Origin of the sequence: Enterobacter sp. RHBSTW-00593 (assembly GCF_013784105.1) — a bacterium.
Lineage (GTDB): Bacteria > Pseudomonadota > Gammaproteobacteria > Enterobacterales > Enterobacteriaceae > Enterobacter > Enterobacter ludwigii.
The window spans coordinates 3,275,255-3,387,281 of record NZ_CP056393.1 but is presented as its reverse complement, the minus strand read 5'-3'; the positions used below and the strand labels follow the sequence as shown (position 1 = coordinate 3,387,281).

General features: G+C 53.9%; 126 protein-coding genes and 1 pseudogene (2 of these 127 cut by a window edge). 83 read left to right on the top strand and 44 right to left on the bottom strand.

Going from position 1 to position 112,027, the window contains the following annotated elements; all coding sequences use genetic code 11:
* The 4 genes from nuoK to nuoN all read left to right on the top strand — a co-directional run.
* Positions 1–253: the 3' portion of an NADH-quinone oxidoreductase subunit NuoK gene (gene nuoK / locus HV242_RS16160; protein WP_003861496.1), read on the top strand. 50 nt of this gene lie to the left of the window's left edge; only the last 253 of its 303 coding nucleotides appear in the window; its start codon lies off the left edge, out of view; the stop codon is at positions 251–253.
* A complete protein-coding gene (gene nuoL, locus HV242_RS16155) occupies positions 250–2,091 on the top strand; it encodes an NADH-quinone oxidoreductase subunit L (protein WP_014170992.1) in 1,842 nt (613 codons plus the stop codon). The genes nuoK and nuoL overlap by 4 nt, the downstream gene beginning before the upstream one ends.
* A 76-nt stretch (positions 2,092–2,167) precedes the next feature.
* Positions 2,168–3,697, top strand: coding sequence for an NADH-quinone oxidoreductase subunit M (gene nuoM / locus HV242_RS16150; RefSeq protein ID WP_014170991.1), 1,530 nt, complete (start codon positions 2,168–2,170; stop codon positions 3,695–3,697).
* A 6-nt stretch (positions 3,698–3,703) separates the two neighbouring features.
* Complete coding sequence (gene nuoN, locus HV242_RS16145; protein WP_014170990.1) at positions 3,704–5,161, top strand: NADH-quinone oxidoreductase subunit NuoN; 1,458 nt, start codon at positions 3,704–3,706, stop codon at positions 5,159–5,161.
* 102 nt (positions 5,162–5,263) lie between these two features.
* Here the strand turns inward: nuoN and HV242_RS16140 are convergent, their stop codons facing one another.
* Both HV242_RS16140 and rbn read right to left on the bottom strand, forming a co-directional pair.
* The gene (locus tag HV242_RS16140; RefSeq protein WP_014170989.1) at positions 5,264–6,268 is read right to left on the bottom strand and encodes a chemotaxis protein; all 1,005 of its coding nucleotides are present in this window, start codon (positions 6,266–6,268) and stop codon (positions 5,264–5,266) included.
* Positions 6,269–6,332: 64 nt separating this feature from the next.
* Entirely contained in the window at positions 6,333–7,250 is a 918-nt protein-coding gene (gene rbn, locus HV242_RS16135) for a ribonuclease BN (protein ID WP_047742970.1), read from the bottom strand.
* Between the two features lie 70 nt (positions 7,251–7,320).
* Between rbn and HV242_RS16130 the strand changes: the two genes are divergently transcribed.
* The 8 genes from HV242_RS16130 to menE all read left to right on the top strand — a co-directional run bounded on the left by HV242_RS16130 (position 7,321) and on the right by menE (position 15,241).
* A complete protein-coding gene (locus HV242_RS16130; protein WP_025203589.1) occupies positions 7,321–7,782 on the top strand; it encodes a GNAT family N-acetyltransferase in 462 nt (153 codons plus the stop codon).
* Positions 7,783–7,835: 53 nt separating this feature from the next.
* Positions 7,836–8,141, top strand: a complete 306-nt coding sequence (elaB, locus tag HV242_RS16125) for a stress response protein ElaB (protein ID WP_020883147.1) — start codon at positions 7,836–7,838, stop codon at positions 8,139–8,141.
* 95 nt (positions 8,142–8,236) lie between these two features.
* Positions 8,237–9,532 carry an isochorismate synthase MenF gene (menF, locus tag HV242_RS16120; RefSeq protein WP_050737134.1) on the top strand — a complete coding sequence of 432 codons (1,296 nt, stop codon included), beginning with the start codon at positions 8,237–8,239 and terminating at the stop codon, positions 9,530–9,532.
* An 88-nt stretch (positions 9,533–9,620) separates the two neighbouring features.
* Entirely contained in the window at positions 9,621–11,291 is a 1,671-nt protein-coding gene (gene menD, locus HV242_RS16115) for a 2-succinyl-5-enolpyruvyl-6-hydroxy-3-cyclohexene-1-carboxylic-acid synthase (RefSeq protein WP_063858287.1), read from the top strand.
* Positions 11,288–12,064: a 2-succinyl-6-hydroxy-2,4-cyclohexadiene-1-carboxylate synthase gene (gene menH / locus HV242_RS16110; protein WP_050737133.1), complete on the top strand. Its 777-nt coding sequence runs from the start codon at positions 11,288–11,290 to the stop codon at positions 12,062–12,064. Before menD ends, menH begins: the two co-directional genes overlap by 4 nt.
* Complete coding sequence (gene menB, locus HV242_RS16105) at positions 12,061–12,918, top strand: 1,4-dihydroxy-2-naphthoyl-CoA synthase (protein WP_014170982.1); 858 nt, start codon at positions 12,061–12,063, stop codon at positions 12,916–12,918. The genes menH and menB overlap by 4 nt, the downstream gene beginning before the upstream one ends.
* The gene (gene menC, locus HV242_RS16100) at positions 12,918–13,883 is read left to right on the top strand and encodes an o-succinylbenzoate synthase (protein WP_050737132.1); all 966 of its coding nucleotides are present in this window, start codon (positions 12,918–12,920) and stop codon (positions 13,881–13,883) included. Before menB ends, menC begins: the two co-directional genes overlap by 1 nt.
* A complete protein-coding gene (gene menE / locus HV242_RS16095; RefSeq protein ID WP_050737131.1) occupies positions 13,880–15,241 on the top strand; it encodes an o-succinylbenzoate--CoA ligase in 1,362 nt (453 codons plus the stop codon). Before menC ends, menE begins: the two co-directional genes overlap by 4 nt.
* On the opposite strand, the gene HV242_RS16090 is transcribed toward menE, so the two are convergent.
* Genes HV242_RS16090 through HV242_RS16080 form a run of 3 tightly spaced genes read right to left on the bottom strand, consistent with a single transcriptional unit; the run spans position 15,242 to position 18,191 of the window.
* Entirely contained in the window at positions 15,242–16,756 is a 1,515-nt protein-coding gene (locus tag HV242_RS16090; protein WP_050737130.1) for a tripartite tricarboxylate transporter permease, read from the bottom strand. It abuts the gene before it with no gap.
* 11 nt (positions 16,757–16,767) lie between these two features.
* The gene (locus HV242_RS16085; protein WP_020883153.1) at positions 16,768–17,199 is read right to left on the bottom strand and encodes a tripartite tricarboxylate transporter TctB family protein; all 432 of its coding nucleotides are present in this window, start codon (positions 17,197–17,199) and stop codon (positions 16,768–16,770) included.
* Positions 17,200–17,210: 11 nt separating this feature from the next.
* The gene (locus HV242_RS16080) at positions 17,211–18,191 is read right to left on the bottom strand and encodes a Bug family tripartite tricarboxylate transporter substrate binding protein (RefSeq protein WP_014170977.1); all 981 of its coding nucleotides are present in this window, start codon (positions 18,189–18,191) and stop codon (positions 17,211–17,213) included.
* Between the two features lie 150 nt (positions 18,192–18,341).
* Here HV242_RS16080 and tctD point away from each other — a divergent pair, with 150 nt between their 5' ends.
* From tctD to HV242_RS16060, 4 genes are all read left to right on the top strand, one after another.
* A complete protein-coding gene (gene tctD, locus HV242_RS16075; RefSeq protein WP_014170976.1) occupies positions 18,342–19,016 on the top strand; it encodes a transcriptional regulator TctD in 675 nt (224 codons plus the stop codon).
* Entirely contained in the window at positions 19,003–20,412 is a 1,410-nt protein-coding gene (locus HV242_RS16070) for a sensor histidine kinase (RefSeq protein ID WP_050737129.1), read from the top strand. The genes tctD and HV242_RS16070 overlap by 14 nt, the downstream gene beginning before the upstream one ends.
* Positions 20,413–20,541: 129 nt before the next feature.
* Positions 20,542–21,081: a YfaZ family outer membrane protein gene (locus HV242_RS16065; protein ID WP_020883156.1), complete on the top strand. Its 540-nt coding sequence runs from the start codon at positions 20,542–20,544 to the stop codon at positions 21,079–21,081.
* Between the two features lie 94 nt (positions 21,082–21,175).
* Positions 21,176–22,375, top strand: a complete 1,200-nt coding sequence (locus HV242_RS16060; protein ID WP_050737128.1) for a nicotinamide mononucleotide deamidase-related protein YfaY — start codon at positions 21,176–21,178, stop codon at positions 22,373–22,375.
* Between the two features lie 33 nt (positions 22,376–22,408).
* Here the strand turns inward: HV242_RS16060 and glpC are convergent, their stop codons facing one another.
* From glpC to glpA, 3 genes are read right to left on the bottom strand one after another with little or no spacing between them, the layout of a single operon-like run.
* Positions 22,409–23,599, bottom strand: a complete 1,191-nt coding sequence (gene glpC / locus HV242_RS16055) for an anaerobic glycerol-3-phosphate dehydrogenase subunit GlpC (protein ID WP_020883157.1) — start codon at positions 23,597–23,599, stop codon at positions 22,409–22,411.
* Positions 23,596–24,813, bottom strand: coding sequence for a glycerol-3-phosphate dehydrogenase subunit GlpB (glpB, locus tag HV242_RS16050; RefSeq protein ID WP_050737127.1), 1,218 nt, complete (start codon positions 24,811–24,813; stop codon positions 23,596–23,598). Before glpB ends, glpC begins: the two co-directional genes overlap by 4 nt.
* Positions 24,803–26,431: an anaerobic glycerol-3-phosphate dehydrogenase subunit A gene (gene glpA / locus HV242_RS16045; protein WP_032680569.1), complete on the bottom strand. Its 1,629-nt coding sequence runs from the start codon at positions 26,429–26,431 to the stop codon at positions 24,803–24,805. Before glpA ends, glpB begins: the two co-directional genes overlap by 11 nt.
* A 255-nt stretch (positions 26,432–26,686) precedes the next feature.
* On the opposite strand from glpA, the gene glpT reads away from it, so the two are divergent.
* Together glpT and glpQ are read left to right on the top strand one after the other, a co-directional pair.
* Entirely contained in the window at positions 26,687–28,039 is a 1,353-nt protein-coding gene (glpT, locus tag HV242_RS16040) for a glycerol-3-phosphate transporter (RefSeq protein ID WP_020883160.1), read from the top strand.
* 11 nt (positions 28,040–28,050) lie between these two features.
* A complete protein-coding gene (gene glpQ / locus HV242_RS16035; protein WP_032678598.1) occupies positions 28,051–29,103 on the top strand; it encodes a glycerophosphodiester phosphodiesterase in 1,053 nt (350 codons plus the stop codon).
* 48 nt (positions 29,104–29,151) lie between these two features.
* Here glpQ and yfaE read toward each other — a convergent pair whose 3' ends face one another.
* From yfaE to ubiG, 4 genes are all read right to left on the bottom strand, one after another.
* Positions 29,152–29,406, bottom strand: coding sequence for a class I ribonucleotide reductase maintenance protein YfaE (yfaE, locus tag HV242_RS16030; RefSeq protein ID WP_014170967.1), 255 nt, complete (start codon positions 29,404–29,406; stop codon positions 29,152–29,154).
* On the bottom strand, positions 29,406–30,536 hold the full coding sequence (nrdB, locus tag HV242_RS16025) for a class Ia ribonucleoside-diphosphate reductase subunit beta (protein ID WP_014170966.1): 1,131 nt from the start codon (positions 30,534–30,536) through the stop codon (positions 29,406–29,408). Before nrdB ends, yfaE begins: the two co-directional genes overlap by 1 nt.
* 51 nt (positions 30,537–30,587) lie before the next feature.
* Positions 30,588–32,873, bottom strand: a complete 2,286-nt coding sequence (gene nrdA, locus HV242_RS16020; protein ID WP_020883162.1) for a class 1a ribonucleoside-diphosphate reductase subunit alpha — start codon at positions 32,871–32,873, stop codon at positions 30,588–30,590.
* Between the two features lie 347 nt (positions 32,874–33,220).
* Positions 33,221–33,949 carry a bifunctional 2-polyprenyl-6-hydroxyphenol methylase/3-demethylubiquinol 3-O-methyltransferase UbiG gene (gene ubiG / locus HV242_RS16015; RefSeq protein ID WP_014170964.1) on the bottom strand — a complete coding sequence of 243 codons (729 nt, stop codon included), beginning with the start codon at positions 33,947–33,949 and terminating at the stop codon, positions 33,221–33,223.
* A 146-nt stretch (positions 33,950–34,095) separates the two neighbouring features.
* Between ubiG and gyrA the strand changes: the two genes are divergently transcribed.
* Both gyrA and rcsC read left to right on the top strand, forming a co-directional pair.
* Positions 34,096–36,732: a DNA topoisomerase (ATP-hydrolyzing) subunit A gene (gyrA, locus tag HV242_RS16010; RefSeq protein WP_050737126.1), complete on the top strand. Its 2,637-nt coding sequence runs from the start codon at positions 34,096–34,098 to the stop codon at positions 36,730–36,732.
* 135 nt (positions 36,733–36,867) lie between these two features.
* Positions 36,868–39,714 carry a two-component system sensor histidine kinase RcsC gene (gene rcsC, locus HV242_RS16005; protein ID WP_014170962.1) on the top strand — a complete coding sequence of 949 codons (2,847 nt, stop codon included), beginning with the start codon at positions 36,868–36,870 and terminating at the stop codon, positions 39,712–39,714.
* 87 nt (positions 39,715–39,801) lie between these two features.
* On the opposite strand, the gene rcsB is transcribed toward rcsC, so the two are convergent.
* Together rcsB and rcsD are read right to left on the bottom strand one after the other, a co-directional pair.
* The gene (rcsB, locus tag HV242_RS16000) at positions 39,802–40,452 is read right to left on the bottom strand and encodes a response regulator transcription factor RcsB (protein ID WP_006176468.1); all 651 of its coding nucleotides are present in this window, start codon (positions 40,450–40,452) and stop codon (positions 39,802–39,804) included.
* 16 nt (positions 40,453–40,468) lie between these two features.
* Positions 40,469–43,141, bottom strand: coding sequence for a phosphotransferase RcsD (gene rcsD / locus HV242_RS15995; RefSeq protein ID WP_020883163.1), 2,673 nt, complete (start codon positions 43,139–43,141; stop codon positions 40,469–40,471).
* A 742-nt stretch (positions 43,142–43,883) separates the two neighbouring features.
* On the opposite strand from rcsD, the gene HV242_RS15990 reads away from it, so the two are divergent.
* The 6 genes from HV242_RS15990 to mgtE all read left to right on the top strand — a co-directional run bounded on the left by HV242_RS15990 (position 43,884) and on the right by mgtE (position 51,252).
* The gene (locus HV242_RS15990) at positions 43,884–44,999 is read left to right on the top strand and encodes a porin OmpC (RefSeq protein ID WP_020883165.1); all 1,116 of its coding nucleotides are present in this window, start codon (positions 43,884–43,886) and stop codon (positions 44,997–44,999) included.
* A 113-nt stretch (positions 45,000–45,112) separates the two neighbouring features.
* Positions 45,113–46,168, top strand: coding sequence for an FAD:protein FMN transferase ApbE (gene apbE / locus HV242_RS15985; protein ID WP_014170957.1), 1,056 nt, complete (start codon positions 45,113–45,115; stop codon positions 46,166–46,168).
* A 72-nt stretch (positions 46,169–46,240) separates the two neighbouring features.
* A complete protein-coding gene (gene ada / locus HV242_RS15980; RefSeq protein ID WP_063858288.1) occupies positions 46,241–47,299 on the top strand; it encodes a bifunctional DNA-binding transcriptional regulator/O6-methylguanine-DNA methyltransferase Ada in 1,059 nt (352 codons plus the stop codon).
* Positions 47,299–47,949 carry a DNA oxidative demethylase AlkB gene (gene alkB, locus HV242_RS15975; RefSeq protein ID WP_020883168.1) on the top strand — a complete coding sequence of 217 codons (651 nt, stop codon included), beginning with the start codon at positions 47,299–47,301 and terminating at the stop codon, positions 47,947–47,949. Before ada ends, alkB begins: the two co-directional genes overlap by 1 nt.
* A gap of 75 nt (positions 47,950–48,024) precedes the next feature.
* Positions 48,025–49,668, top strand: a complete 1,644-nt coding sequence (locus HV242_RS15970; RefSeq protein ID WP_050737123.1) for a multidrug ABC transporter permease/ATP-binding protein — start codon at positions 48,025–48,027, stop codon at positions 49,666–49,668.
* Positions 49,669–49,815: 147 nt separating this feature from the next.
* Positions 49,816–51,252: a magnesium transporter gene (mgtE, locus tag HV242_RS15965; RefSeq protein WP_020883169.1), complete on the top strand. Its 1,437-nt coding sequence runs from the start codon at positions 49,816–49,818 to the stop codon at positions 51,250–51,252.
* On the opposite strand, the gene HV242_RS15960 is transcribed toward mgtE, so the two are convergent.
* Entirely contained in the window at positions 51,215–52,504 is a 1,290-nt protein-coding gene (locus HV242_RS15960; protein WP_050737122.1) for a SulP family inorganic anion transporter, read from the bottom strand. The genes mgtE and HV242_RS15960 overlap by 38 nt on opposite strands.
* A gap of 187 nt (positions 52,505–52,691) precedes the next feature.
* Here HV242_RS15960 and mqo point away from each other — a divergent pair, with 187 nt between their 5' ends.
* Positions 52,692–54,344 (top strand): malate dehydrogenase (quinone), encoded by a 1,653-nt coding sequence (gene mqo / locus HV242_RS15955; protein ID WP_050737121.1) that lies wholly within the window; start codon positions 52,692–52,694, stop codon positions 54,342–54,344.
* 93 nt (positions 54,345–54,437) lie between these two features.
* On the opposite strand, the gene eco is transcribed toward mqo, so the two are convergent.
* Positions 54,438–54,941 (bottom strand): serine protease inhibitor ecotin, encoded by a 504-nt coding sequence (gene eco, locus HV242_RS15950; RefSeq protein WP_040018015.1) that lies wholly within the window; start codon positions 54,939–54,941, stop codon positions 54,438–54,440.
* Positions 54,942–55,150: 209 nt separating this feature from the next.
* Here eco and HV242_RS15945 point away from each other — a divergent pair, with 209 nt between their 5' ends.
* From HV242_RS15945 to HV242_RS24320, 4 genes are all read left to right on the top strand, one after another.
* Positions 55,151–55,411, top strand: a complete 261-nt coding sequence (locus tag HV242_RS15945; protein ID WP_010433451.1) for a DUF2534 family protein — start codon at positions 55,151–55,153, stop codon at positions 55,409–55,411.
* 135 nt (positions 55,412–55,546) lie between these two features.
* Positions 55,547–56,734: an MFS transporter gene (locus HV242_RS15940; protein WP_050737120.1), complete on the top strand. Its 1,188-nt coding sequence runs from the start codon at positions 55,547–55,549 to the stop codon at positions 56,732–56,734.
* A gap of 620 nt (positions 56,735–57,354) precedes the next feature.
* Positions 57,355–58,314, top strand: a complete 960-nt coding sequence (locus tag HV242_RS15935) for a hypothetical protein (RefSeq protein ID WP_050737119.1) — start codon at positions 57,355–57,357, stop codon at positions 58,312–58,314.
* Between the two features lie 118 nt (positions 58,315–58,432).
* Positions 58,433–58,783, top strand: a complete 351-nt coding sequence (locus tag HV242_RS24320; protein WP_237760691.1) for a hypothetical protein — start codon at positions 58,433–58,435, stop codon at positions 58,781–58,783.
* Positions 58,784–59,088: 305 nt separating this feature from the next.
* Here HV242_RS24320 and HV242_RS15925 read toward each other — a convergent pair whose 3' ends face one another.
* The 15 genes from HV242_RS15925 to HV242_RS15855 all read right to left on the bottom strand — a co-directional run bounded on the left by HV242_RS15925 (position 59,089) and on the right by HV242_RS15855 (position 67,329).
* Positions 59,089–59,415, bottom strand: coding sequence for an NIPSNAP family containing protein (locus tag HV242_RS15925; protein ID WP_032681961.1), 327 nt, complete (start codon positions 59,413–59,415; stop codon positions 59,089–59,091).
* A 124-nt stretch (positions 59,416–59,539) separates the two neighbouring features.
* Positions 59,540–59,779: a DinI family protein gene (locus HV242_RS15920; RefSeq protein WP_014170944.1), complete on the bottom strand. Its 240-nt coding sequence runs from the start codon at positions 59,777–59,779 to the stop codon at positions 59,540–59,542.
* Between the two features lie 363 nt (positions 59,780–60,142).
* On the bottom strand, positions 60,143–61,321 hold the full coding sequence (locus HV242_RS15915) for a phage integrase Arm DNA-binding domain-containing protein (RefSeq protein WP_181616795.1): 1,179 nt from the start codon (positions 61,319–61,321) through the stop codon (positions 60,143–60,145).
* 1 nt (position 61,322) lies between these two features.
* Positions 61,323–61,532 carry a hypothetical protein gene (locus HV242_RS15910; protein ID WP_022648789.1) on the bottom strand — a complete coding sequence of 70 codons (210 nt, stop codon included), beginning with the start codon at positions 61,530–61,532 and terminating at the stop codon, positions 61,323–61,325.
* 31 nt (positions 61,533–61,563) lie between these two features.
* Positions 61,564–61,833 carry a hypothetical protein gene (locus tag HV242_RS15905; protein WP_181616794.1) on the bottom strand — a complete coding sequence of 90 codons (270 nt, stop codon included), beginning with the start codon at positions 61,831–61,833 and terminating at the stop codon, positions 61,564–61,566.
* Positions 61,823–62,128, bottom strand: coding sequence for an ASCH domain-containing protein (locus HV242_RS15900; RefSeq protein WP_181616793.1), 306 nt, complete (start codon positions 62,126–62,128; stop codon positions 61,823–61,825). The genes HV242_RS15905 and HV242_RS15900 overlap by 11 nt, the downstream gene beginning before the upstream one ends.
* Positions 62,128–62,568, bottom strand: a complete 441-nt coding sequence (locus HV242_RS24535; protein ID WP_458309218.1) for a hypothetical protein — start codon at positions 62,566–62,568, stop codon at positions 62,128–62,130. Before HV242_RS24535 ends, HV242_RS15900 begins: the two co-directional genes overlap by 1 nt.
* Positions 62,565–62,843, bottom strand: coding sequence for a hypothetical protein (locus HV242_RS15890; protein WP_181616792.1), 279 nt, complete (start codon positions 62,841–62,843; stop codon positions 62,565–62,567). The genes HV242_RS24535 and HV242_RS15890 overlap by 4 nt, the downstream gene beginning before the upstream one ends.
* A gap of 3 nt (positions 62,844–62,846) precedes the next feature.
* Positions 62,847–63,134: a hypothetical protein gene (locus HV242_RS15885; RefSeq protein ID WP_181616785.1), complete on the bottom strand. Its 288-nt coding sequence runs from the start codon at positions 63,132–63,134 to the stop codon at positions 62,847–62,849.
* A 2-nt stretch (positions 63,135–63,136) separates the two neighbouring features.
* Positions 63,137–63,733 carry an ead/Ea22-like family protein gene (locus HV242_RS15880; protein WP_181616784.1) on the bottom strand — a complete coding sequence of 199 codons (597 nt, stop codon included), beginning with the start codon at positions 63,731–63,733 and terminating at the stop codon, positions 63,137–63,139.
* Entirely contained in the window at positions 63,730–64,206 is a 477-nt protein-coding gene (locus HV242_RS15875; protein ID WP_181616939.1) for a hypothetical protein, read from the bottom strand. Before HV242_RS15875 ends, HV242_RS15880 begins: the two co-directional genes overlap by 4 nt.
* Complete coding sequence (locus HV242_RS15870) at positions 64,203–65,030, bottom strand: chromosome partitioning protein ParB (RefSeq protein WP_181616783.1); 828 nt, start codon at positions 65,028–65,030, stop codon at positions 64,203–64,205. The genes HV242_RS15875 and HV242_RS15870 overlap by 4 nt, the downstream gene beginning before the upstream one ends.
* A complete protein-coding gene (locus HV242_RS15865; RefSeq protein WP_181616782.1) occupies positions 65,030–65,389 on the bottom strand; it encodes a hypothetical protein in 360 nt (119 codons plus the stop codon). The genes HV242_RS15870 and HV242_RS15865 overlap by 1 nt, the downstream gene beginning before the upstream one ends.
* 58 nt (positions 65,390–65,447) lie before the next feature.
* Entirely contained in the window at positions 65,448–65,702 is a 255-nt protein-coding gene (locus HV242_RS15860) for a hypothetical protein (protein WP_181616781.1), read from the bottom strand.
* Positions 65,703–66,609: 907 nt separating this feature from the next.
* On the bottom strand, positions 66,610–67,329 hold the full coding sequence (locus tag HV242_RS15855) for a LexA family protein (RefSeq protein ID WP_032622319.1): 720 nt from the start codon (positions 67,327–67,329) through the stop codon (positions 66,610–66,612).
* Between the two features lie 98 nt (positions 67,330–67,427).
* Between HV242_RS15855 and HV242_RS15850 the strand changes: the two genes are divergently transcribed.
* The 17 genes from HV242_RS15850 to HV242_RS15770 all read left to right on the top strand — a co-directional run bounded on the left by HV242_RS15850 (position 67,428) and on the right by HV242_RS15770 (position 75,784).
* Entirely contained in the window at positions 67,428–67,646 is a 219-nt protein-coding gene (locus tag HV242_RS15850; protein WP_023305900.1) for a Cro/CI family transcriptional regulator, read from the top strand.
* Between the two features lie 41 nt (positions 67,647–67,687).
* On the top strand, positions 67,688–68,158 hold the full coding sequence (locus HV242_RS15845; RefSeq protein WP_155027443.1) for a YmfL family putative regulatory protein: 471 nt from the start codon (positions 67,688–67,690) through the stop codon (positions 68,156–68,158).
* Between the two features lie 240 nt (positions 68,159–68,398).
* Positions 68,399–68,611 carry a DUF4222 domain-containing protein gene (locus tag HV242_RS15840; RefSeq protein WP_155027444.1) on the top strand — a complete coding sequence of 71 codons (213 nt, stop codon included), beginning with the start codon at positions 68,399–68,401 and terminating at the stop codon, positions 68,609–68,611.
* Positions 68,568–69,494, top strand: coding sequence for a conserved phage C-terminal domain-containing protein (locus tag HV242_RS15835; RefSeq protein WP_155027445.1), 927 nt, complete (start codon positions 68,568–68,570; stop codon positions 69,492–69,494). Before HV242_RS15840 ends, HV242_RS15835 begins: the two co-directional genes overlap by 44 nt.
* Positions 69,491–69,985, top strand: coding sequence for a hypothetical protein (locus tag HV242_RS15830; protein WP_155027446.1), 495 nt, complete (start codon positions 69,491–69,493; stop codon positions 69,983–69,985). Before HV242_RS15835 ends, HV242_RS15830 begins: the two co-directional genes overlap by 4 nt.
* Positions 69,985–70,644, top strand: a complete 660-nt coding sequence (locus tag HV242_RS15825) for an MT-A70 family methyltransferase (protein WP_155027447.1) — start codon at positions 69,985–69,987, stop codon at positions 70,642–70,644. The genes HV242_RS15830 and HV242_RS15825 overlap by 1 nt, the downstream gene beginning before the upstream one ends.
* Positions 70,641–70,889, top strand: coding sequence for a hypothetical protein (locus tag HV242_RS15820; RefSeq protein ID WP_155027448.1), 249 nt, complete (start codon positions 70,641–70,643; stop codon positions 70,887–70,889). Before HV242_RS15825 ends, HV242_RS15820 begins: the two co-directional genes overlap by 4 nt.
* Positions 70,886–71,206 (top strand): LexA family protein, encoded by a 321-nt coding sequence (locus HV242_RS15815; RefSeq protein WP_155027449.1) that lies wholly within the window; start codon positions 70,886–70,888, stop codon positions 71,204–71,206. The genes HV242_RS15820 and HV242_RS15815 overlap by 4 nt, the downstream gene beginning before the upstream one ends.
* Positions 71,203–71,592: a RusA family crossover junction endodeoxyribonuclease gene (locus HV242_RS15810; protein ID WP_023293909.1), complete on the top strand. Its 390-nt coding sequence runs from the start codon at positions 71,203–71,205 to the stop codon at positions 71,590–71,592. The genes HV242_RS15815 and HV242_RS15810 overlap by 4 nt, the downstream gene beginning before the upstream one ends.
* 24 nt (positions 71,593–71,616) lie before the next feature.
* Entirely contained in the window at positions 71,617–72,333 is a 717-nt protein-coding gene (locus HV242_RS15805) for a phage antirepressor KilAC domain-containing protein (RefSeq protein WP_346265156.1), read from the top strand.
* On the top strand, positions 72,330–73,319 hold the full coding sequence (locus HV242_RS15800) for a DUF968 domain-containing protein (RefSeq protein ID WP_181616791.1): 990 nt from the start codon (positions 72,330–72,332) through the stop codon (positions 73,317–73,319). Before HV242_RS15805 ends, HV242_RS15800 begins: the two co-directional genes overlap by 4 nt.
* A 13-nt stretch (positions 73,320–73,332) precedes the next feature.
* Positions 73,333–73,911, top strand: coding sequence for a DUF1133 family protein (locus HV242_RS15795; RefSeq protein WP_155027452.1), 579 nt, complete (start codon positions 73,333–73,335; stop codon positions 73,909–73,911).
* Between the two features lie 155 nt (positions 73,912–74,066).
* Positions 74,067–74,462 carry a phage holin family protein gene (locus tag HV242_RS15790; protein WP_022648767.1) on the top strand — a complete coding sequence of 132 codons (396 nt, stop codon included), beginning with the start codon at positions 74,067–74,069 and terminating at the stop codon, positions 74,460–74,462.
* Complete coding sequence (locus HV242_RS15785) at positions 74,449–74,730, top strand: phage holin family protein (RefSeq protein ID WP_022648766.1); 282 nt, start codon at positions 74,449–74,451, stop codon at positions 74,728–74,730. The genes HV242_RS15790 and HV242_RS15785 overlap by 14 nt, the downstream gene beginning before the upstream one ends.
* The gene (locus tag HV242_RS15780) at positions 74,730–75,356 is read left to right on the top strand and encodes a glycoside hydrolase family 19 protein (protein WP_155027453.1); all 627 of its coding nucleotides are present in this window, start codon (positions 74,730–74,732) and stop codon (positions 75,354–75,356) included. The genes HV242_RS15785 and HV242_RS15780 overlap by 1 nt, the downstream gene beginning before the upstream one ends.
* Before the next feature lie 7 nt (positions 75,357–75,363).
* Positions 75,364–75,639: a hypothetical protein gene (locus tag HV242_RS15775; RefSeq protein ID WP_058652595.1), complete on the top strand. Its 276-nt coding sequence runs from the start codon at positions 75,364–75,366 to the stop codon at positions 75,637–75,639.
* Positions 75,590–75,784, top strand: coding sequence for a hypothetical protein (locus HV242_RS15770; protein ID WP_049015061.1), 195 nt, complete (start codon positions 75,590–75,592; stop codon positions 75,782–75,784). Before HV242_RS15775 ends, HV242_RS15770 begins: the two co-directional genes overlap by 50 nt.
* A gap of 254 nt (positions 75,785–76,038) precedes the next feature.
* On the opposite strand, the gene HV242_RS15765 is transcribed toward HV242_RS15770, so the two are convergent.
* Positions 76,039–76,584 carry a hypothetical protein gene (locus tag HV242_RS15765; protein WP_155027454.1) on the bottom strand — a complete coding sequence of 182 codons (546 nt, stop codon included), beginning with the start codon at positions 76,582–76,584 and terminating at the stop codon, positions 76,039–76,041.
* Positions 76,585–76,660: 76 nt separating this feature from the next.
* On the opposite strand from HV242_RS15765, the gene HV242_RS15760 reads away from it, so the two are divergent.
* The 29 genes and pseudogenes from HV242_RS15760 (at position 76,661) to HV242_RS15625 (ending at position 102,289) form a co-directional block, all read left to right on the top strand.
* Positions 76,661–76,996: a hypothetical protein gene (locus HV242_RS15760; RefSeq protein WP_155027455.1), complete on the top strand. Its 336-nt coding sequence runs from the start codon at positions 76,661–76,663 to the stop codon at positions 76,994–76,996.
* Positions 76,997–77,117: 121 nt separating this feature from the next.
* Entirely contained in the window at positions 77,118–77,771 is a 654-nt protein-coding gene (locus HV242_RS24315; protein WP_162269667.1) for a DUF1983 domain-containing protein, read from the top strand.
* Positions 77,772–77,782: 11 nt separating this feature from the next.
* The gene (locus HV242_RS15750) at positions 77,783–79,240 is read left to right on the top strand and encodes a glycosyltransferase family 2 protein (protein WP_181616790.1); all 1,458 of its coding nucleotides are present in this window, start codon (positions 77,783–77,785) and stop codon (positions 79,238–79,240) included.
* Positions 79,222–79,812 (top strand): hypothetical protein, encoded by a 591-nt coding sequence (locus tag HV242_RS15745; protein ID WP_181616789.1) that lies wholly within the window; start codon positions 79,222–79,224, stop codon positions 79,810–79,812. The genes HV242_RS15750 and HV242_RS15745 overlap by 19 nt, the downstream gene beginning before the upstream one ends.
* Complete coding sequence (locus tag HV242_RS15740) at positions 79,812–80,168, top strand: HNH endonuclease (RefSeq protein ID WP_045338895.1); 357 nt, start codon at positions 79,812–79,814, stop codon at positions 80,166–80,168. Before HV242_RS15745 ends, HV242_RS15740 begins: the two co-directional genes overlap by 1 nt.
* 14 nt (positions 80,169–80,182) lie before the next feature.
* The gene (locus tag HV242_RS15735; RefSeq protein ID WP_045332658.1) at positions 80,183–80,833 is read left to right on the top strand and encodes an HNH endonuclease; all 651 of its coding nucleotides are present in this window, start codon (positions 80,183–80,185) and stop codon (positions 80,831–80,833) included.
* A 155-nt stretch (positions 80,834–80,988) separates the two neighbouring features.
* Complete coding sequence (locus tag HV242_RS15730) at positions 80,989–81,462, top strand: phage terminase small subunit P27 family (RefSeq protein WP_058679251.1); 474 nt, start codon at positions 80,989–80,991, stop codon at positions 81,460–81,462.
* Positions 81,462–83,198, top strand: coding sequence for a terminase large subunit (locus HV242_RS15725; RefSeq protein WP_042889604.1), 1,737 nt, complete (start codon positions 81,462–81,464; stop codon positions 83,196–83,198). The genes HV242_RS15730 and HV242_RS15725 overlap by 1 nt, the downstream gene beginning before the upstream one ends.
* A complete protein-coding gene (locus HV242_RS15720; protein WP_155027458.1) occupies positions 83,198–84,502 on the top strand; it encodes a phage portal protein in 1,305 nt (434 codons plus the stop codon). Before HV242_RS15725 ends, HV242_RS15720 begins: the two co-directional genes overlap by 1 nt.
* Before the next feature lie 13 nt (positions 84,503–84,515).
* Positions 84,516–85,364: a head maturation protease, ClpP-related gene (locus tag HV242_RS15715; RefSeq protein WP_155027459.1), complete on the top strand. Its 849-nt coding sequence runs from the start codon at positions 84,516–84,518 to the stop codon at positions 85,362–85,364.
* 9 nt (positions 85,365–85,373) lie between these two features.
* A complete protein-coding gene (locus HV242_RS15710; RefSeq protein ID WP_181240820.1) occupies positions 85,374–86,582 on the top strand; it encodes a phage major capsid protein in 1,209 nt (402 codons plus the stop codon).
* A 42-nt stretch (positions 86,583–86,624) separates the two neighbouring features.
* Entirely contained in the window at positions 86,625–86,951 is a 327-nt protein-coding gene (locus tag HV242_RS15705; protein WP_155027461.1) for a head-tail connector protein, read from the top strand.
* A 9-nt stretch (positions 86,952–86,960) separates the two neighbouring features.
* Positions 86,961–87,299, top strand: coding sequence for a phage head closure protein (locus tag HV242_RS15700; RefSeq protein WP_063159279.1), 339 nt, complete (start codon positions 86,961–86,963; stop codon positions 87,297–87,299).
* The gene (locus HV242_RS15695) at positions 87,296–87,745 is read left to right on the top strand and encodes an HK97-gp10 family putative phage morphogenesis protein (protein WP_044703926.1); all 450 of its coding nucleotides are present in this window, start codon (positions 87,296–87,298) and stop codon (positions 87,743–87,745) included. The genes HV242_RS15700 and HV242_RS15695 overlap by 4 nt, the downstream gene beginning before the upstream one ends.
* A complete protein-coding gene (gene gp17 / locus HV242_RS15690) occupies positions 87,742–88,089 on the top strand; it encodes a tail completion protein gp17 (protein WP_155027462.1) in 348 nt (115 codons plus the stop codon). Before HV242_RS15695 ends, gp17 begins: the two co-directional genes overlap by 4 nt.
* Before the next feature lie 59 nt (positions 88,090–88,148).
* Positions 88,149–88,568 (top strand): annotated as a pseudogene (locus HV242_RS15685) (phage tail tube protein); the annotation flags it as partial.
* Positions 88,569–88,600: 32 nt separating this feature from the next.
* The gene (locus HV242_RS15680) at positions 88,601–88,984 is read left to right on the top strand and encodes a phage tail assembly chaperone (RefSeq protein WP_001549114.1); all 384 of its coding nucleotides are present in this window, start codon (positions 88,601–88,603) and stop codon (positions 88,982–88,984) included.
* Positions 88,985–88,992: 8 nt separating this feature from the next.
* The gene (locus HV242_RS15675; RefSeq protein ID WP_023305929.1) at positions 88,993–89,271 is read left to right on the top strand and encodes a phage tail assembly protein T; all 279 of its coding nucleotides are present in this window, start codon (positions 88,993–88,995) and stop codon (positions 89,269–89,271) included.
* 55 nt (positions 89,272–89,326) lie between these two features.
* Positions 89,327–89,668, top strand: a complete 342-nt coding sequence (locus HV242_RS15670; RefSeq protein WP_032668789.1) for a hypothetical protein — start codon at positions 89,327–89,329, stop codon at positions 89,666–89,668.
* 57 nt (positions 89,669–89,725) lie between these two features.
* Complete coding sequence (locus HV242_RS15665; RefSeq protein WP_155027467.1) at positions 89,726–93,028, top strand: phage tail tape measure protein; 3,303 nt, start codon at positions 89,726–89,728, stop codon at positions 93,026–93,028.
* 2 nt (positions 93,029–93,030) lie between these two features.
* Entirely contained in the window at positions 93,031–93,369 is a 339-nt protein-coding gene (locus HV242_RS15660; protein WP_022650857.1) for a phage tail protein, read from the top strand.
* A complete protein-coding gene (locus HV242_RS15655; RefSeq protein ID WP_032636940.1) occupies positions 93,366–94,124 on the top strand; it encodes a phage minor tail protein L in 759 nt (252 codons plus the stop codon). The genes HV242_RS15660 and HV242_RS15655 overlap by 4 nt, the downstream gene beginning before the upstream one ends.
* A 2-nt stretch (positions 94,125–94,126) precedes the next feature.
* Positions 94,127–94,837, top strand: a complete 711-nt coding sequence (locus HV242_RS15650) for a C40 family peptidase (protein WP_032636939.1) — start codon at positions 94,127–94,129, stop codon at positions 94,835–94,837.
* Positions 94,837–95,424, top strand: a complete 588-nt coding sequence (locus tag HV242_RS15645) for a tail assembly protein (RefSeq protein ID WP_155027463.1) — start codon at positions 94,837–94,839, stop codon at positions 95,422–95,424. Before HV242_RS15650 ends, HV242_RS15645 begins: the two co-directional genes overlap by 1 nt.
* Before the next feature lie 52 nt (positions 95,425–95,476).
* Complete coding sequence (locus HV242_RS15640; protein ID WP_155027464.1) at positions 95,477–99,313, top strand: TipJ family phage tail tip protein; 3,837 nt, start codon at positions 95,477–95,479, stop codon at positions 99,311–99,313.
* Between the two features lies 1 nt (position 99,314).
* Positions 99,315–100,280: a DUF6453 family protein gene (locus tag HV242_RS15635; RefSeq protein ID WP_155027465.1), complete on the top strand. Its 966-nt coding sequence runs from the start codon at positions 99,315–99,317 to the stop codon at positions 100,278–100,280.
* Positions 100,281–100,341: 61 nt separating this feature from the next.
* Positions 100,342–101,649 carry a phage tail fiber protein gene (locus HV242_RS15630; protein ID WP_181616788.1) on the top strand — a complete coding sequence of 436 codons (1,308 nt, stop codon included), beginning with the start codon at positions 100,342–100,344 and terminating at the stop codon, positions 101,647–101,649.
* 80 nt (positions 101,650–101,729) lie between these two features.
* A complete protein-coding gene (locus HV242_RS24310) occupies positions 101,730–101,969 on the top strand; it encodes a hypothetical protein (RefSeq protein ID WP_155027420.1) in 240 nt (79 codons plus the stop codon).
* Entirely contained in the window at positions 101,969–102,289 is a 321-nt protein-coding gene (locus HV242_RS15625; RefSeq protein WP_155027416.1) for a hypothetical protein, read from the top strand. Before HV242_RS24310 ends, HV242_RS15625 begins: the two co-directional genes overlap by 1 nt.
* 274 nt (positions 102,290–102,563) lie before the next feature.
* On the opposite strand, the gene HV242_RS15620 is transcribed toward HV242_RS15625, so the two are convergent.
* From HV242_RS15620 to HV242_RS15570, 11 genes are all read right to left on the bottom strand, one after another.
* Entirely contained in the window at positions 102,564–103,742 is a 1,179-nt protein-coding gene (locus tag HV242_RS15620) for a phage integrase Arm DNA-binding domain-containing protein (protein WP_181616787.1), read from the bottom strand.
* A 1-nt stretch (position 103,743) separates the two neighbouring features.
* On the bottom strand, positions 103,744–103,953 hold the full coding sequence (locus HV242_RS15615; protein ID WP_180251493.1) for a hypothetical protein: 210 nt from the start codon (positions 103,951–103,953) through the stop codon (positions 103,744–103,746).
* Positions 103,954–103,984: 31 nt separating this feature from the next.
* On the bottom strand, positions 103,985–104,254 hold the full coding sequence (locus tag HV242_RS15610; RefSeq protein WP_181616786.1) for a hypothetical protein: 270 nt from the start codon (positions 104,252–104,254) through the stop codon (positions 103,985–103,987).
* A 299-nt stretch (positions 104,255–104,553) separates the two neighbouring features.
* Positions 104,554–105,186 carry a dATP/dGTP pyrophosphohydrolase domain-containing protein gene (locus HV242_RS24305; protein ID WP_249417847.1) on the bottom strand — a complete coding sequence of 211 codons (633 nt, stop codon included), beginning with the start codon at positions 105,184–105,186 and terminating at the stop codon, positions 104,554–104,556.
* A gap of 3 nt (positions 105,187–105,189) precedes the next feature.
* Entirely contained in the window at positions 105,190–105,477 is a 288-nt protein-coding gene (locus HV242_RS15600; RefSeq protein ID WP_181616785.1) for a hypothetical protein, read from the bottom strand.
* A 2-nt stretch (positions 105,478–105,479) separates the two neighbouring features.
* Positions 105,480–106,076 (bottom strand): ead/Ea22-like family protein, encoded by a 597-nt coding sequence (locus HV242_RS15595; protein WP_181616784.1) that lies wholly within the window; start codon positions 106,074–106,076, stop codon positions 105,480–105,482.
* Positions 106,073–106,549, bottom strand: coding sequence for a hypothetical protein (locus HV242_RS15590; RefSeq protein WP_181616939.1), 477 nt, complete (start codon positions 106,547–106,549; stop codon positions 106,073–106,075). Before HV242_RS15590 ends, HV242_RS15595 begins: the two co-directional genes overlap by 4 nt.
* Positions 106,546–107,373: a chromosome partitioning protein ParB gene (locus HV242_RS15585; protein WP_181616783.1), complete on the bottom strand. Its 828-nt coding sequence runs from the start codon at positions 107,371–107,373 to the stop codon at positions 106,546–106,548. Before HV242_RS15585 ends, HV242_RS15590 begins: the two co-directional genes overlap by 4 nt.
* Positions 107,373–107,732 (bottom strand): hypothetical protein, encoded by a 360-nt coding sequence (locus tag HV242_RS15580; RefSeq protein ID WP_181616782.1) that lies wholly within the window; start codon positions 107,730–107,732, stop codon positions 107,373–107,375. The genes HV242_RS15585 and HV242_RS15580 overlap by 1 nt, the downstream gene beginning before the upstream one ends.
* A 58-nt stretch (positions 107,733–107,790) precedes the next feature.
* The gene (locus HV242_RS15575; RefSeq protein WP_181616781.1) at positions 107,791–108,045 is read right to left on the bottom strand and encodes a hypothetical protein; all 255 of its coding nucleotides are present in this window, start codon (positions 108,043–108,045) and stop codon (positions 107,791–107,793) included.
* Positions 108,046–108,566: 521 nt separating this feature from the next.
* Positions 108,567–108,779, bottom strand: a complete 213-nt coding sequence (locus HV242_RS15570) for a hypothetical protein (protein WP_181616780.1) — start codon at positions 108,777–108,779, stop codon at positions 108,567–108,569.
* Positions 108,780–108,843: 64 nt separating this feature from the next.
* On the opposite strand from HV242_RS15570, the gene HV242_RS15565 reads away from it, so the two are divergent.
* Positions 108,844–109,014, top strand: a complete 171-nt coding sequence (locus HV242_RS15565) for a hypothetical protein (RefSeq protein WP_181616779.1) — start codon at positions 108,844–108,846, stop codon at positions 109,012–109,014.
* A gap of 151 nt (positions 109,015–109,165) precedes the next feature.
* On the opposite strand, the gene HV242_RS15560 is transcribed toward HV242_RS15565, so the two are convergent.
* Positions 109,166–109,825 carry a LexA family protein gene (locus HV242_RS15560; protein ID WP_176686561.1) on the bottom strand — a complete coding sequence of 220 codons (660 nt, stop codon included), beginning with the start codon at positions 109,823–109,825 and terminating at the stop codon, positions 109,166–109,168.
* 92 nt (positions 109,826–109,917) lie between these two features.
* Here HV242_RS15560 and HV242_RS15555 point away from each other — a divergent pair, with 92 nt between their 5' ends.
* The 5 genes from HV242_RS15555 to HV242_RS15535 form a co-directional block, all read left to right on the top strand.
* Positions 109,918–110,118, top strand: coding sequence for a Cro/CI family transcriptional regulator (locus HV242_RS15555; protein ID WP_180251500.1), 201 nt, complete (start codon positions 109,918–109,920; stop codon positions 110,116–110,118).
* A gap of 25 nt (positions 110,119–110,143) precedes the next feature.
* On the top strand, positions 110,144–110,698 hold the full coding sequence (locus HV242_RS15550; protein WP_180251501.1) for a YmfL family putative regulatory protein: 555 nt from the start codon (positions 110,144–110,146) through the stop codon (positions 110,696–110,698).
* A gap of 163 nt (positions 110,699–110,861) precedes the next feature.
* On the top strand, positions 110,862–111,074 hold the full coding sequence (locus HV242_RS15545; protein ID WP_181616778.1) for a DUF4222 domain-containing protein: 213 nt from the start codon (positions 110,862–110,864) through the stop codon (positions 111,072–111,074).
* The gene (locus HV242_RS15540; RefSeq protein WP_155027445.1) at positions 111,031–111,957 is read left to right on the top strand and encodes a conserved phage C-terminal domain-containing protein; all 927 of its coding nucleotides are present in this window, start codon (positions 111,031–111,033) and stop codon (positions 111,955–111,957) included. The genes HV242_RS15545 and HV242_RS15540 overlap by 44 nt, the downstream gene beginning before the upstream one ends.
* Positions 111,954–112,027: the 5' portion of a hypothetical protein gene (locus HV242_RS15535; RefSeq protein WP_181616777.1), read on the top strand. The gene runs 421 nt beyond the window's last position; 74 of the gene's 495 nt are visible here — the first part of the coding sequence; the start codon lies at positions 111,954–111,956; the stop codon falls past the right edge of the window. The genes HV242_RS15540 and HV242_RS15535 overlap by 4 nt, the downstream gene beginning before the upstream one ends.

Genomic DNA, 112,027 nt, shown 5'->3' with positions numbered 1-112,027 from the left:
GGGCTTAACCGGTCTGGTTATCCGCCGCAATCTGCTGTTTATGCTGATCGGTCTGGAAATCATGATTAACGCCTCCGCGCTGGCCTTCGTGGTCGCCGGAAGCTACTGGGGCCAGACCGATGGTCAGGTGATGTACATTCTCGCCATCAGCCTCGCGGCTGCCGAAGCGAGTATTGGCCTGGCGCTGTTACTGCAGCTCCATCGTCGCCGCCAGAACCTGAACATCGATTCAGTAAGTGAGTTGCGTGGATGAACATGCTTGCCTTAACCATTATTTTTCCGCTGATTGGCTTCGTGCTGCTGGCGTTTTCTCGTGGCCGCTGGTCTGAGAATCTGTCCGCCACCGTCGGCATGGGCTCTGTGGGTCTGGCTGCGCTGGTAACAGCGTATGCGGGTATCGACTTCTTTAATAACGGGCGTCAGGCCTTCAGCGTACCGCTGTGGACCTGGATGTCGGTCGGTGATTTCAACATCGGTTTCAACCTGGTGCTGGATGGTCTCTCTCTGACCATGCTCTCCGTGGTAACCGGCGTGGGCTTCCTGATCCACATGTTTGCCTCCTGGTATATGCGCGGTGAAGAGGGTTACTCCCGCTTCTTCGCCTACACCAACCTGTTTATCGCGAGCATGGTTGTTCTGGTGCTGGCCGATAACCTGCTGTTGATGTATCTCGGCTGGGAAGGCGTGGGTCTCTGCTCTTATCTGCTGATCGGCTTCTACTATACCGATCCGAAGAATGGCGCAGCGGCCATGAAAGCGTTTGTCGTGACCCGTGTGGGTGACGTCTTCCTCGCCTTCGCGCTGTTCATTCTCTACAACGAACTGGGCACGCTGAATTTCCGCGAAATGGTGGAACTGGCGCCAGCGCACTTCGCTGCCGGCAATGACATGCTGTGGTGGGCAACGCTGATGCTGCTGGGTGGTGCCGTGGGTAAATCCGCGCAGCTGCCGTTGCAGACATGGCTGGCCGACGCGATGGCAGGTCCAACGCCTGTCTCCGCGCTGATCCACGCCGCAACCATGGTTACCGCTGGGGTCTACCTGATTGCGCGTACGCATGGTCTGTTCCTGATGACGCCGGAAATTCTGCATCTGGTGGGTATCGTTGGTGCGGTAACGCTGGTGCTGGCAGGCTTTGCCGCGCTGGTGCAAACCGACATCAAACGCGTTCTCGCATACTCCACCATGAGCCAGATTGGTTATATGTTCCTGGCACTGGGTGTTCAGGCATGGGACGCAGCCATTTTCCACCTGATGACGCACGCGTTCTTTAAAGCGCTGCTGTTCCTCTCATCCGGTTCCGTGATTCTGGCCTGCCACCACGAGCAGAACATCTTCAAGATGGGCGGACTGCGTAAGTCCATTCCGCTGGTTTATGTCTGCTTCCTGGTGGGCGGCGCGGCGCTGGCGGCACTGCCGCTGATTACCGCGGGCTTCTTCAGTAAGGACGAAATCCTTGCCGGTGCCATGGCGAATGGTCATATCAATCTGATGGTTGCGGGTCTGGTCGGTGCGTTCATGACCTCCCTGTATACCTTCCGTATGATTTTCATCGTATTCCACGGTAAAGAACAAATTCACGCTCACGCAGGGAAGGGGATTACTCATCACCTGCCGCTGATTGTGCTGCTGGTACTCTCCACCTTCGTTGGCGCACTGATTGTGCCACCGCTGCAGGGCGTACTGCCGGACACCACCGAGCTTGAGCACGGTCGCGTTCTGACGCTTGAAATCACCTCGGGTGTGGTCGCTATCGCGGGCATCCTGATCGCAGCATGGCTGTGGCTGGGCAAACGTACGCTGGTGACTGCCGTTGCCAACAGTGCGCCAGGCCGCCTGCTGGGGACCTGGTGGTACAACGCGTGGGGCTTCGACTGGCTGTACGACATGATCTTCGTCAAGCCGTTCCTGGGCATTGCGTGGCTGCTGAAACGCGATCCGCTGAACTCCCTGATGAATATCCCGGCGATCCTTTCCCGCTTTGCAGGTAAAGGCCTGCTGTTCAGCGAGAACGGTTACCTGCGCTGGTATGTGGCGTCCATGAGCATCGGTGCGGTTGTCGTGCTGGCGCTGCTGATGGTGTTGCGTTGATCGTTAAGTGAATTTTATTCGAATTCGTTGAAAATCAGGCCCCTGCTGGGGGCCTTAAAAAGGAATGTAAATCGCCATGTTACTACCCTGGCTAATATTAATTCCCTTCATCGGCGGCTTCCTGTGCTGGCAGACTGAACGCTTTGGCGTGAAGATGCCGCGCTGGATCGCGCTGATCACCATGGGATTGACGCTCGCGCTTGGTCTGCAACTGTGGTTGCAGGGTGGCTACTCTCTGACGCAGTCTGCGGGGATTCCGCAGTGGCAGTCTGAATTTATTCTGCCGTGGATCCCGCGTTTTGGGATAACCATTCACCTGGCTATCGACGGTCTGTCGCTGCTGATGGTGGTGCTGACGGGTCTGCTCGGCGTTCTGGCGGTACTGTGCTCCTGGCGAGAAATTGAAAAATACCAGGGCTTCTTCCACCTGAACCTGATGTGGATCCTGGGCGGCGTTATCGGCGTGTTCCTTGCCATCGACATGTTCCTGTTCTTCTTCTTCTGGGAGATGATGCTGGTGCCGATGTACTTCCTGATCGCGCTGTGGGGCCATAAGGCGTCCGACGGTAAAACGCGTATCACGGCGGCAACCAAGTTCTTCATCTATACCCAGGCGAGCGGTCTGGTGATGTTGATTGCGATTCTGGCGCTGGTGTTTGTTCACCATACCGCGACCGGTATCTGGACCTTCAACTATGAAGACCTGCTGAAGACCCCGATGTCTCACGGTGTGGAATACCTGCTGATGCTGGGCTTCTTCATTGCCTTCGCGGTGAAAATGCCGGTGGTTCCCCTGCACGGCTGGCTGCCAGACGCGCACTCACAGGCGCCAACGGCGGGTTCCGTTGACCTTGCGGGGATCTTGCTGAAAACCGCGGCCTACGGTCTGCTGCGTTTCGCTCTGCCGCTATTCCCGAATGCGTCCGCTGAGTTCGCGCCAATTGCGATGTGGCTTGGTGTGATCGGTATCTTCTACGGTGCCTGGATGGCCTTCACGCAGTACGACATTAAACGTCTGATTGCGTACACCTCCGTTTCCCACATGGGCTTTGTACTGATTGCCATCTACACCGGCAGCCAGCTGGCTTACCAGGGGGCGGTTATCCAGATGATTGCGCACGGTCTGTCCGCAGCCGGTCTCTTCATCCTGTGTGGTCAGCTGTACGAACGTCTTCACACCCGTGACATGCGTATGATGGGCGGTCTGTGGAGCAAAATTAAATGGCTGCCAGCGCTCTCTATGTTCTTCGCGGTGGCCACGCTGGGTATGCCAGGCACCGGTAACTTCGTCGGCGAATTTATGATTCTGTTCGGCAGCTTCAAAGTGGTGCCGGTCATTACCGTGATCTCCACCTTTGGTCTGGTGTTCGCTTCCGTTTACTCGCTGGCGATGCTGCACCGCGCTTACTTCGGTAAAGCGAAGAGCGAAATTGCTGCAAAAGAACTGCCGGGGATGTCGCTGCGTGAGCTGTTCATCATCCTGCTGCTGGTCGTACTGCTGGTGCTGTTGGGCTTCTTCCCGCAGCCAATTCTGGATACCTCGCACTCCGCGATGGGGAATATCCAGCAGTGGTTTGTTAATTCTGCTTCTACTACAAGGCCGTAATTCGCCATGACAATAACTCCACAACAACTGATCGCGCTGCTACCGCTGCTGATCGTCGGATTGACGGTGGTGGTTGTGATGCTCTCCATTGCGTGGCGACGCAATCACTTCCTGAATGCCACGCTGTCGGTCATCGGTCTGAACGCCGCATTAGTCTCTCTCTGGTTTGTTGGCCAGGGCGGGGCGATGGACGTCACTCCACTGATGCGCGTTGACGGCTATGCCATGCTATACTCGGGTCTGGTTCTGCTGGCGAGCCTGGCAACCTGTACGTTTGCGTACCCATGGCTGGAAGGCTACAACGACAACAAAGAAGAGTTTTACCTGCTGGTACTGATTGCCGCGCTGGGCGGTATTCTGCTGGCGAATGCGAACCATCTGGCTGCGCTGTTCCTCGGTATTGAGCTTATCTCTCTGCCGCTGTTCGGTCTGATTGGTTACGCCTTCCGTCAGAAACGTTCTCTGGAAGCGAGCATCAAGTACACCATTCTGTCTGCTGCCGCGTCGTCTTTCCTGCTGTTTGGTATCGCGCTGCTGTACGCACAGTCCGGAAACCTCTCTTTCATGGCGCTCGGCAAGAGCCTCGGCGACGGTATGCTGCACGAACCGCTGCTGCTGGCGGGTCTGGGCATGATGATTGTTGGCCTTGGCTTTAAGCTCTCTCTGGTTCCGTTCCACCTGTGGACGCCAGACGTCTACCAGGGCGCACCTGCTCCTGTCTCAACCTTCCTGGCGACGGCGAGCAAAATCGCTATCTTCGGGGTGGTGATGCGTCTGTTCCTGTATGCGCCGGTGGGTGACAGCGAAGCGGTTCGCGTGGTGCTGGGCATCATCGCGTTTGCTTCCATCATCTTCGGTAACCTGATGGCGCTGAGCCAGACCAACATTAAACGTCTGCTGGGCTACTCATCTATCTCCCACCTGGGCTACCTGATGGTGGCACTGATTGCGCTGCAGAGCGGTGAGATGTCGATGGAGACCGTCGGTGTTTACCTGGCCGGTTACCTGTTCAGCAGCCTCGGCGCGTTCGGCGTGGTGAGCCTGATGTCCAGCCCGTACCGTGGTCCGGATGCAGATTCCCTGTTCTCCTACCGTGGTCTGTTCTGGCACCGTCCGATTTTGTCCGCCGTTATGACCGTAATGATGCTCTCTCTGGCGGGTATTCCAATGACGCTGGGCTTTATCGGTAAGTTCTACGTGCTGGCAGTGGGTGTGCAGGCACACCTGTGGTGGCTGACGGCGGGCGTGGTGATCGGCTCTGCAATCGGTCTCTACTACTACCTGCGTGTGGCCGTGAGTCTGTATCTGAGTGCACCTCAGCAGCTGAACCGCGATGCGCCGCGTAACTGGCAGTACAGCGCCGGTGGTATCGTGGTACTGATCTCCGCGCTGCTGGTACTGATCTTCGGTATCTATCCACAGCCGCTGATCACCATCGTGCAGCACGCGATGCCGCTGATGTAATCACGTTGCTGTTTGACCGCAGTGAATAAAAAAACCCGCCTCGGCGGGTTTTTTGTTGGCTTGCGGCCTTGCCCTGTCGGGAAGGCGTGAGCCTGCTGAAAGTTAAGCCAGCTGTTTACGGCTAATCAGCGGACCGTCAATCTTCTTCATTGACCGATCCAGAACTTCTTCAATGACTGACGACAGTTCATTGAGTTCAAACTTTGCCACGTAACCGTCGGCTTTCACCTTGCGAATATGATCTTCGTTAGCATTGCCGGAGAGGGAAGAGTGGATCACCACCGGAATATCTTTCAACAGCGGGTCGGTTTTGATTTTACGCGTCAGGGTAAAGCCGTCCATCTCCGGCATTTCCAGGTCGGTCAGCACCAGTGCAATCTTATCGGTAATCGGAACACCTTCAGCCTGAGCCTGCGCCGCCAGCACGCTAATTTTCTCCCACGCGTCTTTGCCGGTGATATGCAGCTGCGCCGGGATCTCCATCGCCTGCAGACCTTTTTCCAGCATCGAGCGTGCCACTTTAGAGTCTTCGGCGACAATCGCGACGGCACCGGGCTTGATGTGGAATTTCGTGGTCTTCAGATCCGTGGCATGCAGGTCGTGGTTGGCCGGGGTGATGTCATACAGGATCTGCTCAACGTCGAGCACCATCGCCAGCTCATTGGTATCGGTCTTCTCATCCAGACAGGCGATACTGGTGATGTACCGCCCGCTGACGGCAGTTTCCGCCGCGTGCACCTGCTTCCAGTCAAGACGCATGATGTTCTCAACGGATTCCACCGCAAAAGCCTGCACGCTGCGGGCATATTCCGTGATCAGCAGGATGTTCAGCCCGGTAGTTGGCTTACAGCCCGCCACGGCGGCCAGGTCGATTACCGGGATAACCTGATCGCGAATATTCACCATGCCCATCAGCGGTGATTTCATCCCGGCGGGTTTCGTGAACTCTGGCATCGGCACAATTTCACGCAGCTTAAAGACGTTAATGCCAAACAGCTCGGATTTATTTGCGTTCAGAGAGGTGCCAAGACGGAACAGCAACAGTTCAAAACGGTTCGACAGGGTGAGATTCGCCCTGTCATCAATATCTTTCTGGAAATTATCCATTCTACCCTCGAGAGAAATGCTGACCTTTTAATCGTTATCGGCACTCTGAGAGAAAAATGAAGGACTAAACGCTGACCTTAGCGAAATCTTCGGCCAGCTCACATTCCTGGAACCGTTCACGGCACTCTGCCAGCAGGCGTTCACAGCCCCGGGCATCGTAGCGCGAGCTGACATGGGTGACGATCAGTTTCCCGGCGCCCGCGTCACGCGCAAGCTGCGCCGCCTGGTGCGTAGAGCTATGGCCCCGGCTGTTGGCTTTCTCTTCCATCGCCGCCTCGAGGGTGGCTTCATGCACCATGAGATCCACACCCTGCGCCAGCAGCAACGCCGCCGGGCACGGGGCCGTGTCGCCAAAAATCGCCAGTTTTTTCCCGGGCTGCGGGGCGGCGAGGTAATCCTGCCCGTTGATGACGCGCCCGTCTTCCAGCGTCACGGTTTCGCCCTGCTTCAGGCGCTGGAACAGCGGCCCGGGTTTTATTCCGTCGGCCAGTAACGCCGACGCATTGAGCGCGCCGGGTTTATCCCGCTCCTCAATGCGATAACCATAGCACTCCACAGGATGGCTCAGGGGTTGGGCTGTCACCCGATACACACCGTCATCCAGCACCAGACCGGCGGTTATCTCCACCACCTCCAGGGGGTAATCTGTCCATGAGCCGCTCAGACGCAGCGTGGTGTCGACAAATTCCCGAATACCCGCAGGCCCGTAAATCGTCAGCGGGTTGGCATTGCCCGCCATTGAGCGGCTGCACAACAGACCAGGCAGGCCAAACAGATGGTCGCCATGCAGATGGGTAATGAAAATTCTATCCAGTTTGCCGGGATGATACGGGGTATGTAGCAGCTGATGCTGCGTCCCTTCACCGCAGTCAAAAAGCCATAATCCACCCCGCGTCGGGTGCTGCAAATCCAGCAGAATCGCGGTCACATTTCGTGATCGGGTTGGCACTCCAGCGGACGTACCGAGAAAAATCAGTTCCATAACGTAATCAGCCCTTTGCCGAACGGGGAGGGGTTTAGTATAACGTGATGAACCCAGGAAGGAGACTGACATGATCCAGTGGCAAGATTTACACCATAGTGAGCTCACGGTAGCGTCACTTTACGCGCTGCTTAAACTGCGTTGCGAAGTGTTTGTTGTTGAACAAACCTGCCCGTATCAGGATATCGATGGCGATGATCTTATTGGCGAGAATCGCCATATTCTTGGCTGGCGGGACAACGCGCTGGTGGCGTATGCGAGGATTCTGAAAAGCGAAGACGATTTTGAGCCTGTCGTGATTGGTCGCGTGATTATCAGCGGCAACGCGCGTGGTGAAAAACTGGGCTATCAGCTGATGGAAAAAACGCTGGAAGCGTGCCAAAAACAGTGGCCGGACAAGGCGTTATATCTGGGCGCGCAGGCGCACCTGCAACCGTTTTACGGGCATTTTGGGTTTACGCCCGTGACGGACGTGTACGATGAGGACGGTATTCCACACATCGGCATGGCGCGGGAAGCGAAACAGGCGTAATGGCGAGTCGTTGGCTATAGTTAGCGGACTGGTGTACTAACATGGAGAAAAATATGTCATTTCAATCCTGGGATACCCGTATCGATGACGACCTGGCCTTGCTGAGCGAAACGCTGGAAGAGGTGTTACGTTCGTCGGGCGACCCTGCCGATCAGAAATATATTGAGCTGAAAGCCCGTGCCGAAAAAGCACTGGATGATGTTAAAAATCGCGTCAGCCATGCTTCGGACAATTACTACTACCGCGCGAAAAAGGCGGTATACCGTGCCGATGATTACGTCCATGAAAAACCATGGCAAGGCATCGGGGTAGGGGCAGCTGTCGGACTGGTGCTGGGGCTGCTTTTAGCCCGCCGTTAACGTTCCTTATACGGTTAACCACTCCCTATACGTGGGTACTGCTATTTATGGTCAGTACCCCGTATAATATGAGGTTTTAACAGGGAGAGGTTCGCGTGAATTCGATTTCCACCGCGCTGGAGCATCTGCGTAGCCAGCTTACGCAAGCGTTACCCACTGCACCCGGTTTACATCACTTCGACGTCTCTTTCCCGTTAAACGACGCCTTCGATCCCCTGGCCTGGCTGGGTGTTCAGCATTGCTATCCTCAGTTTTACTGGCAACAGCGTAACGGTGATGAAGAACTTGCTGCGCTTGGTGCCGTCGCGCATTTCTCCTCTCTGGCATTTGCCTCAAAGTTTTTGCAGGCGCATGATGCGGCCCGCGACACGCGTATCTGCGGCCTGAATGCGTTTAATCCCGAGCAGGGCAGTCTGTTTTTACCGCGTCTGCTGTGGCGACGTACCGCCGGACAGGCCACGTTACGCCTGCAGCTGTGGAGCGACAGTTCACTTCACGATGATGCCCGCGCCGCGCTGGATTTTCTCCAGCAGCTCGGTGAGGCGAGACCCATTCGTCCGTTGTCCGTTGAGGTTGTGCAGGAAAAGCATCATCCGGAACAACCCGAATGGCTGCGCCTTATCCGCAAGGCAACCCAGACCATCGCACGCGGTGATTTTGACAAGGTGGTGCTCGCCCGGGCAACCGACCTGCAGTTTAAGCACTCTGTTAACCCTGTCGCACTGATGGCTGCCAGCCGCGCCCTGAACCTGAACTGCTACCATTTCTGCATGGTGTTCGATGCCAGCAACGCGTTTCTCGGCTCGACCCCCGAGCGCCTGTGGCGCAGACGCGGCAAGCTGCTGCGCACGGAAGCGCTGGCAGGCACCGTCGCCAGCCATACCGATGATAAACAGGCCAAACGGCTGGGCGACTGGTTGATGAACGACGACAAAAATCAGCGTGAAAATATGCTGGTGGTGGAAGATATTTGCCAGCGGCTCCAGCACCATACCCAGACGCTGGAGGTGCTGCCCGCCCAGGTTGTACGGCTGCGTAAAGTACAGCATCTGCGTCGCTGTATCTGGACCGAGCTCAAACACGCTGACGATGCACAATGCCTGCATGTTCTGCAGCCCACGGCGGCCGTCGCCGGTCTGCCGCGTCAGGCGGCGCGCGACTTTATCCACCACAACGAGCCGTTCGACCGCGAGTGGTACGCCGGTTCTGCCGGGTATTTATCCCCTGAACAAAGCGAGTTCTGCGTGGCGTTGCGTTCTGCCCGTGTTTACGAAGACGCCCTGCGGCTGTACGCCGGGGCGGGAATTGTCAGCGGCTCTGACCCGGAGCAGGAGTGGCAGGAGATAGAAAACAAAGCGGCCGGACTGCGCTCTCTGCTCCTAAGGGATTAATACTGATTCGCGCAATCCCGATTCATATCAAAATTCCAATTTTTTCTATTATTTATACTGTGTCGCATTCTTGATACCGGACAATCTCATGTCAGTAAGTTCTTTTAACCGACGCTGGGCGGCGGTGATCCTTGAAGCCCTGACTCGCCATGGCGTCAGGCACGTGTGTATTGCACCGGGTTCTCGTTCAACGCCGCTGACGCTGGCGGCCGCTGAAAACCGGGCATTTATTCACCACACTCATTTCGATGAACGCGGGCTTGGCCATCTGGCGCTGGGGCTGGCGAAAGTCAGCAACGAGCCTGTGGCGGTGATTGTGACCTCCGGTACCGCGGTGGCAAACCTCTATCCGGCGCTGATCGAAGCCGGATTAACCGGGGAGAAACTGATCCTGCTGACCGCGGATCGTCCCCCCGAGCTTATCGACTGTGGTGCCAACCAGGCCATTCGTCAGCCGGGCATCTTTGCCTCGCATCCTTCACAGGCAATTGCGCTACCGCGTCCCACTCAGGATATTCCGGCAAGCTGGCTGGTCTCGACAATCGATCATGCCATCGGGACACTGCGCAGCGGGGCGCTGCATATTAACTGTCCGTTTGCCGAACCGCTGTATGGCGAAATGGATGACACCGGTCTTGAATGGCAGCGCACCCTGGGTGAGTGGTGGCAAAGTGAAAAGCCGTGGCTGCGTGCACAACCGCATCCTGAAAGGGCCAGACAACGTGACTGGTTCTTCTGGCGGCAGAAGCGTGGCGTGGTGGTTGCCGGGCGCATGAGCGCCGCGCAAGGCAAGCTGGTTGCGGAATGGGCGCAAACCCTTGGCTGGCCGCTGATTGGCGACGTGCTTTCCCAGACCGGTCAGCCGCTGCCGTGTGCCGACCTCTGGCTGGGGAATGCGAAGGCGGTCACCGAGCTTTCGCAGGCGCAGATTATTGTCCAGCTCGGCTCAAGCCTGACCGGTAAACGGTTACTGCAGTGGCAGGCAACCTGTGATCCAGAAGAGTACTGGCTGGTGGACTCGCTGGAAGGGCGGCTCGACCCGGCACACCATCGTGGTCGTCGTCTGGTCAGTGAGATTGACGCCTGGCTTGCGCTCCATCCGGCTGAAAAACGCAAGCCCTGGGCCGTTGCGATCCCGGCGCTTTCGGAACAGGCCTGGGCGTTAACCCAGGCGAGCTGCGAAGCATTCAGTGAGGCCGGGCTGGCACACCGTATTCGTCAGTATCTGCCCGAGCAGGGGCAGCTCTTTGTCGGCAACAGTCTGGTGGTTCGCCTGATAGATGCCTTTTCAAAGCTGCCAGCCGGTTACCCGGTCTACAGTAACCGGGGGGCCAGCGGCATTGACGGGTTGATCTCCACGGCGGCGGGCGTACAGCGTGCCAGCGCGAAGTCTACGCTGGCAATCGTCGGCGATCTCTCCGCGCTGTACGACCTCAATGCCCTGGCGCTGCTGCGTCAGGTTTCGGCACCGTTTGTGCTGATTGTGGTTAACAACAACGGTGGACAGATTTTCTCCCTGCTGCCCACCCCGCAGAGCGAACGTGAGCGTTTCTATCTGATGCCGCAGAACGTGCAGTTTGAACACGCCGCGGCAATGTTCAGCCTGAAATACCATCGCCCGGAAAGCTGGGAGGCGCTTGATGCGGCCCTGAGCAGCGCCTGGCGACAGCCCGGTGCGACGCTGATCGAGCTGGTGGTGAACGATGCTGACGGCGCGCAGAAACTGCAAAGCCTGCTGGCTCAGGTAAGCCACCTGTGATCCTTACGGGCGTGCAGCAGGCTGGAAAGCCAGGTTATCCCTGGCTGGTGTTTTTGCACGGTTTTTCCGGTGATTGCCGCGAGTGGCAGACGGTCGGGGCGGCGCTGAGCGATTACCCGCAGCTGTATCTCGACCTGCCGGGACACGGTGATTCCGGCAATACTGGCGTGACCGGGTTCGAGGAGATGAGCGATTTGCTGACCCGAACCCTGCTTAGTTACAACATACTGAATTTCTGGCTGGTGGGGTACTCCCTCGGCGGCCGCATTGCGATGTTCCATGCCTGCCAGCAGCCAGAGGGGCTGAAGGGCATTATTGTGGAAGGAGGCCATCCCGGGCTACAGGATGCCGGTGAGCGGAGTGCGCGGCTGGCATCCGATCGCCGCTGGGCGCGGCGCTTTCGCACCGAATCGCTCGACGTGGTTTTCACCGACTGGTACCGACAACCTGTATTTGCTTCCCTGACGGACGTTCAGCGGCAGGCGCTTATTCGCCTGCGTAGCCAGAACAATGGCGCGACTCTGGCGATGATGCTCGAGGCCACCTCGCTGGCCGTGCAGCCTGATTTACGTCCGGCACTGAGCGCCTGCAACGTCGCTTTTGATTATTTATATGGTGAACGTGATGAGAAGTTCAAAGCCCTTGCGGCTGAACTGCACGCCGTACGCCATGCGATCCCCCATGCCGGACACAACGCCCACCGGGAAAACCCCGCTGCGGTTGCTGCGAGTCTGGCTCAGATACTGCGTCTTCGAATAAAGGACTCTCTATGATCTATCCTGATGAACACATGCTCTATGCGCCGGTTGAATGGCAAGACTGCTCCGAAGGTTACTCCGACATTCGTTACCACAAATCCGCAGACGGCATTGCCAAAATCACCATCAACCGCCCGCAGGTGCGTAACGCATTCCGTCCGCTGACCGTCAAAGAGATGATTCAGGCGCTGGCAGACGCGCGCTATGACGACAACATCGGTGTTATCGTCCTGACCGGCGAAGGTGAAAAGGCATTCTGTGCCGGTGGCGATCAGAAAGTGCGCGGCGATTACGGCGGATACCAGGATGACTCTGGCGTTCACCACCTGAACGTGCTCGATTTCCAGCGCCAGATCCGCACCTGTCCAAAACCGGTGGTGGCGATGGTGGCAGGCTACTCCATCGGCGGCGGCCATGTGCTTCACATGATGTGTGACCTGACCATTGCCGCAGAGAACGCCATCTTTGGCCAGACGGGCCCGAAAGTGGGTTCGTTCGATGGTGGCTGGGGGGCTTCCTACATGGCTCGTATTGTCGGTCAGAAAAAAGCCCGCGAAATCTGGTTCCTGTGCCGTCAGTACACTGCTCAGGAAGCGCTGGATATGGGCCTGGTGAACACCGTGGTGCCAATTGCCGACCTCGAGAAAGAGACCGTGCGCTGGTGTCGTGAAATGCTGCAAAACAGCCCGATGGCGCTGCGCTGCCTGAAAGCGGCCCTGAATGCCGACTGTGACGGTCAGGCAGGTCTGCAGGAGCTGGCAGGTAACGCCACCATGCTGTTCTACATGACCGAAGAAGGGCAGGAAGGTCGCAACGCCTTTAACGAAAAACGCCAGCCTGACTTCAGCAAATATAAACGGAATCCGTAATGCGTCGCGCGCAGGTTTACCGCTGGCAGATACCGATGGACGCGGGCGTGGTGCTGCGTGAACGGCGGTTAAAAACCCGTGATGGCATGCTGGTGCATCTGCAGCAGGGCGAGCAGGAAGGCTGGGGCGAGATTTCGCCGCTGCCGGGCTTTAGCCTTGAATCGCTGGAGGACGCGCAGACGGTATTGCTGGCGTGGGCCAGTGAGTGGCGTGAGGGCGCGAACCCGGCGTTGCCGGAGGTGCCTTCCGCGGCTTTTGGTATTAGCTGCGCGCTGGCGGAGCTGGACGGTCGCTTGCCTGCAGAGGCTAATTACCGCGCGGCACCGCTCTGTACGGGCGATCCGGATGAGCTGTTTGCGCTGCTCGCCGCCATGCCGGGCGAGAAAGTGGCGAAAATCAAAGTCGGTCTCTATGAAGCGGTGCGCGATGGGATGGTCGCTAACCTCTTACTGGAAGCATTGCCCGACCTGCATCTGCGTCTGGATGCTAACCGCGCCTGGACGCCGCTGAAGGCGCAGCAGTTCGCGAAGTACGTAAACCCGGCGTACCGCAGTCGTATCGCGTTTCTGGAAGAGCCGTGTAAAACCCGCGACGATTCCCGGGCGTTTGCCCGTGAAACCGGCATTGCCATCGCGTGGGATGAAAGCCTGCGTGAAGACGGCTTTGCGTTTGTCGCCGAACCGGGTGTCCGCGCGGTGGTCATTAAACCGACGTTGACCGGCAGCCTTGCTAAGGTACGTGAGCAGGTCGCGGCGGCCCATGCCGCCGGGCTGACGGCGGTCATCAGCTCTTCGATTGAGTCCAGCCTGGGGCTAACCCAACTGGCGCGCGTTGCCGCCTGGTTAACGCCAGACACTGTCCCCGGTCTCGATACGCTGAACCTGATGCAAAATCAGCTTATCCGCCCGTGGCCAGACAGCACGCTGCCGCTCCTTGACGTTGAGGGGCTGGAGCCATTGCTATGAGTTTTACCGACTGGCCGTGGCGACACTGGTGCGCGCAGTATGCTGATAAACCGGCCCTGAGGCTGAACGATGAGACGCTCAGCTGGCAACAGCTGTGTGTGCGCATCGACAGACTGGCCGCGGGCTTTCAGCTGCAGGGTGTGCAGGAGGGCGACGGCGTACTGCTGCTGGCGCATAATCACCCGCAAACCCTGATGGCATGGCTGGCATTGCTTCAGTGCGGGGCACGTATTCTTCCCGTTAACCCGCAGCTGCCGCACCCGTTGCTGGACGTGTTGCTCCCGCAGATGACGCTGCGCTTTGCCCTGGTGCTGGACGGCGTCTACGACGGGCTGGTCGCGCTCAGTATGCGCGAGGCGCCGGGCGGGTGTCGCGTGGCGTGGCAACCATCGCGGCTGGCTTCCATGACGCTGACATCCGGTTCAACCGGTTTACCCAAGGCGGCGGTCCATACCTGTGCCGCCCATCTTGCCAGTGCGCGCGGCGTGCTTTCGCTGATGCCCTACGACGATGAAGACGACTGGCTGCTCTCCCTGCCGCTGTTTCATGTCTCCGGGCAGGGGATTTTGTGGCGCTGGCTGCAGGCTGGCGCGCGCTTAACCGTCCGCGAGAAGCAGCCGCTGGCGCAGGCCCTGCAGGGCTGTACGCATGCCTCACTGGTACCGACGCAGCTCTGGCGTCTGCTTAATGCACACCAGCCTGTCGCGCTAAAAGCCGTACTGCTTGGCGGGGCCGCGATCCCCATTGACCTGACTCAGCAGGCGAGCCAGCGGGGGATCCGCACTTTCTGTGGCTACGGTCTGACGGAGTTTGCCTCAACGGTTTGTGCCAAAGAGGCGGACGGTGAACCGGACGTCGGCGCTGCGCTGCCGGGCAGAGAGGTGCGGGTGGTTGACGGTGAAGTGTGGATCAAAGCGCAAAGTATGGCCGCAGGTTACTGGCGGGACGGTGCATTGATTCCGCTGACCAATGCTCAGGGCTGGTTTGCCACCCGCGATCGCGGGGAATGGCATAACGGGCGCCTGACGATCCTTGGCCGAATGGACAACCTCTTTTTCAGCGGGGGCGAAGGGATCCAGCCGGAAAGCCTTGAGCGGGTTATTGCCCGCCATCCGCAGATAAACCAGGCGTTTATCGTCCCACTCGATGACGCCGAGTTCGGTCAGCGTCCGGTGGCGGTGGTGGAGTGTGAACCGGGAACCGATATCACCGGCTTCCCGGCGTGGGTACAGGGTAAACTGGCGCGCTTTGAGCAGCCGGTGCACTGGCTGATGCTGCCGGCAGAGCTCAAAAATGGCGGGATTAAGATCTCCCGCCAGGCATTAAAACAGTGGGTCACCCGTCTGTTGAAAGGATAATCAACCGATATCCGGTGCCGGTTTGCGCTGGCGGCGACGCAGCAGACGCAATACCGGCGGAACCACAATCACCAGAATGGCCATCGCTAACAGCACCTTCGTCACGCTGCTGTCCCACAGAATAGATATATTGCCGTTGCTGATGGACAAGGCGCGGCGCAGGTTCTGCTCCAGCATCTCTCCCAGCACAAAGCCTAAAATCAGCGGCGACATCGGGAAGTGCATCTTACGCAGGATGTAGCCCAGTACGCCAAGCAGCACCATCAGCACCAGATCGAAAGTAGTGCTGTGTACCGCATACACCCCCACCGCAGAGACGGCCGCGATAGCCGGCACCAGGAACCACAGGGGAATTGTCAGCATCCGGGTGAACAGACCAATCAGCTGAATGTTCATGACCAGCAGCATCACGTTGGCGATCAGCAGCGCTGCAATCAGCCCCCAGACAATATCCGGCTGCTCGGTAAACATGGCCGGTCCAGGCGTAATGTTATAGAGCGTCAGCGCGCCCATCATCACCGCCGTGGTGCCCGAGCCCGGTACGCCAAGGGTCAGCATCGGGATAAACGAACCGCAGGCCGAGGCGTTATTCGCAGCCTCTGGTGCCGCTACCCCACGAATGTCCCCCTTGCCGAAGCTGTCACTGTTGCCGCTGAGCTTTTTCTCGGTCATGTAAGTGATGGCGCTGGCGATGGTGGCCCCGGCCCCCGGCAGAATGCCGACGAAGAAGCCAATTACCGACGAACGCAGCGTCGCGCCGATACACTGTGCGCCCTCTTTGGCACTGAAAAGCATGCGGCCCGTTTTACGCACCAGCGTCTGTCCGCTGCTGGTATGCTCCAGCATCAATAAAATTTCAGAGACCGAGAACAGGCCAATCACGACCACGATAAACTGCACGCCGTCGGAAAGGTGCACGCTGTCAAAGGTAAAGCGATAAACCCCGGTGTTGGCATCCACGCCGACGGTGGCTAACCCTAAGCCAATCAGCGCGGACAAAAACGATTTCAGCGGATTCTGCGCCATCATGCTGCCGAGACAGGCGATGGCAAAGACCATCAGCGCAAAATACTCTGCCGGACCAAACGCCAGCGACCACTGGGCCAGCGCAGGGGCAAACAGAATGATACCGCCGATGGCAATCAGCGAACCACAAAACGAACTGACTGCGGAGATGGACAGCGCCACGCCACCGCGACCCTGCCGTGCCATCGGGTAGCCATCCAGCGCGGTCATAATGGCCGCCGCATCGCCGGGCACGTTCAGCAGGATGGAGGAAATTCGCCCGCCATATTCACAGCCGATATACACCGTCGCCAGCAGGATCAGCGCCGATTCCGCAGGCAGATGCAGGGCAAACGCCAGCGGGAGTAAAATGGCAACGCCGTTAATCGGCCCAAGGCCGGGCAGCAGACCCACAATGGTCCCGACAAAGCAGCCGATCAGGGCTATCACCAGGTTTTCCGGGGTCATCGCCACGGCGAACCCCTGCGAGAGATAAATCCAGGTATCCATAGCGTGCTCCGTTAATTAAACCATGCGCCGAGCGGTAAGGTCACATCCAGCAGGCGGTCAAAGGCAAACCACAGCAAGATCCCCATTACCGCGCCGGAAATCCCCGCCGCCGGGAGGGTGGCGTTAAACAGCATGCCGATCACCATCGTCAGGATGGCGGTTGCCACCGGAAAGCCGAGCCACTCAAAACCCCAGGCGTACATCAGCAGAACGATGACCATCACCAGCAGACGCTGCAGAATACGGCGCGGTGGCCACTCTACGGTATCCGGATGACGGAGCAGCAGGGCCACCGAGCAGAGCAGCATCAGTCCAACAATGCCCATCGGGAAGGGGCGCGGCCCCACCGGTTCATAGCTGTATTCGCTGTGGATCTGCCAGGCGACGAACATCCCACCGACGCAGAGCAGCAGCCAAATCCCGGCAAAAATACGATCGCTCATACCGCCTCCGGTTATTTGGCAAGACCAAAGGCTTTCGCCTGTTCGCGATAGTCATTGACCTGTTTTTTGACGTACTCATCCAGCGGTTTGCCGCTCAGGTTGAACTCAAACAGCCCGCGCAGATCGCGCTGCTTTTTAAACGCTTCGGTCTGCTGGAGTTTATTGAAGGTTTCGACCCACCACTGATATTCGGCATCGGTCACTTTTGGCCCGACGAAGAAACCGCGGATAATCGGCCAGACCAGGTCATAACCCTGTTCTTTTGCGGTAGGGACGTTCGCCAGTTGGCCCGGCAGGCGGTTCTCAGAGAAGACCGCCAGCACGCGGATTTTATCGCCGTTCAGGTAGGGCACCATTTCACTGAGATCGCCGGATACCGCCTGAACGTGATTTCCCATCAGCGCCGTCACCGGTTCGCCGCCCCCTTCAAACGCCACGTAGCGCATCTTGTGAGGATCAACCTTCGCCTGCTGTGCCAGCAGGGCGGCTTTCATCCAGTCCTGGCTGCCGATGGAGGCACCGGCACCAATCACCACGCTGTTCGGATCTTTTTCCATGGCGGTCAGCAGGTCTTTCAGGGATTTCCAGGGTGAATCCGCGCGCACGGCAATCATGCCGTAGTCGGTACCGACGGTTGCCAGCCAGCGCACGTCATCCACGCCGTAGCGGCCAAACTTCCCCTGAGACAAGTTCAATAGCGAGCCACCGGAGAAAGCCACCACCGTGCCGGCTTCCGCAGGGCGTTGCGCGACAATCGCATTGTACGCAACGGCACCCACACCGCCGGGCATATAGGTCACGCGCATGGGTTTTGCGATAGCGCCGGTCTCCAGCATGCTGACCTGAATGAGTTTGCAGGTGAGATCGAAACCGCCGCCGGGTTTCGCCGGCGCGATGCACTCGGTGCGGGACGGGGCATCCTGCGCCTGAACGACAGAGGCACTTATCATCAATACGCTTGCAGCAAGAGTCGAAAGTAGTTGTTTTTTCATCGTTTATCCTCACGCCGGAGTTCCGGGAGTACGGGTACGGGTCTTTTTTCTGATTATGTGAACCACCTTGTAGCGGTTCCGTTGCGTGATTGTTAAAACAATAACCTTTCATTTCCCTTTCAATGCGACACCAACTTTACAGGATGTGATATGCGTCTCTTACTCGCGGAAGATAATCGTGAGCTGGCTCACTGGCTGGAGAAAGCGCTGGTGCAGGAGGGCTTTGCCGTGGACTGCGTTTCTGACGGGCGCGCCGCCGACCATCTGCTGCAGGGAGAAAGCTATGCGGTTGCCATCCTGGACATCGGAATGCCCGGCTTTGACGGTCTGGAGGTCGTGCATCGTCTGCGTAAACGCGGTCAGACGCTGCCCGTCCTGTTTCTCACCGCGCGCAGCAACGTGGCGGACCGGGTGAAAGGGCTCAACGCCGGGGCGGATGATTATCTGCCGAAACCGTTTGAGCTGGAGGAGCTTGACGCGCGGCTGCGCGCCCTGTTGCGCAGAAGCGAAGGGCGAACGCAGGAGCGTCAGCGCCTTGGGGAGCTGGAATATGACGACGAAGGCTTTTTCCTGCTGCGCGACGAGCCTCTGTCGCTCACGCCGCGTGAACTGTCGCTACTGAAGGTGTTGATGCATCGCCGGACCCGGCCCGTTTCCCGACAGCAGCTGTTCGATCAGGTGTTTAGCCTGAATGACGACGTTAGCCCGGAGAGTATCGATCTCTATATTCATCGTCTGCGCAAAAAGCTCAGCGGTAGCGGCGTGAGGGTTACCACCCTTCGCGGACTGGGTTATGTGCTGGAGTGCGGCGATGAGGTGGGTTAAGCCGCAGTCGCTTTACCTGCAACTGCTGCTGTTTCTTGGGCTTCCGTTGCTGTTGCTGTGGGGGTTGTCGGCATTTAACAGCTATGTCAGCGCATTGCAGGCGGCCACGCAGGCTTACGACCGCACGCTGTTATCCTCTGCCCGAACAATATCGGAGCGGCTGGAGGTTCACGACGGCAGGCTGGGCGTGAATGTACCCTGGGTGGTGCTCGACAGCTTTGAACTCAATATGAACGACCGGCTCTATTATAAAGTGGTCGATCCCGACGGGCGGGTGATCTCCGGCTATGACGATCTCCCCCGGATGCCCCCGGCAACATCCCGTACCACGCTCTATCCGGCGCTGGCCTGGTTTTATCACACCGAATACCGCGGGCAGGCGATCCGTGTCGCGCGTCTGCTGCAGCCCGTCAATGAAGGGAATATCGTCGGCATGGCGGAGATTTATGTCGCGGAGACGCTCCAGTCCCGCCGCTATCTCGCCAGTCAGTTGCTCTTTTCATCATGGGTCTCTCAGGGATTGCTGGTGCTGCTGACCCTGGTGTTGACCGCGTGGTTGTTGCGTCGCGTACTGCGCCCAATGCGCCAGCTCTCTTCGCTGATGGTGCGCCGTGATCCTGGCCTGCTCGCGCCGCTGCCGGAGTTGTTGCCCTGGTCTGAGACCCGGCTGCTGATTGTGGCATTCAACCGCTATATCGATAGGCTGCGCGGCGTGCTGTCGCGTCAGGAACGCTTCAACGCGGATGCCTCGCATCAGCTCAAAACCCCGCTGGCGGTGCTGAAAACCCAGGTCTCCGTTGCCCTGATGCGTCAGGATCCCGCCCTGTGGCAGGAGAGCCTGCGGGCAATGAATGCGACCCTGGATGACACCATTGTACTGACCGAACGGCTGCTGCAGCTTTCCGCGGTGAAGCGTAAGGAGCAGGGGGAGGGCCAGTTTGCGCCGGTGGATTTGGTTCAGGTGGTGCAAAACTGCTGCTTCTCCCGGCTGGCGCAGGCGCGCAGTAAAGCGATTGACCTGGGCTATGACGGTCTGCAGCAGCCGGTTATGATCGAAGGCGATGACGTGCTGCTGGGGGAGTTGTGCGCCAACCTGCTGGAGAATGCGATCAAATATACCCCTGCAGAAGGGACAGTGACCGTGTTCCTGCGAACGGACCAGGGCGCCGTTGAGCTGAGCGTGGAGGACAGTGGTCCGGGCATCGAAGAGGACCAGATCCAGCAGGCGATGCTGCCTTTCCACCGGCTGGATAACGTCGGAGATGCCGCCGGGTCAGGGATCGGGCTGGCGCTGGCCGCTGATATTGCCCGTCTGCACCGAAGTCCTTTGCATCTGACGCGCAGCGAAACGCTGGGTGGCCTGAGCGTTAAAATGCGTTTTCTGCTGCTCACGTAAAAAAACACCGGGTATCAAATCGTTACAAACTACTCGCCTGCCGCACGCAGAGTGCTTGATCCCCGGGCGACTCAGGTTAAAATCTCGCGGTTTTGGGACTTCTCTATAAAATTGTGCGGGATCACGACAATGAAAAAAGTGGCATTAGTGGGCTTAGGCCTGATGGTTGTTTCTTCGGCGGCGAACGCCATCAGCTTCAACGGCTCGGCGGGTCAGGATTATACTCACCTCGGCTTTGGCCTTGGGACCGAGACCTCCGGTCTGGCGATGACCGGCGGCTGGACACATAACGATGACGATGGCGATGCGGCAAGCCTCGGCCTGGGTCTGAACATTCCGCTTGGCCCGTTCCTGGCTACCGTGGGCGGTAAGGGAATTTACACTAACCCGAACGACGGCGATGAAGGTTACGCGGCGGCGGTAGGCGGCGGCCTGCAGTGGAAAATTGGCGATAGCTTCGGCCTGTTCGGCGAGTATTACTACTCACCAGATTCGCTCTCCAGCGGTATCGACAGCTATGAAGAAGCCAACGCGGGCGCGCGCTGGACCATCATGCGTCCGATTACGATTGAAGCAGGCTATCGCTATCTGAACCTGGCGGGTAAAGACGGCAACCGCGACAACGCACTGGCTGACGGTCCGTACGTGGGGGTCAGCGCAGGGTTCTAATCACGCCGGCGCGGCATTCTGTCGCGCCAGTTTCTCTCTTCTCCCGACATCCATTTGCGCTATAGTGTTTTGACCATATAAGCGGGAGAACACAATGATTAACGTGGAGATGTTATCCACCGGCGACGAAGTGCTGCATGGACAAATTATTGATACCAATGCTGCCTGGCTTGCCGATCTTTTCTTTGAGCAAGGATTACCGTTAACGCGCCGCAATACGGTGGGCGACAATCTTGAGTCACTGGTGAATGTGCTGCGCGAGCGTAGCGAACACGCCGACGTGTTGATTGTGAACGGCGGGCTCGGTCCCACCAGCGACGATCTCAGCGCCCTGGCCGCCGCGACCGCAAAAGGTGAAGGGCTGGTGCTGCATGAAGAGTGGCTGGCGCAGATGGAGCGTTTCTTCTCAGAACGTGGCCGTGTTATGGCACCCAGCAACCGCAAGCAGGCGGAAATTCCCGCCAGCGCCGAACTGGTCGATAACCCCGTGGGTACCGCGTGTGGGTTTGCCATTACGCTCAACCGCTGCCTGATGTTCTTCACGCCGGGCGTACCGTCAGAATTTAAAGTGATGGTCGAGCAGCAGATCCTGCCGCGCCTTCGCGAACGTTTTACCCTGCCTGAGCCTCCGCTCTGCCTGCGTCTGACCACGTTTGGCCGTTCCGAAAGCGATCTGGCCCAGAGTCTTGATCATCTCTCCCTGCCACCCGGTGTCTCAATGGGCTACCGCTCCTCCATGCCCATCATTGAACTCAAGCTGACAGGACCGGCCTCAGAGAAGGCGGCGATGCTGGCGCTCTGGCCGGAGGTGCAGCGCGTGGCAGGTGAAAGCCTGATCTTTGAAGGCACCGAGGGGCTGCCGGCGCAGATTGCGTCGCATCTGCAGTCTCGCCAGCTGAGCGTGACCTTAAGCGAACAGTTCACCGGCGGCCTGCTGGCGCTACAGCTGTCGCGCGCCAGTGCGCCGCTGTTGGCCAGTGAAGTGGTGCCGTTCCAGCAGGAAACACTGGCGCAGACCGCGCGCTGGGCTTCGGAAAGAAGAGTGAAACATTTTGCTGGCCTGGCGCTGTTTGTGGGGGGGCTGGATGAGGAACATCTCAACTTTGCGCTGGCGACGCCGGAAGGCACGTATGCTTTGCGGGTTAAAATGAGCATTACCCGCCACAATCTGGCGGTACGTCAGGAGGTCTGCGCCATGATGGCGCTGAACATGCTGCGCCGCTGGCTGAAGGGTAAAGAGGTGGCCAGCGAGCACGGCTGGATTAATGTTGTCGAATCGCTGTTTGTTGAGTGATGCCTTTGCCGGGGCGTTTTGCCCCGGCACGGTTTAGCCCAGCGCCTTCGCCAGCAGAGTGATCGGATGCTCGCAGCGCTTGCTGGTAGACATCTCTATCTGCCACTTGCAGGTTTCGCAGTCGGTGACCACGATATCTGCGCCGCTCTCTTCAATCTGGCGAAACAGCGGGGCGCCGATCGCCTGTGACGTTTCGTAGTTTTCTCGCTTAAAGCCGTAAGTGCCCGCAATGCCGCAGCAGCGCGAGTCCAGCACCGTCAGCTCCAGCCCCGGAATGAGCCGCAACAGCTCAAGCGTATAGAGCGACCAGCCCATTTTCTCCATATGACACGGTGTGTGATACACCACTTTCAGCGGTAGTTCCCGCAGCGGCAGCGTCTGCCCGCTGTCCAGTTTGCGCCACAGGAAACGCGTCGCCAGCTCAATGTGCTCGCGCAGACCGGTGTTATCCACGTCCAGCAGGTGCGGATACTCATCACGCAGGGTGAAGGTACAGGTGGACGAGGTGGCCAGCACCGGAATTCCTTTATCAACGATGGCCTCGCGCAGGGACGTGACGTTGCTTTTGGCTTGTTTGCGCGCCTTATCGGTAAAACCGTTGGCAATCAACGGCACACCGCAGCACTTCTCTTTATTCAGGAGCTGCACGCCGGTCCCCATCGCGTTGAGTACCTTCAGCAGATCTTTTCCCAGTTGCGGGTGGTTGTAGTTGACATAGCAGCCGTGGAAGAACGCGACCTGATCGGTGTACTGCGCCTGTTCCGCTGCCACGGATGTATACCAGCGCCGGAAGGTACCGTGAGAGTATTTTGGCAGGCTGCGGTGGTGGTCTATCTTCAGCGTGGCATCCAGCAGTTTTCGCACCGGCTTGAGAGACGTTGCAGCATTCACCAGCGGGGCAAAAGGCGTGGAGACACTGCCCATCAGGTCGGTGTGACTCAGGATCGCATCGCGCAGGGACGGCTTTTGCGTGCTGTAACGCGCGCGGGCTCGCTGGATGATATCGCCGATCTTCACGTCCGACGGACAGGCCACTTCGCAACGTTTACAGTTGATGCAGTATTTCAGCGCCTCATCGTACAGCGCACCGTCTTTAAGGCGCAGGCGCTCGCCGTCAGGCCCGGCCTGTTTAGGGCCCGGGTAGCGCGGATTCACACCGCTGACCGGGCAGACGGTGGTACAAACTGTGCATTTGATGCAGCTTTCAAACCGGGTATCGTTCATTGCTCAGCCTCCATGCGCTGGCCAATTTGCTCTGCCACATACAGCGCCGTGATGGCGCAGACCCCGCCGCCGCAACCCTGAGCGATAGGATCGTATCCCCCCAGAAGAGAACCAATGGCATAGAGATTACTGACCGGCTGACCAGAACGTTGCGGGTGCAGTTGCTTATCGACAATTACGCCGAACTGCTGCCAGGGTTGCGGGGTGAAGAAATCACTCTGATACCAGTCCGCGCGGGAGGGCGTTTGCCGGACATCCAGCCCCATAATGGCCTCCTGGATGCCGTCCCGACGGCTCAGCAGCCCGTTGCTGAAGAAACTGCCGCTTGCCAGCACCGTATAACGCGCGCGAAGCGGAATATCAGCGTGATTACGCGTCCAGACTTCGCTCACCGAGCCATGCGTCAGGGTGATTTTTTTCACCTCGTCACCCGCCATCCACACGCCACCCTGAGCGATAAACCGACGCTGAAGCTGGGTATGCAGGCGAATGCCGGGGACAGAAGGGGGAAGCGTCGGCAGCAGGCCAAGCGAGCAGGGCAGGCGATCCGAGAGCCAGCGCCAGAGCCGGTTGTCGCTTAAGCCAAAGCAGGCGGGCATAAACAGTGTGTCGCAACCTTCGGCAAGCGGCCGGAGCGCGGCATACAGCAGCGGCCATTTATCGTCGTTGTCGAGAAAACGGGCAATATTCACCGCGCGAAACTCGCTCGGGTTGTCGCGCAGGACGTCAAGCTCAGGAAGCTCTATCTCAGCCGTGTGTGCATTCACGCCCTGGCGACAGAGCGATGCCGCAGCGAGGTGGGGCTGAAAATCAAGAAAACCGCTAATACCCACGACCAGGACCCGCCCTGCGTTAAAGGGGGCAACAGGCACCTCTTCCGGGCTGAGCCAGGCAGAGCGCAGGGTGCCGAGCGGAGTAACCCGATGATGATTTTTCCGGGCGTTACCCTGCAGCCGTGCACCGCACTCGGCCAGAAGGGTTTCGGCTTCATGGGCGAAGCGGTCGACGGTGTCTCTGCCCGTCAGGTTATAGGGATGCTCTGGCGGCAGGGCATCGCGATATGCCTCATCCAGCAGATCCAGCGAACCCGACGAGAAGTGCAGTGCGCTCTGGCCCCGGGTGATGATGGCGCAGCGCAGCCCCTGCTTCGTTAGCCTGATACCACAGAGCAGACCCGCCAGCCCACCACCGACAATCACGGTATCAAATTTCATCCTGTTGCTCCTTCTCAAGACCGCACAGCCCCTGGTAGACCCAGCGGGTAAACTCGCTTTCACGCAGGGCATCACCCCAGGCGACAGGCTGAATACCTTTCCAGCGTTCGTTCAGGAAATCACTGAGTTGTGCCAGCGACTGGGTGGCAGTGGTGGTATGAAAACGTTGTAACAACCCGGCGGCACGGCAGGCGCACAGCTCACCCTGGCAGGTGCCCATGCCCACGCGGGTGCGCCGACGTAAATCAAGCAGGCTGTTGACGGTCAGATTCTCCACGGCGTATTGCACTTCACCCGCCGTGACGGCTTCGCATTCACACACCAGGCTACGGCTCAGCCGTCCTTCCCCCAGCCAGACCGGCGTGCGGTCTCCGTGGCGATAGATGGCGGAACCGCGCAGGGGGGCGGAAAGGGAGATGATTTTTTGCAGCGTTTTCTCGGTGGACTGACGCGAGCCGGGCAGAGGTTGCTCTGCAGTCACACACCGTTCGCTATTACCCAGCTTGCGGCAGACGGCATCGGTTGCCCACTCGGCCATCAGGCGGTAGGTCATCAGCTTGCCGCCGGTGATGGTGATAAACCCGTCCAGACCATCGCGCGCGGCGTGGTCGAGCAGCACGATGCCACGGCTGACGTTGCGCCCGCTCGGGTCGTTATCGCTCGCCACCAGAGGGCGCACGCCGGCATAGGCACGAAGAATTCGGGTCTGCGCCATCACAGGGGCCAGCTTTTCCCCTTCGCGCAGCAGGATATCCACCTCGTCGGCGGTCACGCGGTTGTAATCAATCTCGCTATAGTCCACGTGGGTTGAGGTGGTGCCGATAAGCGAAATGGTATCGCCCGGCACCAGGATGTCGGCATCAGAAGGTTTGCGGCAGCGGTTGATCACGTGGTTGTTAATGCGGTGGTCGAGGATCAGCAGCGAGCCTTTTGCCGGGAACATGCGCACAGACAGCTCGGCGTACTCCGCGATGCGTTGCCCCCAGATCCCCGCCGCGTTGACCACCACGGCGGCGTACAGTTCGCCATGCTCCTTATACTGCGTATCAAAAACACGTACGCCGCAGACGCGGTTCCCTTCCCGGATAAGCCCGATCACTTCCTGCCCGGTCAGAACCTGTGCGCCGTGTTCACGGGCGTCCAGCATGTTCGCGGCGGTCAGGCGGAAAGGGTCAACCGTGCCGTCCGGGACCTTCACCGCACCGATAAGGGCCGGGTTGACAGACGGTTCCAGGCGACGCGCGAGTTCGGGGTCGATGACGTCAGCCTCAATCCCTGCAGCGCGGCAGGCGGTCACAAAGGTTGGCTGAAATGAGAGATCGTCTTCGGGAAGCGTAATGAACAGACCGTTGGTCGGTTCAATGCAGTGGCGGGCAATGCGTCTGAGGATCTGGTTTTCAGCAATGCATTCCCGCGCGGATTCGGGGTCGGTCACCGCGTAACGGGCACCACTGTGCAGCAGGCCATGATTGCGCCCGGTTGCGCCCGTCGCAATGTCATGGCGCTCCAGAAGCGTGACGCTCAGCCCACGCAGGGCGCAGTCGCGTGCGATGCCGGCGCCGGTCGCGCCACCGCCAATGATAATCACATCGCTGTAGCGAGGATCGTGAATTGTCATTGTTATCCCTCTGTGTTCGTTTTTTACCATTTAGCCACATCAAAACTGTGGTTTGTTTGATTTCGAACATAAACGAACGGAATTCGAAAGTGAAACGTGATTCCATGCGCTTTTCTGCGCACATTGTCATATTTCTGTAACAATTTGTGCGTTGATTCACAGTAACAATCACCGTGATTTCTTAACATCGCCGCCTCTCTGGAGTGTGGGGCAGTTAAACCCCTGTAAATTCAATACCTGGCCACGGAGGCTGTCATGCTCAGTATCTTCAAACCTGCGCCGCATCGGGCGCGTCTGCCAGAGGCAGAAATTGATCCGCTATACCGTCGTCTGCGTTGGCAAATCTTCCTGGGGATCTTCTTCGGGTACGCGGCGTACTACCTGGTACGTAAAAACTTTGCGCTCGCCATGCCGTATCTGGTGGAGCAGGGCTTTTCTCGTGGCGATCTGGGGTTCGCGCTGTCGGGGATCTCTATCGCCTACGGTTTTTCCAAATTCATCATGGGTTCAGTGTCCGATCGCTCGAATCCACGCGTGTTCCTGCCTGCGGGTCTGATCCTGGCGGCAGCGGTGATGCTGTTCATGGGCTTTGTGCCATGGGCAACCTCCAGCATCGCCGTGATGTTCGTGCTGCTGTTCCTCTGTGGCTGGTTCCAGGGAATGGGGTGGCCGCCTTGCGGGCGCACCATGGTGCACTGGTGGTCGCAGAAAGAGCGTGGCGGCATCGTGTCGGTGTGGAACTGCGCGCATAACGTCGGTGGCGGTATTCCACCTCTGCTGTTCCTGCTGGGGATGGCGTGGTTTAACGACTGGAAAGCCGCGCTTTATATGCCTGCCTTTGGTGCCATTCTGGTGGCGGTTATCGCTTTCGCCCTGATGCGTGACACTCCGCAGTCCTGTGGCCTGCCGCCGATTGAAGAGTACAAAAACGACTATCCGGATGATTACAGCGAGCAGCATGAAGAAGAGCTGACGGCCAAACAGATCTTCATGAAGTACGTCCTGCCCAACAAACTGCTGTGGTATATCGCGGTGGCCAACGTCTTCGTGTACCTGCTGCGTTACGGCATCCTCGACTGGTCACCTACCTATCTGAAAGAGGTGAAGCATTTCGCGCTGGATAAATCCTCCTGGGCTTACTTCCTCTATGAGTACGCCGGGATCCCGGGGACGCTGATTTGCGGCTGGATGTCGGACAAAGTGTTCCGGGGTAACCGTGGTGCGACGGGCGTCTTCTTTATGACGCTGGTGACCATTGCCACCGTGGTTTACTGGCTCAACCCACCGGGTAACCCGTCAGTCGATATGGCCTGTATGATCGTCATCGGCTTCCTGATTTACGGCCCGGTGATGCTGATTGGTCTGCATGCCCTGGAGCTGGCACCGAAGAAAGCGGCAGGTACGGCAGCCGGCTTTACCGGTCTGTTCGGTTACCTGGGCGGTTCGGTCGCGGCGAGCGCCATTGTGGGCTACACCGTTGACTTCTTCGGCTGGGACGGCGGCTTTATGGTGATGATTGGCGGTAGCGTGCTGGCGGTGCTGCTGTTGATTGTGGTGATGATTGGTGAAAAACGTCATCACGCCGAAATGCAGGCGCGTCGTCAATAAGGAGAAGGCTGATGAAATTAACTTACGTAGCAACGGGCCTGCTGCTGGCGGGCCTGATGACAGGCTCAGCGCTGGCTAACGAGAAAATGGTTATCGCCCATCGCGGCGCAAGCGGCTATCTGCCAGAGCACACGCTCCCGGCAAAAGCGATGGCCTATGCGCAGGGGGCAGATTATCTCGAGCAGGATCTGGTGATGACCCGTGACGACCAGCTGGTCGTCCTTCATGACCACTATCTTGACCGCGTGACGGACGTGGCTGAGCGTTTTCCGGCCCGCGCCCGCAAAGATGGTCGCTACTACGCCATTGACTTTACGCTGGATGAGATTCGTTCGCTGAAGTTTACCGAGGGTTTCGAGGTTGAAAACGGCAAGAAGGTGCAGGTCTATCCGGGACGTTTCCCGATGGGTAAATCTGATTTTCGCATTCATACCTTCGAAGAAGAGATTGAGTTTGTTCAGGGACTGAACCACTCAACCGGGAAAAACATCGGCATCTACCCGGAGATAAAAGCGCCGTGGTTCCACCATCAGGAAGGGAAGGACATTGCCGCGAAGACGCTGGACGTGCTGAAAAAGTACGGCTACACCAGCAAGCGCGACAAAGTCTATCTGCAGTGTTTTGACGCCGCTGAGCTGAAGCGCATCAAAACCGAGCTGGCGCCAAAGAGAGGGATGGATCTCAATCTGGTACAGCTGATTGCCTACACCGACTGGAATGAAACTCAGGAGAAACAGCCCGACGGCACGTGGGTGAATTACAACTACGACTGGATGTTTAAGCCGGGCGCAATGAAACAGATCGCGCAGTACGCCGACGGTATCGGACCGGATTACCATATGCTGGTGGCGGAAGGCTCAACGCCGGGCCACGTCAAGCTGACGGCAATGGTGAAAGAGGCGCACGCCAGCCATATGCAGGTTCATCCGTATACGGTGCGTGCGGACCAGCTTCCGGCTTATGCGACGGACGTAAACCAGCTGTACGACGTGCTGTATAACCAGGCCGGGGTGGACGGGCTGTTCACCGATTTCCCGGATAAAGCCGTGCAGTTTTTGAAGTAAAAGAAAAAGGGCCGTAAGGCCCTTTTTTATGTCGCCCGGAGGGGCGGTTTACATCTCAATCTCTATATCGCCTTTTGCCCGGCAGCAGCAGGGCAAAATTTCACCTTCGTTGATGAAGGCCAGCGGTTCGGTCAGCCAGTCCACTTGTCCGGCGACTAAACGGCAGCGACATGAGCCGCAATAGCCTGAGCGGCATTGATACTCCACTTCAACCTGATGCGCCTCAAGCGCAATCAACAGGGAAGGGTGTTCTTCCCGGCACAGCACTTCGGTACCGGAAAGGCTAAGCGTTACGCGGCTCATCAGAGCTGGAAGTCGCTCAGGTCGTCGGTGTTAACTTCAGAGTCAATCTGCCCGACCAGATAAGAACTGACTTCCACTTCCTGTGGCGCAACCTGCACGTTATCGGATACCAGCCAGGTGTTGATCCACGGAATTGGGTTAGAGCGGGTTTTGAACGGCAGCTCAAGCCCGACCGCCTGCATACGGATGTTGGTGATGTACTCAACATACTGGCACAGGATGTCTTTGTTCAGGCCAATCATGGAGCCGTCGCGGAACAGGTAATCTGCCCACTCTTTCTCCTGCTGAGCGGCCAGCACGAACAGATCATAGCACTCCTGTTTGCACTCTTCGGCAATCTCAGCCATCTCCGGATCGTCTGTACCGCTGCGCAGCAGGTTCAGCATATGCTGGGTGCCGGTCAGGTGCAGGGCTTCGTCACGGGCGATCAGACGGATGATTTTGGCATTACCTTCCATCAGCTTACGTTCCGCAAAAGCGAAGGAGCAGGCGAAGCTCACGTAGAAGCGGATGGCTTCCAGTGCGTTAACGCTCATCAGGCACAGGTAAAGCTGTTTCTTCAGCGCGCGCAGGCTCACGGTGACGGTTTTGCCGTTCACGGTGTGGGTGCCTTCGCCCAGCAGATGCCAGTAGCTGGTCATCTCGATCAGTTCGTCGTAGTAGTGCGCAATACCTTCAGCACGTTTCTGGATCTGCTCGTTAGTGACGATATCGTCAAACACCACCGCCGGATCGTTAACGATGTTGCGGATAATGTGGGTGTAAGAGCGGGAGTGGATGGTCTCAGAAAACGCCCAGGTTTCCACCCAGGTTTCCAGCTCCGGAATGGAGATCAGCGGCAGCAGCGCCACGTTCGGGCTACGGCCCTGAATGGAGTCCAGCAGCGTCTGGTACTTCAGGTTGCTGATGAAGATATGCTTTTCGTGCTCCGGCAACGCCTGGAAATCGATACGATCGCGAGAGACGTCAACTTCTTCCGGGCGCCAGAAGAAGGAGAGTTGCTTTTCAATCAGCTTTTCGAAGATGTCATATTTTTGCTGATCGTAGCGTGCCACGTTGACCGGTTGCCCGAAGAACATCGGCTCTTTGAGCTGGTCGTTTTTCGTCTGTGAAAAGGTGGTGTATGCCATGAATTGGAGTCCTGTCTTACGAAATAAAGGCGGGGATATCCCCGCCCTTCATTAGATCTTACATGCGCCGCTTTCGCAGCCATCGTCCTGGATTGACGGTGCCATGTCATCCTGAGCGTCTTCCGCACCATCACGGGTGTTGTGATAGTACAGGGTTTTCACACCAAATTTGTAGGCGGTGAGCAGGTCTTTCAACAGTTGCTGCATCGGTACCTTGCCAGACGGGAAGCGCGTCGGGTCGTAGTTGGTGTTAGCAGAAATCGACTGGTCGATAAACTTCTGCATGATCCCCACCAGCTGCAGGTAACCGTCGTTGTTTGGCATTTCCCACAGCAGCTCGTAGTTGTCTTTCAGCAGCTCGTAGTCAGGCACAACCTGACGCAGGATACCGTCTTTCGACGCTTTAATGCTGACGTGGCCGCGCGGTGGTTCAATACCGTTGGTGGCGTTAGAAATCTGCGAAGAGGTCTCAGACGGCATCAGGGCAGACAGCGTGGAGTTACGCAGGCCGTGAGTCTTGATGGATTCACGCAGCGCTTCCCAGTCCAGATGCAGCGGTTCGTTAGAAATCGCATCCAGGTCTTTCTTGTAGGTATCGATCGGCAGAATGCCTTTCGCATAGGTGGTTTCGTTGAACCACGGGCACGCGCCTTGCTCTTTCGCCAGCTCGTTGGAGGCTTTCAGCAGGTAGTACTGAATCGCTTCGAACGTTTCGTGGGTCAGGTTGTTCGCGCTGCCGTCGGAGTAACGCTTACCGTGTTTCGCCAGCCAGTAGGCAAAGTTGATAACGCCGATACCGAGGGTACGACGGCCCATTGCTCCACGTTTTGCCGCCGGGATTGGGTAGTCCTGGTAATCCAGCAGGGCATCCAGCGCACGTACGGCCAGCACCGCCAGCTCTTCCAGCTCTTCCAGGCTCTTGATAGCGCCCAGGTTGAAAGCAGAGAGGGTGCAGAGCGCGATTTCGCCGTTTTCGTCGTTAACATCTTCCAGCGGTTTGGTCGGCAGGGCGATTTCCAGGCACAGGTTAGACTGGCGCACTGGCGCAACCACCGGGTCAAACGGGCTATGGGTGTTGCAGTGGTCAACGTTCTGAATGTAGATACGGCCGGTAGAGGCACGTTCCTGCATCATCAGGGAGAACAGGTCAACCGCCTTAACGCGCTGCTTACGGATGCTGTCGTCTTTTTCGTATTTGGTGTACAGACGCTCGAACTCATCCTGATCGGCGAAGAACGCGTCATACAGGCCCGGGACGTCGGACGGGCTGAACAGGGTAATGTCTTCACCTTTCAGCAGACGGGTGTACATCAGCTTGTTGATCTGTACGCCGTAGTCCATGTGACGAACGCGGTTGCCTTCAACGCCACGGTTGTTTTTCAGTACCAGCAGGCTTTCCACTTCCAGGTGCCACATTGGGTAGAACAGGGTGGCTGCACCACCGCGTACGCCGCCCTGAGAGCAGGATTTTACCGCGGTCTGGAAGTGTTTGTAGAACGGGATACAGCCGGTGTGGAACGCTTCACCGCCGCGAATCGGGCTACCCAGTGCACGGATGCGACCGGCGTTGATGCCGATACCGGCACGCTGGGAGACATATTTCACGATGGCGCTGGAAGTCGCGTTGATGGAATCCAGGCTGTCACCACACTCGATCAGGACGCATGAGCTGAACTGACGGGTTGGGGTACGCACGCCAGACATGATTGGCGTAGGCAGAGAAATCTTGAACGTGGAAACCGCATCGTAGAAACGCTTCACGTATTCCAGACGGGTGTCACGCGGGTAGTTAGAGAACAGGCAGGCGGCCACCAGAATATAGAGGAACTGGGCGCTTTCGTAGATCTCACCGGTCACACGGTTCTGAACCAGGTATTTGCCTTCGAGCTGCTTCACCGCCGCGTAAGAGAAGTTCATGTCGCGCCAGTGATCGATAAACCCGTTCATCTGCTCGAACTCTTCTTCCGTATAGTCTTCCAGCAGATGCGTGTCGTATTTGCCCAGCTCAACCATTTTCACCACGTGATCGTAAAGCTTTGGCGGCTCAAACTGGCCGTACGCTTTTTTACGCAGGTGGAAAATCGCCAGACGTGCAGCGAGGTACTGATAATCCGGGGCTTCACGGGAGATGAGATCCGCCGCAGCCTTGATGATGGTTTCGTGGATATCAGACGTCTTGATGCCATCGTAGAACTGAATGTGAGAGCGCAGTTCAACCTGGGAGATAGATACGTTATTCAGTCCTTCTGCTGCCCAGTCGAGAACACGATGGATTTTGTCCAGATTGATACGCTCGGTGGTACCGTCGCGCTTAGTCACCAGCAGACTCTGATTCATGTGGGTTTTACCTGTCCGTGAAATAAAAAATATCCCCCGCTTATCCACAGATCCGTCTTGTGACTAACTCTGTGGATAAATACTACATATAGGGGGTTTGCGATAAGAAAAACGCTATATGGTGAGTATTCTAGTATCGAATCTTTTCAGCACAAGGGTTGATTTTGACGTTAAATTGAGGTTGTCAAAGGGTAAAAAAGGCTAAGTCCTCGTACCGTAAGGCCTGGAAGAGATGTCAATAATTAAGAAAAAAAATTCAAAATTTGATCGAGTGCTGATTTCTTCAACGGGAGGTCAGAATTGCGCAACATGATGTCGCGCAATCTTTATAAGAATAATGGATGACGTCAGTCGTTTTTGGCGGTTGTATGCAACATATAGTTAACATCTACACCCGGTGCGAGTTTGAATTTATCGGTCAATGGATTGTAATGCAGACCGGTGATGTGCTGCTCCTTGAGCCACGTCTGATCAACCCAGCTCAGTAATTCAGCAGGCTTGATGAATTTCTTCACGTCGTGCGTGCCTTTTGGCACCATACGCAGCACATACTCCGCCCCGACGACCGCCATCAGCCAGGCTTTACCGTTTCGGTTGATCGTCGAGAAGAAGACCTGGCCGCCCGGTTTCACCAGTTTTGCACAGGCGTGAACCACGGACTGGGGGTCGGGAACGTGCTCCAGCATCTCCATACAGGTCACCACGTCGTACTGATGGGCATGCTTTGCCGCATGTTCTTCGACGGTTTCCTGCACATATTCCACCTGCACTCCGGATTCCAGCGCATGAAGACGGGCAACCTGCAGCGGTTCAAAGCCCATATCCAGACCGGTGACGGTGGCCCCTTCGCGCGCCATGCTTTCTGCCAGAATGCCGCCGCCGCAGCCGACGTCGAGCACTTTCTTACCGAACAGGCCGCCGGAACGCTCCGCGATATAGCCCAGGCGCAGCGGGTTAATGCGGTGCAGAGGTTTAAACTCACCTTCGAGATCCCACCAGCGGGATGCCACCGCTTCGAATTTGGCAATCTCTTCATGGTCAACGTTGTGAGCCACCGGGGATTTTTCGGCATTCATGGGCGCTTTTACTCCTTATTTTGCAAGACTTCGGAGTATATCAGCCCGCGCGGTTGAATAAAGCTTATTGGTTTACCTCAATCACCGCGGCTGTGTTATAATTTGCGACCTTTGAATCCGGGATACAGTAGAGGGATAGCGGTTAGATGAGCGACCTTGCGAGAGAAATTACACCGGTTAACATCGAGGAAGAGCTGAAGAGCTCCTATCTGGACTATGCGATGTCGGTCATTGTTGGCCGTGCGCTGCCGGACGTCCGCGATGGCCTGAAGCCGGTACACCGTCGCGTACTATACGCCATGAACGTATTGGGCAATGACTGGAATAAAGCCTACAAAAAATCTGCCCGTGTCGTTGGTGACGTAATCGGTAAATACCATCCCCATGGTGATTCCGCGGTGTACGACACTATCGTCCGAATGGCGCAGCCATTCTCGCTGCGTTACATGCTGGTAGATGGTCAGGGTAACTTTGGTTCTATCGACGGCGACTCCGCCGCGGCAATGCGTTATACGGAAATCCGTCTGGCGAAAATTGCCCATGAGCTGATGGCTGACCTGGAAAAAGAGACGGTTGATTTCGTTGATAACTATGACGGCACGGAACGCATTCCGGACGTTATGCCAACGAAAATCCCTAACCTGCTGGTGAACGGTTCGTCCGGTATCGCCGTCGGTATGGCAACCAACATTCCACCGCATAACATCACGGAAGTGATCAACGGCTGCCTGGCCTATATTGAGGATGAAGACATCAGCATTGAAGGGCTGATGGAACACATCCCGGGTCCAGACTTCCCGACGGCGGCGATCATCAACGGTCGTCGTGGTATTGAAGAAGCGTACCGCACCGGACGTGGCAAGATTTATATCCGTGCCCGCGCCGAAGTGGAAGCGGACGCCAAAACCGGCCGTGAAACCATCATTGTTCACGAGATCCCGTATCAGGTGAACAAAGCGCGTCTGATTGAAAAAATCGCCGAGCTGGTAAAAGAAAAACGTGTTGAAGGCATCAGCGCGCTGCGTGACGAATCTGATAAAGACGGCATGCGCATCGTGATTGAAATCAAACGCGACGCGGTGGGCGAGGTTGTACTGAACAACCTGTATTCCCAGACTCAGCTCCAGGTCTCCTTCGGTATCAACATGGTTGCATTGCACCATGGTCAGCCGAAGATCATGAACCTGAAAGATATTCTGAGCGCGTTTGTGCGTCACCGCCGTGAAGTGGTGACTCGCCGTACTATTTTCGAACTGCGTAAAGCCCGCGACCGTGCGCATATCCTTGAAGCGCTGGCCGTTGCACTGGCAAACATCGACCCAATCATTGAGTTGATTCGCCGTGCACCAACCCCTGCGGAAGCGAAAGCGTCTCTGATTGCCCGTCCGTGGGATCTGGGCAACGTGGCCGCCATGCTGGAACGCGCTGGCGACGATGCTGCGCGTCCTGAATGGCTGGAGCCTGAGTTCGGCGTGCGTGACGGTCAGTACTACCTGACTGAACAGCAGGCCCAGGCGATTCTGGATCTGCGTCTGCAGAAACTGACTGGCCTTGAGCACGAAAAACTGCTCGACGAATACAAAGAACTGCTGGAACAGATTGCCGAGCTGCTGCATATCCTGGGTAGCGCAGAGCGCCTGATGGAAGTGATCCGTGAAGAGCTGGAACTGGTCCGCGATCAGTTCGGCGATGTGCGTCGCACCGAAATCACGGCGAACAGCTCTGATATCAACATTGAAGATCTGATCAACCGCGAAGATGTGGTGGTCACCCTGTCTCACCAGGGCTATGTGAAGTATCAGCCGCTGACCGACTACGAAGCACAGCGTCGTGGCGGTAAAGGCAAATCGGCAGCACGTATTAAAGAAGAAGACTTTATTGACCGTCTGCTGGTGGCAAACACCCATGACACGATCCTCTGCTTCTCAAGCCGTGGTCGTCTGTACTGGATGAAGGTCTATCAGCTGCCAGAAGCGAGCCGTGGTGCGCGTGGTCGTCCAATCGTGAACCTGCTGCCGCTGGAAGCGAACGAACGTATCACCGCGATTCTGCCGGTACGTGAGTACGAAGAAGGCGTGAACGTCTTTATGGCGACCGCCAGCGGTACCGTGAAGAAAACCGCGCTGACCGAATTCAGCCGTCCACGTTCTGCCGGTATCATCGCGGTGAACCTGAACGACGGTGACGAACTGATTGGCGTTGACCTCACCTCCGGTTCCGATGAAGTGATGCTGTTCTCCGCCGCCGGTAAAGTGGTGCGCTTCAAAGAGAACGCGGTTCGTGCAATGGGCCGTACTGCAACAGGTGTTCGTGGTATCAAACTGGCCGGTGAAGATACCGTCGTTTCCCTGATCGTTCCGCGCGGTGAAGGTGCTATCCTGACCGTCACGCAGAACGGCTACGGTAAACGTACTGCCGAAAGCGAATACCCGACCAAGTCTCGTGGCACGCAGGGCGTTATCTCTATCAAGGTTACCGAGCGCAACGGATCCGTTGTGGGTGCGGTACAGGTAGACGATGCCGACCAGATCATGATGATCACGGATGCCGGTACGCTGGTGCGTACACGCGTATCTGAGATCAGCGTGGTTGGCCGTAATACTCAGGGTGTGATCCTCATCCGTACCGCGGAAGATGAGAACGTCGTGGGTCTGCAGCGTGTAGCTGAGCCTGTGGATGACGAAGAACTCGACTCCATCGACGGTAGCGTCGCAGAAGGTGATGATGAAATCGCACCAGAAGCCGATACCGAAGATGATGCAGCGGATGACGCTGACGAGTAATGTCTCCTGATGCAAAAAGGGCCGGTTTCCGGCCCTTTTCTTTTGCACAATCAGATAAGTGAACGTTGCGACAAGGCGCGTTTACCGCTACCTTAACCACATTCTTTTTGACCCCGACGGCGGAGCCTCGCCCCTTTGAAATACCTCGTCTCCTTTCGTACCACGCTGAAAGTCTCTCGCTATCTGTTTCGGGCGCTGGCGCTCTTGCTTTGGTTGCTGGTGGCATTATTGTCGGTGTTTTACATCGTTAACGCCCTTCATCAGAAAGAAGCGGAGATCCGCCAGGAGTTTAACTTAAGCTCCGATCAGGCCCAGCGCTATATTCAGCGAACGTCCGACGTGATGAAGGAGCTGAAGTACATTGCCGAGAATCGCCTGACCGCGGAAAACGGCATTCTTGCCATCCGTGGGCGTAATGACAAAACCGAAGTACCGAATTTCGAGCCGCTGTTTCCGGATTCCGATTGCTCTGCGATGGGCAGCACCTGGCGCGGTTCACTGGAGTCGCTCTCCTGGTTTATGCGCTACTGGCGTGACAACTTTTCCGCCGCCTATGATCTGAACCGCGTCTTCCTGATTGGCAGTGAAAATCTCTGTATGGCCGACTTTGGCCTGCGCGATGTGCCCGTTGAGCGCGATGATGCGCTGAAAAGCCTGCACGAACGGATTGTGAAATATCGCAATGCGCCGCAGGACGAGCGCGGGAATAACATCTTCTGGATAAGCCAGGGGCCACGCATGGGCGTGGGCTATTTCTACGCCCTCACGCCGGTCTATCTGGGCAATCGTCTGCAGGCGCTGCTGGGGATTGAACAGACCATTCGCATGGAAAACTTCTTCACGCCGGGCAGTCTGCCGATGGGCGTGACCATTCTGGATGAAAACGGACATACCCTGATCTCACTTGCCGGTCCGGATAATCGACTGAACGTCGACCCGCACTGGATGCAGGAGCGGTCGTGGTTTGGCTATACCTCAGGCTTCCGTGAGCTGGTGCTTAAAAAGAGTTTGCCGCCTTCGTCACTGAGTATTGTCTATTCGCTGCCCGTGGATATGGTGCTTGAGCGGATCCGCATTCTTATCATGAACGCGATTTTGCTGAATCTGCTGGCCGGGGGGGCGCTGTTTACCCTGGCGCGAATGTATGAGCGCAAAATCTTTATACCCGCCGAAAGCGACGCCCAGCGGCTGGAAGAGCACGAGCAGTTTAACCGCAAGATTGTCGCCTCGGCGCCGGTGGGGATCTGCATCCTGCGCACGCAGGACGGGACCAATATCCTCAGTAACGAGCTGGCGCATAACTACCTGAACATGCTGACGCATGAGGACCGACAGAGGCTGACGCAGATTATCTGTGGCCAGCAGGTGAACTTCGTTGACGTGCTGACCAGCACGCACACGAACCTGCAAATCAGCTTTGTGCACTCCCGCTATCGTAATGAGAACGTGGCAATTTGCGTCCTGGTTGACGTCTCGGCGCGTGTGAAGATGGAAGAGTCCCTGCAGGAGATGGCGCAGGCCGCCGAGCAGGCCAGCCAGTCGAAATCCATGTTCCTTGCCACCGTCAGCCACGAGTTGCGTACCCCGCTGTACGGGATTATCGGTAACCTTGATCTTCTCCAGACCAAAGAGCTGCCGAAAGGGGTCGATCGCCTGGTGACGGCGATGAATAACTCCTCCAGCCTGCTGCTGAAAATCATCAGCGATATTCTCGATTTCTCCAAAATTGAGTCGGAGCAGCTGAAAATTGAGCCGCGGGAGTTCTCTCCGCGCGAGGTGATGAACCACATCAGCGCCAACTATCTGCCGCTGGTGGTGCGTAAACAGCTGGGCCTCTACTGCTTTATTGAGCCGGACGTGCCGCTGACGCTGCATGGCGATCCGATGCGTCTGCAGCAGGTCATTTCTAACCTGCTCAGTAACGCCATTAAATTTACCGATATCGGCTGCATTGTGTTGCACGTGTGCCGGGCAGGGGACTACCTGAGTATTCGCGTGCGTGATACCGGCGTGGGTATCCCGGCGAAAGAAGTGGTGCGTCTGTTTGACCCGTTCTTCCAGGTCGGTACCGGCGTACAGCGTAACTTCCAGGGGACCGGGCTGGGTCTGGCGATCTGTGAGAAGCTCGTGAGCATGATGGACGGCGATATCTCCGTTGATACCGAGCCAGGCATGGGCAGCCAGTTTACTATCCGCATTCCGCTCTATTCTGCCCAGTACCCGGCAAAAGCGGTGGTGGACGGCCTGAGCGATAAGCGCTGCTGGCTGGCAGTACACAATGCCTCACTGAATGATTACCTGACGGCGCTTCTTACCCACAGCGGCGTGCGCGTGTCCCGCTATGAAGGGCAAACGCCGGATGTCGACGACGTGCTGATCACCGACGAGGTGCTGGAACAACCCTGGCAGGGCAGAGGGGTGGTTCACTTCTGCCGTCGCCATATCGGTATTCCGGTCGAACGAGCTCCGGGTGAATGGGTGCACAGCGTGGCGACGCCGCATGAGCTCATGAGCCTGCTGGCACGTATCTACAGCGTGCAGCTGGAAGATAGCGACGGGGCGACGGAGTTGCCGTCACCGGATGCGCTGGCATCGCTGAATGACGATATGATGATTCTGGTGGTGGATGACCATCCGATTAACCGTCGCCTGCTGGCAGACCAGCTGGGTTCGCTTGGCTATCAGTGCAAAACCGCCAATGACGGCGTGGATGCGCTGAACGTGCTGAGTAAAAACCACATTGATATCGTTCTTAGCGACGTCAACATGCCGAATATGGATGGCTACCGTCTGACGCAGCGTATACGCCAGCTTGGCCTGACGTTGCCGGTCGTGGGCGTGACGGCGAATGCGCTGGCGGAAGAGAAACAGCGCTGTCTGGAGTCAGGGATGGACAGTTGTCTGTCGAAACCGGTGACGCTGGACGTCCTGAAACAGACGATTTCCGTGTATGCGGAGCGGGTCAGAAAAGCGAGAGTATAAAAAAAGGCCCGTCAGGGCCTTTTTTGTTGTTTCCCTCACACGCCGGGAGGGGGAGGTGAGGCCATCAGGCCGCACACCCGGTCAACATCAATCCTTATCCGACGCGCTCAGCGTAACGGAGGAGAGATAGTTCAGCAGCGCAATATCGTTATCCACACCCAGTTTCATCATTGCTGATTTCTTCTGGCTACTGATGGTTTTAATACTGCGGTTCAGCTTCTTGGCAATCTCGGTGACCAGGAAACCTTCGGCGAACAGGCGCAGAACTTCGCTCTCTTTCGGAGACAGGCGTTTGTCGCCATAGCCACCGGCGCTGATTTTTTCCAGCAGACGAGAGACGCTTTCAGGCGTGAACTTCTTGCCTTTCTGCAGCGCAGCGAGCGCTTTTGGCAGATCGGTCGGCGCACCCTGTTTCAGCACAATCCCTTCGATATCCAGATCCAGCACGGCGCTGAGAATGGCCGGGTTGTTGTTCATGGTCAGAACAATGATCGAGATGTCCGGGAAGTGACGTTTGATATATTTGATGAGTGTGATCCCATCACCGTATTTGTCCCCAGGCATGGAGAGATCGGTGATGAGCACATGCGCATCAAGCTTTGGGAGGTTATTGATCAGTGCTGTAGAGTCTTCAAATTCACCGACTACATTCACCCACTCGATCTGTTCAAGTGATTTGCGAATACCGAACAGTACAATCGGATGGTCATCGGCAATAATTACGTTCATATTGTTCATGTATAAGGCTACCTTGCTACAGCAAGCTTTTGACGTAGGCGTCAATGTCGCTGATGTATTTTTCAATGCCAGAGGCATCTTTCTCACGAATTAGATGTTCCAGCGTTTCACATAACTGCTTGCCGGGAACCAGATTAAGCATGGCAAACACCCCTTTAAGCCGGTGTGCTGTCTGTGCCAGCGCTGCAAAATCATTCGCAGCGGACTCAGTATACAACCGCTTAACATCATCTGGTACTGTATCAACAAAGAGTGAATAGTATCCGCTGGCGTGAAGCTCGGCATTTTCATTGCCGCCTAACGGTGATTCCGCTATCTCTTCCTGCGCCAGTTGCTCTTCTATTAGTTGTAGTACAGCTTCCTGCATCGCATTGCTTATATTAAAGTTGACGCGCAGCTGGCCTGGGCCGATTTTTCGCACGCCTGGCTCATCATCGCTTAAAAGCAAGCCGGAGGCAGTAAGATTAGACGGATTATCAGTTAAAAACAGATCAAATTCTTGACTTGAGAGTCTTTCATCCGGCGTTATGCAGGCCGCGCCCCAGTTTTCTAACTGACGAACCACAATATTGCGGATCTCATTCGAGGTCACATCCACCATCACGACCACATCATCCAGCAGGCGTTCTTCATCTTCTTCCTGTGGATTTGCCGCCATTTTAACGTGCAGTGAGTAACGCGTGCCAAGTGATTCGCGGGCCTTGATATTCAGATGGCCGCCGAGCTTACGTGCCAGCTGATCGCACAGCCAGAAGGTCAGGGCATTGGCCTTGCCGTAATGATCGCTCTGGGTGTCATTCAGGAACGGGAAATGCAGATTATCGATTTCGCTTGTCGTTACGCCTTCCCCGGTATCCAGGATACGGAACGTCAGGCGATCTTCAGCCGACTCGTCGGTACTGACTTCCAGGGTGATCTTGCCGATCTGGGTGGTGGTGACGGCGTACTGAATAATCATCAGCAGAATGCGACGCAGCGCTTCGCGATCGCCGTGACGTTCATCATTCGCCGGTAAATGGTTATTGATCAGCAGCTGCAGCCCTTTGCGCTTAATCACGGGCAGGACCTCAGGCACCACTTCATCGATCAGATTCTGGATAGAGAAGAGAGTCGGCGTTCCTTTCCAGAAATCATTTTCGAGCATATTCGCCAGCTGGATCTCATCTACCATGCGCACCAGCGAGTCGGCCTGGCAGGCAAGCTGATGGCTTTCAGATGTATTCAGCGCCGCCGCCTGGGTCGCCAGCATTTTTAACGGCTTCTTGAAGGCATCACCAATATTCTGCATAAAGGCAGCGCGCCCCTGCTGGTTTTTCTCATACAGACGTTGTGCCTGCTTGAGCTTTTTATTCACCAGCACTTCACGATCCTGATCGCGGATGATGAAGATCTGCGTGCGGGAGGCGATCTGGCTGCGGAACTGTCGGATCTCATACAGCTCGTTATTAATGGTGGCCTGAATCACGCCCTGATGTTGATCCGCCATGGCGGTGATGTTCTGCAGATTGAGATGAGGCAGCAGGTGGTCAGCAATTTTATTGCTCATCACCGTACGGTTGGCTTCCTGATCGTGAACCAGCACCCCAAGCGGCAGCACGGAAATAATCTCTTCATTCAGCGCGCGCAACACGCGCAGTTCGTTACTGGTTCCTGCCGGGACCGGGGCGGCATCGCTTTGACGCCCTGACTGGAAGCGGAACGTGCTGTAGCCAAACAGCGCCAGCGCCAGCAGGCCGATATTCAGCAGCAGGGGCAGGAGGATATTTTGCAGCGTATCAAGCAGCAGGGTGCCGAACGGCACTTGCCACACCAGACGCATACCGGTTGAGTTCAGCGAAGAGGCAATTTCAATTTTCGAGCCGTTAAAGGAGATCGATACGCTCTCTGCGGCCTCTTTGTCCGATGCGGCACGCATATTCTGAGTGCTGCTGTCCGGCTCCAGACGGAAGCTGTCGAGCGGCATATCCGGTGGAATCAAGTCATTGATGGGCAAATCGAAGGCCACCACCGTCGCCAGATGGCCTGGCTGGTTAAAGGTGGTACGCAGCGTAAAGTAATGGCCATTCTGCCAGGCGAGGCGGCGCAGAGATGAGAAGCTCTCACGTTCATCAAGGGCGTTCGCCTGCTGCAGCATTTCTGCCCGGCGGGAATCGACAATGCTGCCCACGGTCGTCTCTTTGAAACCGGAAGAGAGATCTTTTAGCGGCAGGGTTGAGATCAGGATCATGCTGTTGTCCTGACCGTTCAGATAGTACATCGACCACGGCACCGTCTCGGCACCCCAAAGGGTATCAAGATAGGTTGAGATGCGTTGGGTCATCTCAAGCGTTGCGCTGTCATGAGAGCCGAAGATCAGCGCTTCGGTTTTGCGCTGTGGTTTTTCCAGATAATAGACGTCTTGCTTCAGGCGAGTCTCCTGAAGCCCGTCTCCGGAAGAGGTTGCCGGCGCGGCCGCGATGTTGTCGTAAATCTGCCAGGTTGCATAGCGCCAGGTATCAATGCGCTTGTGGACGGCGTGGGTGATATCAACAACCTGATAGCTTTTGTCCTTCAGCCAGGCGTTAACCGCGCTCTGAACCATAACCCCCATTGTGACTAGCAGCACAACGATCAAAAGAAGAAAGAAACGGGTGATGCTCCCGGGTAAGAGGGAGAATTTGCTCGGAGCGGTAGTTTCAGTCTGACTCATTGATATCTTTAACCCGTAATGGTCGTGCTCTATGGCGATAGGGCAGTATAAAGGGTAATACCTGAATTTCCAGCGTCACGCTCTTTGAACCCGCCACTTTTTCGACTGACAATATCGGAGAACGCCATTGCATGAAACATGTACAAAGCGAGTGAGAGTGTACAAATAAAAAACGATACATACCGGTAAATAGCACGAATTAACAAGAAATTGAGATTTGCAGTAATGACGCGGTTCTCGAGGAGAGAGGAAACGAATTTAGTTAATAGTCGTTACAATTTCAGTGCGGTAGCACAAAAAAACACATGCTACGTAAAGAAAGGTAAAAAAAAACCGAATGCCAGGCATTCGGTAGAATTAGGGATAACAGACATTCAAATCTGAATGACGGTAATAAATAAAGTTAATGATGATAGCGAGAGTTATTTTAGAGATAACGGCCGATCTTGTTTTGTCATTCAGTGCTGTAAATATTTTTAATGTAGTTTACTGAATTTAAATGTTTTTTCTTCTCGCTTGATGATAAGTGCTAAATTCTTAAGCTCTCTGTGCTTTGTAAAAGTTCCTTGATGTTTACATTTTGAAACATGTTTATCGTGAAATGAAACATTTTCAAAGTTTTCGTATCATATTCCCGTTGGATTATTCTGTAATTTTGCGGAGAATGAAATTGCCGACTGGTTAATGAGGGTTAATCAGTAAGCAGTGGCAATTATAAGGCATATAACAGAGGGTTAATAAAATGAAAGTTAAAGTACTGTCCCTCCTGGTACCAGCTCTGCTGGTGGCAGGCGCAGCAAATGCGGCTGAAATTTATAACAAAGATGGCAACAAATTAGATCTGTACGGCAAAGTTGATGGTCTGCACTATTTCTCTGACGACAAGAGCAATGATGGCGACCAGACTTACATGCGTCTTGGCTTCAAAGGCGAAACCCAGGTTAACGATCAACTGACCGGTTACGGCCAGTGGGAATACCAGATTCAGGGCAACACCTCTGAAAGCGACAACCAGTCCTGGACGCGTGTAGCGTTCGCGGGTCTGAAATTCGCTGACGCGGGTTCTTTCGATTATGGTCGTAACTACGGTGTGATCTACGACGTAACGTCCTGGACTGACGTTCTGCCAGAATTTGGCGGCGACACCTACGGTGCAGACAACTTCCTGCAATCCCGTGCTAACGGCGTAGCAACCTACCGTAACCAGGACTTCTTCGGTCTGGTTGATGGTCTGAACTTTGCTCTGCAGTATCAGGGTAAAAACGGCAGCGTAAGCGGTGAAAACGATTCCGGTCGTAGCACCCTGAAACAGAACGGTGACGGTTACGGCGCGTCTGTGACCTACAACCTGGGCGAAGGCTTCAGCATCGGTGGTGCGATGTCTTCTTCTAAACGTACTGCTGACCAGAACGACACCGCTAACCTGGCGCTGAAAGGCGAAGGCGATCGTGCTGAAGTTTACTCTGGTGGCCTGAAATACGACGCCAACAACATTTACCTGGCGGCGCAGTACTCTCAGACCTATAACGCAACCCGTTTCGGTAACTCTCAGAGCAGCAGCGACATTTACGGCTTTGCTAACAAAGCACAGAACTTCGAAGTGGTTGCTCAGTACCAGTTCGACTTCGGTCTGCGTCCATCCGTGGCTTACCTGCAGTCCAAAGGTAAAGACATCGAAGGTTACGGCGATCAGGATCTGCTGAAATATGTTGATGTTGGCGCGACTTACTACTTCAACAAAAACATGTCCACCTATGTTGATTACAAAATCAACCTGGTTGATGAAAATGAATTCACCCGTCAGGCGGGTATCGGTACTGATGATATCGTAGCGCTGGGTCTGGTTTACCAGTTCTAATCGCTTCATCGTGTGACAAAGGGGGCCTTATGGCCCCTTTTTCGTGCCTTTTCGGTTCTTACAATTCACCCTTTTGGTGTACTCTTGCCGCCCTGGCATGAGGATAATAATGAATGGACATGACTTTTTTACGCGCCAGCTTCCTGGCTATACTTTTTTTCCTGACAGCATGTGACTCTTCCACGCCTGTGGCCAAAACGGATGCTCCTGCGGCGACGGTGCTGGAAGGCAAAACGATGGGCACATTCTGGCGTGTCAGCGTGATGAATCTCGATAAGACACGCGCTGACGAACTTCGCAGCAAAATTCAGTCGCAGCTGGACGCCGACGATCAGCTTCTTTCGACCTACAAAAATGACTCTGCGCTGATGCGCTTTAACCTCTCCACCAGCACTTCCCTGTGGCCGGTGAGCGAAGCAATGGCCGATATCGTGACCGAATCAATGCGCGTGGGCTACAAGACCAACGGCGCGATGGACGTGACCGTGGGGCCGCTGGTTAACCTGTGGGGGTTTGGCCCGAACAAGCAACCTGTCACCACGCCTGACCAGGCGGCGATAGATGACGCCCGCGCCCGGACAGGGTTGCAGCACCTGACGGTGATCAACCAGTACGGACAACAGTACCTGCAAAAAGATATTCCCGATCTTTTTGTCGATCTGTCGACGGTAGGCGAAGGGTATGCGGCAGATCATCTGGCCGCGCTGATGGCCCAGGAAGGTATTTCACGTTACCTGGTGTCCGTGGGCGGTGCGTTAGTCAGCCGCGGCATGAATGCCAGCGGTAATCCGTGGCGAGTGGCGATTCAAAAACCGACCGACCAGCAAAACGCCGTACAGGCGATTGTGGATATCAACGGTCACGGTATCAGCACCTCCGGGAGCTACCGTAACTATTATGAGCTCGACGGGAAGCGGATTTCGCATGTCATCGATCCGCAGACCGGCCGCCCAATCGCGCATAATCTGGTCTCGGTGACGGTCATTGCCCCCACCGCGCTGGAAGCCGATGCCTGGGATACCGGGTTAATGGTCCTCGGTCCGGAGAAAGCCAAAGAGGTGGTCCGCCAGGAAGGACTGGCTGTCTATATGATCACCAAAGAGGCTGATGGCTTCAAAACCTGGAGTTCGCCGCAGTTCGACAGCTTCCTGGTGAGTGATAAGAATTAAAAAGCAAGGTTGCGGGTTTTTAATCAGTGGCACTCGGGCACGCTGTATGTATGCTTGTAAGAGGAGCTGATGATGAAAAACCCGACCTTTACTACCGATGACGATCGCTGGCTGGCCGTGCTGGCTCGCGATCCGCGTGCTGACGATCAGTTTGTCTTTGCCGTGCAAACGACGGGGATCGTCTGTCGTCCGTCCTGCCGTGCCCGCCACGCATTACGTAAAAATGTCCGCTTCTACCCCGATGTAGATCATGCCCTTCAGGCAGGGTTTCGCCCGTGTAAACGCTGTAAGCCGGACAAACGCGATCCGCAGGAACAGACGCTGGCAAAAGTTGAACATGCCTGCCGTCTGCTGGAGCGCGATCCCGCGTTAACGCTGGAAATGCTGGCGCAGCAGGTCGCCATGAGTCCTTTCCACTTCCACCGCTTGTTTAAGTCCGTTACCGGTATGACGCCTAAAGCCTGGCAACAGGCGGCGCGGGTACAACGCCTGCGTACCGCGCTTGCGCAGGGGGACAAAATTACCGATGCCGTGCTGGCCGCCGGGTTTCCTGACAGCAGCAGCTATTATCGTCAAGCCAACGCTGCGCTGGGCATGACGGCGAAGCAGTACCGGAAAGGGGATGTGGCGGTGCGTTATGCGATTGGTGAGTGTTCGTTAGGCCGTTGCCTGGTGGGTGAAAGCGAGCGCGGGATCTGCGCAATTCTGCTGGGTGACGACGATGCGACATTAACCAGGGAGCTTTTGACGCTGTTTCCAAAAGCAGAGCGAGAAACGCTGGAAGGAGAATTCGCCCGGCGTATTGAGCGGGTGATTAGCGCTATCGATGACCATACCGTGCCGCTGGCACTTCCGCTGGATATTCGGGGCACCGCTTTCCAGCAGCGTGTGTGGCAGGCGCTTCGTGACATTCCCCGCGGTGAAACGGCAAGTTATCGCCAGGTGGCGCAGACGATCGGTAGCCCAGGCGCTGTGCGTGCGGTGGCGGGAGCCTGTGCCGCAAATAAACTGGCCGTTATCATCCCCTGCCACCGTGTTGTTCGTCACGACGGTGCGCTTTCGGGCTACCGCTGGGGGACAGAACGAAAGGCGTTGTTACTGAAACGTGAGGCAAAGAACCCGGAGGGATAATGCTCGATCTTTTTGCGGATGCGGAACCCTGGCAGGAGCCCCTTGCGCCCGGCGCGGTGATCCTGCGCCGCTTTGCGCTTTCCCGCGCGGCGGCGCTGCTTGCCGGCATCGATGAGGTGGCGGCGGTCTCGCCGTTTCGACACATGGTGACGCCCGGGGGGTACACCATGTCGGTGGCGATGACGAACTGCGGAGAACTGGGCTGGGCGACAAACGCGCAGGGCTATGTATATGCCCCGGGCGATCCTGTAACCGGCCAGCCATGGCCGCCGATGCCTGACGTTTTTCGGGCGCTCTGCCATGACGCCGCCGTTGAAGCGGGCTATGCCGACTTTCGCCCGGATGCCTGTCTGATTAACCGCTACGCCGTGGGGGCAAAGCTCTCGCTGCATCAGGACAAGGATGAACCCGATCTGCGCGCGCCGATCGTCTCGGTATCCTTAGGCCTGCCCGCAGTCTTCCAGTTTGGCGGATTACGCCGTAACGATCCGCTGAAACGGCTCATGCTGGAGCACGGTGATGTGGTGGTTTGGGGCAGGGAATCGCGGCTTTTTTATCACGGCATTCAGCCCCTCAAACCGGGAGTACATCCTCAGACCGGCGAGTTCCGTCTTAACCTGACGTTCCGGCAGGCATCCCGTGGCCAATAAAAATAAGAATTATTCTTGATGTAACCGTCCGGCAGTTTAAACTGCTGGCTGATTTTTATTGCCCGGATTGCCTGCATGCAACTACTTCTCCTCGTCTGGCGTCAGTATCGCTGGCCCTTCATTGCCGTCATGGCGTTAAGCCTCGCCAGCGCCGCGTTAGGTATCGGCCTGATCGCGTTTATTAACGTGCGCTTGATTGAAATGGCCGATACCTCACTCGCCGTCCTGCCGGAGTTTCTTGGCCTGCTACTGCTGTTGATGGCGGTGACGCTCGGCTCGCAGCTGGCGCTGACGGCGCTGGGACACCATTTCGTTTTCCGTCTGCGCAGTGAATTTATCAAGCGTATTCTGGACACGCAGGTAGAACGCGTTGAGCAGCTTGGAAGTGCCTCCCTGCTGGCAGGGCTGACCAGCGACGTGCGCGCCATTACCATTGCCTTCGTTCGTCTGCCGGAGCTGGTGCAGGGCATTATTTTGACCTTTGGTTCGGCGGCGTATCTCGCCTGGCTCTCCACAAAAATGCTGGCGGTCACTGCGCTGTGGATTGTTATCACCATCTGGGGCGGTTTTCTGCTGGTGTCGCGCGTCTATAAACACATGGCGGTGCTGCGTGAAACCGAGGATAAGCTCTATAACGATTACCAGACCGTGCTGGAAGGGCGTAAAGAGCTGACCCTGAATCGCGAGCGTGCCGAGCATATCTTTAACCATCTCTATATTCCCGATGCCCGCGAATACCGGCATCACATCATTCGCGCCGATACCTTCCACCTGAGCGCGGTGAACTGGTCGAACATTATGATGTTGGGCGCCATTGGCCTGGTCTTCTGGATGGCGAACAGTCTGGGATGGGCGGATACCAACGTCGCGGCGACCTATTCACTGACGCTGCTGTTTTTACGTACACCGCTCCTCTCCGCCGTGGGCGCATTGCCAACGTTGCTGAGCGCTCAGGTGGCGTTTAACAAGCTCAATAAATTCGATCTCGCACCGTTTAAAGCCGAATTCCCACGCCCGCAGGCCTTCCCGAACTGGCAAACCCTGGAGCTGCGTAACGTCATGTTCCGCTATCAGGACAACGCTTTTTCCGTCGGACCGGTAAACCTGACGATTCATCGCGGCGAGCTGCTGTTCCTGATTGGCGGTAACGGTAGCGGGAAATCCACGCTGGCGATGCTGCTCACAGGCTTATATCAGCCGCAATCGGGCGAGATTTTGCTGGATGGCAAAGCGCTGAGCGCGGAGAAACCTGAGGATTATCGCAAGCTCTTCTCGGCGGTCTTCACCGATGTCTGGCTCTTTGATCACCTGCTGGGGCCGGAAGGGCAGCAGGCTAACCCTGCGCTGGTGGAGAAATGGCTTGGGCAGCTGCAGATGTCCCATAAGCTTGAGCTTCAGGACGGTAAAATCCTGAACCTGAAACTCTCGAAGGGGCAGAAAAAGCGCGTGGCGCTGCTGCTGGCATTGGCTGAAGAGCGTGACATCATCCTGCTTGATGAATGGGCGGCAGACCAGGACCCGCATTTCCGCCGCGAGTTTTATCAGGTGTTACTGCCGCTGATGAAGGCGATGGGCAAAACTATTTTCGCCATCAGCCATGACGATCACTACTTCATTCATGCCGACCGTCTGCTGGAGATGCGCGACGGCAAGCTCAGCGAGTTGACCGGCGAGGAGCGCGATGCAGCGTCTCGTGATGCGGTAGCGCGCACGGCCTGATGTCTCGTCTGACCCTCTCCGACCGGGAGAGGGGATAAAATCGCGGCCGATGTGCCGCTTTTTTATGCATCCCGTCCCGTTGTTTATTCTTATTTACATATCCCCGCGCTATGCTTAATGCCATCTCATTTCATGGATTTATGATTGATGTCGGTATTAAAGAAAAACAGCGCCCGGCAGCGTGACCAGGAACGTGCGCGTCTCATCTGGCTTCTCACGACCGATAAAGCGGTCACTTCTGCGTTACTGGGCAAACTGACCCTGGCTGAGCAATATGATGTCGGCACTTTAGCCGACGATATTGCTGAGGTAGGTGCACTGGTTGCCCATTTGCCTCCGCCCGACCTGGCGGATACCCTCGAAGCACTTCCCTCGGAAGAGCGTCACGCCCTGTGGCGTCTGGTGCAGGATCACGAGCGCGGGCAGGTGCTGCTGGAGGCGTCGGAAAACGTCTGGGATGATCTTATCGATGAGATGAGCGACCGGGATATTCTTGATGCCCTGCAAACGCTGGATATCGACGAGCAGATTTACCTTGTTCAACACCTGCCGCGTAACCTGACCGGCCGACTGCTGGCCTCGCTGCCTGCCGATGAACGGGCGCGCGTGCGCCAGGTGATGCACTACGATAAACACAGCGTTGGCGCAATTATGGAGTTTGGCGTCATCACGGTGCGCCCGGACGTCACGCTCGGCACGGTGCAGCGCTATTTACGCCGCCTGGGCAGTATGCCCGACAACACCGATAAACTGTTCGTGACCTCGCGGGATAAAACCTTGCTTGGTGAGCTGGAGCTGAAAACGATCCTGCTCAACAGCACTCAGCGGCGGGTGAGCGAGGTCATGGAAAACGAGCCGATGGTCTTCTCGCCGGAGGATGACGCGGAAAAAGCCGCGCGTACCTTCGAACGTGACGACCTCGTGAGTGCGGCGGTCGTGGACTCGGTCGGCAAGCTGATGGGACGTCTGACAATCGATGAGATCGTTGACGTGGTCTACGAAGAGACCGATAACGATCTGCGTGCGCTTGGTGGGATCAGCGCCGAAGATGACGTCCATGCCTCCGTGGGCAAGGCGGTCAAAACCCGCTGGGCCTGGCTTGCCATTAACCTCTGTACCGCGTTTATCGCCTCCCGCGTGATTGATGGCTTCGAACACACCATTTCGCAGCTGGTCGCGTTAGCCTCGCTGATGCCGATTGTGGCCGGGATAGGCGGCAACACCGGCAACCAGACCATCACCATGATTGTTCGCGCGCTGGCGCTGGAGAACATTCAGCCGGGTAACTTTGCCTTCCTGATCTTCAGAGAGATGGGCGTGGCGCTGATTAATGGCCTGGTGTGGGGCGGAATTATGGGCGGCATTACCTGGTGGCTGTACGACGATATGGCATTAGGCGGCGTGATGATGCTGGCGATGGTGCTGAACCTGCTGGTTGCGTCGATGATGGGCGTCATCATCCCGTTGACGATGACAAAACTCGGGCGCGACCCCGCAGTGGGGTCGAGCGTGATGATCACTGCCATCACCGATACGGGCGGTTTCTTTATTTTTCTTGGGCTGGCAACGCTTTTTCTTCTTTAACCCGACGCTTAATTCGGGCGGGAAGGAGTGCCATCACGATAATCCCGCCCAGCACGCCAATGGCCAGGTTGCCGGTTGAAACCGTGGCTGCAACGGTCACCAGCATCACGACCGTTTCCGCAATGGGGGCATTTTTCACCGTCGCGGGCTGCAGGCTATGCCAGCTGAAGGTTTTGACGGCGACAATCGCCATAATCCCGGCCAGCACGGCCATCGGGATGCGGGCCATCACTTCACTCAGCGCCGTCACCAGCACCAGAAGCACCAGACCGGCCGCAACAGTGGAAATGCGGCTGCGGCCTTTGCCCATCTCCACGTTGACGATGGTTTGACCAATCATGGCGCAGCCTGCGATACCGCCATACCAGCCGGCCAGAATGTTACCGATGCCCAGACCAATGCTTTCGCGGCGCTTGCCGGACGGGCTCGCCGTCAGCTCATCCACCAATTTTGCCGTCAGCAGCGACTCCAGCAGACCCACAAACGCAATGCTTAATGCGCATGGCCAGATAATGCTCAGCGTATCGGTGTTCAGCGGGACAAGCAGCTGCGTCAGCCCGGGCAGGCCACCGCTCATGGTGCCTTCGTCACCCACGGTCGGCAGGATTTGCCCGGTGGTCACGGTAAACAGGGTTAACACCACAATGGCAATAAGCGGCGCGGGGATACTTTTGATATAGCGGGGCACCCAGAGGACGATCAGCAGCGTCAGCACGAACAGGCCCACAATCAGCGGGCTTCGGCTCCAGAAATGGGGAACCTGGGCGAAGAAGATCAAAATACCGAGCGCGTTAACAAACCCGGTCATCACCGACTGCGGAATAAAGCGCATCAGTCGCGCCATGCCGAGCACGCCGAAGAGGATCTGGATCGCCCCGGCCAGCAGAACGGCCGGCAAAATGTACTGCACGCCATGCTGATGCACCATCGGGCCAATCACCAGCGCCACGGAACCCGCTGCCGCCGTGACCATTGCCGGGCGGCCGCCGAGCACGGACAGGGCAAGACACAGCACCACGGAAGCAATCAGGCTGACTTTAGGATCAACCCCTGCGACGACAGAAAACGAAATCACTTCAGGAATAAGCGCCAGGGCAGTAATCACGCCTGCCAGCGTTTCACGCATCAGCAGCCGGGGAGAGCGTAACACCGAGGCGACATGGCCTTCATGGGGTAAAGAAGAATCGGGTAATGACATAACACTTCGCAGGTTAGGGCAGGCTTCCGTGCGCGCGATCACAAAACGCAACATACTAGCCAGAAAAGCCGCCTTTTGCCAGCCGCATAGGTAATCCCTCACAAACAATCCATCATTAAATTTCACAATTACAATAATTTCTTAACCTTTAAACACCATTTAAAAGTTGTTACCGTTCCCGCGCAGCTTTTTTCACCTGCAATTTCCACGCATCACGCACTTTTACACTAAGGCATAAATTATGAAAAAAATGACTGCCATGCTCTTGTCTCTGGCCGTGGGGCTGAATACCGTCTCAATGGCGGCAAAAGCTGACACGCCAAAAGAGCAGGAAACGGACGTCCTTTTAATTGGTGGCGGTATTATGAGCGCCACGCTGGGAACCTATCTGCAAGAACTGCAGCCAGACTGGTCTATGACCATGGTCGAGCGCCTCGATGGCGTGGCGCAGGAGAGCTCGAACGGCTGGAACAACGCCGGTACGGGCCATTCGGCACTCATGGAACTGAACTACACACCGCAGAAAAAGGACGGTTCCATTAGTATCGAGAAGGCGGTTGAGATCAACGAAGCATTCCAGATTTCTCGCCAGTTCTGGTCTCACCAGGTGAACAGCGGCGTAATGCACGATCCGCACTCCTTCATCAACACCGTGCCGCACATGAGCTTTGTGTGGGGCGAGCAGAACGTTAACTTCCTGCGTGCGCGCTATGCGGCTCTGCAGCAGAGCACGCTGTTCCGCGGCATGAAATACTCCGAAGATCACGCGCAGATTAAAGAGTGGGCTCCGCTGGTCATGGAAGGTCGTGACCCGAACCAGAAAGTCGCCGCGACCCGTACTGAAATTGGTACTGACGTGAACTACGGCGAAATTACCCGCCAGCTGGTAGGTTCCCTGCAGAAAAAAGAGAACTTTAATCTGCAGCTCAGCACCGAAGTGCGTGGTTTCAAGCGCAATGCGGATAACAGCTGGAGCGTGACCGTTGCCGATCTGAAACACAATGAAGAAGAGCACATCATCAAGGCGAAGTTTGTCTTTATTGGTGCGGGCGGCGCGGCGCTGAAACTGCTGCAGGAAACCGGTATTCCGGAAGCGGACGATTACGCAGGCTTCCCGGTGGGCGGTCAGTTCCTGGTGTCTGAAAACCCGGAAGTGGTGAATCGTCACCTGGCAAAAGTCTACGGTCAGGCTTCCGTTGGCGCGCCACCCATGTCCGTTCCGCACATCGACACCCGCGTGCTTGACGGTAAACGTGTGGTGCTGTTCGGGCCATTCGCGACCTTCTCCACGAAGTTCCTGAAAAACGGTTCCCTGTGGGACCTGCTGAGTGCGACCACCACCTCTAACGTTAAGCCCATGATGGACGTCGGTCTCGATAACTTCGATCTGGTGAAATACCTGATTAGCCAGGTGATGCTCTCTGACGATGAACGCTTTGACGCGCTGAAAGAGTACTATCCGCAGGCGAAGAAAGAAGACTGGCGTTTGTGGCAGGCGGGTCAGCGTGTACAGATCATCAAACGCGATCCGAAAGAGGGCGGTGTACTGCGTCTGGGTACCGAAGTGGTCAGTGACAAAGAAGGCACTGTTGCTGCGCTGCTGGGTGCGTCACCGGGGGCTTCTACCGCTGCGCCAATCATGCTGCATCTGATGGAAAAAGTGTTTAAAGACAAAGTTGCCAGCCCGGAATGGCAGGCAAAACTGAAAACCATTATTCCTTCTTACGGCACTAAGCTGAACGGTAACGTTGACGCGACGGAACAGGAACTGGAATACACCAGCCGCGTTCTGCAGCTGCAATATGTGAAGCCGCAAGCTGCTGCTGACGCAGCACCGAAGGCAGAGCTGAAGCCTCAGGCGGAAAACAAACCGGTCGCGGATATCGCACTCTGATGTGAAAAAGCCGGGTAGCGTTAGCGCTTACCCGGCTTATTAAACCGCACAGTATCATGGCCGGGTCAGGCGTAATCGCCACCCGGCTTATCCTTAACGGACTTCTGCGGTGCCCGTCTCTTCTTCCGCCTTCCACACGCGATATTTCACTTCCACGTTTGCAGGCGTATAAACGACGATTGGCAGCTTGCTGTTATAGCGCAGCAGACTGTTGTCACCCAGATACGCGGTAACAAATTTTTTCTCTTTCTTGCCATCCGGGCAGGCCATCATGGTCGAAACCGGAGACGTCACTTTATCAAAGACGTAATAGTCGTAGCCCCAACCTTCCAGGGTTTTGCTTTCCAGCTGACCGCCCAGACGGTGCTGGTTGCAGTCCACTTCCAGCGTCTGGCCAATTAACAGTTCCACTTTGAAATTCGCTTCATCCTGCTGAGCGGGTAACTGAATGACCTGACGCTTCATCCCTTTTTCCGCTTGCGGATAAGGCGCTACTTTTTCCAGAGGCTGCGCTTTAGGGGTGTCGCTGGCGAAAGCGCTGGTGCTAACGCATGCGGCGGCAATCAGGGCAATGGCAAATTGAGGTGCTTTTTTCACAGTCATTCCTTTATGTCAAACTATCAGGCACAGGTTAACATAATGTTCGTGAATGGTTAGTGTAATTTACTTACATTTTCAATATTGGCAGCGTATAAAACTCTATTAATGCGCAATGAGTGGTTGTTTGTACTGCGTTGGAGTCTGGCAGCAGATCGTGTTATTTTAAGTACCACATAATGTTATTCATCTGTGAAGGGAAGAGAGAGATGGTACGTGCAAAACTGAAAACACCTGAAGGCCGCAAGTTCCTGTTGGCGCTACTGGTTGTGTTTATGATTGCTGCCGCGTGCGTTGGGCGGGCAACCATTGTTGGCGTTATTGAACAGTACAACATTCCTCTCTCTGCCTGGACGACCAGCATGTATGTCCTGCAATCAGCGATGATCTTTGTTTATAGCCTGGTGTTCACCGTGCTGCTTGCCATTCCGCTGGGCATTTTCTTCCTGGGTGGGCGTGATAAACACTAAACGCCTTTCCTGCGATAAATAAGCCAGCCTGAGCGCTGGCTTTTTTATTGGCTCGTTGTTCTTCCTCAGGTTTTTAATCCGTCGTATCCTATTCTGTAAGCAGTCAGGCCACTATTTTCAGAGCAGGAGTTACAGATGCTTTCCAGATTTACGGTACTCAGCCGGATCCCTCGTGGGGTCTGGGTAGTGGGTGGCGTCAGTATGTTGATGGACATCTCGTCAGAGAGTATCCACAGCCTGCTTCCACTGTTTATGGTGACTACGCTGGGAACGAGCGTGTTGGTTATCGGCCTGATTGAAGGGCTCGCGGAGGCTACCGCTCTCTTTATCAAAGTCTTTTCGGGGGCGATTAGCGACTATCTTGGCAAGCGTAAAGGGCTGGCGCTACTCGGGTATGGCCTCGGTGCGCTGAGCAAACCCTTTTTCGCCCTCGCATCCTCTTCGGGGATGGTTTTAGGCGCGCGCCTGATGGATCGTGCGGGGAAGGGGATCCGCGGTGCTCCACGGGATGCGCTGGTCGCAGATATCACCCCGCCGGAACTGCGTGGGGCGGCATACGGCCTGCGTCAGTCTATGGATACCACCGGCGCATTTCTGGGGCCACTACTGGCCGTGGGGTTAATGCTGCTGCTACACAATGATTTTCGCGCGGTTTTCTGGATAGCCCTGATCCCCGGCTTTCTTTCGGTTGCGCTGCTGTATTTCGGCCTGAAGGAGCCGAAAACCCCTGTCGAACATAAACGCACTAATCCCATCAAAAGAGAGAATTTAACGCGGCTGGGAAAGTCGTGCTGGTGGGTCATTGGCCTGGGGGCGGTATTCACACTGGCACGTTTTAGCGAGGCTTTTCTTGTCCTCCGTGCGCAACAGTCTGGCGTTCCCCTGGCCTTAATCCCGCTGGTGATGGTGGTGATGAACGTGATCTATTCTTTCTCGGCCTATCCGTTTGGCAAACTCTCTGATGGCATGAGCCATACCCGGCTTCTGCAGTGGGGGCTAGTCGTATTGATTGCCGCTGATGTCGTTCTGGCCCTGAGTACCCACTGGACCGGTATTATTGTCGGCGTCGCGCTCTGGGGCATGCATATGGGGATGACTCAGGGGCTGTTGGCCGCGATGGTGGCCAAAACAGCGCCTGCGGATTTGCGCGGTACGGCGTTTGGTCTTTTCAGTATGGTCAGCGGGGTCGGGTTACTGATGGCCAGCGTGGGTGCCGGCGCTATCTGGGAACTGTGGGGCGCAGAATATACCTTTTATGCCGGCGCGGTGATTTGTTTGCTGACGCTGCTTTATCTGCGTAAAACGCCTGCCGAAGTGCGGTAAGAATACGGTCATTAAAATGCTTTTCTTTTTTTAGTCGTACGAATCTGGGCTGGACAGCATTTATGCTGTCCAGTCCTGTCATCAATTGCAATAAATTCCTGCCTCTGTAATTAGCACCCCCTGCTATACCGCCACGTTGTTCAATTATCACACCTCTTATCGCGTGAAATCCGGGCATGTATTCCTCTCTGCATTGCTGACGGTGTCTGGCTTGGGGCCACACCAGCTATGCAGGGACAGGGCGCTTTATCCAGGGGGAGGGATGCTTTCGTTACGTCAATGCACGTGCACTGAAACATTATTTCACTTTTTTTATGCAGGATAATGAGCCGGAAAAATTCACCATATGAGTGTTATCCACTAAAAAAATGATTTGTTGCGATAACAATAGAGATGTTTTGAAGCAAATTAACAGGGAAATATAGTGGCTGAGTTGATTGTTATTTCTACGATTTGAATTAGGGATATTGATAAATATCAAAAGTGTAATCGTTTACAGTCGTTATTATGCGCGGTTTGAAGTGCTTGTTTCGCTTATTGAAAAAAGTCCCCGACATGTGCCGGGGTAGTTAATTGTTGTTTCTGTTTTCCCTTAACGTAAATTAAAGGTAATTATTGTAATGAACCGCCATTCTATCATTTCTTTATCCGTAATAATTGCGCTTTCATGCGGAAGTGTGAACGCCTTCGCTTCTAATTTCATGACTATGGATGAAAAAGCCACGGCTATTCAGTCGATTCGCAATGAAGCCAATCAGGCCATGGAGGATAAGCAGGCTGCATTAAAGGCTTACAATGCCGACCGTTCACCTGAAAATATGGCCCGTTTAGGGGACATCGAAAACAGCTTACGCACTGCAGGCGATCGTATTAATGCAGTACAGGCAACTGAAATGGCTCCCGATGCGCCGCGACCTGTAACACAAAGAGCGCCGCAACTCCTGCAGCAGAAAACGCCACACATTACGGGCACGACTTACCGGAACGCTGTGATTTCAATGCAGCAAGTCACTACAGGGCCAGCCTTACCTGCAGGAACTGCCGTTAACATCCCTGACGCCACCAAAACGTCTGCAGTGGCTGCGCCACAAATCACAGGCACAACTTACCGCGCCGCAGTGGTGTCTATGCAGCAAGCGACAACAGGACCAGCCTTACCCGCTGGCACGGCGGTTACTGCGCCCTCGCTTACTCATACTCCAGCCACCACGAAAGCACCTGATAACGTTACAAGTGTTGCCATAACAAAAGACACGGGCTCGATTAACGTTGCTGTGTCCAGTATGAAGCCGGGGACGCCTGTGAATATCACGGTTAACGGTGTCACCACTACCACCACCGCAGGGGAGATCGCCAAAGTCGATCCGAATGTGCAAATCGCAGTTCCGCATGTAGACGCGTTGATCGTCTCTCAGCGTCAAGGAAGCGATCATAGCCGTAATAACTCACGACATGAGCATGGAACGGGAAACGGCAGCAACAATGCAGCCAACAGCAACAGCGCCCACGGCTTAGGCGGTGGCAATCATATTGGTGGTGGTAGCGCGCAGTCTGGCTCCAGAAACGTGGGTCACTGGTGATAGTCAATCTCTTGATGGGGTGGTTTTTGGGGGTTGTCAGTGGCTGGTGTATGGCTGGAATAGTGGCAAACCTGAAAGAAATCAGGCGACAACATGTCGAATTTGGGAAGTATTTTAAGTGAAACCCTTAAAAAAAGCGTTACTGATGAAAAAGGCTCAGTGGATATTAATCATTCTGGCAGCGGTGACTACTACAGGATGTTGCATTGCTTCTCAACCCGAAACGGATGCATTAAGCACCCGGCCTTTCATGGGGGGGAATGGTAAACGTGTTGCGGCAATGTCAGATTTTCAAATCTGCGAGGCGTTGGGCTATGCACAGGCCCACCACGAAACGAAAGTTTACAACACGCTTTCCGCATTGTTGGAGCAACGCCAACAGGCGGGCACGCTCAGGATCGCTCAGGGTGATTGCACCGCAGCAGCGTTAAACGTCATCAATGATGAAAAGGCCAAAGTGAAACAGTAGCGCATCAGGGGGCCTAAACGGGCCCCTTTTTTTCCAGTGAGTGACATGACACCCATTTCTCTTTGCAGAAATAAAAAAACAACCCGGAAGGGTCGGTTTTCAAGAATATGTTGGTCGGAAAAACGCTTCTTGGGGATGTCCTCATGTGGCTTATGAAGACATTACAAACATCGCGGTGTGTTAATCAATGGGGATCAGGGCAGGGTTAGATATGTAGTAGCTCAGACTTGTTTTGGCAGTTTCAATACACCGAACCAAACCTAATAAGGCAGTAAACGCTCAATCGCGACGTAACAGATTTGGACTTACACTCGTAGCCCATCCACACTTACTCGTGGCAGATCAATTACTGTCTTAATGCTTGTTTCGATGCAGTCAATGATGGACTCACGAGGCCCGCAGCGCCAGTCTGCGCTCGCGTAGAAAGAATTAAGCACTGTATTCATATTTTCAATACTTTCAAAGGCTCGAATGAGATAGTAGCAATCAAGATCGTGCAGAGAGTTACCAAATGACACCACATCGATGCCATGGCGTTGATGTAGGGGAACGCTAATTTCTGCCATGACGTTATGAAAAAATGCTCCGGTGCCTTTGTGTAAATTGTATTGCAGTATCTCGACTGTTTTCATCATCACTGCTCCAGACGTTGGTTTATCGCACTAAGTCGATTGTCCAATGTTATTGTCTTACACAAAAGAAAATTGTCAGCTAAAGTCCGCGCCAGTACATTCGATATGAGGGCTTCAAAGAAATTTATTCATTTGTAAGCCACATATCAGACTCTTCAAACATATCCTCCAGCATGCGGTTCAACTTTTCACGATCGCTTTTGCTGGCATCGCTATTGAGTCCGTTAGCCTGCATAGGCTTAACCTTCACTTCAGCATCAGGGAAGATGTTATGCACTCGCTTCGTAAGCTCGGCCAATATAATTTCTCTGGCTCCATCCAGGCCCTGAACATTTCGCTTATCGTAAACCAACTCAACAAACATAAAACCTCCGTAATAACTTCAAGTGGGGGAGGTATTTTTACTGTAAAAATATACAGCGTCAAGCGTGGCGGAGTGTTTTAAGGGGGGTTGTCGACCGTTGGTGCTGAAACTACAGGTAATGATTCCCATCAGAAATGAAGCAATAAAAAAACCAGCCATAGCTGGCTGGTTTAAAGAGTATTTTTGGTCGGCACGAGAGGATTTGAACCTCCGACCCCCGACACCCCATGTCACCTGTGTAAAATGCCTCTAAGCCGCGCCATTACTGGCTTGTACATCATTCGACTGTATAAGCAAACAGTGAAATTTACGCATTATCTGCACTATGCACATCAATGACTTAAGGTGTGGTTTCGCCATTGGTTATCCTGCCTTGATCTCACCATGTGGAACCATAACCCAGTCGATATGATTACTGGTATATATCTTCGTTGATTTGGCATCACTATGAGCCATCCTGCCCTGAGGGTCGATACCCTGGCTATCAAACAAGTGAGCGGCAAGTGCCCTGATCTCATGAAAGGTTGGACGCTCATCCATTGGAAGATGATCACACAACCCAAGTTTGTCACGCAGTGCAGAGAACGAACGGCTAAGATAATCTGGCGCTACCTGAGTAGGGTGCGAAACCTCTTTGCTGCGTTTGTTATTTCGTTCTGGTATCCGGTGAACAACATACGGACTGGCAACACTATCCCGGCTATCGTCAATAATCCTCTTCAATTCCTCTCCAATTGGGATCGCTACGTGCGATGCTTCTTTCTTTTGCACCTTCTGGCGGTGAATGTACAAAGTTCCGTATATTCCGTTTTCAGGTTGATCTAACCATACACATCCACAAACTCCGTTCTTCGGTTCCCTTATCGAATATTTTATTCTTGAAACTTCGAGACGAGCATTTGTCGTTTGAAGGGCAAGGTCCATTGCGGTTCTTAACCATGGTTCTGCTGCGTTTCTAATAGCAATAAAGTTATCCAGCGCGAGCCGCTTGCGCTTCTTCTCTTCAACGCGGCGCATTTTTTTACGTGCTGCCGGGTTATCCATCATTAATGATTCGTCAACAGCATAAGAGAATAGTTTTTTGAGAAAGCTCACTTTCCTGTTTTGAACGTTAGCTGATGCATCAGCATGGTAGCGGTTAATAAACTGGTTCACATGCTCAAGCTCGATATCACAAGCAGGGATGTCGATAAAAAATTCCTTAACCCTTATAGCGTCATTATTCCAGTCGTCCAGGGTACTTTGTGATGGTTTTTCGTCGGCAACGGCACGCGCCATAATACGATCAATATGGTGGCTGAATGGTTGCGCTTCTCCATTAAGTCCGCCTGAGTCTCTAATCAGGCTTTCAACGGATGGAACCGTTTCAGGCCTCATTCTGAGGTTATATTCTTTGGCAATGGCGATTGCCATTACGCGATCAGTTCCAATGCTTTTACGTTTCCCGGTTATAAGCGTAAAGCGATATTGTCCGGTAGCTTTATCAAAAAGCAGGAAGTCAGGGAGATTGCGGTTCTCCCTTTTTCGTGGTCTTGCGGCCATGTTAATCCTCTTGAATTAACTGACGAACTCTTTCACTGACCATTGAGTCAACGCCCCATTTCTCTGAGGAGCTAACAAGAATCGTACCATCTACGATACGGCCCTGAAGCTTACCGTTTTCAATCCAGCGTCGGATAGTTCTGTTATCTGGAACAGAGCCTGGTTCAAACTCTCGCTTACCCCACAGACTCGCCTTCATCAACTTGGCCATGGCTATTCTCCACTTAACCGGCTGCACCCGGCTATCTCTTATAGAAAATGCAATTTGAGCAACCACCACGGAGCCCATCATTGCAGGTACGACATCTTTTTGTTTCGGTGTAATAAAGCTGGTGGGCCATCTCTTTAGGTATGAGCACCGGCATCGGAACGCGGATAACCAGCTTTTTGAGCCTGTCGATTTCACCGGCCAGCTCCAGCAGGCGGGAGCGACAATCTTCGGCCTCTTCGCGCCACCATGCGACATCGGCTTTAAGGCGGCGCAGGCGCCGATGTTTGAGTTTACTGGCCATCGATATTCACCTTGATAGCGAAGACCTTGACCGGGTCGGGGCCGAAGTGCGGATGCGTTATCACCTTCACTTCGTAACCGTTATACGGGATGTCGATGCGCTTGCTCGCGTCACCGCGCTTAGGATATCCGCGGGTGATAATCAGGCGATCAAAGCGCCGCGGTAATTGTTGGTTATGGCCATGAGATAGCCTGCGGCACCAGTACGGATTAACCAGGCGATACTCTTCCGTTTTCTCGCCTGACTTCATCTGGTCGAAGTATTCACCGTTAACAGCCAGATGCAGGTTGGCCATCACTTCACCTCCTGCTGCGGCGCTGCTGCGAAATGCTCGACACCTTTAGCCCAAATAGCTTTGATGGTCGTCCATGTGACAGGAACGGTGATTTCAATTCTTCCGCTTCCATCGCATGTTTCGCACTCATCATCACCAAAACACTCGGGACAGTTTATGAACTTGGTTTCAGAAAACTCACCAGATAAAGCCGCCTTCGCGAAGTTCTCTGCGGTTAGGCGCTTCGGCACCACAACGTAACCATCCGGAATTACCGGATAGTTGCCATCGGCACCCTGAAGCATGGCGGCACTCCATCCTTCCCATTGCCGAATGAAGTTATGCGCACCCCACGCATTGTACTCAGTGCAGGCGTAACCCTTTCCGCATCTGATTACGTGCTTTGGAAGTGGGAAAACCTTTTCGAACTCGTCGCGCGGGTCAACAGTGATATCGCTCATGATTTACCTCCCTGAAGCATGGCGGCGCGGCTACCATTAACCATCTTCACACCCAGGCGGATATCGTCCAGCTGAAGGTCGCCGTTAATTTCTGCATGCCGGAAAGCGATAGACAGGAACTCCAGACACTGCTCGTTTGTCCATTCCGGCACAGGCTCCGCTTCGAGCGATGCCAGCGCGATACGCGCCAGCTCCATTTGTTCGCCACGGGTTAAGCCGTTATCGAGAGGGTTTTTAATGAATTCCGCAACGCGCTCTTTGGTAATAGTGCTCATGGGTTAGTCCTCATCCACTTTAACGCCATCTTTCAGCGTGATGCCGTGCCAATCATCAGCCCAGCTGGTAAATCCTGTAGCATCAATGCTCGGCATGTAGACGCTTGCGGTGTGATAGCCCGTGTCGTTATCAATGTAGGCAACGTGCTCGCCGTTGTAGGCGCTCAGCGTGTCCAAAACGCTATAGAACTTACCTCCGGCTGCTCGGAAATCCTTCACTGCTTTCTCAAGGCGCTTCCACGCCTTTTCTTGTTCTGGCGTCAGGTCGATTAATTCCTGCAAAGTAGCCATGCTCACTCTCCTTTACCGGCTGCGGCGGCGCGCTCAGCTTCGCTTTGCTCCCAGAACCACCGATGAAGATTCATGAGTTCTTCGTCGAGAGGAGCATATTTACGGTCAAAATAGGCCTGGGCGTCTTTCTCCGATTCGTCCGGCAGTTCGCCTGGGCCAAATAGCGTGTTATAAATCCATGCCAGCCCCTTTCTGGCGTCGCCAGTTCCCTGCCATTCGATGATTGCGGCCTGCATTACCAGAATGTTTTTCCCGATTAACAGGTCTAGTTCTTTGTGCCTGTTTCTGATGTATGCATTGTCGCTCTCAAGTTCAGAAATCCGCTTCTCTGCGGCTTCCAGCTCATCCTGCAGCGCTAGCACATCAGGATCACTTTCATCTGTGACAGTGACGCGGGATTGTTCATAATGGTCATCAGCCAGGCTGCGGCCATCGGCGTAGTGGCATCCGGTTTCATCGTAAATTGCGCCTGAGCAGCCGTAAGTTACGCGGCTACCAGACATCCGCTGTATTGTCATTTCGGTACCGCAAATATGGCATTTTGGTATCGGTTTTGCGGAGTAGCGCTCACGCAGCGACTGCTTGTCGATGTTGCTCATGACCGCACCCCTTTGCGAAGTTCCTTCGACAGCCACTCCAGAGCCATTATGGGAACGCCAATGCGCCCTGTTCCTTCGAATTTGTTAATCAAGTGCTCGATAGCTACATCAACACCCTGCGCCCGCACTTCAGCCAGGAAAGCGTCGGTGGCTGGGGTATCAGGCTTGATGGATTCAAGTACGGCACGAATAACATCGGTATCGTTCTCCACCCATGACCATTCGCTTGTCTCATTCCAGTCGTGGTCCATGATGGCTGTTTCATTAAACGCTTCGACTGCCGCATCAGGGATTACTTTAGGATTTAATGCAGCCTTCAGCCCCGCATTCTCCGCAGCCAGCGCCGCGCACCTGGCTTCAGACTTGGACAGCTTATTACGAAGGCCAACAGCACAGTCATGCGCGCCGCTGTGACCTCTCAGGAAAGAAAATCCACAGTCGCAATAAAAGACATTATTTTTTTCGGTAATCACGATGTTTCTCCTTGACGCTGAGCTGCGATAGCTTTGTGCTCGTCGATGATTCCTAAAACTTCCGCATGGACCAATCCTTCGAGAGAGATAACGCCTGTGTCGCTTACACCCGCCAGGCTGATCAGCTCTACAAGACGTCGCGCTTTCTTCACGCTAATTTCCGGCGCTATAACGCTGCGGGTAACTTTCTTCTTACCCTTTGCGGCAGCGGAAGCTTTATCCTTCTGGAGAACCTCACCGGCCTTTTCGCCGAACTCTTTTACTCGATCAACAGCCACATCTACGGACACGTTGCCGGATTTAACTTCTTTCTGAACGTCGTGGTTAGCTGTGCTAAGTAGCAAGAGCTTTTCGACAGTAGGTACAGACTTATTGACCAGTTTTGCGATCTCGCTGGTGGTCTGGTTAAAGGCGTTATGCAGCTCTTGAATAACTGCGGCCTGTTCCATATCGGAGAGCGGCAGCTGGTTGTTACTGGTCATGATGCGCGCCAGTCTCTGCACATCGTTACCGTTGAACGGCATGATGTGAATGCGGTCTACTGGCTTTCCAGCTTCAGCGCAGCGCGCGTAGCAACGACGGCGACGGTGACCTTCAACAACCCACACGCCACCTTCATCACGGGCGATAACTTCCAGCGGTGGAACTGATCCGCCGTTCATCAGGTAGTTAAACAGGTCATCATCAGCCTGGCGGGTGCGTTCATCGTCTTCACGCTTGTTGAAACCTTCACGAACATGGATATCGGAAAGGGGGATGAACATCCCGGTATCGGTACGCTTAATGGTACCGTCACGGGTCATTTGTTTGAATGAGTTAGCCATTAGAGCGCTACCTCGTCTTCATGGGTAAATACGACCGCCGGCAACTCACGTAATTCGCGCTGCGCTTCCAGTGAGTGAACATTCGTAGGCGTCTTTGTGCGGCGCTCTTCAAGGCGGTCACACTCTTTGGCCCAGCTGGCAACATCTTCGCGTAGGGTGGCGTTCTGCTCAGCAAGTTCCTTACGCTGTGCCATCGCTTCGCAAAGCGCTACGCTGGTGATATCGAGACGGTTAGCAAGCTCATTCATAAGCTGAGCTGATGCAACTGGCAGGAACTTAGCGGCGATACGTGCTGCTTCGATCAGCTGCTCTCTGGTCATGCGTGGTTGTAGCTCGGTGACGTTCTGTGTGTTCGTCATGGATAGTTTCTCCGTGTTATAAGCGCTCTGCACAGCGCTGAATTATTGGCCTTACAACTCAGAAGAGGCCGCCTTGGTCTTTGTGTGAGGTGCGTTTTCTCCGCGTAACTTCAGCTTTTGAAACCTGTTTATCTGCCCAGGCTTTCGCATGCCTCATCACATCATCGAAAATCGCGCCTTTCTTACTGGCTTGTGACATGCGCTTATATAAATCAAGTGCTTGCCAAGCCCCCCCCTGAGCCACCGAAGAAGAAAAGCCTTGCTTAATCAGCTGTTCCCTTACGTTTTTCTCAATAAATTCGAGGTGGTTCATCAGTCCTCCAGTGGAAATATCCGCTGAATTTTGGTTGCACGAATCCCTCGCCGATTGGCGACAAAACATAAGTGGGTTTCGTTTTAATAAGCACCCAAAAAGGGCACTTAGTGAAACGGGCGGCTGCCACCGCCTGTTAGCTTCTCCACAATTGGGAGCGCGTTCCCCTGAGTTGATTTAACGACTGAGGCCTCTCAAGGAATTGGCCGAACGCGCTTTCAGTTGTGAAAAGGGGCGGTCGACATTAAGGACATTCACAACTGCCGACCGCCAAGACTACACACAGCATCTGGTACAGCTACTACGGTTTACCACGGTCCTAACGTGATTCGTTTGTGGTGGCTGGTGCTGAACTCCAGCTCAGTGGCGCGGTGTTTCAATATCGTAACCGCCCGTTCCATCCGCGTTCGATCAGTCCATATGCTCGCTTAGAACGTTTCGCCTGCTTATCTTTTCTCAACCGTTTGGCGGTCAGCCCCGCCATTCACCACAACGGAAGGAGCACTGCATTCTTTTCTATCTTGGCGTTGAATGGTGCGATTAGACCAATCAGCCAAAATACAATGCTCAATCCTGTTATGGCCTCGTCTCTTCCGAGGTGTCACACCTGATCGCCACGCTGGTGAAACGTCTCTGGCTGTCGTACACAACTGGCTTGCACATTCCGGCTACCCGCTGGATCTGGAAAAAGTAATGCAAGGAATCCCCGGACCGCTGCGGCACATGTGCCATATACCGTACTGCTAACCTACCGATGGCCTTAAACATCATCACCCCGGCGCATAATGAGTATCACCAATAGTAATTAAACGGTCAACACCTGTAGTGATAAAAATATCACGTATAGTGTTAACTTTATGATTAGTAAGATGAAAAAAGATGCAAAAAAAAGGAGCCGATTGGCTCCTTATTCGAAGATGGTTTCAGGCCATTGGGCCTTAACAACTTTGCCTATTATCCTGCAATTCTCATTACATTCAATGGCCTGATAGCGAGGGCTGGGGTTTAGAGGTTCTAGCCAGGGCTTCCCGTCTTCACGAACAAATTTTTTAAAGGTAACTTCTGAATCGTTGAATATTCCAGCAACACAGAAATCACCAGGCTCAACATCTTGTTCTGGATCTATGAGTATGAGCATTCCCTCAGGAAAGCTTGGCTTAACTCCGGGAGGTGCAGTCATTGAATGACCTGATACCTCAAGCCAAAATGCAGAATCACTGGCTTTGACAGTGGTTGAAACCCATTCCTTCGCGTCGCGTTCTGTGTATGAACTAACGGGGCAAAATGATCCCGCCTGCACTTCGGTTAATAAGGGGTATTCATACACAGAGGATTGATTTCTTCCGTTCGCAATCGCCTCAAACATTGCTGATATCTCAGCTGCAAGGGATGGACTGAAATCATCGACTTTTACCCCTAGAATTTTAGCGAACTGTGCAGCATGAGTAGCGTTGATAGCGTTTGTACCATTCAGTAACTGCGCAACACCACTTTGTCCCATCCCCATTTGTTCAGCCAAAGTCTCCTGTGAGAGCCCCAGCGCTTTTTTCTTGGACTCAAAAATAGCTTTCAGCCTGTTGGCGTCGGCAAGTTGTTCGGCGGTCAATGGTTTCTTTTTCATTCTCATAATTTATCACCGCACGGCATAATCACCAATCACCGCTAGTGTTGACATATTTATCACTAACAGTGATACTCCTTATGTGCAAACCACGAGGAAAACCAATGAAGATTATTCCGCTATCTGAATATGTTTTGGAAAACGGTCAGGCAAAAACAGCTGAGGCACTTGGGGTATACCAAAGCGCAATCAGCAAAGCTCTCAAGCGTAATCGCCGGGTAAATATCCTGGTTAACGAAGACGGGAAGATTGAAGCCGAGGAAGTACGACCATTCCCTAACAAAAACAAACCTGCTGATCCTGACGTTGCAGTAACACCGTAACCCAGCAACCAGCATTACGTAACTACCAAAGGAAAAACAACATGGTAGAGCCAAGCCTGAAAGAAGTAGTGAAAGCGATGTGCAAAGCGTACCCAGGTGGCCGTGAGGCTATGGCCGGTGCTCTTGGTATGTCAGTCACGCAGTTCAACAACAACCTGTACGAGAAGAACGGCTGCCGCTTCTTTGAAGTGAACGAGCTGGAAGCGATGGAAGACATTTCAAACACATCTCTCCTGGCTGATTACTTCGCGCAACGTCGCGGCGCTCTGCTGGTGGACGTTCCGCAGCTGGAAGACCTCGATCGCGTAGACCTGTTTACGCGCGCAATGAGAACGGCAGCTGCACGAGGTCAGGTTGATCAGATTATCCAGAAGGCACTTGAGGATGGAGTTATTGAGCAACATGAAGCCGAAGAAATTCACGAGCATCACCGCCGTCACCTGGCTGCGCGTGAAGAAGAAATCCGCGCGATTGTCGCGCTGTTTAGCCGTAAGAAAACCCAAAAGAAGTGACGCCCGCGAGTGTGCAGCTCCGGGCGTCGTGGCGTGTCGTATTCAGTGGAGAAACTAACGCATGAACAGTTTAAACCGTTTGAGACCAGCGAAGCAATTCAGATGCCTTCCACTGGTGGGAAAAGATTCCCCGTTCGGCTATGTGGAGAGATTAAACGACCAGCCTGGTGAGAACAACTACCAGCCTGAGAACGCGATGGTAGAGGCTTTTGCTCAGATGAACGAGAAGGGGCATGAGGAATGGCTGAAGTTAACCGGCGATTCAAAGACCACTACGGCGTCCCGGTCCGTGTCATCAGATGGGAGCCTGAGAGTCGACGCGTTATATACCTGCGCGAAGGGTACGAACATGAGTGCTTCAGCCCTCTTGACCAATTCCAGCGTAAATTTACAGAGTTAAAGGACGACCATGAGCCTGTTGATGCCATCCCGGCCGATAGTGATAAACCCTGACCTTGCATACAGCATTGGCCTGAACGAGGCTATTGCGTTGCAGCAGGTGAACTACTGGCTTAAAGAAACCACCTCCGGACTGGAGCGTGACGGAGTGCGCTGGATTTACAACACCAATGAGCAGTGGCTGGAACAGTTCCCGTTCTGGTCTGAGTCTACGCTGAAGCGCACATTTACCCGCCTGAAGAACCTCGGCGTACTCAAAGTTGAGCAACTGAACAAGTCTCAGCGCGACATGACTAACTACTACACGATCAACTACGAAAGCGAACTTTTAGATGAGGTCAAAGTGACAAAATCGAAGAGTTCAAAATGCACTCTTCCATCAGGTCAAAATGAACCGATGGAAGAGGTCAAAGTGAAACGCTCCATCGGGTCAAAACGAACCGCTCTCATCAGGTCAAATTGCACTGATGTTCTTACAGAGAATACAACAGAGAATACTACAGATATTAAAAAACCTATTTGTCCGGTTGCGCCGCAACCAGACCGTGATGTGTTGATCACCGATCAGGCTAAACAGGTTTTGGTTCACCTGAACCAGGTTACTAACTCCAAATATCAGGTTTCAACAACCTCGCTGCAAAACATTCGTGCCAGAATCGGGGAAGGTTACACCGTTGAAGAGTTATCGCTGGTGGTGGACTACTGCAACGCCAAGTGGAGCGAAGACCTGACGATGGCAGCCTATCTCCGCCCACAGACTCTTTTCCAGCCTAGCAAATTCCCTGGCTACCTGAAGTCCGCGAAAAGCTGGGCCAAAGCTGGGCGTCCTCCTCGCGTCAACGGAGAGTGGGCCCGAGAGGATGGCGTGTTCCGTTCCAGCTTCAAGAACACTGACTACAGCAAAGTCCCCAACGGTTTCAGAGGAGCGAACTCATGAGCTTTCTCAAAACAATCCAACTGTTCGTGGCCAATAACCCTGGAATGACGAATAAGGAGATCGCCGCAGCACTGCCAGAGTATGAATTGCACAGTGTTCAGCGTGCGGTATGCCGCCTGGCAATGTTGGGACGAGCAGAACGCCGTGGAGAACGTCCAACCTTCCGCTACTACGCCAAAGCTCCAATTGGTCCGATTGGGCCTATTGTCCCGCGCTACCCGGTCGAAAAAGCCGAAGTGATGCCTGAGCCAAAACAGGAAAGCGCACCAAACCCTGCTGTCGTTGCGATGATGGAGAAGGCAAAGGAATTATCTGACAAGGGTTTGTTCCTGAGGGCCGCCACGGTCCTGATGGATGCCTTCAACCGTTCCAAAAGCGAAGAGATGCGGGGGAAAATTCTTGATGAGCGTCAGCGCTGCCTGAACATGGTTCAGCGAGCTAAGCCATCTGGTGATGGATGGTGTCTTGCTGGCCGAGCGAGGAACGTCTGATGAAATACTCTCTGATTTACGCTGACCCAGCCTGGGAATACGGGAACACCGTCAGCAACGGTGCGGCCAACAACCACTACGGCACGATGAAGCTTATCGACATGAAGCGCCTACCGGTTTGGGACCTCGCTGCAGATAATGCTGTTCTGGCTATGTGGTTCACCGGCACGCACACACGAGAAGCTATTGAACTGGCTGAAGCATGGGGCTTTAAGGTCCGTACGATGAAGGGCTTCACCTGGGTTAAGTTCAACCCTCTGGCAGAGCAACACATTAACAAAGCGCTTCAGGCTGGTGGAGTGGAGGACTTTTACGACTTCCTCGAATTGCTGAACGTACAGACCCGCATGAACGGCGGGAACTACACCCGAGCCAATACCGAAGACCTGCTGATCGCCACCAGGGGGAATGGACTCGAACGCCAGTGCGCCAGCATCAAGCAGGTTATCTACAGTCCACTCGGTGAGCACAGCCAAAAGCCCGCCGAGGCGCGTTTCCGTCTGGAGAAGCTTTACGGTGACGTACCGCGTATCGAACTATTTAGCCGTTGCGGTGCGCCAGGCTGGGACCATTGGGGTAATCAGGCCGAGTCAGCTGCGGTTGAATTGATTTCCGGCATTGCTGTTCCGGTGACAAATAACCAGGAGCATGCAGCATGATCAAACTATCAACCGAGCAGGATAACGCGGTTCGTGATGTAGCTCGCCAATGCAGCACCGCGCTTAAGAAAGCCATAACTGAGAATCCATCTGCAGGGTGGAATTCAATAGCAACGCCGATCCTGAAGGAATATCACGAGAAGGTTAAGCCTATGGGCGTGAGCCTTGTGATGTTCTACAGCATCATCGGGCGACTTAACGGTCGTTTTGGACGCTACAAGGGCCGAATTGGGGAGGAATCATGATCGAATTAACACAGCGTCAGAGTGAAGTGTATGAAGCTATCAAGGTTCACATCGAAAAGGTTGGCTTCCCACCAACGTTGATAGAGCTTGCTGAACTGATTGGTTGCTCATCGCAGAACGCTGCTGCTGAGCATGTGAAGGCGCTCAAGAAAAAGGGTTACATCTCCATTGCTCCTGGCGCTGCCAGGGGCATTACCGTCGTCAAAACAGAACTGGATGCTGATCCGGTATCGATCATTAAAGGCCTGTTATCCGGTGGAGACATGGCCAGAGATAACGCGGTGGAATGGCTGAAAAAGCAGGGAGTGACTTTATGAAACTGGTGCTCCCGTTCCCGCCGAGCGTAAACACCTACTGGCGAGCTCCAAACAAGGGGCCGTTAAAAGGCCGCCATCTTATCAGTGAGAAAGGCAGGGCATATCAGAGTGCGGCCTGCGCAGCGATTATTGAGCAGCTGCGTTGCCTTCCTAAACCATCATCGTCACCAGCTGCGGTGGAGATCCTTCTCTTTCCGCCAGATGCACGCCGCCGCGATATCGACAATTACAACAAGGCTCTGTTTGACGCTCTCACTCACGCAGGTATCTGGGAGGATGACAGCCAGGTGCAGAGAATGCTGGTGGAGTGGGGGCCGAAGGTACCGGGTGGGCGAGTAGAGATATCGATCAAGAAACATGAACCTCTGGCGGGTGCAGCCGCCTGATAAGTGGAGAAGAGCATGAATCAGATGAATATCACCGTAATGTGTCCGACCCATCACAGCGCCGCGATGGGGCAGCAAATAACGATGTCCAGCCGTGAAATTGCGAAACTGGTCGACTCTCGCCACAGCAACGTCTGCGTGACAATCGAGCGACTGATGAACTCGGGCGTAATTGGGGGGTATGCTGCAATGCAGTACACCCATCCCCAGAACCAGCAGGTTTACCATTACTACGAAGTTAACAAGCGCGATAGCTACGTTATCGTCGCGCAGCTCTGCCCGGAGTTTACCGCCCGTCTTGTTGACCGCTGGCAGGAACTAGAGAGCGGGGCCGGGATGGTGGTTCCTCAAACACTTCCTGAAGCACTACGCCTTGCCGCTGACCTTGCAGAACAGAAGCAACGTCTGAGTGAAGAACTGGCCATAGCAGCGCCTAAGGCTGAATTTGTTGATCGCTATGTTAAAGCCACTGGCTCAATGACGTTCCGGCAGGTTGCCAAGCTCCTGAACGCCAAAGAGCCCGAGTTCGCGATGTTCCTCATTGAGAACGGCATCATGTACCGACTTAACCGCGTGCTTACTCCGAAGAGCAAACATATCGAAGCAGGGCGCTTTGAAGTTAAGACCGGGACTACCAACCAGACCAACTACGCTTTCAACCAGTCTCGCTTTACCGCAAAGGGGGTGCGCTGGATTGGCGGCCTGTGGGCAGAGCATATCGCTAAGGGGCAAATTTCGTGAGAGCCATACTGACACCTGAAGTTGCTCCGATGTCCGGTGTGGTGCTGTTCCGCCCCGGAAACGAACTGCTCTGGTTATTCCGACAGGGAAGGGTGGTGATCGAAAAGCCTTCGGAAGCAATCCAGCACCTGCCATCTGGGCTGATTCCGGAAGCGCACCAGCCGCTGACAGATGATGACAGTATGCAGGCTATTTTTGAGAATGAAAGGGTTATCCAGCGTGCTGGTGGCCTGAATGGGCTTGATGCCTGGCTGGAAAGAAAATTTGAATGTCAGTGGCCTCATACAGACTGGCATGCCAGAGACTTTACCGTGATGCGGCATGCACCCGGTAGCATTCGTCTTTGCTGGGGTTGTGATAACCAGTTTCGTGAACAAACCACTGAAAGACTGGCAGGAATTGCCATGCAGAACCTGGTAAAATGGTTACTCGAAAGGGTGAATATTATGCTGGGATTCAGCGAAGACCACACCCTGACGCTTCCGGAGTTCTGCTGGTGGATGGTACGCAACGATCTGGCTGACCTTATTCCTGAATCAGTGGCGAGCAAAGCCCTCAGGATAAAGCCTGAATCGCATAGTTCCGTAATGAGGGAAAGCTACATTGTTCCGTCGTTACCGGCGACTGAAATCCTCCAGGAGAAGGTGAAGAAGGTTGTCTCCGTTAAGGTAGACCCCGAGTCACCGGAATCTTTCATGCTTAGGCCAAAGCGCCGCCGCTGGGAGAACGAGAAGTACACCCGCTGGGTGAAGTCGCAGCAATGCAGTTGCTGCAATAACCCGGCAGACGACCCCCACCACCTGATAGGCCACGGGCAGGGTGGAATGGGAACCAAAGCGCATGACCTGTTTGTGATACCGCTGTGCAGAGCACATCACGACGAGTTGCACGCTGATCCTGTGGCATTTGAAGCGAAGCACGGCGACCAGTTAACGCTGTTGTTTCGGTTTTTAGATCGCGCGCTGGCAATCGGCGCACTGGCGTAAGTGGAGACGCAACATGATCAATCCTTCAGAAGTTGGCAAATCCGGCGAGATGGTTCGCCTTCGCACTCTCGAAAGCATCTGGGTACAGGGAAAGCTCCGCATGTGGGGCCGATGGTCATACATCGGCGGTGGCTCCTGCGGAAACATGTTCAACCAGTTGCTTGCATCCGTAAAAATTACCAAAACCGCAATCAACGATGCGCTTCGTCGCATGAAGAAATCCGGCATCACTAAACCTGAGCTGGAAGCATACCTGCGCGAAATCCTCGACAGCAAAAACAAAAGCGGCCTGGCGTTCTGCTCGGATGAAGAGGGTCTGAAGGTGGATGGTGTTATTGCTTCGGTCCTGATGAATGATGAATACCGTGGGTTGTATGGCGTAATCGTTGACCGTCACCGGCTGCGTAAGAGCAAACTGCAGATGGCCAACGAGCTGAATGCAAAACACCCTGACTGGACACTTATCACATGCCGACGCCGAATCGACACATGGGTAAGTTTGGCAGAATCGATCCTGTACGCTCCACTTTGTGATGCGTTTGGCACAAATAGCGACAGATTTAAGTTGCAGAGTGAGCAAGAAAGTGCTTAAATTGTGTTAGGCTCGGGACAGTAAAGCGTACTGAGCAACAGAACAAAACATAAACCCGCCACTGCTGCGGGTTTTTTATTTTAAGGGCTGCCTACGGGCGGCCTTTTTTGTTTCCCCTCGTTCTGAGAGGACTCACGGCAATAAGAGGGGGCTCAATGTCCGATCCTGTTTCTGGCACTACGGTAGCGGCTGGCGGTCTGATGGGGGCCAGCATGTTTGGCCTGGCAACCGGAATTGATTACGGTGTGGTGTTTGGCGCATTTGCTGGTGCGGTGTTCTACGTCGCTACGGCGGTTAATATCAGCCGCCTTAAACTGGTGGGCTACTTCATCACCTCATTTATCTTCGGTGTCATCGGTGCACCGCTGCTTGGCTCTTACTTCTCCAAATGGACGGGGTATAGCGACAGGCCGCTTGATGCGCTTGGCGCGGTAATCGTAGCTGCTATTGCAATTAAGCTGCTGACGTTCGTCAACAGTCAGGATTTGGGTAGCCTGTTTGGAATTCTCTCGCGTTTACGTGGTGGAGGGGCCAGCAATGGTAACAAGTGATCCGAGCGCGATGGCAAACGCAATTATATCTGCTGTTATCGTTATTGCTCTGATGTTCTACCAGCGCGGCGGGGCGAGACATCGCCCTCTGATATCGCTGATGGCTTATTTCACGGTGCTGGTATACGCCAGCGTCCCTTTCCGTTACCTGTTCGGCCTGTACCATGAATCGCACTGGTTCGTGGTGCTGGTGAACGTCCTGATATGCGCCGCCGTTCTCTGGGCTCGGGGAAACGTGGCGCGCCTGGTTGACGCACTGAGGCACTAATGAACCAATCACAATTTCAAAAGGCGGCTGGTCTAAGCGCCGAGTTAGCTGCGCGCTGGTTTCAGCCAATCAGTGATGCGATGGAAGAGTTCGGCATCACCAAGCCGGTAGACCAGGCCATGTTCATTGCTCAGGCTGGGCACGAATCAGCAGGTTTCACTCTGCTGGTGGAGAGCTTCAACTATCGCATTGCAGGACTGGTTAACTTCATCCGTGCGGGACGCCTCACGGCAGACCAGGCTAACGCGCTTGGGCGTCGTCCTGAAGAGCGAACATTACCGATTGAGCGACAACGCGCCATCGCGAACCTGGTATACAGCAAACGCATGGGGAACAACGCTCCAGGCGACGGCTGGTTATACCGTGGGCGTGGCCTTATCCAGATTACCGGCCTCAACAACTACCGTGATTGCGGGAACGGCCTGAAGGTTGATCTGGTTAAGCAGCCTGAGCTATTGGCCGAAGATGTTTATGCAGCCAGAAGCGCAGCGTGGTTCTTTGCTACTAAGGGATGCCTGAAGTATTCCGGCGACCTGATGCAGGTGACGAAGATTATCAACGGCGGCACGAACGGACTGGAAGATCGTCGCGCGCGCTTCGATCAGGCCAAAACGGTACTGGTGTGAGGTTGATATGGGATTAGAAACAATCATTGGTCTTGCTGCGCTGGTCATGGCTGCTATCGCGGGTGCCTTTGGCATTGGCCATTCACGCGGCACCAGCAAAGCGGAAGCCAAAGCAGACCAACAGCGCACCGAAGAAAAGGCCGCAGCCACTGAAGCAGTAGCCGAACGACGGGTAGAAGCAACGAAAGAGGCCAGCAATGTACAGCAGACTGTTAACCATATGCCTGATGACGATGTTGATCGCGAGCTGCGTGACACGTGGAAGCGTCCCGGTGGTGGTTGATACCGCCTGTGACTGGGTAAAGCCAATCTACCTGACCGATCACGATATCGACGTTATGGACCGCCAGACGAAGAAAGACATCCTGGCGCATAACAAAGCGTGGCAGGCGAACTGCCAGAAACCAAAATTAGCGAGGTCCAAGTGATCGCAACCATCGGAACAATTCTTGTTTGGACTCTAATCGTTGTTGCGGCAGCCGCTGGGCTGTTTTTCGCATTCATCGGCTTTATGTTTTTTATCAGCTGGCCGAAGTGACACTGAGTGTTAGCCATTACAAAGCTCACCTGCTGGTGGGCTTGATAATGGTTATCCCCACCAGCAGATAAGACAATCATTATCCCCGCTAAGGGATAAGCATTACAGTAGGTACTCAGTGAACGCCTGCTGTAAAATGGATGGTTAGAGTAATTTTATAAATTTATCGCTGTCGTTAACTTGCTTGGCAATCCTGAGAATTACCGCAGCAATAGAGGCAATGAACTTTTCGCGATTTGAAATACCCTCGTCATTGAGATGTATTCCTTTATCACCAACCAGAATGCCAAATTTGGGGTTTTCAATTAGCTCTTTTTGATCGCCCTTGCTTATGTGGGTGATTAGTTTATTTATTTCTTCATCGGTAATTTCTGAGTTATCAATTTGATGGGAGCGTGCATTCCTGATTTTGTTTACGACTTTAAGCTCCTGGTAAGAAAACTCATTCAAACCAAAATTTGTAGCGAGCTTGAGTTTTGCTGCGTATGACATAGTTAGGTTTTCGCCGAAACCATCAAAAAAATTAACGTTGTTTGATGCCGCACAGCACCACGCTTCAATAATTTTCTCGGTTACCAGGTGAAGGCGTAAGACTACACCTATGTCGTCTTCACTTTGCATTATCGAAGATAGCCTTTCCCATGTTTGTTCATTAAGCAGAACCATTTCATTGAAAATTTTCTTATTCATAAATCATTCCTTTGTTGATTGTGCCAGTGCTCGTGGGCAGATGAGCACTCTACACCAGTATACAGAGAGGTAACTCATGGGCGGAACAATTGAGATCAGTGAGGTTGGGATGACAGTCAATATGGCTGGCGGCGGGAAAATAGTTATCGGCAATTGGGGTGATGGCCCAGTAAATACGGCAGCCGCTCGTCCACCCCTTACCCCGGAAGAGGAGCTTTACGGTCGCGGGCTCTGTCTCCTGCCTGCTGGCTGGGAAGATCTAAGCGGTGACGGGCACTGGCAATATCATCTTAGCGAATCTTTGCGTCATCTATGGTCTTCGTTCAGTAGGGAGCAGAAGATGGCTATAGCTTACTCCATCAGCGAACTGTCAGATGAGCTGACGAATATCGCATACGAAGGTTCCTGGTAATAACACCTCTGCGCATCGCACGCGCACATCAAAGAAAGTCTTTCAGCTGTGAGCCTGGGCAAACCGTTAACTTTCGGCGGCTTTGCCGTGCGACAGGCTCACGCCTAAAAGGAAATAAATCATGGGTCAGAAAATCATTACGTTGTCCGGCGCTGCGACGGATGTTCTTTATGCGCTGTTTTTTCGTGGTGCGTTGACTGGTGGAGATCTGCCATCTAAATCTGGCGCAGCTGAGCTTCGAGAACTGGGGTTTGCTGAAAGTCGCCATACCGCTACAAAATATCATGAGAAAAACTTCTTCACGTTCCTGACTGCTGAAGGGCAGGAGTTTGCCATTAAGCATCTGGCAAATACTCGATTTGGTGTTCCCGCTGGTGGTTATATCGGCTGCCCTATAGATGAGCCAAGAGACGGCATCAATAGCTACTGCCCAATTGAAGACTTTAAATGGGGCTGGTTTGTCGATAAATCAGGGCAAGCCTACATCCATAAGGCGCTGATCGGTGATGGCGTATTGTCTACGGGTTATAACGTGAAATTGAACGTGAACGTCACCGACAAGGGTAAGCAGCACGAAGCTGGCATGGCACTCGATGTTGACGATGGTAAAAGCCGCGTGAAGATTTTGGCTGAAAAGTTGGCGGTTGCCGCCAATCACCAAAACGCGTTAGAGACCGCCTTACAGCAGTCCATCAAAAAGGTTGTGGACGAAATTATTCAACAAGCTATGCAGCCAGGCGGTGCGATCTGGACTTCCTTACGGCGTGGAATCTGACGGGAGGTTTTATGCAGGTCACTATTGATGGTGTCCCATACGCTCCCGCCAGCGTCGTTTCATCCCGGATCGGCATTGCCATTTCGACACATCAGCGCGCAGACGTTTTAAAACGTTCACTCGAACAGCATCTGAGGCACCTGCCAGCCGGCGCGCTGGTGGTGGTTGTAGATGATGGTTCGAAACCTGCCGCAGTAGTGCCTAACGGCGTGCAGCTGCTTCGCCATGAAACATCACTCGGCATTGTTGCATCGAAGAACGCCAGTTTAACCGCGCTGATGGACGCCGGGTGTGAGCATCTCTTCCTGTGGGACGATGACGCCTGGCCCATCGCTGATAACTGGCACTTGCCTTACATCGAATCACCCGAGCCGCACCTGGCTTATCAGTTTCTCGATCTTGCAGGGACGAATAAGCTGAAGGATATGGCGGTCCTGTATCGGGATGATAAGCACATAGCTTACACCGGTCAGCGCGGCGTGATGCTGTATTACCACCGCAGCGCTATCGAGAAGGTTGGCGGTTTCGATCGGGTATACGGTCGCGGCATGTACGAGCATCCCGATCTGGCGCTGCGCATTCACAACGCCGGGTTATCGACCTGGGCGTTCGCTGATGTGGTCGGCTCTGAAAAGCTGATTCACTCCATGGATGAGCATGAAGAGGGGACGCGCTCTATTCCCCGGCCTGACCGTGAAGCACTGGTGAAACGAAACGTCGGAATATTCAACGGCCGGCGGGATAGTGGTTATGCCGGATTCGCTTCATACAGTACCAATCCGAATCTGGTGATTACGACGCTGCTTACGAGTCAGCCAGACCCACAGCGCGGCGGAAAAATGAAGCCTGACCCGCGGGCTCTTCAGGTTTGGGCGGACTCAATATCCGGCGCGTTGCCGATTGTCCTGGCTGACGAATTAAAAGAGTCGCCAACTGGTGCCGATCTGGTTGAAGTCCCGCTGGTGGACATGAGCCCTTACTTTGCTCGCTGGCTACACATCTATCAGTTTCTGCGTGCGCATCCTGAGTATCATCTTGTCTGGTGTACGGACGGTACTGACGTCGAAATGTTGCGAGAGCCATGGGCAGAAATGGAGCCGGGTAAAATTTACGTGGGCTCAGAGCATAAGACGTATGCCGACGAATGGATGAGGGTCAATCACCACGGCAGTGCATACCGACAATTTCTGGAGCGGCACCGCGACGAACCTTTGCTTAATGCTGGTCTGCTTGGTGGCAGCCGTGAGGACGTCATGGAGTTTGCACACCGGATCATCCGCCTTTACTACCGGATAGAGAGCCATCGCTTCTGGAAAATGGAGACAGCACCCGCAACGCTGGTGGATATGGGCGCGTTCGGTATGGCTGCAAAGTCATTCGGTGATCGAATCGTCACAGGCCCTAAGGTTCACACCATCTTTAAAACTGACGGATTTGGTAAGGAGGCCGCATGGTGGAAACACAAGTGAAGTTTGTTGTGGTTGGCCATCACTCGCGCATAGGTCATGCGCAACGACTTGCCTCGCTGCTGGATGCTCATCTGCTTATTGATGACGGTAACCGCGGCGCGAACTGGAATCATCGTCGCGCTATCGAATGGGCTGCTGAGCAACCTTGCCGGGTAGTGGTGTGTGAGGACGATGCGCTTCCAGTTGCTGGTTTTACAGAATTGATGGATGAGTGGCTTGCTCGTTTTCCCGAGGCGCTCGTGAGCTTTTATCTCGGTACCGGCCGCCCGCCACAGTATCAAATGCCGATAGCCGAACGGCTGATTGTTGCTGATAAGACTCAGGCTGACTACATCACGCTGCCGCGACTGATACACGGTGTCTGCTACAGCGTCCCACAGCAACACATTGAACGTGTGCTGGCTCGGTGGGACAGCAGCAAGCCTGCCGATTATGCCGTTGGTGATGCCTATGGCGGCGCTGTGGTTTATCCGTGTTACTCGCTGGTGGACCATGCAGATGGTGAACCGGTTGAGCGTCACCCTGACTCAGCGCCACGTACAGAACGCCGGGTGGCGTGGAGGTTAGCCTGATGCCTGCGTTAATACCGAGAGCATGCCGCAAGCGTGGCTGTCCTGGCACAACCACAGACCGCTCAGGCTATTGTCCCCAGCACCTTAACGAAGGCTGGCAGCAGCATCAGCGAGGACAGAGCAGGCATCAGCGAGGTTATGGCAGCAAGTGGGACAGGCTGCGTCCAATCGTTCTCGACAGAGATAAACACCTTTGTCAGGAATGCCTGCGAAATGGAAGGTATACACCCGCTGAGACGGTGGACCACATAAAGCCGAAAGCTCACGGTGGCACTGACGATCTTTCTAATCTGGAATCAATTTGCCGCGGCTGCCATAAAGCTAAGACAGCACGCGAGCGCCTGAACAGAAATTAAGTAACGAGGTGAAGATGACTGAATCGAAACATGGTTCAGGGCTTCCGCACGCCCATGCTGCCTGCATTGTGGATGGATGCGAATTATCGGTACGATCCCGTAACAGCCACTACTGTGAAAAGCATTACATGCGCGTCCGGCGTCATGGAACGACAGAGAAGCTCAGCACAAGAAAGGATGGCAAGCTGGAGCACACTGGCGGATATCTGCTGGTGTATGCGCCCGATCATCCTTTGGCATGTGGGAGTCCTCGTGTTTACGAGCACCGGAAAGTCTATTACGACAAACATGGGGCTGGACCGTTCCGTTGTCACTGGTGTGCAAAAACCGTTGGCTGGGACACCCTTCACATCGACCACCTCGATGACTGTAAGACCAATAACGAGCCTGACAATCTTGTGCCAAGTTGCCCTGTGTGCAATCAGAAGCGAGGCGTAGACAAGATGAGAAAGACAATGCGAGAGAACTCCGACCGCAGATATACCGCTCACGGCAAGACGATGTGTCTTAACGAATGGGCGGATTACCTGGGTATTTCGAGAAACTCCATTGAGTATCGACTGAAGGCAGGCTGGGACATCAGTAAGGTGTTCAGCCCTCGCATTGGTAACAGTGGTCCCCCGAGCCGGAAACTGGCGAAAATCGTGCATGAGTCGGTTAAATGATATCTGCTCTCATTTGCGCGGTCTGGGGGAGGGCGGGTAAAAACCTCAGGGAAATCACCCTAAAGGACCGCCGCCTAACCTCTTTTCACATCGCCGCAGGTTAGAAAACTTTTTTTAGGGGTACCCCATTCGATGATTAATAGGAGTTTTCGATTATGTCTGGACCACCGAAAACCCCGACCCATCTACGTTTGGTGAGGGGTAACCCATCAAAGCGCCCGATCAATGAGAACGAACCAAAACCCCCTTCAGGGGTACCCCCAACGCCGAAGCATTTCGATAAGCAGGGGAAATACTGGTTTAAACGGATGGCCGACGAGCTTGATGCTATCGGTGTGATGTCTCAGCTGGACGCCAGAGCCCTTGAGCTGCTTGTTGAGGCTTATACCGAATACCGGCATCACTGCGACACGCTTGAAGTTGAGGGCTACACCTACCGGACCGAAACGCAGAGCGGGGATGTGCTGATAAAGGCTCACCCGGCGGCCATCATGAAAGCTGATGCCTGGAAACGTCTGCGCGCCATGCTCGGTGAGTTTGGCATGACGCCAGCCAGCCGTTCTAAGGTTAATGCCAAAGGTCCTGATGCGGTTGATCCGCTGACCGAGTTTATGAATGCGAGGGATTAATGGCTAAGGTTGCAGAAGGCATCCGCTACGCCGAGAGGGTGGTGGCGGGGGAAATTATTGCCTGTGAGTATGTGCGCCTTGCCTGCCAGCGTTTTCTTGACGATCTGGCACATGGCGAAGAGCGCGGTATTTTCTTCAGTGAGCCGCGCGCGCAGCACATTCTGAATTTCTATAATTTTGTGCCTCACGTAAAAGGCGCGCTGGCAGGCCAGCCTATCGAGCTGATGGACTGGCATGTTTTTATCCTGATTAATATTTTTGGTTTTGTTATCCCACTGGTTAACGAAGAAACGGGAGAAACCGTCCTGCGTAACGACGGCAGCGGTCGGCCGGTGATGGTTCGGCGTTTCCGTACAGCAGATGTTGAGGTGGCCCGTAAAAATGCCAAATCAACGCTTTGCTCCGGTGTGGGGCTTTATATGGCTGGCGCAGACGGCGAAGGCGGAGCGGAGGTTTATTCCGCTGCAACCACCCGTGACCAGGCGCGAATTGTTTTTGAAGACGCGAAAAATATGGTCAAGAAGGCGAAAGCCACTCTTGGGCGGATTTTCGAATTCAACAAGCTCGCTATCTACCAAGAGCAAACGGCCTCCAAATTCGAGCCTTTATCATCAGATGCGAACAACCTCGACGGCCTGAACATTCATTGCGCCATCGTCGACGAGCTGCATGCTCATAAAACCCGTGACGTCTGGGACGTTCTTGAGACGGCCACCGGCGCGCGCCTGCAATCTCTGCTTTTCGGTATCACCACCGCCGGCTTCAACAAAGAAGGTATCTGTTACGAACTACGCGATTACGCAATCAAGGTCCTGCGCGGCCTGGTTAAAGACGATACGTTTTTTGCCATCATCTACACCTTAGATGAAGGTGACGATCCCTTCGATGAAAAAGTCTGGCAGAAGGCGAATCCGGGGCTGGGTATCTGTAAGCGTTGGGATGACCTGCGCCGCCTGGCTAAAAAGGCGAAAGAGCAGGTTTCGGCCAGGATTAACTTTTTCACCAAACACATGAATATCTGGGTTACCGCTGAGTCTGCCTGGATGGACATGATGAAATGGGAAAAATGCGAGTTTATCGCCCCGCAGCACGAACTTAAAACCTATCCCTCCTGGGTGGGCGTTGACCTTTCAAACAAAATTGATATCTGTGCAGCCGCTAAAGTCTGGCGCGCGCCAGGTGGCCACGTTCATGCGGATTTTAAATTCTGGCTGCCGGAGGGACGCCTTGAGAAGTGTTCCCGCCAGATGGCAGAGCTCTATCGTAAGTGGGCCGAGATGGACAAGCTGATCCTTACCGACGGGGATGTAATCGACCATGCTCAGATTAAGGAAGAGCTGCAGGTGTGGGTTGCTGGCGAGAGTCTGAAAGAAATTGGCTTCGACCCGTGGAGTGCGACGCAGTTCAGCCTTGCGCTGGCAGAAGAAGGGCTGCCGCTGGTGGAAGTGCCGCAGACGGTTCGCAATTTCTCTGAGGCGATGAAAGAGGTCGAAGCACTGGTATACGGTGGCCGCTTCCATCACAGCGATCACCCGGTAATGAACTGGATGATGTCCAACGTAACCGTCAAACCTGACCGGAACGAGAACATTTTCCCGAACAAGTCCACACCAGAGGCCAAGATTGATGGCCCGGCGGCATTGTTCACAGCAATGAGCCGCGTTCTGGTTAACGGCGGCAACGACCAGCAGGATCTCTCCGGATTCTTCAATAATCCCATCATGGTAGGTTTCTGATGAAAAAAAACAAACAGCCAGGCAGGGTGAAAAGCGCTCTGCTTAACTGGCTTGGGGTGCCTATCAGCCTGACTACCGGCACGTTCTGGGAGGAATGGTTTGGCACCAGCAGTAGCGGAAAGGTGGTCACGGCCGATAAAGCCATCCAGCTATCTGCTGTGTGGGCATGCGTAAGACTGTTAAGCGAGTCTATTTCAACCCTTCCGCTGAAAATATACGTTCGACAGCCTGACGGTTCGCGTAAAGCAGCAACCGATCATCCGGCCTATTCGATACTGTGCCGACGACCCAATTTAGAAATGACACCATCACGCTTTATGTTGATGGTTGTCGCCAGTATTTGCCTGCGCGGGAACGCCTTCATTGAGAAGAAATTCATCGCAAACCGCCTGGTTTCGCTGGTGCCTTTGCTTCCGCAGAACATGGTGGTTAAACGTCTCACTACCGGGGCGCTGGAATACAAATACACTGAAAATGGTAACGAGCGCGTCATTCCCGTCAAAAACATCATGCACATTCGCGGGTTTGGTCTGGACGGTGTTTGCGGCATGATGCCGATGAAAACAGGCCGGGATGTGTTCGGTTCTGCAATGGCGGTTGAGGAGTCTGCTGCAAAGATATTTGAACAGGGGCTTCAGAGTTCAGGTTTTCTCTCCGCTGATAATGCGCTGTCTGACGAACAACGTGAAAGACTTCGCAGCTACATGGCTGCATTTACCGGCTCAAAAAACGCCGGGAAAATAATGGTACTTGAAGGCGGATTGAAGTATCAGGGCGTCACCATGAATCCGGAAGACGCCCAGATGCTGGAAAGCCGCTCTTTCAGTATTGAGGAAATCTGTCGCTGGTTTCGCGTTCCACCTTTCATGGTCGGTCATACCACGAAGCAAAGCAGCTGGGCATCCAGTCTGGAGGGCATGAACCTCCAGTTCCTGACGCATACCCTGCGTCCCCTGCTGGTGAACATCGAACAGGAAATTGGACGGTGCCTGCTGGACAGCGATGATGAGGTATTCGCGGAGTTCTCCGTAGAAGGACTGCTGCGTGCCGATAGTGCCGGTCGTGCTGCGTACTATACCAGCGCGCTCCAGAATGGGTGGATGTCCCGCAATGACGTGCGTCGCCTTGAAAATATGCCACCGATTGAAGGGGGCGACATTTACACCGTTCAGCTCAACCTGACGCAACTGAAAAATCTCGAAAGCAGCAATCCTGCTGTTCAGGCTCTGGCCTTGAGAGAATTGCATAACCACATATTCCCTGACATTTCCTTTGAACAATCTCCGCTGAAACAGGCCGCTTAGGAGCACTTTCCTGATGAGCAAAAAACAACTTCCGGTAGCACCGGCGGGTCGCCCCTGCGCGCGCGTTACCTGTGAAACATTACCGTCCGCACTGGACCGCTGGGACGGCGGGATCAAAGCGGCGGCCACCGACGATAACAGCATTTCTGTTTTTGATGTTATCGGACAGGACTACTGGGGCGAAGGGGTAACAGCTAAACGTATTGCCGGTGCGCTTCGGGCGATGAACGGCGCCGACGTCACGGTGAATATCAACTCACCGGGCGGCGACATGTTCGAAGGTCTGGCTATTTACAACCTGCTCCGCGAATACGAAGGCCGTGTAACGGTGAAGGTGCTGGGCATTGCCGCCAGCGCCGCCTCGATAATTGCGATGGCCGGGGATGATATTCAGATTGGCCGCGGTGCCTTCCTGATGATCCACAACTGCTGGGTATATGCGATGGGAAACCGCCATGATTTTGCAGAACTGGCACAGTCACTGGAACCCTTCGATACCGCTATGGCTGACATCTACGCGGCGCGCTCCGGCCTTGATATGGCCGCTGTGCAGAAGCTGATGGACGCGGAAAGCTATATCGGTGGCAGTGACGCTGTGGCGAAGGGACTGGCAGACAGCCTGCTTTCTGCTGATGCGGTCAGTGATGGCGATGAATCACCCGCGGCCGCGCTTCGCAAACTTGATGCGCTGCTGGCTAAAACCAACACCCCGCGCTCTGAGCGCAGAAAACTCATTAAAGCCTTATCCGGTGGCATGCCTGGCGCTGCCACCAATCCTGACGGTATGCCGGGCGCTACCGACCAAATAAACCCCGAAAACATTCAAACGCTTGAAAACGCGCTGGCCGCGTTCGGCAAATAAGGAATAAATATGTCTGATGTAAACGAATTGCTGAAAAAAGTTTCTGCGAAGCTGGAAGAAGTATCTGGTGAATTCAGCCAGAAGGCGGAAAAAGCGATTAACGAGGCTCAGGCCTCAGGCAAGCTTTCCGCAGAAACCAAAGAGTCGGTGGATAAAATTGCTACCGAATTTAATGCCCTTAACGGTGCGCATAAAACGTTGGCCGCTTCCCTGGGGGAGCTTGAGCAGCATGTGGCAAATATGCCGCTGAATGCCGCAAAGGAAGTTATTCAGTCCGTCGGTCAGCAGGTAGTTTCTGCTGACATGATGAAAGACATTCGCTCAAGCCTAGAAGGTAATAAACGTATTGCCGTGCCTGTTAAGGCGGCACTGACCACAGTGGATGTAGGTGGAACCATTGTCGCTCCGCAGCGCCTGCCCGGTATCGACACTACACCAAAGCAGCGTCTGTTCATCCGTGACCTTATCTCCCCGGGCCGCACGCAGTCCAACACCATTTATTACGTGAAACAGACAGGATTCACTAATAACGCCGCTGCTGTTCCGGAAAATACCACCAAACCTTACAGTGAAATTGAGTTCGCTGAAGAAACAACGCCCGTGCGCACCATTGCGCACATGTTCAAAGCATCCAAACAGATCTTGGACGATTTTGCACAGCTTCAGTCAACTATCGACGCTGAGATGCGCTACGGCCTGAAATATGCTGAAGAGCAGGAAATTCTATTCGGCGACGGCACCGGCGCACATCTGAAGGGCATCATTCCGCAGGCGACGGCGTTTAATCCGGCATTTGCGGTAGAGCGTGAAACAGGTATTGACCGCCTGCGTCTGGCGATGCTTCAGGCGCAACTGGCGCGCTTCCCTGCATCAGGACATGTGCTGCACTTCATCGACTGGGCCAAAATTGAGCTGACCAAAGATGAGCTTGGTCGTTACATCCTGGCGAACCCGGCGCAGCTCACTACGCCGACATTGTGGGCGCTGCCAGTGGTGGCGACTGAGACCGCGCAGTTTATCGGTAAGTTCCTTACGGGCGCATTTAATGCTGGTGCGCAACTGTTCGACCGTGAAGAAGCCAACGTGGTTATTTCAACCGAGAACGCCGACGATTTCGAGAAAAACATGATCTCGATTCGTTGCGAAGAGCGTGCGGCGCTGGCGGTATACCGTCCAGAAGCATTTGTCTGGGGCGACCTGTCCGGTGCTGGTAGCTAAAATCAATGGCGGCCTTCGGGCCGCTTTTTTTGGGGCAAACAAATGCTTGATCAGAATGTGGTGAAACAGCATTGCCGCATTGATACCGACTTTACGGGTGATGATGCTCTGCTGGAGATTTACACAGGCGCGGCGGCCCGGTACGTCCAGACATGGACAAGGCGAACGCTGTATGAGAATGAAAGCAGCCCTGGCTATTCAGACGACCCGGCCCCAATTCTACTGAATGATGATGTTAAGGCAGCCATGCTACTGCTTATCGGTCACTGGTATGCAAACCGGGAATCCGTGGCCATCGGGCAAACCGTTGCAGAGGTCCCGCTTGCTGTTGAAGCCTTGCTGCAGCCATACCGAATTTATGGGGTATAGGAGGACATTATGCAGGCCGGAAGACTGAGAGACAGGGTGGTAATTCAGAACATTACAACATCGCGTGATCCTTCTGGTCAGCCTGTTGAAACGTGGCATGACGGTGCAGAAACCTGGGCAGAAGTAAAAGGTATCAGTGGGCGAGAGCTGGTAGCCGCTGGTGCTGAAACCGCAGTCGCCACCATCAGGGTATGGACACGATTTCGTAGCGATATAACTGCTGCGTCCAGACTCAGGGTTATGACTGGCCCGTTCAAGGGGGCCATTTTGAATATTATTGGTCCGCCTATCCCTGATTCTCGTGGTATTCAGCTCGAAATTCTTTGTAAGCAGGGGATCGAAAAATGATAGACACGAGCCTCGATTTTTCTGGGTTAAATGATATCGCAAAGGACCTGGAGGCGCTTAGTCGCGCTGAAAACAACAAGGTTCTGCGTGATGCCACGCGCGCTGGCGCCGAAGTGCTTAAGGAAGAAGTGATCGCCCGCGCTCCGGTGCGTACAGGGAAACTGAAAAAAAATGTGGTGGTGGTGACCCAAAAAAGCCGCCGTCGCGGGGAGATTTCTTCCGGCGTCCATATTCGTGGCGTTAATCCGCGCACCGGAAACAGCGATAACACGATGAAGGCGAATAACCCGAGAAACGCCTTTTACTGGCGATTCGTTGAACTGGGCACCGCGAACATGCCTGCACATCCGTTTGTGCGACCCGCTTACGATACTCGCGAGGAAGAGGCCGCCAGCGTCGCCATTGCCAGGATGAATCAGGCTATTGATGAGGTATTGAGCAAGTGAATGAAGATAATATCTACGCCTTGCTTTCTTCCCTGGCAGAAGGACGGGTATACCCCTATGTTGCGCCATTAGGTAGTGACGGGAAACCGTCTGTCTCTCCACCCTGGATTATCTTTTCCATCGTCGATGATGTTTCCGCTGACGTACTGTGTGGCCAGGCAGAGAGCAGGGTTTCCGTTCAGGTCGATGTGTATTCCACTTCGATCGCTGAATCACGATCCCTGAGAGATTTGGTGCTCGCTTCGCTTGAGCCGTTAAACCCTACAGAGGTGGTAAAAATCCCCGGGTACGAGCCAGATTATCGGCTCTACCGTGCCACCCTGGATTTTAAAGTTACCCCCTGACAATTAATTCACCCAACGAACCCGCCTGATGGCGGGTTTTCTTTTTCCAGGAGACAGCTATGTCTGCACTTTATGAAAAATCGCAGCTGACGAAGATCCTTATTTCCTCCTTGCCAGCCACCAAAGAAACGATGGACTCCGCAACCTTCCTCGATTTGAGTTGCACCATCAAAGAAATTCAGTTCACCGGTGGTCAGAAGCAGGATATCGACGTAACAACGCTTTGCTCGACCGAGCAGGAGAACATTAACGGCCTGCCTTCTCCGTCAGAAATCTCTCTGTCCGGAAACTTCTACAAGAATCCGGCGCAGGACGCCTTGCGTGATGCGTATGACAACGATACGACCTACGCTTTCCAGGTAATCTTCCCTTCCGGCAAGGGCTTTAAGTTCCTGGCTGAAATCCGCCAGCACACCTGGTCTTCAGGTACCAACGGCGTAGTGGCGGCAACGTTCTCCCTGCGTCTGAAAGGTAAGCCTGAAAATATCGAGTCTGGCTCCTGAGAGGTCGCATGAAGAATATTAAAAATCTCGCCCTGGCTAAGATGTCGGGTTTCCGTCATAAGACGGTCGCCGTTCCTGAGTGGGAGGGCGTCAAAGTGGTTCTCCGTGAGCCGTCAGGTGAAGCCTGGCTGCGCTGGCAGGAAGTGGTGAAAGCGGGTGCTGATGATGAAAATGTGTCGGTATCGGAAAAGGCACACCGTAATCTTTGCGCTGACGTGGTGCTCTTCATTGACGTCCTGTGCGACACCGATAAGCAACCGGTATTCAGCGTAGACGAAGAAGAGCAGGTGCGTGAAATCTACGGCCCCGTCCATTCACGCCTGCTCAAGCAGGCGCTTGACCTGATCAACAACGCGGACGAAGCGCGGGAAAAGTCTCAACCCCCGGCGTAAAGTTTCTGATGTCGCTTGCGCTCCGGATGGGGCGCACGCTCTCAGAGCTTCGGCAGAATATGACGGCAAGCGAGCTTCTGATGTGGATTGAGTACGACAGGCAAAGTCCGGTTGGCGATATTCGTGGTGACATTCAGGCCGCCCAGCTCGTCTCTGCCATCTACGGTTCGCAGGGGGCAAAAGTACCGCTGGACGATGCGATCCTGCGCTGGGGTGGTGATGAGCAATCAGCACCGAAGGACCCGTTTGCTGGGCTTGAGGCTGCACTTACAGCTGCAACTCAGTGACAAATCTAGTACCTGGGTTTAGCATTAGCATGAATAATGCAATCAAGGTGCAAAAATGAAAAAGTTAATTATAGCCGTCATGTGTTTGTTTTTTATCAGCGCGTGCAAGCCTGAGAAAAATGATTTTATTAAAAATGGCGAAAACATCGTCAGAGAGAAATTAAATAACCCAGATGATGCTAAGTTTAACGCTGAATATTTTAAGTATGGTGATAATGCAGCATACGTTTGTGGTGATGTGACTTACAAAAAAAATAATGATGGCACAAGTTATCGTAATAAATTTTACGTCTATGTCGAGATTATTGATGGGAAATTAACAAGTAATGGTTCAGCAGTGGTGATTAAAGAGGACGACAAGGCATTTCTTGAGGTCTATAAGACGCTTTGCAGGTAGGGCAATTTTATTCAATACGAAGCTCGCTGTGTGCGAGCTTTTTTATTTGGTGAAAGCATGGCAACTCTTCGCGAACTGATAATCAAAATCTCTGCTAACTCCCAATCGTTCCAGTCGGAAATTTCCCGCGCCTCACGCATGGGGCAGGATTATTACCGAACCATGCAAAATGGTGGCCGCCAGGCGGCTGCCGCGTCCAGAGAAACTCAGAGAGCTTTGGCTGACTTAACGGGGCAACTTAATTCCGCTAAGGCATCTGCTGTTGGTCTTGCCGGAGCATTTGCAGGAGCATATGCCACCGGGCACCTTATTTCTTTAGCTGACGAGTGGAGTTCAGTTAACGCCAGGTTAAAGCAGGCATCACAATCTACAGATGATTTCAACGAGTCACAGCGCGCGCTGATGGAAATCAGTCAGCGAACCGGTACGGCATTTTCAGATAATGCCAGCCTCTTTGCGCGTTCAGCCGCTTCTATGCGTGAATATGGCTACAGTTCAGAAGAGGTTCTGAAGGTAACCGAGGCTATATCAACAGGGCTTAAGCTGTCAGGTGCAAGCTCGTCTGAGGCCAGTTCTGTAATCACGCAGTTCAGCCAGGCTCTGGCGCAGGGTGTTCTTCGTGGCGAGGAATTTAACTCCGTCAACGAAAACGGTGATCGCGTTATTCGCGCGCTGGCATCCGGCATGGGTGTCGCCAGGAAAGACTTAAAGGCTATGGCCGATCAGGGACAACTTACCGCCGATAAAGTTGTTCCGGCTTTAATCAGCCAGCTTGGGGCGTTACAGGATGAATATAGCGCGATGCCACAGACCGTTGCATCAGCAACGACCAAAATTGAAAACGCATTTCTGGCGTGGGTAGGTGGTGCAAATGAAGCCACTGGGGCGACAAGCGCGCTAACCGGGGCATTGAATGCGATTTCAGATAATATCAATACCGTTGCCTCTGCTGCTGGCGTGCTGGCGGCCATCGGAGGTTCAAGATTTATTGGCGGCATGATTGGCGATCTTGGAAGCCAGACGGCACAGTTGGTTGAAGCGAGGAAAAATGAAATAGCGCTCGCCGCCGCAAGGGCAAGTACAGCCACACAATCACAGCGCAAGGCCGCTGCCGATGCTATTGCTGCTGAGCGGGCTTACCAGCTTGCCCAGTCAGAACTTGTGCTGGCAAAGAATACTAATGCTGAGGCTACTGCCACTCAAAATGCCATATCCAAGCGCCGGGCAATGATTGCAGCAAATGCGGCACTGGTACAGTCAAACAGAGCCGTTGCAGCCTCTCAGCAGGCACTAAACTCTGCAACATCAGTGCTGGGGCTTGTAAAAACAGGCGCTACAGGCCTGCTGGGTCTTGTCGGCGGGTTGCCTGGGCTGTTGATGCTGGGGGCCGGTGCCTGGTACACGATGTATCAGAATCAGGAGCAGGCACGTCGTTCCGCCCAGGAGTATGCTGGTCAGATTGATGAAATCAGGCAAAAAACCTCAAAAATGTCTCTGACCGAGACGGATGAAAATCGTGGGCAAACCGTTGAGGCTCTCGTTGAACAAAATCGTTTGGTTGATGAGCAAGCCAAAAAGGTTGGTGAGCTGAAGAACCAGATCGACGATTTGAATGCATCGCGTGGAAAACCGGGCATTACCAGCGAGAACGATGCAAATATCCTTAAAGCAATAGCTATTGTTACGGATCAACTCGCTGTTGAAGAGGGAAAATTGAATGACATGCGAGATAAATCTCGCGGCATACAGCAGGCTCTCGAAGAAATTGAGCGGCGTCGTAATGATTTAATACGCGAACAAGCCTGGCGACAGAATGCGGTATATCAATCTATGATCATGATGAATGGTCAGCATACTGAATTTAACCGTCTACTGGGGCTGGGAAATCAGCTATTAATGGCTCGGCAAGGGCTGGCGAACGTCCCTCTCAGACTTCCTCAGGCCGACCTCGACAAAAAGCAAACCGATGCCCTCGAAAAGAGCCGTCGGGATCTGGAGTTGTCACGCCTGAAGGGTGAAGCAAAAGAGCGTCTGCGACTGAGTTATGCAGCCGATGACCTGGGGTTAACCAGTGATCCGCAATTCCAGACAGGCCGTCAGGAGTTGATTAATAACGGTCTTGCTGAATGGCGGAATAATGAGGCCAACAAACCTAAGGCGAAGGGCGGTAAAACCGAAGGCGAGAAAACCGAGGATGTGTATAAGCGCCTTATCAAGCAGCAAAAAGAGCAGATTGCCCTGCAAGGTCAGAATACTGAACTGGCGAAGGTTAAATATCAGGTCAGCCAGGGCGAACTTGCTTCTCTGACGGAAGCCCAGAAAAAGACGGTATTGCAGAATGCTGCGCTGATTGACCAGGTTAAATTACGTGAGCAACTGCGAAATTACGAAGCCAACCTTGCTGACAGTAACGCCAGCGCCCGCGCAGCCAATGAAGCGCAACTGCTGGGCTACGGGCAGGGCTCCAGGTTCCGTGAAAGACTTCAGGAGCAGTTCAATCTGCGTAAGGAGTTTGAGCAGAAGAATACCGATCTTCTCCGCCAGCGTCAGGCTGGTGAAATCGACGAGACGTTCTATCAGCAGGGGCTGGCACTTAATAAGCGCTACCTCGAAGAGCGCCTGCGCGACCAGGAGGGATATTACGCAGCTTCTGATGCGCAGCGTGACGACTGGATGACGGGACTGTCTGAGGGTTATGCGAACTGGGTGGACGAAGCTACTGATTATTCTTCCATGGCCGCTGACGGCATGAAGCAGGCCATGGGTGGCGCGGTCACCACGATCACCGACATGCTCAATGGCAACGTTGACAGCTGGAAGGACTGGGGCGTCAGCGTACTGAAGATTATCCAGAACGTCCTGGTGAATATGGCTGTTGCTAATGGCGTCAGCTCAATTGGATCACTGTTCAGTTTTGGCGCCTCGTCAGCCGCAACCGCCAGCAGCGGTACCGCTATTCAGAATGCCGGCGCGAACTTTACCTTTAATGCGAAGGGTAATGTTTACGACTCTCCGTCCCTGAGCGCTTACAGCAATGGTGTTTTTCAGACACCTCAACTGTTTGCTTTTGCTAAAGGCGCAGGGATTTTCGGCGAGGCAGGTCCTGAAGCAATCATGCCACTCACGCGGGCACCTAATGGTGATCTTGCTGTTCGCGCAGTAGGGATGCCGCAGGTCTCTGGCGGCGTGCCTTCAGTTAACTTCGGCGATATCAATATTCAGGGCGGATCATCCCAGGCGGCCAGTCAGGGTACTGCTGGAGCAGCAGGCAGGCAGCTTAAGGATGCCATCACTGGTGTCATTAACGAACAGGCCAGCATGCCGGGCTCGCCTCTGTGGCGATTAATCAAGGGAGTTTAACCATGGCAGTCGAAACCTTCAGCTGGTGCCCAAAGGTTGCCTCTCAGGTTGATACAAATTTTCGTACCCGAAAGGCACAGTTTGGCGATGGCTATGCGCAGGTGGCCGGGGACGGTATCAACCCGGTAACACCTCAGTGGAGCGTGAGCTTTACCGGTGACGAGGCTTACATTCAGGCCATTAAAAACTTTCTGAACAGACATGCAGGGTGGAAGTCATTTATCTGGAAGCCGCCGCTTGAGCCTTCAGGTTTATGGCGCGCGGAATCCTTCCAGATATCTACCCACGGCAACAAAAAATACACCCTCAGCAGCACATTCATACAGGCATACCATCCATGAGCATTTCATCTGATGTCCAGAAACTGGAACCGGGTAAACGCGTCCGTCTGATCGAGGTGGACGGCTCAGCTTTCGGTGCCGGTATTCTTCGCTTTCACAACGAGACAATCCCGCATACCGAGGCGGAAATCATCGCCGCAGGCGGCGACGAGTCAAAACTTGAGCCGAAGTCGGTGTGGTGGCAGGGGCAGGAGTATGGCGCGTGGCCGTATGAACTGACCGGCATATCTGTCAGCAGTGACGGCCAGAGTTCACGGCCGTCTCTCACCGTGGCAAACATCAGCGGCACGATTGGTGCGCTTTGCCGGCGATTTCAGGGTATGGCAAAAGCTAAGGTGATAATCCACGACACCTTCGCTCATTACCTTGACGCCAGAAACTTTTCTGATGGTAACCCAACCGCGAATCCCAATGAGGAACGCAAGCAGGTTTATTACATCGACAGAAAATCAGGCTCTGATGATGAAACAGTAGAGTTTGAGCTTTCCAGTCCTGCTGATCTTCGCGGGCAGTTAATCCCTACCCGGCAGATTCAGCCCATGTGTACGTGGTGTATGCGGGGCTGGTACAAAACCGGGAACGGCTGCACCTACGCCGGGCAAAATGGCTGGTTCGATAAAGACGGCAACCGGGTGGACGATCCTTCACAGGATGTTTGCTCCGGACTGCTGTCAACGGGCTGCAAACCTCGTTTCGGAGAGAATGAGCAACTGGATTATGGCGGGTTCCCTGGGGCTTCACTTCTGAGAGGATAATCATGCGCGAGAAAACAGTTAGCGCCATTCTGGCGCATGCCGCCGCATCCTTCCCTGAAGAGTGCTGTGGCGTGGTTATCCAGAAGGGGCGGGTGGAGAAGTACATCCCCTGCAAAAATAATGCTGAGTCGCCAACTGAGCAATTTGAACTCAATCCTGAGGATTATGCGGCCGCCGAAGAGCAGGGTACTGTGGTGGCGATCGTCCACAGTCACCCCGGCGACGGGGCAACAACCCAGCCGAGCGAGCTCGACATGCTGATGTGTGATGCCACGGAACTGCCCTGGATTATTGCATCGTGGCCGGAGGGCGACATTCGCACCGTCATGCCTCGCGGAGACCGACCCCTCACAGGGCGCCAGTTTGTACTCGGATATGCAGACTGCTGGTCTCTCATCATGGACTATTTCCGCATCGAACACGGCATTGAACTGCCCAACTACAGTGTAGATCGCCACTGGTGGGAGCAGGGTGAAAATCTCTATATGGATAACTGGCAGGAATGCGGTTTCCGTGAGTACGACGGTCCCGCTCAGCCCGGTGATATGGTTATCATGCAGGTTCAGTCCACCGTCCCGAACCATGCCGGGATTTTGCTTGATGGCAACATGCTACTGCATCACATGTATGGCCAGCTAAGCCAGCGTATTCCCTACGGTGGCTATTACCGTGACCGTACCATCAAAATTCTGCGTTATAAGGATTTGATGTAATGGAAAGAAAAACCATTATCAAACTCAGCGGCTCAATGGCTCAGCGATTCGGCAGGACACATCGCCGTGCACTAACGTCCGCCAGCGAAGTATTCAGAGCGCTTTCTAACACCATTGATGGCTTTGATGCTTACCTGCGCGAGACCAGAGCGAAAGGGCTGGATTTTGTCATCTTCCGAAACGAAATTAACATAGGCAAGGAAGAGTTTGATCTTCTTGGGCCTGGCGATGAGATCCGAATTATCCCTGTCATACGCGGTAGTAAAAGGGCGGGCCTCTTTCAAATTGTTACTGCCGCCGCAATTGCGGCCTTCACCTGGTGGAATCCAATAGGATGGGCAGCAAGCACACAAATGGCACTATATGCCGCAGCTGGTTCTATGGCCGTTGGCGGTGTAGTGCAAATGCTCTCTCCTCAGGTTTCAGGTCTGCGAATGCGTCAGGATCCTGATAACAAACCCTCCTATGCGTTTGGTGGTCCCGTTAACACGACGGCATCTGGAAATCCAGTCCCCCTGCTTTATGGGCAACGGGAAATTGGCGGCGCCATTATATCCGCCGGGGTTTATGCAGAAGATCAGCAATAAACCAAACCACGTACTGCAAGCCACCTGACGGTGGCTTTTTTATGGACGCGATATGACGACGACAATCATCAAAGGCCGCGGTAAAGGTGGCAGCAATCAGACCCGAACACCCGTTGAAGCACCGGACAGCATTCAGTCCATTGCAAGGGCAAAGGTGCTGATTGCGCTTGGAGAGGGTGAGTTCGCTGGCGGGCTTGATGGTAAAAACATTTTTCTTGGTGACTCATCTTCCTACACGCCTCTTCAGAACGCCGACGGAAGTTATAACTTCAATAATGTGAAATATGAGTTCCGTTCCGGTACTCAGGACCAGGACTACATTCAGGGCTTCCCCGGCATTGAAAACGAACTTCAGGTTTCATACGAGCTGAAACAGGCTGTGCCGTACGTGCGCGCGGTATCCAACACGCAGCTCTCTGCGCTGCGAATTCGCCTGGGATGGCCAACTCTTTTACTCCAGAAAAACAACGGTGATAAAGTCGGCACCCGCGTCGAGTATGCTATCGATCTGTCGGTCGATGGCGGGCCGTATGAAACGGTGGTTAACGGTGCTGTTGATGACAAAACCACGTCGCTTTATGAGCGCAGTCACCGCGTCAATCTTCCGAAAGCCTCGACTGGATGGCAGTTGCGGGTTCGCAGAATCACGCCGGATTCCACGAGCGTGAATATCGTCGACACCATGCGCGTTGTGGCCGTTACTGAAATTATTGACGCCAAACTTCGCTACGTTAACACAGCGCTGCTGTATGTAGAGTTTGACGCAAAGCAGTTCCCTAATGGCATTCCTCAGGTTGTTTGCAATCCGAAAGGGCGAATCATCCGTGTACCTGATACTTATGATCCCGAAACCCGCACTTATTCTGGTACATGGGAGGGCGTATTTAAATGGGCGTGGACGGATAACCCTGCCTGGATTTATTACGACATCATTCTGAACGAGCGCTTCGGGCTGGGTCAAAGAATCGATGCGACTCAGATAGACAAATGGGAACTTTATCGCATCGCCCAGTATTGCGATCAACTGGTACCAGACGGCAAGGGCGGCAGCGGGACGGAGCCTCGTTTTCGTTGCAACGTTTATATCCAGGACCGTAATGACGCCTGGACCGTACTTCGTGATCTGGCGGGTATATTTCGCGGCATGACGTACTGGGGCGACAATAAGATGTATGTCCTGGCCGATATGCCCCGGGATGTGTGGCACATCTACAACCACGCCAGCGTTGTTGAAGGAAAATTTACCTTTGCGGACCCGAGTGAAACCACCCGAAACACTGCCGCGCTGGTGAACTGGTCAGATCCTGCCAACCACTACAAAGATACGCCTGAGCCTGTTTACGATAGCGATCTGGCCATGCGCTTCGATTATCGTCAGCTCGAAATGACTGCGATCGGCTGCACCAGGCAGTCAGAGGCAAACCGGCGGGGGCGCTGGGCGTTGCTTACCAACGGTATCGGCGAGGTGGTGACCTTCAGCACAGGCATGGACGTCCCCCCTGTTGGTGAGGTGATCGGCGTGGCTGCTAACGAGCTGGCCGGAAGAACTATCGGCGGCAGGGTGAGTGCGGTTAACGGCCGCAACATAACCCTCGATCGCGCTGCTGATGTGAAAGCCGGTAACAGGCTGTTTTTGAATCTTCCGTCAGGCACAGCTCAGGCCAGAACCGTCCAGGCCGTTAACGGAAACACAGTCACTGTCACCACACCCTACAGCGAAACGCCGGAGGCTGAATGTAACTGGGGTGTGGACTCTGACGATCTGTTTATAGCGCTTTTCCGTGTTACGGGAACGCGGGACAACAACGACGGTACTTTCGAGGTCACCGGGACGACTTACAACCCTGATATCTATTCCGCTGTTGATACCGGCGCAAGACTGGACGAGCGGCCAGTCAGTGTCATTCCACCGGGGGTTCAGGCTCCCCCAGGAAATATTGTCGTAGACAGTTACTCTACGGTTAACCAGAACATTGCGATTACCACTATGCGCGTTGCCTGGGATTCTGTTCAGGGTGCAGTTGCTTACGAGGCGGAATGGCGGCGTGACAGCGGCAACTGGATTAGTGTGCCCCGAACGTCTTCTCTCGGCTTTGAAGTGCAGGGCATCTACTCGGGTCGCTATCTGGTCCGTGTCAGGGCGGTGAACGCCAGCGACGTTTCATCAGTATGGGCGACATCATCAGAAGTAAATCTTACGGGTAAAGTGGGCAATCCGCCGAAACCGGTCGGCTTCATCGCTTCTGATAATGTGGTTTTCGGTATCGAGCTGAGCTGGGGATTCCCGGCGAACACCGACGACACGCTGAAGACGGAAATTCAGTACAGCCTGACCGGGACGGAAGACGATGCGATGCTGCTGGCAGACGTACCCTATCCGCAGCGCAAATATCAGCAGATGGGCCTGAAGGCTGGGCAGATTTTCTGGTACCGCGCGCAGCTGGTGGACCGCAGCGGCAACGAATCAGGGTACACAGACTGGGTGCGCGGACAGGCGAGCATCGATGTATCCGATATCACCGATGCGATCCTGGAGGAGATTAAAGATTCCGAGGTATTTAAGGATCTGATTGAAAGTGCTGTAGACAGTAGCGAGAAACTGGCCGAGCTTTCTGATGCAATTAAGGAGAACGCCGATGGGCTGGCTGCAGCAGTAGGTTCGAATAAGCAGACAGCAGAAGCAATCATCGGAAACGCGCTGGCTATTGCCGATGTTGTCGTGCGCCAGACAGCCCAGCAGGGCGCTAACTCTGCGACATTCGAACAGCTCAGGGAGGTGATCGCCACTGAGACGGAAGCCCGCGTTACGGATGTTACTCGTCTTGAGGCGAAAACTGCCCAGAATGAAGCGGGTATTACTGATGTTCGCCAGGCGTTAGCAACGGAAACTGAAGCTCGCGCTTCTGCGGTAAGCCAATTGACTGCTGCCACGCAGAGCGCCTCTGATAAAGCTGATTCAGCAGCTGCTGTAGGTGCTCAGAATACAGCATCAATCACTGACCTTAGCCAGGTTGTCACAGACCTCGATTCCTCAATGGCATCACGCCTGGAAGAACTGGGAGCACAAACTGATAAGGCCAGCGGCGGTATTCAGAACAATGCTATCGCGCTGATCACCAGTACGCTCGCGCAGGTTAACCAGCGCAACCTCCTGAGCGTGCAATATGGCGATAACAAAGCCGGTATTGAGCGCGTTGATAACGTGATGGCTGATGCGAGCAAAGCAGTTACTGAATCGCTGAAAACGCTGGACTCCAGCGCAGGTGGTAACACCGCGAACGTGACGGATTTTGCCAAAACCATGGCGGACTTCTCTCAGGCATCTGCTACGCAAATCAATTCGCTAAAGGTCACGGTTAACGGTCAGTCAGCGGCAATTGTCACGAACGCTCAGGTGTCGGCAGATATCAATAACAACCTGAATGCGATGTACAGCATCAAGGTCGCTGTTGATTCTAATGGCAAACAGTACGCAGCAGGAATTGGCATTGGTGTTCAGAATACGCCGTCCGGCATGCAACCGCAGGTTCTGTTCCTTGCTGACCGCTTCGCTGTGATGAGTCAGGCTGGCGGCGCAGTTACTCTGCCTTTTGTCATCCAGAATGGGCAGACATTTATCCGGGATACGTTCATCCAGGACGGTACCATCAGCAACGCCAAGATCGGTAACTACATCCAGTCCAATGATTATGCGGCTGGCTCAAAGGGCTGGAGTATTCCCAAAAATGGCTCACCAGAGTTTAACAGTGGCACCTTCCGTGGGGCACTTTACGCCACAACGGGTAACTTTGGCTTCAGTGGACCGAACAAGGCGACTGTGATTGATAGCAATGGTGTCACTATCAACCTGACCGGAGGCGGCCGTATCGTACTTGGAGAATGGACATAATATGCCAAGAGGACTTTTGATTGACCTGAATGACGGTGGAAAGCGCATGGAGATAACTGCGGGCCTGAGATGCCCGTCGTTTGGTGCAAGCTTTGATACTGGCTACCAGAAATCAAAGTATGTGGATATTGCCGGTTATGTTTCAGGTGCGCAGGTGCTGTTTATACCGCATGCGACTGCCTATGTTGATGCGGGGCTGTGGCATAAAATGAATTCCATCACCATCTCTGGTGGCAGGGTTACGCAGAATTCGAGAATGCAGGCTCTGGGCATTAGTGAAAGAGATAGCACCTATACGTTTCCCGGTAGTGTCTGGCAGATATTTCCGACAGGTCAGCGAAGCGGGGTGGGCCTGCTTATCAGCGACAGTACTGACTTCACCTCGATAACCAATGCCACGCAGTCAGGGCAGTGTATCTGGAAGGGTACCGTTAATGTTCCGACCGGGGGGTGGGCGGTTCCCACGATAGCAGGATACGACAAGTCGAAGTATGTCGTTTTCGGGCGCTGTAACAGTGGTAACACGATTGACTTCGACGGTAACACGGTCAGGTTCTTCAGCCCTCCGTCCACGAACGATGACGCTCCCGCGACCGGCACGATAGACATCGTTATCTTCGCCAGTGGTGTAGCGCCGCAGGCTGGTATCGGCCTCAATATTTTCAATGCTGCAGGGGCCTGTACCTTTTCAACCACAAAACGACCTTTCGTATACCTCAATCAACTCTGGTCGCCTTCTAAAAGCGCTGTGAACATAGGCAGCGGGTATGTTCCGCTGGGCAGGTTTGGGTTAATGACCCATGAGGTTAACGGGGTATATGTGTATCGAATGTTCGGTATAAAAATTCAGAATGGTTACGCTTCAGTTCAGGGAGGCAAGTATCTCGGGCGCGAACAATATGCCATTTTTGGTAATGACACGGTAACGCCCCTCAGTCTTCCCGTTCTTCCCGATATGTACGTCTGAAAAATATCACCATTTAAATGCACCCTCGCTCCGGCGGGGGTTTTTATTTCCTGGAGAAAATATGATTTATACCACTGGCACTATTGCCATCAGCGGAAACACCCTTACAGGTACCGGCACAAACTTCACTGCAGCTGGCTCACTTATTCGTAACGGCTGCACTGTTATCGCCCTGACCAGTCCGGCGCAGGTTTTTCAGATTACCGCGATTGGAAGCGCAACCTCTCTTACCGTTACGCCCGCTGCTAACCCTGCCGTACCTTCTGGAACTAAATACGCCATTCTTCTGAGCGACAGCCTGAGCGTTGACGGCCTGGCACAGGATATTGCTGAAACCTTCACGATGTACCAGCGCTACATGAGCGGGTTCGCTGATGTGATGAACGGTACTACAGACGTCACCATCACGATTAACGGCGTGGCCGTCACAGTACCGGGTCAGAAATCACTGGCGAAGAAAGGGGCTAACAGCGATATAACCAGCCTAAGCGGCCTGACTACCGCGCTCAGTATCAGCCAGGGCGGGACAGGTGCAACGAACGCTGCAGGCGTTCGCACAAACCTCGGTTTGGGCAACGTAGCCACTCTTAATACTGGCGAGTCTCGTGAAAACGTTGTTACGGTAGGTTCTTCTGGTATTGGAGGCAACAGTATCGGAACTGGGTCTGAAAACATCAATACGTTTGCCGGTAAAACCTGTTTCTGGACTGGGCAAGGTAGCGGACCGATCTCCGGTGTTGTTTTTGGTTTTACAGTAACCCACTCCACACAGTTATCCGCTTATAATACACAGGTTGCATTCAGAGGCGGGCGTTCTTACCTTCGGGCTCTGGAAGGTGGAACCTATACAAGCTGGTATGAAAATTACTCAACCGCCAACACCACAAAAGCCAGTGATGGAACGCTTAAAGCAGCATCGCCGGTGGCTCGTATCGTCAAATCTAAGGAAGATAGCCAGCGTACTGATGTGGCAGAAGAAGGTTTCACCTGGTGCGGATGCGGAACGGCTAACGAAGAAGCGGAGGGCATCAAAATTACCCGTTTTGATGTTGGTGTTTATGTACTTACGGGTTCAGCGGGCCTGGCATCTGAGGGGTGGCAACTTCTTCCACCGATGGACCCAGGCGGAATGGGTGAGTTGGGTGTGGTTGAGGCAGAGCAAACGGAAAGCGGCGGCCTGACAATTCGTCTATTTAAACGCAAGTACATGCTTAGCGATGATGGTGAGATCGTTAAAACAAAAGGTGAGCCGATGGACGTACCAGACAACAGCTGGATAGACGTGCGCCTTGATATGCCAGATGACAGCATTTGGAACATGCATGCTAAGTCTTCTCATGAAGATCAAAACATTATCCAGAATAAATAATTGATAGTCTTTTCCTGACTTGATCCCTCCGCAATAAACAATGATACTGTATGCATATACAGTTACTTGTTGGGGGGATCATGCCTCGTCAATCTGACATCCAAACCGCTTTCAGTGCGGCCATACAACTAAATCCTAAAGGGTACCGCTACTTGAGAACAGACAGTTTTGTCACAAAGCTGCGAGAGAAGAGCTGGCACTTCAGCAGGGAAGATGCAAATGCATGGATTGAACGTTACCAGCCTGACTTCGCAGATAAGACTACAGACGGTAGCGATAACCGATATTGGATCCTGCGTAACATGGGGAGGATTTTCTAATGGGCTTTCCTTCACCTGCCATGGACTATCAGGAACAAAGATTAACTATCGACCTTCTATGCGGGATTGATGGAAACTGCCGGGTAATTGAAACGTCAAGCGGATGGGCTGTAATTAACGTTGCATTGAAGCCAGAGCAAGGGGATACGTTACTTGTAAGAATCGATAACAGTAACGAGTTCGCGAAGCTCTACGGTGAGGCATTGATAACTGAAGATGGGGAATCAATAGAAGGTGACGCGCTAGATGGGGTTGAGGTTTTTGGGGTGCTTACACACAGCCTAAACAGAGTTGTTAATGATAACTGTCCGGCAATTTAAGGAGCGGTTTAACCACCTTTTCACCACAGTTTCACCATTTTGATTTTACATAAATAAAAAAACCAGCCATAGCTGGCTGGTTTAAAGAGTATTTTTGGTCGGCACGAGAGGATTTGAACCTCCGACCCCCGACACCCCATGTCACCTGTGTAAAATGCCTCTAAGCCGCGCCATTACTGGCTTGCACATCATTCGACTGTATAAGCAAACAGTGAAATTTACGCATTATCTGCACTATACACATCAATGACTTAAGGTGTGGTTTCGCCATTGGTTATCCTGCCTTGATCTCACCATGTGGAACCATAACCCAGTCGATATGATTACTGGTATATATCTTCGTTGATTTGGCATCACTATGAGCCATCCTGCCCTGAGGGTCGATACCCTGGCTATCAAACAAGTGAGCGGCAAGTGCCCTGATCTCATGAAAGGTTGGACGCTCATCCATTGGAAGATGATCACACAACCCAAGTTTGTCACGCAGTGCAGAGAACGAACGGCTAAGATAATCTGGCGCTACCTGAGTAGGGTGCGAAACCTCTTTACTGCGCTTGTTATTTCGTTCTGGTATCCGGTGAACAACATACGGACTGGCAACACTATCCCGGCTATCGTCAATAATCCTCTTCAATTCCTCTCCAATTGGGATCGCTACGTGCGATGCTTCTTTCTTTTGCACCTTCTGGCGGTGAATGTACAAAGTTCCGTATATTCCGTTTTCAGGTTGGTCTAACCATACACATCCACAAACGCCGTTCTTCGGTTCTCTTATCGAATATTTTATTCTTGAAACTTCGAGACGAGCATGTGTCGTTTGAAGGGCAAGGTCCATTGCGGTTCTTAACCATGGTTCTGCTGCGTTTCTAATAGCAATAAAGTTATCCAGCGCGAGCCGCTTGCGCTTCTTCTCTTCAACGCGGCGCATTTTTTTACGTGCTGCCGGGTTATCCATCATTAATGATTCGTCAACAGCATAAGAGAACAGTTTTTTTAGAAAGCTCACTTTCCTGTTTTGAACGTTAGCTGATGCATCAGCATGGTAGCGGTTAATAAACTGGTTAACATGCTCAAGCTCAATGTCACAAGCAGGGATGTCGATAAAAAATTCCTTAACCCTTATAGCGTCATTATTCCAGTCGTCCAAGGTACTTTGTGATGGTTTTTCATCGGCAACGGCACGCGCCATAATGCGATCAACATGGTGGCTGAATGGTTGCGCTTCTCCATTAAGTCCGCCTGAGTCTCTGATTAGACTTTCAACGGATGGGACCGTTTCAGGCCTCATTCTGAGGTTATATTCTTTGGCAATGGCGATTGCCATTACGCGATCAGTTCCAATGCTTTTACGTTTCCCGGTTATAAGCGTAAAGCGATATTGTCCGGTGGCTTTATCATAAAGCAGGAAGTCAGGGAGATTGCGGTTTTCCCTTTTACGTGGTCTTGCGGCCATGTTAATCCTCTTGAATTAACTGACGAACTCTTTCACTGACCATTGAGTCAACGCCCCATTTTTCTGAGGAACTTACAAGGATCGTTCCATCTACGATGCGACCCTGAAGCTTACCGTTTTCAATCCAGCGTTTAATAGTTCTGTTATCTGGAACAGAGCCTGGTTCAAACTCTCGCTTACCCCACAGACTCGCCTTCATCAACTTGGCCATGGCTATTCTCCACTTAACCGGCTGCACCCGGCTATCTCTTAAAGAAAATGCATGATGAACAACCACCACGGAGCCCATCATTGCAGGTACGACATCTTTTTGTTTCGGTGTAATAGAGCTGGTGGAGCATCTCCTTTGGCATCAGAACAGGCATCGGTACGCGGATAACCAGCTTTTTTAGCCTGTCTATTTCCCCGGCCAGCTCCAGCAGGCGGGCGCGGCAATCCTCAGCCTCTTCACGCCACCAGGCGACATCTGCTTTAAGGCGGCGCAAGCGCCGCTGTTTGAGTTTGCTCACCATGGCAGCCACCCAATTTGCTGAAGTGCGCCGATTGCCAGCAGTACGAACATTACTGCGTCGAATGGGTTAGGCATGGATGTCACCATCTTTTCGGTATGAATGACCAGGCGCAAGGCAGTGAGTTTTGTTTGCGTTAAATTTCCAGCCTCGCTTCTTGGCCGCCCTGAAACACTCCGTAAAATTGTCGCCAATTAGCCGCTTAAACCCGCGCTCTTCCGTTCTGTAATCAGGATCGCCCATGTAGGACTGGCACTTTTGGCAGTCACAGGTGAGGTCAAGGGTATATCCTCCAGTAACCATCACTTCACCTCCTGCTGTGGTGCTGCTTTGATATGCTGTCTCGGCTCTCCGTCTTTCGGCTCTGGCCACTGGCGCGCCATATTCACCTTCAGCTTTTCTTCCATCGCTGCTGTAATTTCAACATCGCTGATACCGGCGCGGCGCTGGGCATCCCATAGCAGGAATTGCATATCAGCCCACTCGCTGAGGTCTTCAGGTTCCGCCGCTGCTTCCAGCGCTTCTTTGCTGAGGTGTTTAAGCGGTCCAACAGGACCAACATCGCCGAACGTAGCCTGTGACCACTCAGCATGGCGCTGACGGATGAGATTGCGTAACTGCAAAGATGAGCCTTTCTCATCCGTAATCACCGGAGAGTTGCCATCGGCACCCTGAAGCATGGCGGCGCGGCTACCATTAACCATCTTCACACCCAGGCGGATATCGTCCAGCTGAAGGTCGCCGTTAATTTCTGCATGCCGGAAAGCGATAGACAGGAACTCCATGCACTGCTCGTTTGTCCATTCCGGCACAGCCTCCGCTTCGAGCGATGCCAGCGCGATACGCGCCAGCTCCATTTGTTCGCCACGGGTTAAGCCGTTATCGAGAGGGTTTTTAATGAATTCCGCAACGCGCTCTTTGGTAATAGTGCTCATGGGTTAGTCCTCATCCACTTTAACGCCATCTTTCAGCGTGATGCCGTGCCAATCATCAGCCCAGCTGGTAAATCCTGTAGCATCAATGCTCGGCATGTAGACGCTTGCGGTGTGATAGCCCGTGTCGTTATCAATGTAGGCAACGTGCTCGCCGTTGTAGGCGCTCAGCGTGTCCAAAACGCTATAGAACTTACCTCCGGCTGCTCGGAAATCCTTCACTGCTTTCTCAAGGCGCTTCCACGCCTTTTCTTGTTCTGGCGTCAGGTCGATTAATTCCTGCAAAGTAGCCATGCTCACTCTCCTTTACCGGCTGCGGCGGCGCGCTCAGCTTCGCTTTGCTCCCAGAACCACCGATGAAGATTCATGAGTTCTTCGTCGAGAGGAGCATATTTACGGTCAAAATAGGCCTGGGCGTCTTTCTCCGATTCGTCCGGCAGTTCGCCTGGGCCAAATAGCGTGTTATAAATCCATGCCAGCCCCTTTCTGGCGTCGCCAGTTCCCTGCCATTCGATGATTGCGGCCTGCATTACCAGAATGTTTTTCCCGATTAACAGGTCTAGTTCTTTGTGCCTGTTTCTGATGTATGCATTGTCGCTCTCAAGTTCAGAAATCCGCTTCTCTGCGGCTTCCAGCTCATCCTGCAGCGCTAGCACATCAGGATCACTTTCATCTGTGACAGTGACGCGGGATTGTTCATAATGGTCATCAGCCAGGCTGCGGCCATCGGCGTAGTGGCATCCGGTTTCATCGTAAATTGCGCCTGAGCAGCCGTAAGTTACGCGGCTACCAGACATCCGCTGTATTGTCATTTCGGTACCGCAAATATGGCATTTTGGTATCGGTTTTGCGGAGTAGCGCTCACGCAGCGACTGCTTGTCGATGTTGCTCATGACCGCACCCCTTTGCGAAGTTCCTTCGACAGCCACTCCAGAGCCATTATGGGAACGCCAATGCGCCCTGTTCCTTCGAATTTGTTAATCAAGTGCTCGATAGCTACATCAACACCCTGCGCCCGCACTTCAGCCAGGAAAGCGTCGGTGGCTGGGGTATCAGGCTTGATGGATTCAAGTACGGCACGAATAACATCGGTATCGTTCTCCACCCATGACCATTCGCTTGTCTCATTCCAGTCGTGGTCCATGATGGCTGTTTCATTAAACGCTTCGACTGCCGCATCAGGGATTACTTTAGGATTTAATGCAGCCTTCAGCCCCGCATTCTCCGCAGCCAGCGCCGCGCACCTGGCTTCAGACTTGGACAGCTTATTACGAAGGCCAACAGCACAGTCATGCGCGCCGCTGTGACCTCTCAGGAAAGAAAATCCACAGTCGCAATAAAAGACATTATTTTTTTCGGTAATCACGATGTTTCTCCTTGACGCTGAGCTGCGATAGCTTTGTGCTCGTCGATGATTCCTAAAACTTCCGCATGGACCAATCCTTCGAGAGAGATAACGCCTGTGTCGCTTACACCCGCCAGGCTGATCAGCTCTACAAGACGTCGCGCTTTCTTCACGCTAATTTCCGGCGCTATAACGCTGCGGGTAACTTTCTTCTTACCCTTTGCGGCAGCGGAAGCTTTATCCTTCTGGAGAACCTCACCGGCCTTTTCGCCGAACTCTTTTACTCGATCAACAGCCACATCTACGGACACGTTGCCGGATTTAACTTCTTTCTGAACGTCGTGGTTAGCTGTGCTAAGTAGCAAGAGCTTTTCGACAGTAGGTACAGACTTATTGACCAGTTTTGCGATCTCGCTGGTGGTCTGGTTAAAGGCGTTATGCAGCTCTTGAATAACTGCGGCCTGTTCCATATCGGAGAGCGGCAGCTGGTTGTTACTGGTCATGATGCGCGCCAGTCTCTGCACATCGTTACCGTTGAACGGCATGATGTGAATGCGGTCTACTGGCTTTCCAGCTTCAGCGCAGCGCGCGTAGCAACGACGGCGACGGTGACCTTCAACAACCCACACGCCACCTTCATCACGGGCGATAACTTCCAGCGGTGGAACTGATCCGCCGTTCATCAGGTAGTTAAACAGGTCATCATCAGCCTGGCGGGTGCGTTCATCGTCTTCACGCTTGTTGAAACCTTCACGAACATGGATATCGGAAAGGGGGATGAACATCCCGGTATCGGTACGCTTAATGGTACCGTCACGGGTCATTTGTTTGAATGAGTTAGCCATTAGAGCGCTACCTCGTCTTCATGGGTAAATACGACCGCCGGCAACTCACGTAATTCGCGCTGCGCTTCCAGTGAGTGAACATTCGTAGGCGTCTTTGTGCGGCGCTCTTCAAGGCGGTCACACTCTTTGGCCCAGCTGGCAACATCTTCGCGTAGGGTGGCGTTCTGCTCAGCAAGTTCCTTACGCTGTGCCATCGCTTCGCAAAGCGCTACGCTGGTGATATCGAGACGGTTAGCAAGCTCATTCATAAGCTGAGCTGATGCAACTGGCAGGAACTTAGCGGCGATACGTGCTGCTTCGATCAGCTGCTCTCTGGTCATGCGTGGTTGTAGCTCGGTGACGTTCTGTGTGTTCGTCATGGATAGTTTCTCCGTGTTATAAGCGCTCTGCACAGCGCTGAATTATTGGCCTTACAACTCAGAAGAGGCCGCCTTGGTCTTTGTGTGAGGTGCGTTTTCTCCGCGTAACTTCAGCTTTTGAAACCTGTTTATCTGCCCAGGCTTTCGCATGCCTCATCACATCATCGAAAATCGCGCCTTTCTTACTGGCTTGTGACATGCGCTTATATAAATCAAGTGCTTGCCAAGCCCCCCCCTGAGCCACCGAAGAAGAAAAGCCTTGCTTAATCAGCTGTTCCCTTACGTTTTTCTCAATAAATTCGAGGTGGTTCATCAGTCCTCCAGTGGAAATATCCGCTGAATTTTGGTTGCACGAATCCCTCGCCGATTGGCGACAAAACATAAGTGGGTTTCGTTTTAATAAGCACCCAAAAAGGGCACTTAGTGAAACGGGCGGCTGCCACCGCCTGTTAGCTTCTCCACAATTGGGAGCGCGTTCCCCTGAGTTGATTTAACGACTGAGGCCTCTCAAGGAATTGGCCGAACGCGCTTTCAGTTGTGAAAAGGGGCGGTCGACATTAAGGACATTCACAACTGCCGACCGCCAAGACTACACACAGCATCTGGTACAGCTACTACGGGTTACCACGGTCCTAACGTGATGTGGTTGTGGTGACCGGTGCTGAAATCCGGCTCAGGGTTGTAGCAATTCCCCGTGAAGCGCGCACTACTGTAGTCACGACGCATCAGCCTGCGCATTCACCACAACTGGAAGCGCACTCCGCCAGTTAACAAACCGATCCCCATCAGTGAAAGAGGAATGCGCTTTCAGTTATGTTCCGGTTATCCCGGCTTTTATCGTGATTTCTCTGTGATAAGCTCTACTTTCACGCTGTGATTACCACATGCTGTCCCAGCAATCGAAAAGTGTTTCTTATTAACCTTGAAACCACCTTCAATTATGTAAAAGCAATTAGTTTCACCAACAACCTCGAAAGCTTTACCTATATCCCAAAATCCATTTCCGATATTGCAAGGGTTGTCAGTAACACGAACCTGAATGGTCATGCTTAACTCCTTCAAGTGGTGATTCCTCCAGTCCCGATAAGCATCCAACTGATACTTATTGTGAGTGGCTTTTATCCTCGTCTCTTCCGAGGTGTCACACCTGATCGCCACGCTGGTGAAACGCTTCTGGCTGCCGTACACGCCTGGCTTGCACATTCCGGCTACCCGCTGGATCTGGATACTGAAAGAAATCCCCGGACCGCTGCGGCACATGTGCCATATACCGTACTGCTAACTACCACACCGGCGCAGGTAACTGTCAGTACCTGTGGTGTGATTTAAATGTACCTTTAGTTACTTCAATGGTCAAGCGGCGAATGTACTTTTTGTTACCTTGATGAGCGAAAAAAATGCCAGAAGGATATCTGGCATTGGAAATGAAGGACTTAAATGTTCTGGGTTATCTGAACTACTTTCCCAACAATTCGGCAATTACCGTCTATTGGGATGGGTTTAAATGAAGGATTGAGGGGCATTAAATATGCGTAAGGGCTATCCCAAACAAGCTTTTTGACCGTTGCCTCTGCTGAACCATCAAGTATCGCCACAACTATTTTCCCGTAAAGGTCATCCAGTTGGCCATAATGAGGCTCAACAATAACGATCGATCCTTCTGGAATGGATGGGAGGCCGTGAGGGTTGGTCATTGACTCCCCGCGAACTACCAGGCCGAATACTTCATCAGAAACGTTTGCAGTGGTTTGCGTCCATGAAATCACATCAGAAAGCCTTGAGCATGCATAAGTATCAGTCCACATCCCGGCTTGAACGGCCGAGATAATAGGGACTGCCGTTGGTGGCTTAAGGAAGGGAACAACTTTCGTATCGTCCTGGGTTTCCTCACCTTGACCGTAAAGAATCCATTCTGGAGTTGTCTGCAGCGCCATTGCCAGCTGGTGGAGGTTCTCTCCATCAGGCTTGGTTGTACCGCTCTCCCATTTAGTCACGGAAACACGGCTGACGCCCAAGCGTTTAGCCAGGGTCTGCTGTGTTATGTCGAGTTGAACTCGACGGGATCTTATTCGGTCTTTCATCTCTGTTTTCATGTAACCAATGTTACATTGATTCCTTGTAACTGTTGTTTGCTATTTGATGTACCTTTTGTTACCTTTAAGGCGTGAGTTAACCAGGAGGAACCATGCGTAAATCAGAAGTCATTGAGCACTTCGGCGGCGTATCAAAAACCGCAAGTGTTCTTGGGATTTCCCACCCGGCAGTTTGCCGATGGGGTGAAGTTATCCCTCAAAAGCAAGCGTTCGTTATCGAGAGAATTACGAAAGGCAAGCTTAAGTACGATGCCAGTCTTTACCAAAAGTCTACAGATTCAGCAGCTTGTTAATAACCACAGAGATGAGGGGTTGGCCGTGGGTATAGAACCTGAATGGAAAGTTGATAAACAACCGGTTTGGTTGGTTGCTGCTATCAAAAAAACTATTACTGAATTACCTGGCGGATATAGCGAAGCTGCCGAGTGGCTTGGAGTTACAGAAAACGCTTTATTTAACCGTCTCCGCATGGATGGAGATCAGATTTTCCCTCTTGGCTGGGCCATGGTGTTACAGCGAGCTGGTGGGTCAAATCACATTGCAAACGCAATTGCTCGCCATTCAAACGGCGTCTTTGTTCCACTGGCTGATGTTGAGGAAGTGGAGAACGGAGATATCAATCAGCGCTTGATGGAATCAGTAGAGTGGATTGGCAAACACTCTCAATACCTCAGAAAGGCTACAGCCGATGGTGTTATTGACGCGTCAGAACGCGCTCAAATCGAAGAGAACAGCTATCAGGTTATGGCCAAGTGGCAAGAGCATTTAACGCTACTTTTCCGTGTGTTTTGCGCACCAGAAAAGAGTGAAGCCCGCGAGTGTGCAGCTCCGGGCTCCGTGGCGTGTCGTATCAGTGGAGAAACTAACGCATGAACAGTTTAACGGTAAACAACCGTCTCCCGCAACTCCGTGGTATTCCCGTTGTTGGAACCTCGTCGTTTCGGTATGAGCGCATGGTATCAGGCCGCTGGGTTGCGTGTAACCACAGCAGGGCCATGGGAATTGTGGGTGTGTGGCGTCGTAAAGGGGAATCGTTATGCGTGAACTTAACCGGCGATTCAAAGACCACTACGGCGTCCCGGTCCGTGTCATCAGATGGGAGCCTGAGAGTCGACGCGTTATATACCTGCGCGAAGGGTACGAACATGAGTGCTTCAGCCCTCTTGACCAATTCCAGCGTAAATTTACAGAGTTAAAGGACGACCATGAGCCTGTTGATGCCATCCCGGCCGATAGTGATAAACCCTGACCTTGCGTACAGCATTGGCCTGAACGAGGCCATTGCGTTGCAGCAGGTTAACTACTGGCTTAAAGAAACCACCTCCGGACTGGAGCGTGACGGCGTGCGCTGGATTTATAACACCAACGAGCAGTGGCTGGAGCAGTTCCCGTTCTGGTCTGAGTCTACGTTGAAGCGCACATTTACCAGACTGAAGAACCTCGGCGTGCTCAAAGTTGAGCAACTGAACAAGTCTCAGCGCGACATGACTAACTACTACACGATCAACTACGAAAGCGAACTTTTAGATGAGGTCAAAGTGACCAAATCGAAGAGTTCAAAATGCACTCTTCCATCAGGTCAAAATGAACCGATGGAAGAGGTCAAAGTGAAACGCTCCATCGGGTCAAAACGAACCGCTCTCATCAGGTCAAATTGCACTGATGTTCTTACAGAGAATACAACAGAGAATACTACAGATATTAAAAAACCTATTTGTCCGGTTGCGCCGCAACCAGACCGTGATGTGTTGATCACCGATCAGGCTAAACAGGTTTTGGTTCACCTGAACCAGGTTACTAACTCCAAGTATCAGGTTTCAACAACCTCGCTGCAAAACATTCGTGCCAGAATCGGGGAAGGTTACACCGTTGAAGAGTTATCGCTGGTGGTGGACTACTGCAACGCCAAGTGGAGCGAAGACCTGACGATGGCAGCCTATCTCCGCCCACAGACTCTTTTCCAGCCTAGCAAATTCCCTGGCTACCTGAAGTCCGCGAAAAGCTGGGCCAAAGCTGGGCGTCCTCCTCGCGTCAACGGAGAGTGGGCCCGAGAGGATGGCGTGTTCCGTTCCAGCTTCAAGAACACTGACTACAGCAAAGTCCCCAACGGTTTCAGAGGAGCGAACTCATGAGCTTTCTCAAAACAATCCAACTGTTCGTGGCCAATAACCCTGGAATGACGAATAAGGAGATCGCCGCAGC

Bases quoted from the DNA above. Each gene is read 5' to 3' on its own strand.
- nuoL (WP_014170992.1), top strand. From the start codon at position 250: ATGAACATGCTTGCCTTAACCATTATTTTTCCGCTGATTGGCTTCGTG.
- nuoM (WP_014170991.1), top strand. From the start codon at position 2,168: ATGTTACTACCCTGGCTAATATTAATTCCCTTCATCGGCGGCTTCCTG.
- nuoN (WP_014170990.1), top strand. From the start codon at position 3,704: ATGACAATAACTCCACAACAACTGATCGCGCTGCTACCGCTGCTGATC.
- HV242_RS16140 (WP_014170989.1), bottom strand. From the start codon at position 6,268: ATGGATAATTTCCAGAAAGATATTGATGACAGGGCGAATCTCACCCTG.
- rbn (WP_047742970.1), bottom strand. From the start codon at position 7,250: ATGGAACTGATTTTTCTCGGTACGTCCGCTGGAGTGCCAACCCGATCA.
- HV242_RS16130 (WP_025203589.1), top strand. From the start codon at position 7,321: ATGATCCAGTGGCAAGATTTACACCATAGTGAGCTCACGGTAGCGTCA.
- elaB (WP_020883147.1), top strand. From the start codon at position 7,836: ATGTCATTTCAATCCTGGGATACCCGTATCGATGACGACCTGGCCTTG.
- menD (WP_063858287.1), top strand. From the start codon at position 9,621: ATGTCAGTAAGTTCTTTTAACCGACGCTGGGCGGCGGTGATCCTTGAA.
- menB (WP_014170982.1), top strand. From the start codon at position 12,061: ATGATCTATCCTGATGAACACATGCTCTATGCGCCGGTTGAATGGCAA.
- menC (WP_050737132.1), top strand. From the start codon at position 12,918: ATGCGTCGCGCGCAGGTTTACCGCTGGCAGATACCGATGGACGCGGGC.
- menE (WP_050737131.1), top strand. From the start codon at position 13,880: ATGAGTTTTACCGACTGGCCGTGGCGACACTGGTGCGCGCAGTATGCT.
- HV242_RS16090 (WP_050737130.1), bottom strand. From the start codon at position 16,756: ATGGATACCTGGATTTATCTCTCGCAGGGGTTCGCCGTGGCGATGACC.
- HV242_RS16085 (WP_020883153.1), bottom strand. From the start codon at position 17,199: ATGAGCGATCGTATTTTTGCCGGGATTTGGCTGCTGCTCTGCGTCGGT.
- HV242_RS16080 (WP_014170977.1), bottom strand. From the start codon at position 18,191: ATGAAAAAACAACTACTTTCGACTCTTGCTGCAAGCGTATTGATGATA.
- tctD (WP_014170976.1), top strand. From the start codon at position 18,342: ATGCGTCTCTTACTCGCGGAAGATAATCGTGAGCTGGCTCACTGGCTG.
- HV242_RS16070 (WP_050737129.1), top strand. From the start codon at position 19,003: ATGAGGTGGGTTAAGCCGCAGTCGCTTTACCTGCAACTGCTGCTGTTT.
- HV242_RS16065 (WP_020883156.1), top strand. From the start codon at position 20,542: ATGAAAAAAGTGGCATTAGTGGGCTTAGGCCTGATGGTTGTTTCTTCG.
- HV242_RS16060 (WP_050737128.1), top strand. From the start codon at position 21,176: ATGATTAACGTGGAGATGTTATCCACCGGCGACGAAGTGCTGCATGGA.
- glpC (WP_020883157.1), bottom strand. From the start codon at position 23,599: ATGAACGATACCCGGTTTGAAAGCTGCATCAAATGCACAGTTTGTACC.
- glpB (WP_050737127.1), bottom strand. From the start codon at position 24,813: ATGAAATTTGATACCGTGATTGTCGGTGGTGGGCTGGCGGGTCTGCTC.
- glpA (WP_032680569.1), bottom strand. From the start codon at position 26,431: ATGACAATTCACGATCCTCGCTACAGCGATGTGATTATCATTGGCGGT.
- glpT (WP_020883160.1), top strand. From the start codon at position 26,687: ATGCTCAGTATCTTCAAACCTGCGCCGCATCGGGCGCGTCTGCCAGAG.
- glpQ (WP_032678598.1), top strand. From the start codon at position 28,051: ATGAAATTAACTTACGTAGCAACGGGCCTGCTGCTGGCGGGCCTGATG.
- yfaE (WP_014170967.1), bottom strand. From the start codon at position 29,406: ATGAGCCGCGTAACGCTTAGCCTTTCCGGTACCGAAGTGCTGTGCCGG.
- nrdB (WP_014170966.1), bottom strand. From the start codon at position 30,536: ATGGCATACACCACCTTTTCACAGACGAAAAACGACCAGCTCAAAGAG.
- nrdA (WP_020883162.1), bottom strand. From the start codon at position 32,873: ATGAATCAGAGTCTGCTGGTGACTAAGCGCGACGGTACCACCGAGCGT.
- ubiG (WP_014170964.1), bottom strand. From the start codon at position 33,949: ATGAATGCCGAAAAATCCCCGGTGGCTCACAACGTTGACCATGAAGAG.
- gyrA (WP_050737126.1), top strand. From the start codon at position 34,096: ATGAGCGACCTTGCGAGAGAAATTACACCGGTTAACATCGAGGAAGAG.
- rcsB (WP_006176468.1), bottom strand. From the start codon at position 40,452: ATGAACAATATGAACGTAATTATTGCCGATGACCATCCGATTGTACTG.
- rcsD (WP_020883163.1), bottom strand. From the start codon at position 43,141: ATGAGTCAGACTGAAACTACCGCTCCGAGCAAATTCTCCCTCTTACCC.
- HV242_RS15990 (WP_020883165.1), top strand. From the start codon at position 43,884: ATGAAAGTTAAAGTACTGTCCCTCCTGGTACCAGCTCTGCTGGTGGCA.
- apbE (WP_014170957.1), top strand. From the start codon at position 45,113: ATGGACATGACTTTTTTACGCGCCAGCTTCCTGGCTATACTTTTTTTC.
- ada (WP_063858288.1), top strand. From the start codon at position 46,241: ATGAAAAACCCGACCTTTACTACCGATGACGATCGCTGGCTGGCCGTG.
- alkB (WP_020883168.1), top strand. From the start codon at position 47,299: ATGCTCGATCTTTTTGCGGATGCGGAACCCTGGCAGGAGCCCCTTGCG.
- HV242_RS15970 (WP_050737123.1), top strand. From the start codon at position 48,025: ATGCAACTACTTCTCCTCGTCTGGCGTCAGTATCGCTGGCCCTTCATT.
- mgtE (WP_020883169.1), top strand. From the start codon at position 49,816: ATGTCGGTATTAAAGAAAAACAGCGCCCGGCAGCGTGACCAGGAACGT.
- HV242_RS15960 (WP_050737122.1), bottom strand. From the start codon at position 52,504: ATGTTGCGTTTTGTGATCGCGCGCACGGAAGCCTGCCCTAACCTGCGA.
- mqo (WP_050737121.1), top strand. From the start codon at position 52,692: ATGAAAAAAATGACTGCCATGCTCTTGTCTCTGGCCGTGGGGCTGAAT.
- HV242_RS15945 (WP_010433451.1), top strand. From the start codon at position 55,151: ATGGTACGTGCAAAACTGAAAACACCTGAAGGCCGCAAGTTCCTGTTG.
- HV242_RS15940 (WP_050737120.1), top strand. From the start codon at position 55,547: ATGCTTTCCAGATTTACGGTACTCAGCCGGATCCCTCGTGGGGTCTGG.
- HV242_RS15935 (WP_050737119.1), top strand. From the start codon at position 57,355: ATGAACCGCCATTCTATCATTTCTTTATCCGTAATAATTGCGCTTTCA.
- HV242_RS15925 (WP_032681961.1), bottom strand. From the start codon at position 59,415: ATGAAAACAGTCGAGATACTGCAATACAATTTACACAAAGGCACCGGA.
- HV242_RS15920 (WP_014170944.1), bottom strand. From the start codon at position 59,779: ATGTTTGTTGAGTTGGTTTACGATAAGCGAAATGTTCAGGGCCTGGAT.
- HV242_RS15915 (WP_181616795.1), bottom strand. From the start codon at position 61,321: ATGGCCGCAAGACCACGAAAAAGGGAGAACCGCAATCTCCCTGACTTC.
- HV242_RS15910 (WP_022648789.1), bottom strand. From the start codon at position 61,532: ATGGCCAAGTTGATGAAGGCGAGTCTGTGGGGTAAGCGAGAGTTTGAA.
- HV242_RS15905 (WP_181616794.1), bottom strand. From the start codon at position 61,833: ATGGCCAGTAAACTCAAACATCGGCGCCTGCGCCGCCTTAAAGCCGAT.
- HV242_RS15900 (WP_181616793.1), bottom strand. From the start codon at position 62,128: ATGGCCAACCTGCATCTGGCTGTTAACGGTGAATACTTCGACCAGATG.
- HV242_RS24535 (WP_458309218.1), bottom strand. From the start codon at position 62,568: ATGAGCGATATCACTGTTGACCCGCGCGACGAGTTCGAAAAGGTTTTC.
- HV242_RS15890 (WP_181616792.1), bottom strand. From the start codon at position 62,843: ATGAGCACTATTACCAAAGAGCGCGTTGCGGAATTCATTAAAAACCCT.
- HV242_RS15885 (WP_181616785.1), bottom strand. From the start codon at position 63,134: ATGGCTACTTTGCAGGAATTAATCGACCTGACGCCAGAACAAGAAAAG.
- HV242_RS15880 (WP_181616784.1), bottom strand. From the start codon at position 63,733: ATGAGCAACATCGACAAGCAGTCGCTGCGTGAGCGCTACTCCGCAAAA.
- HV242_RS15870 (WP_181616783.1), bottom strand. From the start codon at position 65,030: ATGGCTAACTCATTCAAACAAATGACCCGTGACGGTACCATTAAGCGT.
- HV242_RS15865 (WP_181616782.1), bottom strand. From the start codon at position 65,389: ATGACGAACACACAGAACGTCACCGAGCTACAACCACGCATGACCAGA.
- HV242_RS15860 (WP_181616781.1), bottom strand. From the start codon at position 65,702: ATGAACCACCTCGAATTTATTGAGAAAAACGTAAGGGAACAGCTGATT.
- HV242_RS15855 (WP_032622319.1), bottom strand. From the start codon at position 67,329: ATGAGAATGAAAAAGAAACCATTGACCGCCGAACAACTTGCCGACGCC.
- HV242_RS15850 (WP_023305900.1), top strand. From the start codon at position 67,428: ATGAAGATTATTCCGCTATCTGAATATGTTTTGGAAAACGGTCAGGCA.
- HV242_RS15845 (WP_155027443.1), top strand. From the start codon at position 67,688: ATGGTAGAGCCAAGCCTGAAAGAAGTAGTGAAAGCGATGTGCAAAGCG.
- HV242_RS15840 (WP_155027444.1), top strand. From the start codon at position 68,399: ATGGCTGAAGTTAACCGGCGATTCAAAGACCACTACGGCGTCCCGGTC.
- HV242_RS15835 (WP_155027445.1), top strand. From the start codon at position 68,568: ATGAGCCTGTTGATGCCATCCCGGCCGATAGTGATAAACCCTGACCTT.
- HV242_RS15830 (WP_155027446.1), top strand. From the start codon at position 69,491: ATGAGCTTTCTCAAAACAATCCAACTGTTCGTGGCCAATAACCCTGGA.
- HV242_RS15825 (WP_155027447.1), top strand. From the start codon at position 69,985: ATGAAATACTCTCTGATTTACGCTGACCCAGCCTGGGAATACGGGAAC.
- HV242_RS15820 (WP_155027448.1), top strand. From the start codon at position 70,641: ATGATCAAACTATCAACCGAGCAGGATAACGCGGTTCGTGATGTAGCT.
- HV242_RS15815 (WP_155027449.1), top strand. From the start codon at position 70,886: ATGATCGAATTAACACAGCGTCAGAGTGAAGTGTATGAAGCTATCAAG.
- HV242_RS15810 (WP_023293909.1), top strand. From the start codon at position 71,203: ATGAAACTGGTGCTCCCGTTCCCGCCGAGCGTAAACACCTACTGGCGA.
- HV242_RS15805 (WP_346265156.1), top strand. From the start codon at position 71,617: ATGAATATCACCGTAATGTGTCCGACCCATCACAGCGCCGCGATGGGG.
- HV242_RS15795 (WP_155027452.1), top strand. From the start codon at position 73,333: ATGATCAATCCTTCAGAAGTTGGCAAATCCGGCGAGATGGTTCGCCTT.
- HV242_RS15790 (WP_022648767.1), top strand. From the start codon at position 74,067: ATGTCCGATCCTGTTTCTGGCACTACGGTAGCGGCTGGCGGTCTGATG.
- HV242_RS15785 (WP_022648766.1), top strand. From the start codon at position 74,449: ATGGTAACAAGTGATCCGAGCGCGATGGCAAACGCAATTATATCTGCT.
- HV242_RS15780 (WP_155027453.1), top strand. From the start codon at position 74,730: ATGAACCAATCACAATTTCAAAAGGCGGCTGGTCTAAGCGCCGAGTTA.
- HV242_RS15775 (WP_058652595.1), top strand. From the start codon at position 75,364: ATGGGATTAGAAACAATCATTGGTCTTGCTGCGCTGGTCATGGCTGCT.
- HV242_RS15770 (WP_049015061.1), top strand. From the start codon at position 75,590: ATGTTGATCGCGAGCTGCGTGACACGTGGAAGCGTCCCGGTGGTGGTT.
- HV242_RS15765 (WP_155027454.1), bottom strand. From the start codon at position 76,584: ATGAATAAGAAAATTTTCAATGAAATGGTTCTGCTTAATGAACAAACA.
- HV242_RS15760 (WP_155027455.1), top strand. From the start codon at position 76,661: ATGGGCGGAACAATTGAGATCAGTGAGGTTGGGATGACAGTCAATATG.
- HV242_RS24315 (WP_162269667.1), top strand. From the start codon at position 77,118: ATGGGTCAGAAAATCATTACGTTGTCCGGCGCTGCGACGGATGTTCTT.
- HV242_RS15750 (WP_181616790.1), top strand. From the start codon at position 77,783: ATGCAGGTCACTATTGATGGTGTCCCATACGCTCCCGCCAGCGTCGTT.
- HV242_RS15745 (WP_181616789.1), top strand. From the start codon at position 79,222: ATGGTGGAAACACAAGTGAAGTTTGTTGTGGTTGGCCATCACTCGCGC.
- HV242_RS15740 (WP_045338895.1), top strand. From the start codon at position 79,812: ATGCCTGCGTTAATACCGAGAGCATGCCGCAAGCGTGGCTGTCCTGGC.
- HV242_RS15735 (WP_045332658.1), top strand. From the start codon at position 80,183: ATGACTGAATCGAAACATGGTTCAGGGCTTCCGCACGCCCATGCTGCC.
- HV242_RS15730 (WP_058679251.1), top strand. From the start codon at position 80,989: ATGTCTGGACCACCGAAAACCCCGACCCATCTACGTTTGGTGAGGGGT.
- HV242_RS15725 (WP_042889604.1), top strand. From the start codon at position 81,462: ATGGCTAAGGTTGCAGAAGGCATCCGCTACGCCGAGAGGGTGGTGGCG.
- HV242_RS15720 (WP_155027458.1), top strand. From the start codon at position 83,198: ATGAAAAAAAACAAACAGCCAGGCAGGGTGAAAAGCGCTCTGCTTAAC.
- HV242_RS15715 (WP_155027459.1), top strand. From the start codon at position 84,516: ATGAGCAAAAAACAACTTCCGGTAGCACCGGCGGGTCGCCCCTGCGCG.
- HV242_RS15710 (WP_181240820.1), top strand. From the start codon at position 85,374: ATGTCTGATGTAAACGAATTGCTGAAAAAAGTTTCTGCGAAGCTGGAA.
- HV242_RS15705 (WP_155027461.1), top strand. From the start codon at position 86,625: ATGCTTGATCAGAATGTGGTGAAACAGCATTGCCGCATTGATACCGAC.
- HV242_RS15700 (WP_063159279.1), top strand. From the start codon at position 86,961: ATGCAGGCCGGAAGACTGAGAGACAGGGTGGTAATTCAGAACATTACA.
- HV242_RS15695 (WP_044703926.1), top strand. From the start codon at position 87,296: ATGATAGACACGAGCCTCGATTTTTCTGGGTTAAATGATATCGCAAAG.
- HV242_RS15680 (WP_001549114.1), top strand. From the start codon at position 88,601: ATGAAGAATATTAAAAATCTCGCCCTGGCTAAGATGTCGGGTTTCCGT.
- HV242_RS15675 (WP_023305929.1), top strand. From the start codon at position 88,993: ATGTCGCTTGCGCTCCGGATGGGGCGCACGCTCTCAGAGCTTCGGCAG.
- HV242_RS15670 (WP_032668789.1), top strand. From the start codon at position 89,327: ATGAAAAAGTTAATTATAGCCGTCATGTGTTTGTTTTTTATCAGCGCG.
- HV242_RS15665 (WP_155027467.1), top strand. From the start codon at position 89,726: ATGGCAACTCTTCGCGAACTGATAATCAAAATCTCTGCTAACTCCCAA.
- HV242_RS15660 (WP_022650857.1), top strand. From the start codon at position 93,031: ATGGCAGTCGAAACCTTCAGCTGGTGCCCAAAGGTTGCCTCTCAGGTT.
- HV242_RS15655 (WP_032636940.1), top strand. From the start codon at position 93,366: ATGAGCATTTCATCTGATGTCCAGAAACTGGAACCGGGTAAACGCGTC.
- HV242_RS15650 (WP_032636939.1), top strand. From the start codon at position 94,127: ATGCGCGAGAAAACAGTTAGCGCCATTCTGGCGCATGCCGCCGCATCC.
- HV242_RS15645 (WP_155027463.1), top strand. From the start codon at position 94,837: ATGGAAAGAAAAACCATTATCAAACTCAGCGGCTCAATGGCTCAGCGA.
- HV242_RS15640 (WP_155027464.1), top strand. From the start codon at position 95,477: ATGACGACGACAATCATCAAAGGCCGCGGTAAAGGTGGCAGCAATCAG.
- HV242_RS15635 (WP_155027465.1), top strand. From the start codon at position 99,315: ATGCCAAGAGGACTTTTGATTGACCTGAATGACGGTGGAAAGCGCATG.
- HV242_RS15630 (WP_181616788.1), top strand. From the start codon at position 100,342: ATGATTTATACCACTGGCACTATTGCCATCAGCGGAAACACCCTTACA.
- HV242_RS24310 (WP_155027420.1), top strand. From the start codon at position 101,730: ATGCCTCGTCAATCTGACATCCAAACCGCTTTCAGTGCGGCCATACAA.
- HV242_RS15625 (WP_155027416.1), top strand. From the start codon at position 101,969: ATGGGCTTTCCTTCACCTGCCATGGACTATCAGGAACAAAGATTAACT.
- HV242_RS15620 (WP_181616787.1), bottom strand. From the start codon at position 103,742: ATGGCCGCAAGACCACGTAAAAGGGAAAACCGCAATCTCCCTGACTTC.
- HV242_RS15615 (WP_180251493.1), bottom strand. From the start codon at position 103,953: ATGGCCAAGTTGATGAAGGCGAGTCTGTGGGGTAAGCGAGAGTTTGAA.
- HV242_RS15610 (WP_181616786.1), bottom strand. From the start codon at position 104,254: ATGGTGAGCAAACTCAAACAGCGGCGCTTGCGCCGCCTTAAAGCAGAT.
- HV242_RS24305 (WP_249417847.1), bottom strand. From the start codon at position 105,186: ATGAGCACTATTACCAAAGAGCGCGTTGCGGAATTCATTAAAAACCCT.
- HV242_RS15600 (WP_181616785.1), bottom strand. From the start codon at position 105,477: ATGGCTACTTTGCAGGAATTAATCGACCTGACGCCAGAACAAGAAAAG.
- HV242_RS15595 (WP_181616784.1), bottom strand. From the start codon at position 106,076: ATGAGCAACATCGACAAGCAGTCGCTGCGTGAGCGCTACTCCGCAAAA.
- HV242_RS15585 (WP_181616783.1), bottom strand. From the start codon at position 107,373: ATGGCTAACTCATTCAAACAAATGACCCGTGACGGTACCATTAAGCGT.
- HV242_RS15580 (WP_181616782.1), bottom strand. From the start codon at position 107,732: ATGACGAACACACAGAACGTCACCGAGCTACAACCACGCATGACCAGA.
- HV242_RS15575 (WP_181616781.1), bottom strand. From the start codon at position 108,045: ATGAACCACCTCGAATTTATTGAGAAAAACGTAAGGGAACAGCTGATT.
- HV242_RS15570 (WP_181616780.1), bottom strand. From the start codon at position 108,779: ATGACCATTCAGGTTCGTGTTACTGACAACCCTTGCAATATCGGAAAT.
- HV242_RS15560 (WP_176686561.1), bottom strand. From the start codon at position 109,825: ATGAAAACAGAGATGAAAGACCGAATAAGATCCCGTCGAGTTCAACTC.
- HV242_RS15555 (WP_180251500.1), top strand. From the start codon at position 109,918: ATGCGTAAATCAGAAGTCATTGAGCACTTCGGCGGCGTATCAAAAACC.
- HV242_RS15545 (WP_181616778.1), top strand. From the start codon at position 110,862: ATGCGTGAACTTAACCGGCGATTCAAAGACCACTACGGCGTCCCGGTC.
- HV242_RS15540 (WP_155027445.1), top strand. From the start codon at position 111,031: ATGAGCCTGTTGATGCCATCCCGGCCGATAGTGATAAACCCTGACCTT.